General features: G+C 64.7%; 104 protein-coding genes and 1 pseudogene (1 of these 105 running past the window's edge). 69 read left to right on the top strand and 36 right to left on the bottom strand.

Features of this window, described 5'->3' with window-relative positions; translation table 11 throughout:
* Both CH262_RS03845 and CH262_RS03840 read left to right on the top strand, forming a co-directional pair.
* Positions 1–814, top strand: partial view of a flavin-containing monooxygenase gene (locus CH262_RS03845; protein ID WP_306436769.1) — the 3' portion only. Its footprint begins 563 nt before the window's first position; 814 of the gene's 1,377 nt are visible here — the last part of the coding sequence; the start codon falls outside the window, past its left edge; its stop codon occupies positions 812–814.
* Positions 811–1,644 carry an SDR family NAD(P)-dependent oxidoreductase gene (locus CH262_RS03840; RefSeq protein ID WP_094716939.1) on the top strand — a complete coding sequence of 278 codons (834 nt, stop codon included), beginning with the start codon at positions 811–813 and terminating at the stop codon, positions 1,642–1,644. The genes CH262_RS03845 and CH262_RS03840 overlap by 4 nt, the downstream gene beginning before the upstream one ends.
* 16 nt (positions 1,645–1,660) lie before the next feature.
* On the opposite strand, the gene CH262_RS03835 is transcribed toward CH262_RS03840, so the two are convergent.
* The gene (locus CH262_RS03835) at positions 1,661–2,305 is read right to left on the bottom strand and encodes a TetR/AcrR family transcriptional regulator (protein WP_094716938.1); all 645 of its coding nucleotides are present in this window, start codon (positions 2,303–2,305) and stop codon (positions 1,661–1,663) included.
* Positions 2,306–2,429: 124 nt separating this feature from the next.
* On the opposite strand from CH262_RS03835, the gene CH262_RS03830 reads away from it, so the two are divergent.
* From CH262_RS03830 to CH262_RS03815, 4 genes are read left to right on the top strand one after another with little or no spacing between them, the layout of a single operon-like run.
* Complete coding sequence (locus CH262_RS03830; protein ID WP_094716937.1) at positions 2,430–3,563, top strand: VOC family protein; 1,134 nt, start codon at positions 2,430–2,432, stop codon at positions 3,561–3,563.
* Positions 3,560–4,495 (top strand): fumarylacetoacetate hydrolase family protein, encoded by a 936-nt coding sequence (locus CH262_RS03825; protein ID WP_094716936.1) that lies wholly within the window; start codon positions 3,560–3,562, stop codon positions 4,493–4,495. The genes CH262_RS03830 and CH262_RS03825 overlap by 4 nt, the downstream gene beginning before the upstream one ends.
* Positions 4,492–6,099 (top strand): bifunctional 3-(3-hydroxy-phenyl)propionate/3-hydroxycinnamic acid hydroxylase MhpA, encoded by a 1,608-nt coding sequence (gene mhpA / locus CH262_RS03820; RefSeq protein ID WP_094716935.1) that lies wholly within the window; start codon positions 4,492–4,494, stop codon positions 6,097–6,099. Before CH262_RS03825 ends, mhpA begins: the two co-directional genes overlap by 4 nt.
* Positions 6,096–6,911 (top strand): SDR family oxidoreductase, encoded by an 816-nt coding sequence (locus CH262_RS03815; RefSeq protein WP_094716934.1) that lies wholly within the window; start codon positions 6,096–6,098, stop codon positions 6,909–6,911. The genes mhpA and CH262_RS03815 overlap by 4 nt, the downstream gene beginning before the upstream one ends.
* Here CH262_RS03815 and CH262_RS03810 read toward each other — a convergent pair.
* From CH262_RS03810 to CH262_RS03800, 3 genes are all read right to left on the bottom strand, one after another.
* Positions 6,908–8,008, bottom strand: a complete 1,101-nt coding sequence (locus tag CH262_RS03810; protein WP_143547081.1) for an alpha/beta hydrolase family protein — start codon at positions 8,006–8,008, stop codon at positions 6,908–6,910. The two genes, CH262_RS03815 and CH262_RS03810, sit on opposite strands and share 4 nt — an antisense overlap.
* Before the next feature lie 53 nt (positions 8,009–8,061).
* A complete protein-coding gene (locus tag CH262_RS03805) occupies positions 8,062–9,183 on the bottom strand; it encodes a HoxN/HupN/NixA family nickel/cobalt transporter (protein ID WP_094644231.1) in 1,122 nt (373 codons plus the stop codon).
* Positions 9,184–9,311: 128 nt separating this feature from the next.
* Positions 9,312–9,920, bottom strand: a complete 609-nt coding sequence (locus CH262_RS03800) for an SACE_7040 family transcriptional regulator (RefSeq protein WP_094716932.1) — start codon at positions 9,918–9,920, stop codon at positions 9,312–9,314.
* Between the two features lie 110 nt (positions 9,921–10,030).
* Here CH262_RS03800 and CH262_RS03795 point away from each other — a divergent pair, with 110 nt between their 5' ends.
* The 6 genes from CH262_RS03795 (at position 10,031) to CH262_RS03770 (ending at position 16,583) form a co-directional block, all read left to right on the top strand.
* A complete protein-coding gene (locus CH262_RS03795) occupies positions 10,031–11,608 on the top strand; it encodes a carboxyl transferase domain-containing protein (protein WP_094716931.1) in 1,578 nt (525 codons plus the stop codon).
* A 5-nt stretch (positions 11,609–11,613) separates the two neighbouring features.
* Entirely contained in the window at positions 11,614–13,611 is a 1,998-nt protein-coding gene (locus CH262_RS03790; RefSeq protein WP_094717348.1) for an acetyl/propionyl/methylcrotonyl-CoA carboxylase subunit alpha, read from the top strand.
* On the top strand, positions 13,608–14,774 hold the full coding sequence (locus CH262_RS03785) for an acyl-CoA dehydrogenase family protein (RefSeq protein WP_094716930.1): 1,167 nt from the start codon (positions 13,608–13,610) through the stop codon (positions 14,772–14,774). The genes CH262_RS03790 and CH262_RS03785 overlap by 4 nt, the downstream gene beginning before the upstream one ends.
* Entirely contained in the window at positions 14,771–15,256 is a 486-nt protein-coding gene (locus tag CH262_RS03780) for a MaoC family dehydratase (RefSeq protein ID WP_027494718.1), read from the top strand. The genes CH262_RS03785 and CH262_RS03780 overlap by 4 nt, the downstream gene beginning before the upstream one ends.
* Positions 15,253–16,062 (top strand): HpcH/HpaI aldolase/citrate lyase family protein, encoded by an 810-nt coding sequence (locus CH262_RS03775; protein ID WP_094716929.1) that lies wholly within the window; start codon positions 15,253–15,255, stop codon positions 16,060–16,062. Before CH262_RS03780 ends, CH262_RS03775 begins: the two co-directional genes overlap by 4 nt.
* A gap of 68 nt (positions 16,063–16,130) precedes the next feature.
* Positions 16,131–16,583, top strand: a complete 453-nt coding sequence (locus CH262_RS03770) for a MarR family winged helix-turn-helix transcriptional regulator (RefSeq protein ID WP_032367885.1) — start codon at positions 16,131–16,133, stop codon at positions 16,581–16,583.
* 2 nt (positions 16,584–16,585) lie between these two features.
* Here the strand turns inward: CH262_RS03770 and bla are convergent, their stop codons facing one another.
* From bla to CH262_RS03750, 3 genes are all read right to left on the bottom strand, one after another.
* Positions 16,586–17,515: a class A beta-lactamase gene (gene bla / locus CH262_RS03765; protein WP_094716928.1), complete on the bottom strand. Its 930-nt coding sequence runs from the start codon at positions 17,513–17,515 to the stop codon at positions 16,586–16,588.
* A 542-nt stretch (positions 17,516–18,057) separates the two neighbouring features.
* Complete coding sequence (locus CH262_RS03755; protein WP_094716926.1) at positions 18,058–18,867, bottom strand: enoyl-CoA hydratase/isomerase family protein; 810 nt, start codon at positions 18,865–18,867, stop codon at positions 18,058–18,060.
* On the bottom strand, positions 18,851–20,386 hold the full coding sequence (locus CH262_RS03750; RefSeq protein WP_256988695.1) for an acetyl-CoA acetyltransferase: 1,536 nt from the start codon (positions 20,384–20,386) through the stop codon (positions 18,851–18,853). Before CH262_RS03750 ends, CH262_RS03755 begins: the two co-directional genes overlap by 17 nt.
* Positions 20,387–20,448: 62 nt before the next feature.
* Between CH262_RS03750 and CH262_RS03745 the strand changes: the two genes are divergently transcribed.
* Complete coding sequence (locus CH262_RS03745) at positions 20,449–21,048, top strand: TetR/AcrR family transcriptional regulator (protein WP_256988694.1); 600 nt, start codon at positions 20,449–20,451, stop codon at positions 21,046–21,048.
* Positions 21,049–21,108: 60 nt separating this feature from the next.
* Here the strand turns inward: CH262_RS03745 and CH262_RS03740 are convergent, their stop codons facing one another.
* Together CH262_RS03740 and CH262_RS03735 are read right to left on the bottom strand one after the other, a co-directional pair.
* The gene (locus CH262_RS03740; protein ID WP_094716178.1) at positions 21,109–22,245 is read right to left on the bottom strand and encodes a PrpF domain-containing protein; all 1,137 of its coding nucleotides are present in this window, start codon (positions 22,243–22,245) and stop codon (positions 21,109–21,111) included.
* A 113-nt stretch (positions 22,246–22,358) separates the two neighbouring features.
* Positions 22,359–23,750 carry an SLC13 family permease gene (locus CH262_RS03735; protein ID WP_032373557.1) on the bottom strand — a complete coding sequence of 464 codons (1,392 nt, stop codon included), beginning with the start codon at positions 23,748–23,750 and terminating at the stop codon, positions 22,359–22,361.
* A 137-nt stretch (positions 23,751–23,887) separates the two neighbouring features.
* On the opposite strand from CH262_RS03735, the gene CH262_RS03730 reads away from it, so the two are divergent.
* Entirely contained in the window at positions 23,888–24,823 is a 936-nt protein-coding gene (locus CH262_RS03730; protein ID WP_032367892.1) for a LysR family transcriptional regulator, read from the top strand.
* Here CH262_RS03730 and CH262_RS03725 read toward each other — a convergent pair.
* Positions 24,807–25,478, bottom strand: a complete 672-nt coding sequence (locus CH262_RS03725; protein WP_094716923.1) for a GntR family transcriptional regulator — start codon at positions 25,476–25,478, stop codon at positions 24,807–24,809. The genes CH262_RS03730 and CH262_RS03725 overlap by 17 nt on opposite strands.
* A gap of 166 nt (positions 25,479–25,644) precedes the next feature.
* Between CH262_RS03725 and glyA the strand changes: the two genes are divergently transcribed.
* From glyA to CH262_RS03685, 8 genes and pseudogenes are all read left to right on the top strand, one after another.
* Positions 25,645–26,925 carry a serine hydroxymethyltransferase gene (glyA, locus tag CH262_RS03720; protein WP_027494730.1) on the top strand — a complete coding sequence of 427 codons (1,281 nt, stop codon included), beginning with the start codon at positions 25,645–25,647 and terminating at the stop codon, positions 26,923–26,925.
* Positions 26,922–28,160, top strand: a complete 1,239-nt coding sequence (locus CH262_RS03715; RefSeq protein ID WP_032367894.1) for a sarcosine oxidase subunit beta family protein — start codon at positions 26,922–26,924, stop codon at positions 28,158–28,160. Before glyA ends, CH262_RS03715 begins: the two co-directional genes overlap by 4 nt.
* A gap of 51 nt (positions 28,161–28,211) precedes the next feature.
* Positions 28,212–28,490: a sarcosine oxidase subunit delta gene (locus CH262_RS03710; RefSeq protein ID WP_027494732.1), complete on the top strand. Its 279-nt coding sequence runs from the start codon at positions 28,212–28,214 to the stop codon at positions 28,488–28,490.
* Positions 28,487–31,330 (top strand): 2Fe-2S iron-sulfur cluster-binding protein, encoded by a 2,844-nt coding sequence (locus tag CH262_RS03705; protein WP_094716922.1) that lies wholly within the window; start codon positions 28,487–28,489, stop codon positions 31,328–31,330. The genes CH262_RS03710 and CH262_RS03705 overlap by 4 nt, the downstream gene beginning before the upstream one ends.
* Positions 31,323–31,901, top strand: a complete 579-nt coding sequence (locus CH262_RS03700) for a sarcosine oxidase subunit gamma (RefSeq protein ID WP_032367896.1) — start codon at positions 31,323–31,325, stop codon at positions 31,899–31,901. Before CH262_RS03705 ends, CH262_RS03700 begins: the two co-directional genes overlap by 8 nt.
* Positions 31,902–31,933: 32 nt before the next feature.
* Positions 31,934–32,859 (top strand): annotated as a pseudogene (folP, locus tag CH262_RS03695) (dihydropteroate synthase).
* Entirely contained in the window at positions 32,856–33,266 is a 411-nt protein-coding gene (locus CH262_RS03690) for a glycine cleavage system protein H (RefSeq protein WP_045841503.1), read from the top strand. The pseudogene folP and the gene CH262_RS03690 overlap by 4 nt, the downstream one beginning before the upstream one ends.
* On the top strand, positions 33,263–34,645 hold the full coding sequence (locus CH262_RS03685; RefSeq protein ID WP_094716921.1) for an L-serine ammonia-lyase: 1,383 nt from the start codon (positions 33,263–33,265) through the stop codon (positions 34,643–34,645). The genes CH262_RS03690 and CH262_RS03685 overlap by 4 nt, the downstream gene beginning before the upstream one ends.
* An 80-nt stretch (positions 34,646–34,725) precedes the next feature.
* Here the strand turns inward: CH262_RS03685 and purU are convergent, their stop codons facing one another.
* The 3 genes from purU to CH262_RS03670 form a co-directional block, all read right to left on the bottom strand.
* Entirely contained in the window at positions 34,726–35,574 is an 849-nt protein-coding gene (purU, locus tag CH262_RS03680; RefSeq protein WP_032373562.1) for a formyltetrahydrofolate deformylase, read from the bottom strand.
* 25 nt (positions 35,575–35,599) lie between these two features.
* Complete coding sequence (locus tag CH262_RS03675; RefSeq protein WP_094716920.1) at positions 35,600–38,065, bottom strand: GcvT family protein; 2,466 nt, start codon at positions 38,063–38,065, stop codon at positions 35,600–35,602.
* Between the two features lie 176 nt (positions 38,066–38,241).
* Entirely contained in the window at positions 38,242–39,885 is a 1,644-nt protein-coding gene (locus tag CH262_RS03670) for a BCCT family transporter (protein WP_080729038.1), read from the bottom strand.
* Between the two features lie 362 nt (positions 39,886–40,247).
* On the opposite strand from CH262_RS03670, the gene CH262_RS03665 reads away from it, so the two are divergent.
* The 6 genes from CH262_RS03665 to CH262_RS03640 all read left to right on the top strand — a co-directional run bounded on the left by CH262_RS03665 (position 40,248) and on the right by CH262_RS03640 (position 46,080).
* Positions 40,248–41,333: an S-(hydroxymethyl)mycothiol dehydrogenase gene (locus tag CH262_RS03665; RefSeq protein WP_094716919.1), complete on the top strand. Its 1,086-nt coding sequence runs from the start codon at positions 40,248–40,250 to the stop codon at positions 41,331–41,333.
* Positions 41,334–41,703: 370 nt separating this feature from the next.
* Positions 41,704–42,066: a bifunctional 3-phenylpropionate/cinnamic acid dioxygenase ferredoxin subunit gene (locus tag CH262_RS03660; protein ID WP_027494739.1), complete on the top strand. Its 363-nt coding sequence runs from the start codon at positions 41,704–41,706 to the stop codon at positions 42,064–42,066.
* Positions 42,063–43,226: an NAD(P)/FAD-dependent oxidoreductase gene (locus tag CH262_RS03655; RefSeq protein WP_179274907.1), complete on the top strand. Its 1,164-nt coding sequence runs from the start codon at positions 42,063–42,065 to the stop codon at positions 43,224–43,226. The genes CH262_RS03660 and CH262_RS03655 overlap by 4 nt, the downstream gene beginning before the upstream one ends.
* Positions 43,227–43,320: 94 nt before the next feature.
* Positions 43,321–44,472: an aromatic ring-hydroxylating oxygenase subunit alpha gene (locus tag CH262_RS03650; RefSeq protein ID WP_027494741.1), complete on the top strand. Its 1,152-nt coding sequence runs from the start codon at positions 43,321–43,323 to the stop codon at positions 44,470–44,472.
* A 42-nt stretch (positions 44,473–44,514) separates the two neighbouring features.
* Positions 44,515–45,207 (top strand): GntR family transcriptional regulator, encoded by a 693-nt coding sequence (locus tag CH262_RS03645; RefSeq protein WP_201010485.1) that lies wholly within the window; start codon positions 44,515–44,517, stop codon positions 45,205–45,207.
* Positions 45,208–45,276: 69 nt separating this feature from the next.
* The gene (locus CH262_RS03640; protein WP_027494743.1) at positions 45,277–46,080 is read left to right on the top strand and encodes an IclR family transcriptional regulator; all 804 of its coding nucleotides are present in this window, start codon (positions 45,277–45,279) and stop codon (positions 46,078–46,080) included.
* Here CH262_RS03640 and CH262_RS03635 read toward each other — a convergent pair.
* Positions 46,050–46,925, bottom strand: coding sequence for a bifunctional methylenetetrahydrofolate dehydrogenase/methenyltetrahydrofolate cyclohydrolase (locus CH262_RS03635; RefSeq protein ID WP_027494744.1), 876 nt, complete (start codon positions 46,923–46,925; stop codon positions 46,050–46,052). The two genes, CH262_RS03640 and CH262_RS03635, sit on opposite strands and share 31 nt — an antisense overlap.
* 113 nt (positions 46,926–47,038) lie before the next feature.
* On the opposite strand from CH262_RS03635, the gene CH262_RS03630 reads away from it, so the two are divergent.
* Both CH262_RS03630 and CH262_RS03625 read left to right on the top strand, forming a co-directional pair.
* The gene (locus CH262_RS03630) at positions 47,039–47,497 is read left to right on the top strand and encodes a hypothetical protein (RefSeq protein ID WP_094716918.1); all 459 of its coding nucleotides are present in this window, start codon (positions 47,039–47,041) and stop codon (positions 47,495–47,497) included.
* Between the two features lie 214 nt (positions 47,498–47,711).
* Complete coding sequence (locus CH262_RS03625; protein ID WP_032366628.1) at positions 47,712–47,987, top strand: hypothetical protein; 276 nt, start codon at positions 47,712–47,714, stop codon at positions 47,985–47,987.
* Between the two features lie 45 nt (positions 47,988–48,032).
* Here CH262_RS03625 and CH262_RS03620 read toward each other — a convergent pair whose 3' ends face one another.
* The gene (locus CH262_RS03620) at positions 48,033–49,523 is read right to left on the bottom strand and encodes a class I adenylate-forming enzyme family protein (RefSeq protein ID WP_094716917.1); all 1,491 of its coding nucleotides are present in this window, start codon (positions 49,521–49,523) and stop codon (positions 48,033–48,035) included.
* 94 nt (positions 49,524–49,617) lie between these two features.
* On the opposite strand from CH262_RS03620, the gene CH262_RS03615 reads away from it, so the two are divergent.
* From CH262_RS03615 to CH262_RS03595, 5 genes are all read left to right on the top strand, one after another.
* Positions 49,618–50,901 (top strand): PucR family transcriptional regulator, encoded by a 1,284-nt coding sequence (locus CH262_RS03615; RefSeq protein WP_094716916.1) that lies wholly within the window; start codon positions 49,618–49,620, stop codon positions 50,899–50,901.
* Positions 50,902–51,098: 197 nt separating this feature from the next.
* Complete coding sequence (locus CH262_RS03610) at positions 51,099–52,946, top strand: DUF3556 domain-containing protein (RefSeq protein WP_094716915.1); 1,848 nt, start codon at positions 51,099–51,101, stop codon at positions 52,944–52,946.
* On the top strand, positions 52,943–54,361 hold the full coding sequence (locus tag CH262_RS03605) for a phytoene desaturase family protein (protein WP_094717346.1): 1,419 nt from the start codon (positions 52,943–52,945) through the stop codon (positions 54,359–54,361). The genes CH262_RS03610 and CH262_RS03605 overlap by 4 nt, the downstream gene beginning before the upstream one ends.
* A gap of 85 nt (positions 54,362–54,446) precedes the next feature.
* A complete protein-coding gene (locus CH262_RS03600) occupies positions 54,447–55,223 on the top strand; it encodes a glucose 1-dehydrogenase (RefSeq protein ID WP_094716914.1) in 777 nt (258 codons plus the stop codon).
* A gap of 189 nt (positions 55,224–55,412) precedes the next feature.
* Positions 55,413–55,970: a hypothetical protein gene (locus CH262_RS03595; RefSeq protein WP_094716913.1), complete on the top strand. Its 558-nt coding sequence runs from the start codon at positions 55,413–55,415 to the stop codon at positions 55,968–55,970.
* 102 nt (positions 55,971–56,072) lie between these two features.
* On the opposite strand, the gene CH262_RS03590 is transcribed toward CH262_RS03595, so the two are convergent.
* Positions 56,073–56,666: a hypothetical protein gene (locus CH262_RS03590; protein ID WP_094716912.1), complete on the bottom strand. Its 594-nt coding sequence runs from the start codon at positions 56,664–56,666 to the stop codon at positions 56,073–56,075.
* 123 nt (positions 56,667–56,789) lie between these two features.
* Complete coding sequence (locus CH262_RS03585) at positions 56,790–57,374, bottom strand: hypothetical protein (protein WP_143547060.1); 585 nt, start codon at positions 57,372–57,374, stop codon at positions 56,790–56,792.
* A 214-nt stretch (positions 57,375–57,588) separates the two neighbouring features.
* On the opposite strand from CH262_RS03585, the gene CH262_RS03580 reads away from it, so the two are divergent.
* The 6 genes from CH262_RS03580 to CH262_RS03550 all read left to right on the top strand — a co-directional run bounded on the left by CH262_RS03580 (position 57,589) and on the right by CH262_RS03550 (position 66,028).
* Positions 57,589–59,220, top strand: coding sequence for a methane monooxygenase (locus CH262_RS03580; RefSeq protein ID WP_027494756.1), 1,632 nt, complete (start codon positions 57,589–57,591; stop codon positions 59,218–59,220).
* An 87-nt stretch (positions 59,221–59,307) separates the two neighbouring features.
* Positions 59,308–60,351: an FAD-binding oxidoreductase gene (locus tag CH262_RS03575; RefSeq protein ID WP_094716910.1), complete on the top strand. Its 1,044-nt coding sequence runs from the start codon at positions 59,308–59,310 to the stop codon at positions 60,349–60,351.
* Positions 60,352–60,416: 65 nt separating this feature from the next.
* Positions 60,417–61,541, top strand: a complete 1,125-nt coding sequence (locus CH262_RS03570) for an aromatic/alkene monooxygenase hydroxylase subunit beta (protein WP_032366493.1) — start codon at positions 60,417–60,419, stop codon at positions 61,539–61,541.
* Positions 61,538–61,882, top strand: coding sequence for a propane 2-monooxygenase effector subunit MimD (mimD, locus tag CH262_RS03565; protein WP_027494759.1), 345 nt, complete (start codon positions 61,538–61,540; stop codon positions 61,880–61,882). The genes CH262_RS03570 and mimD overlap by 4 nt, the downstream gene beginning before the upstream one ends.
* A 422-nt stretch (positions 61,883–62,304) precedes the next feature.
* A complete protein-coding gene (groL, locus tag CH262_RS03555) occupies positions 62,305–63,954 on the top strand; it encodes a chaperonin GroEL (RefSeq protein ID WP_032407834.1) in 1,650 nt (549 codons plus the stop codon).
* A 307-nt stretch (positions 63,955–64,261) separates the two neighbouring features.
* Positions 64,262–66,028 carry a sigma-54-dependent Fis family transcriptional regulator gene (locus CH262_RS03550; protein ID WP_094716908.1) on the top strand — a complete coding sequence of 589 codons (1,767 nt, stop codon included), beginning with the start codon at positions 64,262–64,264 and terminating at the stop codon, positions 66,026–66,028.
* Positions 66,029–66,919: 891 nt separating this feature from the next.
* Here CH262_RS03550 and CH262_RS27250 read toward each other — a convergent pair.
* Complete coding sequence (locus tag CH262_RS27250) at positions 66,920–67,456, bottom strand: hypothetical protein (protein WP_143546811.1); 537 nt, start codon at positions 67,454–67,456, stop codon at positions 66,920–66,922.
* Positions 67,457–68,271: 815 nt separating this feature from the next.
* Between CH262_RS27250 and CH262_RS03540 the strand changes: the two genes are divergently transcribed.
* Positions 68,272–68,964 carry a hypothetical protein gene (locus CH262_RS03540; RefSeq protein WP_094634017.1) on the top strand — a complete coding sequence of 231 codons (693 nt, stop codon included), beginning with the start codon at positions 68,272–68,274 and terminating at the stop codon, positions 68,962–68,964.
* A gap of 18 nt (positions 68,965–68,982) precedes the next feature.
* On the opposite strand, the gene CH262_RS03535 is transcribed toward CH262_RS03540, so the two are convergent.
* From CH262_RS03535 to CH262_RS03525, 3 genes are all read right to left on the bottom strand, one after another.
* On the bottom strand, positions 68,983–69,429 hold the full coding sequence (locus CH262_RS03535; RefSeq protein WP_141216552.1) for a DUF2569 domain-containing protein: 447 nt from the start codon (positions 69,427–69,429) through the stop codon (positions 68,983–68,985).
* Between the two features lie 41 nt (positions 69,430–69,470).
* Positions 69,471–69,962, bottom strand: a complete 492-nt coding sequence (locus tag CH262_RS03530) for an ImmA/IrrE family metallo-endopeptidase (RefSeq protein ID WP_143547059.1) — start codon at positions 69,960–69,962, stop codon at positions 69,471–69,473.
* Positions 69,963–70,066: 104 nt separating this feature from the next.
* On the bottom strand, positions 70,067–71,173 hold the full coding sequence (locus CH262_RS03525; protein ID WP_249305516.1) for an integrase: 1,107 nt from the start codon (positions 71,171–71,173) through the stop codon (positions 70,067–70,069).
* A 414-nt stretch (positions 71,174–71,587) separates the two neighbouring features.
* Here CH262_RS03525 and CH262_RS03520 point away from each other — a divergent pair, with 414 nt between their 5' ends.
* Positions 71,588–72,403 (top strand): SDR family NAD(P)-dependent oxidoreductase, encoded by an 816-nt coding sequence (locus tag CH262_RS03520; RefSeq protein WP_094634013.1) that lies wholly within the window; start codon positions 71,588–71,590, stop codon positions 72,401–72,403.
* Positions 72,404–72,455: 52 nt separating this feature from the next.
* On the top strand, positions 72,456–73,460 hold the full coding sequence (locus tag CH262_RS03515; protein WP_094634012.1) for a GAF domain-containing protein: 1,005 nt from the start codon (positions 72,456–72,458) through the stop codon (positions 73,458–73,460).
* A 95-nt stretch (positions 73,461–73,555) separates the two neighbouring features.
* Here CH262_RS03515 and CH262_RS03510 read toward each other — a convergent pair whose 3' ends face one another.
* Positions 73,556–74,008, bottom strand: coding sequence for a helix-turn-helix transcriptional regulator (locus CH262_RS03510; RefSeq protein WP_094634011.1), 453 nt, complete (start codon positions 74,006–74,008; stop codon positions 73,556–73,558).
* A 1,126-nt stretch (positions 74,009–75,134) separates the two neighbouring features.
* Between CH262_RS03510 and CH262_RS03505 the strand changes: the two genes are divergently transcribed.
* The 15 genes from CH262_RS03505 to CH262_RS03435 all read left to right on the top strand — a co-directional run bounded on the left by CH262_RS03505 (position 75,135) and on the right by CH262_RS03435 (position 94,001).
* Positions 75,135–76,469 carry a hypothetical protein gene (locus CH262_RS03505; RefSeq protein ID WP_249305514.1) on the top strand — a complete coding sequence of 445 codons (1,335 nt, stop codon included), beginning with the start codon at positions 75,135–75,137 and terminating at the stop codon, positions 76,467–76,469.
* Between the two features lie 45 nt (positions 76,470–76,514).
* Positions 76,515–77,180, top strand: a complete 666-nt coding sequence (locus tag CH262_RS03500) for a hypothetical protein (protein ID WP_249305513.1) — start codon at positions 76,515–76,517, stop codon at positions 77,178–77,180.
* Between the two features lie 3 nt (positions 77,181–77,183).
* Positions 77,184–79,352, top strand: a complete 2,169-nt coding sequence (locus CH262_RS03495; protein WP_094634009.1) for a cutinase family protein — start codon at positions 77,184–77,186, stop codon at positions 79,350–79,352.
* 115 nt (positions 79,353–79,467) lie between these two features.
* Positions 79,468–81,096 (top strand): peptidoglycan DD-metalloendopeptidase family protein, encoded by a 1,629-nt coding sequence (locus CH262_RS03490; protein ID WP_249305511.1) that lies wholly within the window; start codon positions 79,468–79,470, stop codon positions 81,094–81,096.
* 55 nt (positions 81,097–81,151) lie between these two features.
* Positions 81,152–81,802: a hypothetical protein gene (locus tag CH262_RS03485; protein ID WP_094634007.1), complete on the top strand. Its 651-nt coding sequence runs from the start codon at positions 81,152–81,154 to the stop codon at positions 81,800–81,802.
* On the top strand, positions 81,799–82,416 hold the full coding sequence (locus CH262_RS03480) for a hypothetical protein (RefSeq protein ID WP_094634006.1): 618 nt from the start codon (positions 81,799–81,801) through the stop codon (positions 82,414–82,416). Before CH262_RS03485 ends, CH262_RS03480 begins: the two co-directional genes overlap by 4 nt.
* A gap of 53 nt (positions 82,417–82,469) precedes the next feature.
* The gene (locus tag CH262_RS03475) at positions 82,470–83,930 is read left to right on the top strand and encodes a MinD/ParA family ATP-binding protein (RefSeq protein ID WP_141216551.1); all 1,461 of its coding nucleotides are present in this window, start codon (positions 82,470–82,472) and stop codon (positions 83,928–83,930) included.
* Between the two features lie 68 nt (positions 83,931–83,998).
* On the top strand, positions 83,999–84,412 hold the full coding sequence (locus CH262_RS03470) for a hypothetical protein (RefSeq protein WP_249305509.1): 414 nt from the start codon (positions 83,999–84,001) through the stop codon (positions 84,410–84,412).
* A gap of 55 nt (positions 84,413–84,467) precedes the next feature.
* The gene (locus tag CH262_RS03465; protein ID WP_094634004.1) at positions 84,468–85,211 is read left to right on the top strand and encodes a hypothetical protein; all 744 of its coding nucleotides are present in this window, start codon (positions 84,468–84,470) and stop codon (positions 85,209–85,211) included.
* A gap of 17 nt (positions 85,212–85,228) precedes the next feature.
* Positions 85,229–87,514 (top strand): hypothetical protein, encoded by a 2,286-nt coding sequence (locus CH262_RS03460; RefSeq protein ID WP_143547058.1) that lies wholly within the window; start codon positions 85,229–85,231, stop codon positions 87,512–87,514.
* A gap of 97 nt (positions 87,515–87,611) precedes the next feature.
* Positions 87,612–89,186 (top strand): hypothetical protein, encoded by a 1,575-nt coding sequence (locus CH262_RS03455; protein ID WP_094634002.1) that lies wholly within the window; start codon positions 87,612–87,614, stop codon positions 89,184–89,186.
* A 43-nt stretch (positions 89,187–89,229) separates the two neighbouring features.
* Positions 89,230–90,744, top strand: coding sequence for an ATP/GTP-binding protein (locus CH262_RS03450; RefSeq protein ID WP_094716906.1), 1,515 nt, complete (start codon positions 89,230–89,232; stop codon positions 90,742–90,744).
* Complete coding sequence (locus CH262_RS03445; RefSeq protein WP_094634001.1) at positions 90,741–91,622, top strand: hypothetical protein; 882 nt, start codon at positions 90,741–90,743, stop codon at positions 91,620–91,622. Before CH262_RS03450 ends, CH262_RS03445 begins: the two co-directional genes overlap by 4 nt.
* On the top strand, positions 91,619–93,391 hold the full coding sequence (locus CH262_RS03440) for a type IV secretory system conjugative DNA transfer family protein (protein ID WP_249305507.1): 1,773 nt from the start codon (positions 91,619–91,621) through the stop codon (positions 93,389–93,391). Before CH262_RS03445 ends, CH262_RS03440 begins: the two co-directional genes overlap by 4 nt.
* 4 nt (positions 93,392–93,395) lie before the next feature.
* Positions 93,396–94,001 carry a hypothetical protein gene (locus CH262_RS03435; RefSeq protein ID WP_094629898.1) on the top strand — a complete coding sequence of 202 codons (606 nt, stop codon included), beginning with the start codon at positions 93,396–93,398 and terminating at the stop codon, positions 93,999–94,001.
* Between the two features lie 516 nt (positions 94,002–94,517).
* Here CH262_RS03435 and CH262_RS03425 read toward each other — a convergent pair.
* Entirely contained in the window at positions 94,518–94,946 is a 429-nt protein-coding gene (locus tag CH262_RS03425; protein ID WP_141214649.1) for a DUF2690 domain-containing protein, read from the bottom strand.
* Positions 94,947–95,100: 154 nt separating this feature from the next.
* Between CH262_RS03425 and CH262_RS03420 the strand changes: the two genes are divergently transcribed.
* Positions 95,101–95,889, top strand: coding sequence for an NBR1-Ig-like domain-containing protein (locus CH262_RS03420; RefSeq protein ID WP_094629900.1), 789 nt, complete (start codon positions 95,101–95,103; stop codon positions 95,887–95,889).
* A gap of 154 nt (positions 95,890–96,043) precedes the next feature.
* Positions 96,044–96,787: an Abi family protein gene (locus CH262_RS03415; RefSeq protein WP_094629901.1), complete on the top strand. Its 744-nt coding sequence runs from the start codon at positions 96,044–96,046 to the stop codon at positions 96,785–96,787.
* 22 nt (positions 96,788–96,809) lie between these two features.
* Here the strand turns inward: CH262_RS03415 and CH262_RS03410 are convergent, their stop codons facing one another.
* Entirely contained in the window at positions 96,810–98,063 is a 1,254-nt protein-coding gene (locus CH262_RS03410; RefSeq protein WP_141214650.1) for a hypothetical protein, read from the bottom strand.
* A 449-nt stretch (positions 98,064–98,512) separates the two neighbouring features.
* Positions 98,513–103,075 carry a MobF family relaxase gene (gene mobF, locus CH262_RS03405; RefSeq protein WP_094629903.1) on the bottom strand — a complete coding sequence of 1,521 codons (4,563 nt, stop codon included), beginning with the start codon at positions 103,073–103,075 and terminating at the stop codon, positions 98,513–98,515.
* Positions 103,076–103,289: 214 nt separating this feature from the next.
* On the opposite strand from mobF, the gene CH262_RS03400 reads away from it, so the two are divergent.
* The 6 genes from CH262_RS03400 to CH262_RS03375 all read left to right on the top strand — a co-directional run bounded on the left by CH262_RS03400 (position 103,290) and on the right by CH262_RS03375 (position 106,137).
* Complete coding sequence (locus CH262_RS03400; protein ID WP_094629904.1) at positions 103,290–103,592, top strand: hypothetical protein; 303 nt, start codon at positions 103,290–103,292, stop codon at positions 103,590–103,592.
* Positions 103,593–104,014: 422 nt separating this feature from the next.
* Positions 104,015–104,533, top strand: coding sequence for a hypothetical protein (locus tag CH262_RS03395; protein ID WP_094629905.1), 519 nt, complete (start codon positions 104,015–104,017; stop codon positions 104,531–104,533).
* Positions 104,530–104,865: a hypothetical protein gene (locus CH262_RS03390; protein WP_094629906.1), complete on the top strand. Its 336-nt coding sequence runs from the start codon at positions 104,530–104,532 to the stop codon at positions 104,863–104,865. The genes CH262_RS03395 and CH262_RS03390 overlap by 4 nt, the downstream gene beginning before the upstream one ends.
* Positions 104,862–105,242: a hypothetical protein gene (locus tag CH262_RS03385; protein ID WP_094629907.1), complete on the top strand. Its 381-nt coding sequence runs from the start codon at positions 104,862–104,864 to the stop codon at positions 105,240–105,242. The genes CH262_RS03390 and CH262_RS03385 overlap by 4 nt, the downstream gene beginning before the upstream one ends.
* 19 nt (positions 105,243–105,261) lie before the next feature.
* Complete coding sequence (locus CH262_RS03380; RefSeq protein ID WP_094629908.1) at positions 105,262–105,774, top strand: hypothetical protein; 513 nt, start codon at positions 105,262–105,264, stop codon at positions 105,772–105,774.
* A gap of 150 nt (positions 105,775–105,924) precedes the next feature.
* Positions 105,925–106,137: a hypothetical protein gene (locus CH262_RS03375; protein WP_094629909.1), complete on the top strand. Its 213-nt coding sequence runs from the start codon at positions 105,925–105,927 to the stop codon at positions 106,135–106,137.
* 84 nt (positions 106,138–106,221) lie between these two features.
* On the opposite strand, the gene CH262_RS03370 is transcribed toward CH262_RS03375, so the two are convergent.
* The 4 genes from CH262_RS03370 to CH262_RS03360 form a co-directional block, all read right to left on the bottom strand.
* The gene (locus CH262_RS03370) at positions 106,222–107,079 is read right to left on the bottom strand and encodes a hypothetical protein (protein WP_094629910.1); all 858 of its coding nucleotides are present in this window, start codon (positions 107,077–107,079) and stop codon (positions 106,222–106,224) included.
* 85 nt (positions 107,080–107,164) lie between these two features.
* On the bottom strand, positions 107,165–107,761 hold the full coding sequence (locus tag CH262_RS03365) for a DnaB-like helicase N-terminal domain-containing protein (RefSeq protein WP_094629911.1): 597 nt from the start codon (positions 107,759–107,761) through the stop codon (positions 107,165–107,167).
* 90 nt (positions 107,762–107,851) lie between these two features.
* Positions 107,852–107,983 carry a hypothetical protein gene (locus CH262_RS28050; protein ID WP_254924082.1) on the bottom strand — a complete coding sequence of 44 codons (132 nt, stop codon included), beginning with the start codon at positions 107,981–107,983 and terminating at the stop codon, positions 107,852–107,854.
* A 27-nt stretch (positions 107,984–108,010) separates the two neighbouring features.
* Complete coding sequence (locus tag CH262_RS03360; RefSeq protein ID WP_008719967.1) at positions 108,011–108,253, bottom strand: glutaredoxin domain-containing protein; 243 nt, start codon at positions 108,251–108,253, stop codon at positions 108,011–108,013.
* A gap of 481 nt (positions 108,254–108,734) precedes the next feature.
* Between CH262_RS03360 and CH262_RS27480 the strand changes: the two genes are divergently transcribed.
* Positions 108,735–108,905 carry a hypothetical protein gene (locus CH262_RS27480; RefSeq protein ID WP_170944875.1) on the top strand — a complete coding sequence of 57 codons (171 nt, stop codon included), beginning with the start codon at positions 108,735–108,737 and terminating at the stop codon, positions 108,903–108,905.
* Between the two features lie 183 nt (positions 108,906–109,088).
* Here the strand turns inward: CH262_RS27480 and CH262_RS03355 are convergent, their stop codons facing one another.
* Both CH262_RS03355 and CH262_RS27475 read right to left on the bottom strand, forming a co-directional pair.
* Entirely contained in the window at positions 109,089–110,099 is a 1,011-nt protein-coding gene (locus tag CH262_RS03355; protein ID WP_094629912.1) for a DUF4192 domain-containing protein, read from the bottom strand.
* Between the two features lie 48 nt (positions 110,100–110,147).
* A complete protein-coding gene (locus tag CH262_RS27475; RefSeq protein ID WP_155289314.1) occupies positions 110,148–110,288 on the bottom strand; it encodes a hypothetical protein in 141 nt (46 codons plus the stop codon).
* Positions 110,289–110,843: 555 nt separating this feature from the next.
* Between CH262_RS27475 and CH262_RS03350 the strand changes: the two genes are divergently transcribed.
* Positions 110,844–112,769 carry an ATP-dependent nuclease gene (locus CH262_RS03350; protein ID WP_094716905.1) on the top strand — a complete coding sequence of 642 codons (1,926 nt, stop codon included), beginning with the start codon at positions 110,844–110,846 and terminating at the stop codon, positions 112,767–112,769.
* A gap of 118 nt (positions 112,770–112,887) precedes the next feature.
* Here CH262_RS03350 and CH262_RS27470 read toward each other — a convergent pair whose 3' ends face one another.
* The 5 genes from CH262_RS27470 to CH262_RS28045 all read right to left on the bottom strand — a co-directional run.
* Positions 112,888–113,052 (bottom strand): hypothetical protein, encoded by a 165-nt coding sequence (locus tag CH262_RS27470; RefSeq protein WP_155289017.1) that lies wholly within the window; start codon positions 113,050–113,052, stop codon positions 112,888–112,890.
* Positions 113,053–113,137: 85 nt separating this feature from the next.
* Positions 113,138–113,482 (bottom strand): hypothetical protein, encoded by a 345-nt coding sequence (locus CH262_RS03345; RefSeq protein WP_094629914.1) that lies wholly within the window; start codon positions 113,480–113,482, stop codon positions 113,138–113,140.
* Positions 113,479–114,330 (bottom strand): hypothetical protein, encoded by an 852-nt coding sequence (locus CH262_RS03340; protein ID WP_094629915.1) that lies wholly within the window; start codon positions 114,328–114,330, stop codon positions 113,479–113,481. The genes CH262_RS03345 and CH262_RS03340 overlap by 4 nt, the downstream gene beginning before the upstream one ends.
* An 86-nt stretch (positions 114,331–114,416) precedes the next feature.
* On the bottom strand, positions 114,417–114,581 hold the full coding sequence (locus CH262_RS27465; RefSeq protein ID WP_157226197.1) for a hypothetical protein: 165 nt from the start codon (positions 114,579–114,581) through the stop codon (positions 114,417–114,419).
* Positions 114,582–114,936: 355 nt separating this feature from the next.
* A partial coding sequence (locus CH262_RS28045; RefSeq protein WP_256988688.1) for a hypothetical protein occupies positions 114,937–115,343 on the bottom strand: 407 nt, incomplete at its 5' end.

Here is a 115,343-nt window from a genome sequence, read left to right as displayed (position 1 = left end):
GCGTCGTACGTTCGATCTGTTCCAGGAAGCTCTGGTGCCCGGCCTGATTCGGCACCGCGCCCTGCTGACGCCGTTGACCGCACTGGGCCGGGCTCACTTACGCAGACAGGTGAAGGATCCCGTACTCCGCGAGAAGCTCACTCCCACCTACACATTCGGCTGCAAGCGGCCGACGTTCTCGAACAAGTTCTACCCCGCCCTGTGCCGCGACAACGTCACCGTCGAGACCACCGCCATCTCCCGCGTCGTGCCCGAGGGCGTCGTCACGACCGACGGAACGATCCACGAGGTCGACACCATCGTTCTCGGAACAGGTTTCACCGTCGCCGGGCATTCGGGCTTCCGGCGCATCGTCGGTCGTGGCGGCCGGTCGTTGGCGCAGACCTGGCCCGACGGAGAGATGTCGTCGTATCGAGGGACGACGGTGCACGGTTTTCCGAACTTCTTCATGGTGCTCGGCCCCAATTCGGTGGTGTACACCTCGCAGGTCGTCACCATCGAAGCACAGGTGAACTACGTTCTTGCAGCGCTGCGGGCGATGGACGACAAGTGCTTGGCCGCAATCGACGTCACCCGCACTGCACAAACGGAATTCGCGGACTACACGGACGAACGGTTGGCCGGTTCGGTGTGGAACTCGGGTGGGTGCAGCAGTTACTACCTGAGCCCATCGGGCCGCAACGTCACCTACTGGCCGGGTTCGGTACGCAACTTCACCCGTCGTATGTCGACCATCGAACTCGACCACTATTCCTGCCGCAGTGCCACTGTCGATGTGCCGGGCACACTCGCCGTCACCAAGGAGTCCGCATGAAGAACCACATGGACCTCACCGGCAAGGTCGCACTGGTGACCGGCGGTGCACGCGGCATCGGTGCCGCGACCGTAGCAAAACTGGTGGCCGCCGGTGCGTCCGTGGCAGTGGTGGATCGAGATTTCCCGACCGACGCGGCTGGTGCTGCACGGGTGTTGCTGTTGACCGGGGACGTCACGGATCCGGAGGCGATGACGGAGTGCGTGCAGGCGACGGTGCGCGCCTTCGGCGGGATCGACATCGTGATCGCCAACGCCGGCATCACACCGCCGCCTGCCACCATCAGGACCGTCGACCGCGCGGTGTTCGACTCCGTCATGGCGGTCAACTTCGGCGGTGTGCTCACCATCGTCCGCGCCGCGGCGGACGAGATCGTGACCAGTGGTGGACACATTCTGCTCGTATCGTCCTGTGCTGCATTCACTCCCGGCATGGGCGGGTCTGCCTACATGGTCAGCAAGGCAGCCGTGGAACAGCTGGGCCGCGCGCTACGCATCGAACTCGCAGCGGTCGGTGCATCGGCCGGTCTGGCGTACTTCGGGGTGGTCGACACCGATCTGGCGCGCCACACCCTCGACAACGATCCGATGGGGCAGCGGATCGGTGCATTTCTCCCCTGGCCGTTGAGCCGCCGACTCCCGTCCTCACGGGCGGCGGACCTCCTGGTCGACGCGATCCGTACGCGTCGAGCACGGCTGATTGCGCCCGCAGCGTGGGCACCGTACTTCTGGTTCCGTGGGATCCTCAACCCGATCCTGGAGTGGAAGCTACTGCGTGACACCGCAGTCGGCGATATCATTCGCGACCTCGAACACAGCCGGGCGCGCTGACACCCGGACGGCCCCGTTACGCGTCGACGCTGGGAACCGCGTCCAACGGAGGCAGGGTTCGCGAACACAGCTCGCGCGCATCCGCGTCGGACATTCCGAGGGCGAGCAGCACGCTGTGCGCCATGTTGTCGACGGCATCGACGTCGCTACGTTCCGGCTGTTCGAGCAGTAGTTGCCCCATGCCCAGCAGTGCCCCCGCTGCCAGGGCCAGCGCCAGCTGGGTGTCCTGCACGCGGAAATGCCCGCTCAGTACTCCGGCTTCGATGTCACGCGAGGCCCGCGGACCGAGACCGTGCTCCGAGGTGATCAACTCCGGCCCGGAGTGGATGAGCACTCGGCTCAGATCCGGTTGTTGCCGGAACAGCCGGCCTGCGATGCGGAACGACCGGGTGAACGCTTCCGCGGGATCGTCCTCGTCGTCGCTCAACGAGTCCAGGTAGATGCCCAACAGCTCGAGGGCACCGTCGACCGCAGCCTGGAACAGCTGCTCTCGGCTCTCGAAATGGTTGTAGAACGACCCCATGCCCACGTCTGCGGCCTGAGTGATCTCGGCAATCGGCACGTGCAATTCGCCGCGGGCGATGAAGCTCTGCGCGGCCGAGATCAGGGCACCGCGCGTGCGCGCTTTGCGTCGCTCGAGGCGATTCGGGGTTTCGGTCATGGTCCCTACTCCTGAGTGCATTTGTCGCCGCCTTGACCCTTCCTCACCGCTGACGAATTTGTCAACACTCTTGACTGACCGATTAGTCATAGGTGACGATAGTGTCACCAACGAGGGAGGGCTGATGGGACACGACGTCGACGGCCACAAGAACATGCATGTGGATCAGGGCGCGCTTCCAGGCGAACACCCGGGAAAAGCCGCCGACCCGATCATCAAAGTGCGCGACATCGCGTGGCTCGAGTTCCGCAAACCCGACCTGGCCAAGGCCGAGGCATTCGCGTTGGCGTTCGGTTTCACCGTCTCACTGCGCACGTCCGAGGAAATTCACCTGCGCGGCACGCACGTCGGGTCGCCGTGCGTAATCATCCGACGCGGCAAACGAACGCGGTTCGTCGGCGCGGCGTTCGCTGCCGCCGAGGACGCCGACGTCGTCCGCCTCGCCGATGCCACCGGGCAGCAGGTGCACCGGCTACCCGACACACTCGGCGGCATCGCCGTCACTCTGACCGATCCGGGCGGACAGCCTGTGCAGATCGTGTCGGGCTACACCGAACATCCCGAACTCCCGGGCCAGGACGCACACACCTACAACTTCGGCGATCCACGCAACCGGATCAACGCCACCCAGAGGCCCCCGCGTCAGCCGGCGCGCGTCCAACGGCTCGGGCACGTGGTGCTGCAGCGAGTGGACTACCTGGAGAATCTGAACTGGTACCTGCACCACCTGGGTCTGATCGTCAGCGATTTCCTCTACTACGACGGCCAACGCGACCGTGGACCGGTGATGAGCTTCATCCGCTGCGATCGGGGCAGCATCCCGTCCGATCACCACACGCTCGCCATGACTCTCGGCCCGTCGAATCGCTACGTGCACTCGGCGTACCAGGTGACCGACATCGACGCCATCGCCGCCGGTGGCGAATTCCTCACCGAGCGTGGGTACAAGCACTCCTGGGGCATCGGCAGACACATCCAGGGCAGTCAGATCTTCGACTACTGGCGTGATCCCGACGGTTTCCTGGTGGAGCATTTCAGCGACGGCGACATGTTCGACAGCTCGCTCGAACCCGGCTGGGCACCGATGACGGCATCCGGCCTCGCCCAGTGGGGCCCACCGGCATCGAAGGACTTTCTCGGTATCGCCCCGAGCAAAGCCTCTCTGCACGAGCTCAAATCGATCCTGTCCTCCCTACGCACCGACAACGAGTTCGACACCGAACGCCTTCGCGGCCTGATGAAAGTGGCTTCCTCATGAGCATCGCTGTACTACGCACCGCCGACGCCTGGTGGGTCGAGACCCCGGCCGGGGCGTCGCGCATCGACACGTCGGCAACCACGACCGCCGAGCTTCTCGCCGATCGCGCCGCTGTGGACGCAGCGCGTACCGGCATCGATGTGGTTGCAGCGGAGACGCTTTCGCTCGTCTCCCCGGTCACCGCACCATGCCGGGTAGTGGCGAACATGACCAATTTCGTCTCACACGTCAAGGACTCGGGTATGAACCCCGACACGGTGCCACTGACGTTCTTTCGGAAGACGTCCGGTTCGATCAGCGGCCCCACCGACGACATCGTCAAGCCGACGCACGTGAAACTCCTCGACTACGAAATCGAGATCGGCCTGGTATTCGGCAAGACGCTGACCGTCGGCACCAAGGTCGACGCCACCAACGTGGCCGAGTACGTCGCCGGACTCGTCATCACCAACGACGTATCGGCGCGAGATGTCCAATTACCGAAAACCCAGTTCTACGAGGGCAAGTCGTACCCCACGTTCACGCCGGTCGGCCCACGACTGCTCCTTCTCGAGGCCGGAGAATTCGACCGGTTCGGCGAGCTGACTCTGACACTGCGCGTCAACGGGACTGTCCGACAGGACAGTACCGTCGCAGACATGATCTACCGTCCCGTCGAATCTCTGAAGGCGCTGAGCAAGTTCCAGCGGCTCGACGCAGGCGATCTGCTGCTCACCGGCACTCCCGGCGGCACCGCGCTGAAGGCACCGGCCAAGCCGATCGAGATGATCGGATCTCTGATCCCGCCCGCGCTCAAGTGGGAGGTGTTCTTCAAGAAGCAGGCCAAGAATCCCGACTTCCTGCAGGACGGCGACGTTCTCGAACTGACGTGCTCCACCCCCGACGGATCCCTCGACCTGGGAGTGCAGCGCACCCGGGTCTCGTACCGATGACCGAACGCGGATCCGACGGCACCCACCACCCGGTGGTCATCGTCGGATCCGGCCCGACGGGCATGACGGCCGCTCTGCTGTTGGCGCAGTACGGCATCCCCTGCCTGGTGCTCGATCGCTGGGCCGACGTCTATCCGCAGCCGCGCGCAGTACATCTCGACGACGAGGTGTACCGAATTCTGCACGACATCGGTGTCGCAGAGGATTTCGCCGGCATCTCACGTCCCGGCCGTGGGCTGCGACTGTGCACCAAGGACCTGCGCACCCTGGCCGAGTTCGAGCGCGATCCCGACGACAGACCGCACGGCTACCCCCAGGCGAACATGTTCGATCAACCGGACCTCGAGCGTCTCATGCGCACACACGTCGCCCGATACGACACGATCGAGATGCGCGGCGGGTGCGAGATCACCGACGTGCAGAACCTGAAAGATACTGTCCGAGTGTCGTACACATCCACCGAGGACGACACCCCACACTGGGTGACCGCGGACTACGTGCTGGGGTGCGACGGTGCCAACAGCATCGTGCGCCGGTCCATCGGGTCGAAGATGGAGGACCTCGGGTTCGCGCAACGGTGGCTGGTGATCGATATCGCCACCGATGCCGAACTCGATCAGTGGGACGGCGTTCACCAGGTGTGCGACTCCGAACGATCCGCCACGTACATGCGAATCGGTTCCACCCGCTACCGCTGGGAATTTCGGATGCTCGACGGCGAAACCCTCGACGAGTTCGAGGATCTCGCCGCTGTCCGGCCGCTCATAGCGCCGTGGCTGCGGCACGTCGACGACCCCTCGATGGAGCTGATTCGATGCGCCGAGTACACATTTCGGGCGCAGGTCGCCGATAGCTGGCGGGATCGACGCGTGTTCGTCCTCGGCGACGCGGCGCACTTGACTCCACCGTTCATCGGGCAGGGAATGGGCGCGGGTCTGCGTGATGCGCGCAACCTGGTCTGGAAGATCGTCGGGGCCCTGGATGGGCACGTCTCCGATTCGGCACTCGACAGTTACGAAATCGAGCGAAAGGCCCATGCCACAGCCATGATTCGGATGGCCGTCGCCATGGGCTGGGCGATGACCGGCGGCAGTCGACTGACCGGAATTCTGCGCACCACGCTCGCACCGGCTCTCGGCCACCTGCCCCTCATCGGAGCGAAGGTGTCCGACAGCGCCACTCCTCCGCTCACCCGTTCCGATTTCGTCCAGCGTCCGGCCGCGCAGATCCGTTCGGTGGTAGGCGCGCTGTGCCCCAACAGCTCCCTGGACAACGGCGCCCGACTGGACAGCATCGCGCCGGGACAGTTTCTCTTCGTCTCGACGACCCCGTTGACCGTCGAACAGCGACGCGAGGTCGATCGTCGTGGCGCTGTCGTCGTCGAGGTCGCGGCCTCCTCCGAGCTCGGACTGTGGTTGCGGCGCGGTCACGCGGTAGCGGCTGTCGTACGACCGGACCGAACCGTCATGGCGGCGGGTAAGTCGGTGCCGGCCTTGCACACCCGAGTTCCGAGCACCAGGTTGCGAAGAATCGATCGAACCACTCCCACGGCGGCAGTAGCCACCCCGAGAACCAGAAACACCGCAACGAAGAGGCGTAGATGAACACCGCACTTGTCACCGGAGCCACGTCCGGTATCGGCCAAGCCGTCGCCGAACTACTGCTCGCTCGCGGCTACCGCGTCATCGGCACGAGCCGCAGTTGTTCCACCGTGGTCGACCCCATCCCCGGCGTCGAGTACCGAGATCTCGATCTGACCGACCCGGACTCCATCCGGACGCTCGTCGACGGACTTGCCGACGTGGAGATCGATGTTCTGATCAACAATGCGGGCGAAAGCCAGTGCGGCCCCATCGAGGAACTTCCGATCGAGGCGGTCACCCGGCTGTTCCAGCTCAACGTGTTCGGTGCCGTCGAGCTCATGCAAGCCGTGCTGCCGGGGATGCGCGAACGCCGTCGGGGCAAGGTCGTCAACATCGGCTCGATGCTGGCCAGCTTCCCGTTGGCCTATCGCTCGTCGTACGCCGCGACCAAGGCAGCGATCAAGGGCTTCTCGACGGCGGCCCGCTTCGAGCTCGCGCCCTACGGGGTGGACATCACCACCGTCGAGCCCGGCTCCATCGCCACCGGACTCTCCGCCCGCCGCACCAAGTACTGCGGACCGCATTCGCCGTATCTCCGCGATTTCACGACAGTGATCTCGCACCTCGACGCCAAAGAGGCACAGGGCATTTCGGCGGACACCGTGGCCGAGACGGTCCTGAAAGCCCTCGAGGACAAGAAGACTCGACCCCTCTATGCCGTCGGCAGCAACGCTCCCGCGGTGTTCATGGCGCAGCGACTGCTGCCGCGCACCGTGCTCGAAAAATTCACCGCCCGGGCATACGGACTGCCCAGCAAGCAACCGGCGACCTAGCGGAACAGCCCTGCGACGAACGGAATAGTGTCGGCCTGTGATTGGACGAGCGCTCCGCTGTGATCGGCGTCGTAGGGCCGGAACGTCACCGGCTGACCGTTGGCGGTAAGCCTGGCGACGTACGCGGCGGTCGTCGGGAACGGGACATCGGTGTCCCGCAGCCCGTGGCCCATGAAGAACGGCTTGTCGAAGCCGGCCTCGGGCATGGCCATGTAGTCGTCGAGTACTGCGGTGAAATTCGGCAGGCTGGCCAGCGGCGCAGTGAAGAAATCACCGACCTTCACACCCTCGAGCTGCTCCTCGAGGTCCGCGACACAGGCCGTCTCGGCAAGATCAGCGTACTTCTTTCCGACGGGAGTGAGGATATTGTCCAGGCCCAGCTCCGGGTGCGAATAGCGAAGAGCCGCAACGATGTACGCGACGTACGCGGTCAGACCGGCCGGGAGCGCCACCGGCGGCATCCCCGGTCCACCGATCGAGACGAGCTTCTCGATGTACGCGGGAGTTCCGGTGCCCACTGCGCCGCGATAGTCCAGATCCGGTCCACCGAATTCGGTTGCGTAGCGCGCGGTGTAGATCGCTGCGCCGCCGCCCTGGGACTGACCGACCGTCACCCACTTGCGCGAGAGTTGATCGCTGTAGTTGCGGCCTGCCTTCACCATGTCGACCACGTTGTGCGCCGTGGTCCGCCCGTCCAGATATGCCTGCAATCCTTCGGTGCCGAGGCCGGCATAGTCACTGGCCACAACGGCGTAGCCCTGCGCGAGCCAGTTACCGAGGTACGGCAGATCTCGTTCGGCCAGCGCCGGTCCCGCGACCGAGGGCGCGCACGAGTCACCGAGCCCGGAGGTGCCGTGAGCCCACGAGACCACCGGCCAACCGCCCTCGGGCGCAGTGCCCTGCGGAAGGAAGACGGTGCCGGTGCTCAGGGCCTTCTCGCCGAACGTATCGGTGGTGACGTAGGTGAGCACCTCGGCCGAGGACGAGCCGGGGATCCAGAATTCCTGCGGCAGAGCCCCACTGGAGACGACGTCGCCGATGTTCTGAGTGATCGTCGGCGCAGCCGAGGCTGGGGCGGTCAGCAGGCCAGAAGCCATGCTCGACGCCAGCGCCGTAACTACTGCAAGGGCACCGATCCGACGACGAGCGATCACTGGGTCTCCGTTGCGTTCGAGTGTGCGCCACCGCGTTCGTCGATGCGCGCCACCTTGTAATACACGACCGCGCCGATCCAGACAACGAAAAACGTGCCGACGACGAGTTGGCCCGCGAGGTTGAGGTCGATGACGGCCAGTGCGTCCCACACGCCACCGGTCAGCTCGAACTGCTCGGCAAGCAGCGTCAGCAGCTGGACCGTCCCGATCACCAACGCAACGAAGACCGAGAGGCCCGTCATCGTCATGTTGTAGTAGATCTTGCGGACAGGAGTCACGAACGCCCAGCCGTACGCCTTGGACATGAAAATGCCGTCGATGGTGTCCATCGTGGTCATGCCCGCAGCGAACAGGACCGGAAGCGCGATGATGGCCATCGGTGGGAGCCCGCCGGCGATAGCGGTGGTGCCGGCAATCGCGAGTAGACCGACCTGAGTGGCGGTGTCGAAACCGAGTCCGAACAGCAAGCCGAGCGGGTACATCTGCCACGAATGGTTGATCATCTTGTCGTAGCGGCCCCGAAACAGTCGATTCATCAAGCCGCGCTTGGCCAACAGCTCGTCGAGCCCGGCCTCGGTGACGTCACCGCGTTTTGCGCGCCGCCAGACTCCGACGATGCCGGCGAGGACCGCGATGTTCAGCGCGGCGATGAGGTACAGGAAGGTTCCCGACACCAACGTGCCGATGATGCCGCCGACCCCGGCGAACGCGTCCTGAAACGCCGTCGCCTGCGACGCGACGAAGGCAATCGCAGCGACGAAGACGAACACGACCGTCGAGTGCCCGAGCGAGAAGAACAGCCCGACGGCCAACGGCCGCTTGCCCTTCTGCAGCAGAAAGCGGGTGGTGTCGTCGATGGCGGCGATGTGATCGGCGTCGAACGCATGCCTGAGACCGAGGGTGTACGCCAGTACGCCGGCTCCGGCGTAGACGAGAGTGCCGTCGGCTCCGGTGAGGCCGTGGATGCTGGGAATCGAGTCGTAGTGGGTGAACAGGCCCCAACCGATCACATGCAGAGCGGCGATGAAGCCGGCCATCGCCAGCAGTCGCGGCACCTCGTCACGAGTGAATCGACTCTGCCGTCGGCCGATCTCGACGGGCGAAAGTTGGGTCGTCATGTCGATCATTGTCTCCGATAACGACGATTTGCTCTTCCTGTGTGACGGCACAGTAGGTGTGCTGAGTGTCCACAATTCGTGTCTGCAGGCGGAATCCCGCTTACGTAGTCGAATTGTGGGCGCTGAGGTCAGTGCAATACCCCCAATGCCGCCAATGCCATTGCTCGAAGCACCGGTCGAGCATTGCGCGACGGCGTGCGGCCCGCGCTGTAGGGCGTGGAGTTGATGAGTCCGAACACCGCGTGCGCCGTGGTTCGGGCATCGGATTCGTTCAGTTCCGGGTCGACGGCACACAGGGTCGCCACCCACAGTTCCACGTACTCGCGCTGCATGCGGCGCACCTTGCGGCGAGCACCCTCAGGGAGGCTCTGCAGGTCACGATCCTGTATCCGAATGAAAGCCGGTGTCTCGAAAGCGAAGTCGAGGTGGAAATCGACCAGAGCCGACACCGTCTCTTCATCGACCTTCCGCGAGCCGACCACCTCGCGACCGCCGTCGAGCAGATACTCCGAGATTCCGACCATCAATTCGACGAGCACCGCCTCCTTGTTCGGGAAGTGGCGATAGACGGCCGGTCCACTGATGCCGACGGCTGCACCCAGATCCTCGAGCCGCACGGAGGCGAACCCGCGTTCGGCGAACAGCGAGGCCGCGGCATCGAGCAGTTGCTGCCGACGTTCGGCTTTGCGTTGCTCACGCACAGTGGCCGGCTTGACCTCGATCTCCTGCACTGTCACCCCCTCGAACCTGGACTCTCGGTTAATCGTAGTTTACTATCATGTCAGTTATCAACCATTAACTGAACCCTGTGTGACACCGACGTCCAACCCCTGAAGGCGTGCATCTCATGGCGATCGATACCGCTGCCAACCGCGCAGATCATCAGCTACTCACGCAGCAGCTCTCCCAGAAGCTCGCCGTGGCAGCACTCGGCGGTAGCGAGAAGTCCCGGGAACGGCACATCGCCCGCGGCAAGCTGCTCCCCCGCGACCGCGTCGACGAACTCCTGGATCCGGGTAGCCCGTTCCTCGAGATCGCACCGCTGGCGGCCAACGGCCTGTACGACGACGAGTGCCCCGGGGCAGGCGTGATCGCAGGCATCGGTCGCGTGGCCGGTCGAGAGTGCATCATCATTGCCAACGACGCCACCGTCAAAGGCGGCACCTACTACCCGATGACGGTGAAGAAGCACCTGCGCGCGCAGGAGATCGCCCTGCAGAACACTCTGCCGTGCATCTACCTCGTCGACTCCGGTGGCGCATTCCTCCCGCGTCAGGACGAGGTATTTCCTGACCGCGACCACTTCGGACGCATCTTCTTCAACCAGGCGACCATGAGCGCCAAGGGAATTGCGCAGATCGCCGCCGTGATGGGCTCCTGCACCGCGGGCGGGGCATACGTGCCTGCGATGAGCGACGAGGCCATCATCGTCAAGAATCAGGGAACCATCTTCCTCGGCGGCCCGCCCCTGGTGAAAGCCGCGACCGGCGAGGTCGTCACCGCCGAAGAACTCGGTGGCGGAGATCTGCACTCCAAGGTCTCCGGAGTCACCGACCATCTGGCAGACGACGACCGCGACGCATTGCGCCGCGTCCGGAAGATCGTCTCCACCCTCGGGCCCCGCACGCCGCGGCCATGGGATGTCGTTCCCACCCGCGACCCGATCGTCGACCAGAGCGAGATCTACGACATCGTCCCCATCGACCCACGCACCCCGTACGACGTGCGAGAGGTGATCACCCGGGTGGTCGACGCAGGCGAATTCGACGAGTTCAAAGCCGAATACGGCAAGACACTCGTCACCGGATTCGCCCACCTCCACGGCCATCCCGTCGGAATCATCGCCAACAACGGTGTGCTGTTCGCCGAATCTGCGATGAAGGGCGCACATTTCATCGAACTCTGCGACAAGCGCAGCATCCCACTGGTGTTCTTGCAGAACATCACCGGCTTCATGGTCGGCCGAGACTACGAAGCCGGCGGCATCGCCAAACACGGCGCGAAGATGGTCACCGCAGTGGCCTGCGCCCGCGTTCCGAAGATCACCGTCGTCATCGGCGGCTCCTACGGTGCAGGCAACTACTCCATGTGCGGCAGAGCGTATTCCCCGCGTTTCCTGTTCATGTGGCCGAACGCGCGGATCTCGGTGATGGGCGGTGAACAGGCGGCGTCCGTCCTTGCCACCGTCCGAGGTGACCAACTGGATGCGTCGGGCAATCCGTGGTCGGAGCAAGACCAGGAGGCCTTCAAAGCTCCGATTCGTGACCAGTACGAAAGTCAGGGCAACCCCTACTATTCGACGGCCCGGCTGTGGGATGACGGCATCATCGACCCCGCCGACACCAGAACTGTTCTCGGACTGGCACTCTCGGCGTGCGCCAATGCGCCGCTCGAGCCGGTCTCCTACGGCGTTTTCCGGATGTGAGAGAGATGACCACGATGTTGGACACCATTCTGATCGCCAACCGCGGTGAGATCGCGGTACGCGTCGCTCGAACGTTGCGCCGCATGGGCATTCGGACCGTCGCCGTCTACAGCGATGCGGACGCCGACGCCCGGCACGTCCGCGAAGCCGATACCTCGGTACGACTCGGCCCCGCCAGCGCACGCGAGAGCTACCTCGACATCGACAAAGTGATCGCCGCCGCGAAAGCTACCGGCGCACAGGGAATTCACCCCGGCTACGGCTTCCTCTCGGAGAACTCCCACTTCGCTGCGGCCTGCGCCGAAGCCGGAATCGCCTTCCTCGGGCCGCCGGAGAAGGCCATCGAGGTGATGGGCGACAAGATCGCCGCCAAGGCCGCCGTCAGCGCTTTCGGCGTCCCCGTCGTACCCGGCATCTCCCGACCGGGACTGTCCGACGACGACCTCGTCGCCGGTGCATCCGACGTCGGATTCCCGGTCCTGGTCAAACCCTCGGCTGGGGGCGGCGGCAAGGGCATGCGTCTGGTCGAGCGCGCCGAGGATCTGCCCGCCGCGCTGGCCAGTGCCCGCCGCGAGGCGGCCTCCTCGTTCGGCGACGACACGCTGTTCCTCGAGCGATTCGTGTTGCGTCCCCGGCACATCGAGGTGCAGATCCTCGCCGACGGTCACGGCAACGTCATCAACCTCGGTGAGCGTGAATGCAGCCTGCAGCGACGCCATCAGAAGGTCATCGAAGAAGCGCCGTCCCCACTGCTCGACGCGCAGACCCGAGCGCGTATCGGCGAGGCTGCCTGCAACACCGCTCGCAGCGTCGACTACTCCGGCGCAGGCACCGTCGAGTTCATCGTCTCCGCCGATCATCCCGACGACTTCTTCTTCATGGAGATGAACACTCGACTCCAGGTGGAACACCCGGTGACCGAGATGGTGACTGGCATCGACCTCGTGGAGTGGCAGGTCAGGATCGCCGCCGGCGAGTCACTGACGCTGAGTCAGAACGATATTCGACTGACCGGGCACGCCATCGAGGCGCGCGTCTACGCCGAGGATCCCGGCCGCGAGTTCCTCCCGACCGGCGGCACCGTCGTCGGGTTGCGCGAGCCCACCGGCACGGGCATCCGCGTCGACTCCGGCCTCGCCATCGGCACCGAGGTGGGCAGCAACTACGACCCGATGCTCTCGAAGGTCATCGCGCACGGCCCCGATCGCAGCACAGCGCTGCGCAGCCTGGATCGTGCTCTGGCCGATACCTCGGTACTCGGCGTCGTCACCAACATCGAGTTCGCTCGATTCCTGCTCGCCGACAACGAGGTCCGTGCCGGCAATCTCGACACCGGCCTACTGGACCGCCGCGTCGAGGATTTCGTTGCCGCCGACGCCCCCGACGAGGCGATGATCGCCGCAGCCACCGTCGCCTGGCTCGACACGTGGCAGGAGGCGGGCCAGGACATCTGGGGAACGCCGTCGGGATGGCGGGTGGGAGCGCACGCACCGTTCCAGCTCCGGCTGACATCCGGCACTCGGACCGCGCACGTGTCCATCACCGGGACACTCGATGCGGCGACGGTCGTCGTCGACGACGAAGAACCGCGCCGACTGCGAGCCTCCGCTACCGAGGATTCCATCGACCTCGTTCTCGACGATCGACGCGAGTCGATGACCGTGGCCCGAAACGAATCGTCCACCTGGGTATCCAGCTCACGCGGCACCTGGAGAATCGATCGAATCGCCGAACCCAATGTGCGTGAGGACGACACGCAGTCCGGGGACGCAGAGATCCTCTCGCCGATGCCGGGTTCCATCATCGCGATCGGAACGACCTCCGGCAGCGCCGTCACCGCAGGCACGGCCATCGTCGTCGTCGAGGCGATGAAGATGGAACACACCTTGACCACGCCCATCGACGGCACCGTCGAACTCACAGTCGCAGTAGGAGATCAGGTCCGCGTCGACCAGGTCCTCGCCCGCATCGTTCCCACCGACACCGAAGAGGACAAGTCTTGACCGAACATCTGTCGTCGTCCAATCTGCCCGACGAATACCAGCAACTGGTCAAATCCGTGGCGGACTTCACCCGCACCGTCGTCGCGCCGGTCTCGGCGAAACACGATGCCGAGCATTCCTTTCCGTACGAGGTCGTCGCAGGGATGGCCGAGATGGGCCTCTTCGGTCTGCCCTTCCCCGAGGAGTACGGCGGCATGGGCGGCGACTACTTCGCCCTGTGCCTGGCACTCGAAGAGCTCGGCAAGGTCGACCAGAGCGTCGCGATGACGCTCGAGGCAGGCGTCTCGCTCGGTGCCATGCCCGTCTACCGTTTCGGCAACGACGAGCAGAAGCAGCAGTGGCTACCCAAGCTCACCGCGGGCAAAGCTCTCGCGGCCTTCGGGTTGACCGAGCCGGGTGCCGGTAGCGACGCGGGCGGCACCAAGACCGCCGCCAAGCGCGACGGCGGTGACTGGATCATCAACGGCAGCAAGCAGTTCATCACCAACTCCGGCACCGACATCACCGAACTCGTGACCGTCACCGCTGTGACCGGCGTCGACGAGACAACGGGACGCAAGCAGATCTCGTCGATCCTGGTGCCCACCGACACTCCCGGGTTCGTGGCCGAAGCGGCGTACAACAAGGTCGGCTGGAATGCCTCGGACACACACCCGCTCAGCTTCACCGATGTACGAGTCCCGCAGGAGAACCTGCTCGGCCAGGAAGGCCGCGGGTACGCGAACTTCCTTCACATCCTCGACGAGGGTCGGATCGCGATCGCTGCAGTATCGGTCGGTGCGGCTCAGGGTTGCGTCGACGAGAGCGTCAAGTACGCCAAGGAGCGCGAGGCATTCGGTGCTCCGATCGCGCGCAATCAGGCGATCTCGTTCAAGATCGCCCGCATGGAAGCACGCGCACACACCGCGCGGACGGCGTACTACGACGCGGCGGCACTGATGTTGGCGGGCAAGCCTTTCAAGAAGGCCGCGTCCATCGCCAAGCTCGTGGCCTCCGAGGCTGCGATGGACAACGCCCGCGACGCGACGCAGATTCACGGCGGCTACGGATTCATGAACGAGTACGTCGTCGCCCGTCACTACCGCGACAGCAAGATCCTCGAAATCGGTGAAGGGACCACCGAGGTTCAGCTGATGCTCATCGCGCGGAGCCTGGGGCTATGAGCGACAAGCGCATTCGGCAACGCGGCCTGTGGTTCGAGGAGATGGAGCTCGGTACCGTCTACGAGCATCGCCCCGGACGGACCATCACCGAGGCCGACAACACATCGTTCACCACGCAGACGATGAACACCCAGGCCCTGCATCTCGATGCCGCCTACAGTGAGACAACATCTTTCGGTCAACGGCTGGTGAACTCGATGTTCACCGTGTCCACCCTCGTCGGATTGTCGGTGACGCAGCTGACCCAGGGCACGATTGTCGCCAACCTCGGCTTCTCCGAGGTCTCCTTCCCGAAGCCGCTGTTTCACGGCGACACCCTCTACGCGGAGACGGTGATCTCGGACAAGCGCGAATCCAAGTCCCGCCCCGGCGAGGGAATCGTGACGTTCACCCACACCGGTCGAAATCAGCACGGTGACGTCGTAGCGATTGCCGTCCGCAAGACTCTCGTCCGGATGCGGCCCGAGGACGACGCGTCGTGACCTGGATTCCCCCTGGCCCGGCGTGTCTGTTCTGCCCGGCAGACCGGCCCGAGCGTTACGAAAAAGCCGCAGCTCGTGCAGATGTGGTGATCCTCGATCTCGAGGACGCTGTCGGTGCCGCGGACAAAGCCGGCGCTCGCGAGTCCGTGGTGTCGACACCGCTGGACCCGTCGCGCACCATCGTTCGAGTCAACGCGCACGGCACCGAAGACCAGGCTGCCGACCTCGACGCGTTGCAGCGCACCGAGTACACGACCGTCATGTTGCCCAAGTGTGAATCTGCCGGTCAGATAACAGCTCTGGCGTCACTGAATGTCGTCGCACTGATCGAATCCCCGCTCGGCGCGATGACGGTCTTCGACGCACTCGCAGCCGACAATGCCATCGGTGCCATGTGGGGTGCCGAGGATCTGGTCGCTGCGATGGGCGGGAATTCGAGTCGACACACCGGTGGGCAGTACCGCGATGTCGCACAGCATGTTCGGTCGCAGACATTGCTGGCCGCCAAGGCGCGGGGACTGTTCGCGCTCGATTCGGTCTACCTCGACATCCCCGATCTCGACGGCGTCCGCGCCGAGGCCGACGACGCTGTAGCCGTGGGCTTCGACGGCAAAGTGGCCATCCACCCCAGCCACATCCCCGTCATTCGCGAGGCCTATGCGCCCACGGTCGAGGAAATCGAATGGGCCACAGCCGTACTCGACGCCGTCGAGCACAATCGCGGGGTGTTCGCCTTCCGAGGTCAGATGGTGGACGCACCGGTGCTGGCCCATGCTCGACGCATCGTCGCCCGCCGACCGATGTAGTTGCAGACGCCGATTAACGGCAGGCGCTGTACGGTGGCTGTACGAGCATCGGCACGGAAGGCGCAGCAATGACGGCGAAGGACCCCGCCCTGACGGCGCTGGCCCAGAACTGGCTGGCGTTGTCGGTCCTGCACGGTCGCATCGAGAGCCGCATCGAGAAGGCTCTGCAGGCCGGCCACAACCTCAGCGCTCGCGAGTATTGGCTGCTCGACGTCCTGGCACGTCAGCACGACGGGGTGGGCGGGCACCTGCAGATGAAGCAGGTGGCCGACGCCGTCGTCCTGAGCCAGAGTGCGACGACCCGCCTGGTCACCCGCCTCGAGGACCGCGGGCTACTCACCCGTTATCTCTGCCCTACCGACCGCCGCGGCATCTACACCGACGTCAGCGACGAAGGCCTGGCTCTGCTCGAGGCAGCGCGGCCGACCAACGACGCGGCCCTGCGTGAGGCCCTCGACGAAGCAGCACGTGAACCGGACCTCGTACCCCTCGTCGACGCCGTCCGCCGATCCGAGAACTGACGTCAATCCAGCTGTTCCACGACCGTCCGAGTCGTATCGGCGACAAGGGCGTTCATGGCCGGTGAGTCCTCCGCACCCGACGTCGTAGCACTGAGGACGACGAGCAGAATCTTCTGACCTTCGGGTCCGAGCACCAGACCCGCGTCGTTGGAGACACCGTAGCTACCGGTTCCGGTCTTGTCGGCCGACGTCCACTGCGGGGGAATGCCCGCGCGGAAGCGGGCCGTGGAGGTTTGGGTGCCCGCCATCCAGTCCAGCAACTGCTGTCGTGATGCCTGCGTCAGTGCGTCGCCGTCGAGCAGGGTCCGGTAGCCGGCGGCCATCGAGTTCGGAGTTGTGGTGTCCCGAGGGTCGTCCGGGATGGCCGTGTTCAACTCCGGCTCGGTGCGATCAAGGCGAAATTCGGTGTCGCCGAGCGATCGCGCGAAGTCGGTGAGCGCCGCTGTGCCACCTGCTTCACGTATCAGCAGATTGCCGGATGTGTTGTCGCTCTTCGTCAACGCTGCGGAGGCGAGATCTGCGATGGTGACGACCGAGCCGGGTGCCCAATCGACGGCCGACTCGGGCACCTTGTCTTCTGCGGCGATTGTTCTGGTGTCGGTGAGCTGCAGCCTGCCTGCGTCGACGGCGGCGAGTACGGCCCCGACGGCATACACCTTGAACGTCGAGCAGAACGCGAAACGTTCGTCACCGCGATAACTCTGGATGGAACCGGACGTGAGATCGAGCGCGCTGACGCCGAGCCGAGCGGCGTCCCTCGCCTCGAGCTGAGAATATGGCTGTTCGGCCATGGCCTGATCGGTCGTGGTCCGAGATGTACTCGCTGCGGATTGCGGTGGTTCGGTAGTGGCCGTCGAGGAGCACGCGACGCCTGCCGTCAACGTTGCCGCCGCGATCACTGTGATCAGTCGGGTGGATGTCGAGGTACGCATGGGGTCATGCGATCACAGAACCGTCGGTACGTAGCTACTGGCCCGTCGGCCTTCCATTCCGCTTTCGGCCCAGCAGCTGTTCGCGAGCTCGAGCGCCTGGTCGCGAAAGCCGACCACGCGGGGGCGTGGAACCTTCAGCTCCATTATCGTTACTTCTGGTACGTAACGGAGAGCTCCATCGAGCTCGAACGAGCCGCCCGGACGACAACAATCAGGAGGCACTTCATGAACGCCACCACACGCGCGATATTGAGCCCGGTCGTGGGTGCCATCGTCGCGCTGGCAATTATCTAGGGCGTCGGCGGAGACATCCCGATCTGGCGAGCCGCATCGATGGTGCTGGTCGGTGCGGGCGTCGTCTTCGGACTGAATTTCGCCTGGGAATCCAATCCCTGGACCGAGAATCCCACAAGCGACGAGCACGAGCAGGTCACTGCCAGATAGAGGGACACTGCGGGAGGATCAATCGACTTTTGACGGTGCCTCCCGCCCTGTAACCGTCTAAAGTACGGGCGGGATTTCCCACGCTCACGGCCGTGCGCTCACTGCGCGGTCCATGTCGGATCGCGTTTCTGCAGGAATGCGGTGATTCCTTCGACGACGTCTTGCGTGGTGGTGAGTCGATCCAATTCCTGACGGTTCTGTGCCCACGAATCTCTCTCGTGCGCGATGGCACCGTCGGTGATACGTCGGGCCAGACGCTTGGATGCGCGCACCGCCAGCGGAGCGCCTTCCTCGCAGAGCCGAGCAAGTTCGAGCGCGGTGTCGAGGACCTCGGTCGAGGCCACAACTCTGTTGACCAATCCCCACCGTGCGGCTTCCTGCGCGGAGATCGGCTGTCCGGTCAAGATCATCTCCAGGGCAATGTGTTCCGGCACCGCGGACATCAGCCGAAAAGCGCCACCTGCACCGGCGATGAGACCACGCCGGATCTCGGGCAGGCCGAACACGGCCGTGTCCGACGCGACGACCATGTCCGAGACCAGAGCTATCTCGGTTCCTCCTCCCATCGCCGACCCGTTCACGGCCGCGATGACCGGGACCGAGATCGGGTGTTGCACAATGCCGGCGAACCCCCAGTGTTCGGTCTCGGACGGGGTCACCGCGCCGGGCCCTCCGGTGCCGAGGGCCTTCAGATCGGCACCGCCACAGAAAGTCGCCGATCCCGCGCCGGTCAGGACGATGGCTCGGATGTCTCGATCTGCCTCGGCGGACTCCCACGCCTCCCCGAGCGACGTGTGCACGCGGGCGTCGATGCTGTTGGCAGCTCGCGGTCGGTTGATGGTGACGACGAGTACGTGACCTTCCCGCCTGGTCAGGACGACAGGTTCGGCGCTAGCTGCTTCGGACACGAATGTTCCCCTCGATGGTGTCGACAGTGACTGTGGTCCCGATGATTTCGCGTGCCGGGTCGGTTCGATACAGAGACAGCGCACGGGCGCTGGCCGTGTCCCCGGGTGCCGTCTGTGCGGCGACGCGTCGCCCGCGCTCGTCTCTCGCGACGAGGAACGCCTGGTTCGGTTCCTGCTGCCGAGAATGCTCGACGGACACTGTCTCCACCACGAGAGTCCCGTCCTGTACAGGTGCACGAGGCGGTGGATCCGGCGTCAGCACTGCGGGTTCGGGATTTCCGACGTAGCCCTGTGGGTGCTGGGCGCCACCGAGCAGCACCGAGTGGTGATACGTCATGTAGCCACCGTTCGCGTGCACCAGTGCGCAGTTCTTGCCGCCGCGAATCTCGCGGACGGATGCGGTGATCGAATGCAGCGAATGGCTACTGAGGGGACCCCCGAAGGACGAATGACCACCGGTCACACTGGGTACCAATGATTTCGGCGTTCCGAGGTGACGGGAGGCGAGGGTCGGCACGATCGGGAAACAGCTGTACACGTCGACCACGTCGAGTTGTTCGACTCCGATCTCTGCGGCGCGCAAGGCTCGGTCCATCGCATCCTCCATCGCTGGAGACCGGCCGAAACCGCCGCGGTCGAGAATGTCGACCGAATCCTCGGCACCCGCACCGCCCCAGACGAACACGATGTCGCCCTCGGGGACACCGCGTTCTCGGGCTTCGGCCAAGCTGGTCACCACGATGCACGCCGCCTGGTCGACGAACGGCATGGCGTTCATCGACAACGGATACGGCTCGCACACGATGCGGTTCTTCGGCGACGGCGTGCCGATGTCGGCAGCCGTCCGCACTCGCCCGTTCCACGAGTACGGGTTCTTCTGGGCGACAACGGAAAAGTCCGCATACAGGTCGCTGCACTCGGCCAGTCGAGACTCCGGATCCAGTCCGGCCTCGAATCTGAAGCGGCTCTCGAACAAGGGATAGATCCGAACCGGAGTGATCAGTCCGGCGTCTTGCATTGCGGCACTTCCGAGTTGATCGAGATCGAAGGTGGGCGGACCTCCCGGGTCCGCGCTCCATCCCCCATCCCGCACGGGCTCTCGCCCGGCCTTGACCAAGGCACCCATCGAGGCCTGCGCTTCACCGCCCGCGATCACCGCTACCGTCGACTCCCCGGACGCAATGCGCGAGGCTGCGCGATCGAGCAGGCGCGCGGGCCACTGGCCACCGATCGGCGCGTCGAACACATCTGTGGGGGTGGCACCGAATCTACGGGCCAGCGCAGCGGCGGGACTGGCGTAAGCCCAGCTGGCGATGTGGCAGAACGTGATGCTGTCCGCTCTGCGAATCCACGGCTCCGACGTCGGCGAATCCCGGAGTGCCTCGGTGGCAGCGCGCGTGATCAGTTCCATGGGTTCGACGCCCATGGGTTCGCCGCGGCCGCTTGTCTCACCGATAGCCACGATCACCGGAACACGTCTCGGATCCACCGTCGACGCCTCGTGGCGTACTGAACTCATGACCGGGAACCTATTACAGACACGGATTGTCCGCAATGCTGGGTAGGTGCCACAATCCCTGGGTGACCGACAAAACCAGGAGCCGACGGGGCAGGCCGCGCGATCCTGATCTGGAGGACCGCGTCTACGACGCAGTGCTCGAGGTCTACTGGGAGAAAGGCTGGTCGGGTTTCACACTCGACGCCGTTGCCCGCCGCGCGTCCGTCGGCAGGGCGGCGCTTTATCGGCGCTGGGAATCGAAGGGGGCCTTGGTCGTCGACGCGCTGGACGCTCGAAGTCCGCTCGCGACACCGATCGACCTCGGCAACCTGCGGGCGGATCTCGTCGAATTGGCGGTGCAGCTTCTGCAGGGCTACCGAGGAACGGCCGGTCTCGTCAGCCTGCGCGTCGCCCTCGATGCGCGGGTGCACCCCGACCTACTCGGGCACATGATCGACACACTCAACCGAAGCCGACTGGTTGCGGCCCGGCTGATCGTGCACCGAGCCCAGAAACGGGGCGAATTACCCGAGTCGGCCGATACCACCAGGATTCTCGAACTGGTAACCGGAGCGGTTCTCAGCCACGTCATCTTCTCGCATCACACCGATGCCGATCGAGGCGACACCGAGGACCGCGTCTACGCAGAATGTCTGGTCGACGCGGTCCTCGGTGGTGTGTAGCTCCGGTCGTGCGCGTTTTGCGCGCCTCCAGGTACGCAAAACGCGCACGAGGGAAGCTGCTCAGAACGCGTGCGCACCGACCAGGGCGGGCATCGGCACCACGAAGAGGTCTGCGGTGGCGATGCGTCGCACTGCGCGATGGAGGGTGACCGACTGCAGTAACCCGTTGGCGTCCACTGTGTAGTCGACCTCGAGCACTCCCGCGGCGGTGCCGATCCGAATTGTTCCTGGACGGCCGGACCCTGCGTTGGCAGTGACGACCCCACCGATGACCGTTGCCGCTGCCGCCACGGCCACCGCGGAGGTCAGTCCGATCGCCGGGTGCGGGGCCATCATCGAGAGCATGCGTACCGAGATGTCGTAATCCGCGGATGCTACGTGCTCACCCGTCGTCGTCACGTACTCCCGCGGCGGGCCGACGATCCCGACCTTCGGAATGGCATGCGAGACAGGTTCTTCGGGCTTGCTCAGCCCCATCCGCAGAGCGGCCTGTCGGCGTAACGCGATGAGGGTGGGGACGTGAGCGGCGACGACGTCGTTGGGCTCCGACCCGGTCAATCCGAAATCGGCGGCGTCGAACAATGCGGCGGGCGCACCCGCTCGAACGAACGTTCCGCGGAACTCGTTGCCGCCGAATGCGACTCGATCGACCTCGGCACCGGTGGGAAGCATCGTCACTCGATCCGACGCCGGATCGGTGAAGGTCAACCCCACCGGGACGCCGAGAGCCGTGGTGCCGGGGACGGACGCGTCGCCCTCGGCAGGAATGCGTCCGCCGGGGGTCGCGATCTCCGCCGCCAGAATTGCGCCGGTGTTCTCGTTGCGCATCCGGACCACGGTGACGTGGTCGTCCACGGCGACGAGACCGGTCTGCACGGCGTAGAGGCCGATTGCCGTCGCACAGTTTCCGCAGTTGCTACCCCACTCCACGGTGCGGTTCTCGATGGCGACCTGAGCGAACAGGTAGTCGACATCGATACCGGGTGCGCTGGAGCGTCGAACGATGGCGGCCTTGGAGGTGGTGGAGCTGCCGCCCCCGACACCGTCGAGCTGACGCGGGTCACCCGATCCGAAGGCCGCGGTCAGGATGTTGTCGAGACCGCCGGCGTCGGCGATGTACGGGTCGATGTCGACCGCGTTGAACAGCCAGCACTTGCTGGTGCCTCCACGCATCCACGTTCCACGAAGAGTGAACATCTGGTGTGCCTTCCGATCAGGATCCGATGCTTCCACCCTGCGACAGAGGATGGTCAAGCACAATTACGAAATATGTTCAAGCCATGCAGGAGCGCTTAACGCGCTCGTCCCGGTCAGAACAGCTCGGGCACGACCACCAGGATCAACCAGCACAGGGCCGGCGCGATGGCGACGACGATCCCTGCATTGAGCAACAGTTGACGGTAGAAGCGCGGGCGCTCGATGTTCTGCGCGTTGGCCAGCACGAGCGCACCGTTGGTGGAGAACGGCGAGACATCGACGACGGTGGCCGAGATAGCCAGAGCAGCGACGACTCCGACGACCGGCAGTGCACCGGTTCCCAGCAGCGGCATGGCCAGCGGAATGACGGCGGCCAGCAGAGCGGTGGAGGACGCGAAGGCCGAGGTGATGCCGATGACGTAGCAGAGCACGATGGCCACGATGATCGGAGCACCGATGGTGATCGCCATTTCGGCCAGGTGATCGATGGTGCCCACTTCTTGCAGGATGGAGATGTAGGTGACCATGCCGGCGACCAGCAGAACCGTCGACCAACTGATGTCTGCGATCGCCTCGTTCTGCTTCTTCAGATCCGTGAACGCCAGGACCGCTCCGGCTCCGATGGCGATGAAGCTGATCGGCAAGTGCAGTACGAGAACGAGTACCAGGAGTGCGCCGATGAGGAAAAGCGTGAGCTTCTGGACGAACGTGACCGGCGCCGGGGCGTCGACCAGTGTGGTTGTGGTCGGACGAGTCAGCACCTGGGTGCTGCCTCCTGCCGAGCTGCCGCCGCCGGTACCGCCGCCGGTGGGGACGGACGTCTTGACCGGCGTTCCGCCTACGGGGCCACTACCGGGAGCGGGATCGGTGGACCCCGTTGCGGTGTACTCGAAGCCCTTCATGCGGGCCAGGGCCGCGTAGCCGACAACCGTCAGCACCGAGAGCAGCAGGTTGATGCCGTAGCTGGCGAAGAACAGCGTCCACGGGTTCAGGGCGAGGCCGTTGTTCTCGACGATGTCGCGAACCAGTACACCGGAAACGGAGATCGGGGAGAACGCGCCTGCATGGGCACCGTTGATGACCATGATCCCCATGACCAGCGGGCTCATGCCGGTTCGAGCTGCGAATGCCATGGCTGCAGGCACGATGAGCGCCACCGCGGCGGGGCTGAAGGTACCGAGTGCAGTCAGGACCGAGGCGACGAAGAAGAACACCCACGGAACCACCGTCACTCGACCGTGCACCGCTCGGATGCAGCTGTTGACCAGAAGATCGATGGTGCCGTTGCGTTTGGCCATGCCGAAGAAGTAGGTGACTCCGACGATGGTCAACACGATCGAGCTGGGGAACTCGTTCAGAATTTCCTTGTCGTCGAATCCCAGCGCGAAGTATCCGACCACGAAGGCACCGATGAAGCCGAGGATGCCGATGTTGATCGGAAAGAAGGTTGCGATCACGAACATCGCAACCAATGCGATGAGCGGGAGGATCTCGATGGAGGTCATGGGCGTCTTTCAGGTGGCTGGTAGGTGCTCGGTTACATCCGCACTCGAACGTTGTCCCAGTCACATTATTGACGTCCGCCTTTTAGGACAATATCGTTTTGCTACCTAGCCGTTTAGCTCAGCTGAAAGATAGACGCATGAACCACACCTTCGACGTCGTGACGTTGTTTCTTCTTCTCGACATCGCCGAGGCCGGATCGCTGACGGCCGGTGCCGAGCGGGCGAACATGACCCCCTCCGCGGCGTCGCAGCGCATCAGCAAACTCGAACACGGCATCAAACAACCGGTGTTGACCCGCCTGCCACGCGGCGTACAACTCACCGAAGCCGGCGAAATCCTCACCAGCCGCGCCCGCTTGTTCAGACGGGAGATGCGCGCCGCGAGCGGCGACCTCGAAGCGATCCGAGGGCTCGAACGCGGTTCGGTGCGGCTCGGCTCGTTTCCCACGGTCAGCGCGTCGCTGCTCTCCGACGCGTTGAAGGACTACCACTCGCGGTGGCCCGGCGTCGACGTCCGCGTGCGATCGGCGGTGCGCCCGCAGTTGCTCGACATGCTGCATTCGAGCGAAATCGACCTGGCGCTGCTGTGGAGCTACGCCTGGACGGAAGAGGCCGAACGATCGCTGTCACTCGAGCCGCTGATGGAAGACCCGACCGTGCTGCTGCTGCCGATCGACGACGATCGGGTGCAGCACGATGTATCGCTGCACGATCTTCGTGACGCGCGATGGATCATCCGCAGCAACGACCACCCGGCTGCCGAAGTTCTCTATCGCAGTTGTCGCGTAGCAGGATTCGAGCCCGACGTCGTCTACGAGGCACACGACTATCAGGAGATCGAGGCCATGGTGGCTGCCGGTGTCGGCATCGCCATGGTGCCCGGGTTGTCGGTGATTCACCATCGACCCGACGTCACCACCATCGACTTCCCCGACACGGATCGGGTGCCGACGCGCGTCATCTACATCGCGTCACTCGCCAGGCGTCAGTACACCCCGGCGATGTATGCCATCTCGACCGCGCTGCGCGGTGCCGCCGAGCGCATCGCGGCTGCGACTACAACAGTTCCCTGATCGCGTTCTCGAAGCCGGTGACATGTTCGAGGGTCAGTTCGGCAGCGGTATCGGCGTCGCCGTCGATGATCGCCTGCAGCAACACGACGTGCTCACGGACATGGCCGGCCACATTCGGGAGTCGGTCGAGAAACAGGCACCAGATGCGCGTGGCGTGCGCGTCGAGGCTGACCAGAATGTCTTCGAGGTGAGGATTGCCCGACGCCCGATAGATCTCTCGGTGCACCGCAACATCTTTGCGCAGCACCTCGCGTGAATCGTCGGTGTCGTCGATGCTCGCAATGGAGGCCGCGAGCTCGGCCAGCCGGTCTCGGGCCGCCCGTGTCGCGGTCCGCGCCGCACGAGCCGAGGCCGCCGGCTCGAGCTGCTTGCGGATCTCCGAGATGTTGGCCAGGTCGGTCATGTCGACGGCGGTCGCGAAGGTTCCGCGCCGGGGATATGCGACGACGAGGCGCTCTCGTTCGAGTCGTTTGAGACCCTCACGAATCGGTGTGCGACCCAACCCCAATTGCTCGGCCAGGCGGTCGTCGTTGATCGGTTCACCCGGACGAATTTCCAGCATGATCAGCTGCTCACGCACTATTTCGTAGGCTCGATCGGCATTGGTTCCGACAAACTGCGTGGCATCCATCACCGGCTGAATTTCGATCGCCATCTTCTCTGCTCACTCCCGGTCGACGCCCCGCCCTTGACGGCTCTGCTTTGTGATCTTACTCTATTGGCATCTTGATATATCAGTTCCAGATCATTGATCTTCCAGAAGGGCGGCCATCTTGACGCAGAACTTCGCACCGACGGCGACGGCACCGCACCCGAGAGGCGTGACGAACCGAGTACTCGCCGATCTCGACCCCGAGGTGCACCGCGCGATCAGTGCCGAGCTCGGCCGCCAGCAGAACACCCTCGAAATGATCGCGAGCGAGAACTTCGCACCCTTGGCCGTCATGCAGGCGCAGGGTTCGGTACTGACGAACAAGTACGCCGAGGGCTACCCCGGCCGGCGCTACTACGGCGGATGCGAAAACGTCGACGTCATCGAGCAACTCGCGATCGACCGGCTCAACGCCTTGTTCGGATCGTCGTTCGCCAACGTGCAGCCGCACTCCGGTGCGCAGGCCAATGCCGCTGCCATGGCGGCACTGCTACAGCCGGGCGATTCGATTCTCGGTCTCGCACTCGCCCACGGCGGACACCTCACGCACGGCATGAAGCTGAACTTCTCCGGCAAGCTGTACGACGTCTCGGCCTACCACGTCCGCGAAGACGACCATCTCGTCGACATGGCAGAGGTGGAGCGCCTCGCCCACGAGCACCGTCCCAAGCTGATCATGGCCGGTTGGTCCGCCTACCCGCGCCACCTCGACTTCGCCGAATTCCGCCGCATCGCAGACGAAGTCGGTGCCTACCTGATGGTGGACATGGCGCACTTCGCCGGCCTGGTCGCCGCCGGACTGCACCCGTCACCGGTACCGCACGCGCACGTGGTCACCTCGACGACGCACAAGACGCTCGGCGGACCGCGCGGCGGCGTCATCATCACCAACGACGCCGCGCTGGCGAAGAAGTTCAACTCCTCGGTCTTTCCCGGTCAGCAGGGCGGGCCCCTCGAACACGTCATCGCCGGCAAGGCCGTCGCCTTCAAACTTGCTGCCGAAGAAGACTTTCGGGAACGGCAGCAGCGCACCCTCGAAGGCGCGAAGATCTTGGCCGATCGACTGTTGACCGACGACGCAGCAGCCGCAGGCATCGACGTGGTCTCGGGCGGCACCGACGTCCACCTCGTTCTCGTGGACCTGCGCAAGTCCGAACTGGACGGCAAGCAGGCCGAGGACAGACTCCATCACGTCGGAATCACCGTGAACCGCAACGCAGTTCCGTTCGATCCACGGCCACCCATGGTGAGCTCCGGAGTCCGCATCGGCACCCCGGCCCTCGCGACCCGCGGCCTGGACGCCACGGCGTTCGCCGAGGTCTCCGACGTCATCGCCCACGCGTTGCGTCCCGACACCGACGACCGCGGACTCGATGCACTGCGAATCCGGGTCGAAGCCGTCGCCGCGCAGTTCCCCCTCTACTCCGACCTGACGGAAGGCTACCGATGACCGCCCCCGCAACCCCTCCGGGCGCACATCTGCCCGACCACCCGGACTTCCTGTGGCGCAACCCCGAGCCGAAGAAGTCGTACGACGTCGTGATCATCGGCGGCGGCGGACACGGCCTGGCCACCGCGCACTACCTCGCCAAGAACCACGGCATCACCAATGTGGCTGTGCTGGAGAAGGGGTGGCTCGCCGGCGGAAACATGGCGCGCAACACCACCCTCATCCGGTCCAACTACCTGTGGGACGAGAGCGCGCGCATCTACGAGCACTCGCTGAAGCTGTGGGAAGGGCTCGCCGACGACCTCGACTACCCCATCCTGTTCAGCCAGCGCGGCGTCCTCAACCTCGCGCACAGCCTGCAGGACGTGCGCGACAGCGTGCGACGCGTCGAGGCCAACCGACTCAACGGCATCGACGCTCAGTGGGTCGACCCCGACGAGGTCAAGAAGCTGTGCCCGATCGTCAACATCTCCAGCGACATTCGCTACCCGGTGCTCGGTGCGACGTACCAGCCACGCGCCGGCATCGCCAAGCACGACTACGTCGCCTGGGGATTTGCCCGACGCGCCGACGCGGCCGGTATCGACATCATCCAGAACTGTGAGGTCACCGGCTTCACCACCGACGGCAACCGCGTCACCGGGGTGAAGACCACGCGTGGCGACATCGCCACCGGCCAGGTCGCGCTGTGCGCAGCCGGGCACACCTCGACGCTGACGGACATGCTCGGCATCAAGACTCCGCTGCAGAGCCATCCGCTGCAGGCCCTCGTCTCGGAGTTGCTCGAGCCCGTGCATCCCACGGTCGTCATGTCGAATGCCGTGCACGTGTACGTCTCTCAGGCCCACAAGGGCGAACTGGTGATGGGTGCAGGCGTCGACTCCTACAACGGCTACGGCCAGCGCGGTGCGTTCCACATCATCGAACGGCAGATGGCGGCTGCGGTGGAGTTGTTCCCCGTCTTCGCTCGCGCGCACCTGCTGCGCACCTGGGCCGGCATCGTGGACGTCTGCCCCGACGCCTCCCCCATCGTCGGACGCACGCCGTTCGACAACGTGTTCCTCAATTGCGGTTGGGGTACAGGCGGATTCAAGGCCACCCCCGGTGCCGGTTGGTGCCTGGCCGACACCATCGCCAACGACGAGGTGCACGAGTACATCGCACCGTTCAGTCTGGACCGATTCGTCACCGGCGCGCTGGTGGACGAGCACGGTGCCGCAGGCGTGGCGCACTAGTTTCTCCGCCCCGACACACGCAGCACCCGAACGAGAAATCTTGGAGTGGCAATGCAATTGATCGAATGCCCGTGGTGCGGGAGTCGAGAAGAGACCGAGTTCCACTACGGCGGCCAGGCGCACATCGCCTACCCCGAGGATCCCTCGGCTCTGACCGACGAACAGTGGGCGCACTTCGTGTTCTTCCGCGACAACCCCAAGGGGCTCTTCGCGGAACGGTGGAGCCACAGCGCGGGCTGTCGGCGTTGGTTCAACGCCGTGCGGGACACCGCCACCTATCGAATCCACAGTGTCTATCGCCTCGACGACCCGAAGCCGGTGAACCCATGACCGCATTCCGCACCGCATCCGGCGGCCGCATCGACCGCACGAGCACCTTCGACTTCACGTTCGGCGGCTCGGCCCTGCAGGGCCACCCGGGCGACACGCTGGCATCTGCGTTGCTCGCCAACGGTATTCATCAGGTGACCACCAGCATCAAGCTCGGCAGGCCCCGTGGATTCACCGCTGCATGGGCCGAGGACACCGGCGGGCTCGTACAGATCGAGGAGCCGTTCCCCGAGCCGATGCTGCTCGCCACGACGATCGAGCTGTACGACGGCCTGGTCGCTCGCGGCATCCCCGGGCAAGGCCGACTCGCCGAGATCTCCGACTCCGCCAAGTACGACGCCATGCACGCCCACGCCGACCTGTTGGTCGTCGGTGCCGGCCCGGCCGGTCTGACGGCAGCTCTGGTCGCCGCCCGCAGTGGCGCTCGCGTGGTCGTCGTCGACGATCAGAGCGAGTTCGGCGGCTCCCTGCTCGGCTCCGACGACGTCATCGACGGACGGCCGGCCCTGGACTGGGTTGCCGACGCGGTGGCCGAGTTGTCGACCTTCCCCGACGTGACGTTGCTGCGCCGCACCACCGCGTTCGGTTCCTACGACGACGGCTTCGTGCTCGCCCTCGAGCGCCGCACCGATCACCTGGGCTTGGAAGCTCCTGCAGCGCTGAGCCGTCAGCGAGTCTGGCGTATTCGCTCGCGTCACATCCTGGTGGCCACCGGCGCCCACGAGCGTCCCGTCGTCTTCACCGACAACGATCGACCCGGAATAATGTTGGCGCACAGTGCACGTACGTTCCTGCATCGCTACGGCGTGACGGTAGGAACCGAGGCCGTGGTGTTCACCACCAACGACAGCGCGTACAAGGCAGCCGTCGATCTGCACGACGCCGGGGTCCGCATCGCGCGCATCGTCGATGCCCGCTCCGAGGCACCGGAACACTGGCTCGGCCTGTGCCGCGAGCGCGGTATCGAGGTGCGCACCGGCAGCGTCGTATCCGGCACCCGAGGCGACACCCGCGTCACCCACGCACTGGTCACCGGTGCAGACGGTGCCACCGACACCGTGGCGTGCGACGTGCTGCTCGTCAGCGGCGGTTGGAACCCCGCCGTCCACCTGTTCAGCCAGGCCCGCGGAAAGCTGCGCTACGACGGCGAACTCGGTGCGTTCGTTCCCGCGGACGACGTCGAGGGCATCAGTGTCGCCGGGTCGGCCTCGGGAGTGTTCGATCTGGCAGGATGCCTCCGCGACGGTAACTCGGCCGCGGCAGGTGCGCTGACCCGTCTCGGCTTCGACGTCACCGAAACGTCGCCACCAGCAGTCGAATCCGTGCCCAGCAGCGAGTCGCTGGTGCTGTGGCGGGTGCGCGACGACTTCGGAGCCGACAGCCAGTTCGTCGACGTGCAGCGTGACGCGACGGTGGCCGATCTGGTCCGCGCCGTCGGTGCAGGCATGTCGTCGATGGAACACATCAAGCGCTACACCACGATCGGCACCGCGCACGATCAGGGCAAGACCTCCGGTGTGGTGTCCTCGGGCATCGTGGCGGAGCTGCTCGACAAGCCGGTGGAGAACCTGGGCACCACCACCTTCCGACCGCCGTACACCCCGGTGGCGTTCGCCGCGTTGGCCGGCCGCAACCGCGGCATGGCCTTCGACCCGGAACGGGTTACTGCAGTTCATGATTGGCACGTCGCACGCGGCGCGGTCTTCGAGGACGTCGGACAGTGGAAGCGGCCCCGCTACTATCCACTGCCCGGTGAGGAGATGCACGACGCCGTGCTCCGCGAGTGCGCGGCCGTGCGTGCGAGCGTCGGCATGCTCGACGGTTCGACACTGGGCAAGATCGACGTGCAGGGCCCCGACGCCGGTGTGGTACTGGACATGTTCTACACGAACATGATGAGCAACTTGAAGGTCGGCATGGTTCGCTACGGCGTGATGTGCGGTGCCGACGGCATGGTGATCGACGACGGCACCGTGATGCGGTTGGCGGACGACCGATTCCAGGTGTTCACCACCACGGGCGGCGCAGCAGGAATGCTCAACTGGATGGAGGAATGGCTGCAGACCGAATGGCCGCACCTGGCGGTTCGGCTGACGTCGGTGACCGAGCAGTGGGCCACGTTCCCCGTCGTCGGACCGCGCTCCCGCGACCTCGTCGGCGAGATCTTCCCCGAGCTCGACGTCTCCAACGAGGCGTTCCCGTTCATGGCCTGGCGTGACGCCTCGGTCGACGGTGTGCCGGTACGCGTGGCGCGCATCAGCTTCTCCGGTGAACTGGCCTTCGAAGTGAACATCGATTCTTGGCACGCCCACGCACTGTGGTCGCGGCTGATCGATGCGGGCGAGAAGTACGGCATCACCCCGTACGGCACCGAGACCATGCACGTGCTGCGGGCCGAGAAGGGCTACCCGATCGTCGGCCAGGACACCGACGGGACCGTCACCCCACAGGACCTCGGTATGAGCTGGGCGGTATCGAAGAAGAAGCTCGACTTCATCGGAAAGCGCTCGTTCGACCGTGCCGAGAACCGGAACCCGTTGCGCAAGCAGTTCGTCGGGCTCCTGCCCGTCGATCGGGAGACCGTCCTTCCCGAGGGCTCGCAGATCATCGAGCACTCCGAGAGCGGCGTCCTCCCCGAGCTTCCGGTTCCGATGCTCGGCCACGTCACGTCGAGTTACGCCAGCGCAGAATTGGGCAGGCCGTTCGGGCTGGCCCTGCTCGAGGCCGGGCGTGACCGACTCGGCGACATCCTGCACGTCCCGGTGGGCGACACCCTCGTCGCCGTGGAAGTCACCGGCTCCGTACTCGTCGACCCGGAAGGTAACCGCCGTGATGGCTGACCGACTCGCCGCCAGAAGCCCACTCGCAGAAACAGTTCTGCCGGACTCGTCTGCTGTACGCATCGTGGAGGAGCCGTTCCTGGCCGGGATCGACCTGTGGGTCGACCCGAGCGGGCCGGGCGGTGCCGCTGCCTCGACCGAGCTCGGCACCGAGTTGCCCGGCCCCGGACGCGTCGCCGAGGGCACGAACACCACCGCGATCTGGCTCGGCCCGGAGGAGTGGCTGGTGATCGGGGCGGGCCTCGATCCGGTCGAACTCGAACACCGTCTCGGCTCGGCCGTTCGTGAGCATCGCGGTGCGGCAACCGATGTGTCCGCACAGCGAACCAGTCTGCGCCTGAGCGGTTCCCGGGCCCGCGACGTGCTGGCGAAAGGGTGCTCGATCGATCTGCACCCCCGCGTCTTCCCGGCCGGGTCGACGGTACAGACGATGCTGGCGATGGCAGGCATGATCCTCATTGCCTGTGACGACACCGGAACGGACTATCGAATCCTGGTGCGCTCGTCGTTCGCACGCTATCTCGCAGCCTGGCTGACCGACGCGGCCGAGGAATACACCGACGCCGGCTGAGTCGGACCACCGAACCCGACGCGAGAGAAAAGGTGACCGCAGTGCTCACGACCGTCTCCACGGCAACCCGGGCAGCCGATGCCCGCGACCGGCTGCTGACCCGGTTGACGACCTCACATCCGGTCGTCTGCGGGATCGTCAACGTCACCCCGGATTCGTTCTCCGATGGCGGCCGCTTCCTGGACTCGGATCGTGCTGTGGCGCATGCTCTGTCGATGGTCGACGAGGGTCCGAACTGCTCGACATCGGCGGTGAGTCGACCCGGCCCGGGGCCACCCCGCCCACCGTCGAGGAAGAGATCGAGCGAGTCGTACCGGTGATCGACGCCCTGTCCAGGCTTACCTCGACACCGCTGTCGGTCGACACATCACGGCCCGAGGTGATGCGAGAGGCGGTACGCGCTGGGGCGAGCGTCATCAATGACGTTCGTGCTCTTCGTCTTCCGGGCGCACTCGCCGCAGCTGCCGAACTGGACGTTGCGGTATGCCTGACGCACATGCTGGGCGAGCCGTCGACGATGCAGAATTCCCCTCGCTACGGCGACGTCACCGCAGAGGTGTGCGAGTTCCTCGACGACCGGGCTGCCGAATGCATCCGAGCCGGAATCCCGGCGTACCGCATCCTGGTCGATCCCGGATTCGGATTCGGAAAGACTCTCGATCACAATCTGACACTGCTGCAGGGCCTTCGGGCGCTCACCGCTTCCGGGCGACCGATCATGGCGGGTCTGTCGCGGAAGGGAATGATCGGTGCCATCACCGGACGAGAGGTCGACGGCCGACTCGCCGGATCACTCGCCGCCGCGATCTTCGCGGCCCAGAACGGGGCGTCACTCCTGCGGGTTCACGACGTCGCCGCCACCATCGACGCACTGGCCGTGATGCGGGCAGTGCGGTCGCTCGACGTACTGCCCTCACACCCAGGTCAATCCACGACGAATGCCGAGGCCACCTCATGACCGCATCCCTCTCCTCCGCCCGTCGGCTCTTCAGCGCCGAGCACGGTTGGATGGCCGTCGACCCGTTCGGCTCACCGGCCCAGACTCCGAGCCGTGTGGGTGTGACGCCGGCAGCGTTGGCCGACGCCGCCGACATCGTCGGCGTCGATCTTCCGTCGGTACGTACCGTGCTCACCGCCGGTGATGCGTGCGGCACCATCCACACCTCCGCCGGCTCGGTCACGGTGTACGCCCCGGCGAGCGGCATGGTCACGATCGTCAACCCCGCTGTGCGCGAGGACCCGTCGCTCGTCGCTGCCGATCCACTCGGTGCCGGCTGGCTGTTCGCCGTCCTGACTCCCGCGGCCTCGTCGTTCGACGACCTGACCATGCGCGAGCCGACCGGCGCAGTTCGGACTACCTCATGACCATCAGTGTGTTCGACCTCTTCTCCGTCGGAGTCGGCCCCTCGAGTTCGCACACCGTCGGACCGATGCGCGCGGCCGCTCGATTCGTCGACGACCTGCGGACGATGTCTGCGTTCGACGACGTTCGAGAGCTGGCGGTCGATCTGTACGGCTCGTTGGCCGCGACCGGAGCCGGCCACGGCACCATGACCGCCGTACTGCTGGGGCTGGAAGGCCATGCGCCCGAGACCATCACGACCGAGGTCATGGAAGAACGGCAGGCATCGATGGCGGCCACCGGCCGCATCGTCTTCGGTGGTCACCGCGAGATCGACCTGACGGTCGACGACATCGTGCTGCGTCCGTTGACGGTATTGCCGTTCCACCCGAACGGGATGAAACTGACTGCCCGCGCAACGGATTCGACCGAACTGCACAGCGAGGTGTACTTCTCCGTCGGTGGCGGCTTCGTGGTGACCGAGGCCGAAAGCGTCGAGGCCGTCGCACCCCTCGCCTCCGCGAACGGATTCGCGTCGGCCAAGGAACTACTTCAGCTCTGTGAACGTCGGCGCTGCAGCATCAGTGACGTCATGACCGAAGTCGAACTCGAACGCCGCACGCACGAGGAGATTCGGGACGCGCTGCTGCACATCCGTGACGTCATGGTCGAGTGCGAGGTTCGCGGCATCTCCCGCGACGGCTACCTTCCCGGCGCGCTGGGAGTGCGGCGTCGAGCACGGGACTGGTTCCTACGGCTCGATGCCGAGGATCCGAACCGTTCGAGCGAATTCGCCGAGGACTGGGTCAATCTCGTCGCCCTCGCGGTCAACGAGGAGAACGCGTCGGGCGGACGAATCGTCACGGCACCCACCAACGGCGCGGCCGGCATCATCCCGGCCGTGCTGCACTATGCGACCCGCTACACCGCCGCAGGGGTCGCCGATCCCGACGGCAGCACGGTGCGCTTTCTGCTCACCGCCGGCGCGATCGGATCGCTCTACAAGGAGATGGCGTCGATCTCCGGTGCCGAAGTGGGCTGCCAGGGCGAGGTGGGTTCGGCGGCGTCGATGGCCGCAGCCGGTCTGGCCGAGGTACTGGGCGGCACACCCGAACAGGTGGAGAACGCCGCCGAGATCGCCATGGAACACAGCCTCGGTCTCACGTGCGACCCCATCGGCGGACTGGTGCAGATTCCGTGCATCGAACGCAACGCGATCTCGGCCGGTAAGGCAATCAACGCCGCTCGGATGGCATTGCGCGGCAACGGTACCCACCGCGTCAGCCTGGACCAGGTGATCGAGACGATGCGGTCCACCGGGGCCGACATGCACTCGAAGTACAAGGAGACCTCCAGCGGCGGCCTCGCGATCAACGTGCCGGTGAACTTCGTGGAGTGCTAGAGGCCGAGAACTTTCTCCACCGCAACACAACGACGAGGGGCCCGTACCGATTCGGTACGGGCCCCTCGTCCTGTGTCGGTTCAGCTGAAGATAACCGTCCGGTGTCCGTGCAGCAGGACGCGATTCTCGCAGTGCCAGCGGACCGCTCGCGAGAGTGCGAGGGCCTCTGCGTCCTGTCCGACGGTGGCCAGACGAGACGGGTCGTGAGTGTGGTCGATACGAATGACCTGCTGCTCGATGATCGGGCCCTCGTCCAGGTCGGGGGTGACGTAGTGCGCCGTCGCTCCGACCTGCTTGACGCCCCGGTCGAATGCCTGGTGGTAGGGCTTTGCGCCCTTGAAGCCGGGCAGGAACGAGTGGTGGATGTTGATCGCCTTGCCGTGCAACGCTCGACACGTCTCGTCGGAGAGCACCTGCATGTACCGGGCCAGCACCACCAGGTCCACCTCGTACTCCGCGACGAGGTCCAGCAGACGCTGCTCGGCCTCGGCCTTGGTGCCCGGGGTGACGGGAACGTGGACGAACGGCAGCCCGGCGGCCTCGGCCATCGGCCGCAGCACCTCGTGATTGCTCACCACGGCCACCAGTTCGCCGCCGAGATTCTGTGAGCGCCAACGGAAGATGAGGTCGTTGAGGCAGTGCCCCATCTTGGACACCATGACGAGCACACGCGGCTGGCTGCAGCCGTTGAAGGTGTACATCATCGAGAAGCGCTCGGCCACCTCGCGGAAGCTCTCGGTCAGCTTCTCGATGTCGGTGGTGCCGCTGGCCACGAACGAGGTGCGAAGAAAGAACGAGCCGTCCGTGGAGTCGTCGAACTGTTGGTGTTCGGCGATGTCGCAGTCGTTGTCGAAGAGGAATGCACTGACGGCCCGGACGATGCCCGGCCGCTGTCCGCAGCTGAGCGTGAGGGTGAAGTTCTCGGTCATCGAATCTCCTGGTACTGGTGGGTCGTCAGCTGCGGATCTTGGCCATCTCGGGGTCGACGAGGGGCTCGGCCACGACGGTGGCGGACACGAGCCGATCGAAGTATCGAATCTGTACTGCTGCACCGGGTTCTGCGCTACCGGCAGGAACCCAGGCGTAGGCGATCGGCGCACCGACGGTGTGACCGAAGGAGGCGCTGGTGACGTAGCCGGCGGGTTCACCGTCCACCAGGACGGGCTCGTGGCCGAGTACCACCGACGTGCCGTCGTCGATCTTCAAGCAGACCAACTTCTTCGAGACGGTGTCGTCGGACATCTCGAGTACGGCGTCGCGGCCGCGGAATTCGCCCTTCTGTGGGCGTACCGCGAAGCCGAGGCCTGCCTCGTAGGGGTTGTGCTCGGTGGTCATGTCCGAACCCCACGACCGGTAGCCCTTCTCCATGCGCAGGCTGTTGAACGCAGCGCGTCCACCGGCGATGATCCCGAACTCGGAACCGGCCTGCCACAACATGTCCCACAGTCGCTGGCCGTAATCGGCGGTGGTGTACAGCTCCCACCCGAGCTCGCCCACGTACGACAATCGCATCGCCGTGACGGGCACTCCCCCGATACGAACCTGCTTGCAGCGGAAGTACTTGAAGTTCTCGTTCGAGAAGTCGTCCTGGGTGAGCTTCTCGACGACCTCGCGGGCATGCGGACCCCACAGGCCGATGCAGCACGTGGATCCGGTGATGTCGTCGACGGTGACGCTGCCGTCACTCGGTGCTTCACGGCGGAGGTAATCGAAGTCGAGGTTGCCGTTGGCTCCGACCTGGAACTCGTCGGCAGACAACCGCGCCACGGTGAGATCGCTTCGGACGCCGCCCTTCTCGTCGAGAGCCAGCGTGTACGTGACAGCTCCGACGGACTTGTCCATCTTGCCGGACGTCAATCCCTCCAACAGTGCCAGCGCACCGGGTCCGCGTACGCGTAGCCGCTTGAGCGGGGTCATGTCGTACATGGCGACGGACGTACGGGTCTTCCACGCCTCGGCCGCGGCAATGGGCGAATGGAACATCGACGCCCACTCGTCGCGCTCGGGCGGCTGCCACTCGACGGGAAGCTGGTGCACCAGATCGGCATTGGCCTCGTACCAGTGCGGGCGTTCCCACCCGCCGCCTTCGAGGAACACAGCACCGAGTTGATGCTGCCGCGCATTGAAGGGGCTGACCCGAACGTCACGCGGGGACAACCGCGGCTGCGAGGGATGCAGCACGTCGTAGATCTCGACGAAGTTCTGCTGCGAGGTTTCGCTGACGTACGCGGGATCGAGCTGGAAATCCTCGAAGCGGTTGACGTCGCATCCGTGCAGTTCGACCTCGGAGCGTCCGTCGACCAGCAACTGTGCGATGGCCCGGCCGACTCCGGCCGAGTGCGTCACCCACACGGCCTCGGCGATCCAGAAGCCCTTGACGTCCGGGGATTCACCGAGCAGCGGTCCGCCGTCGGGGGTGAACGAGAAGACTCCGTTGAAGCCGTGGTCGATCTTGGCGGTCTCGAGGCAGGGCAACAGCAGCTTGGACTGCTCCCACGACGGGGCGAAATCCTCCTGCGTGAAGTCGAGCATGGACGGCATCGCCTCGTCGGACACACCGTCCCCGCCGGGCAGGGTCTTGGTGTCGACTGGCATCGGGCGGTGCGCGTAGGTTCCGATGCCGAGACGGTCGACGTGCTCGCGGAAGTACAGGTCCTGATCCTGATGACGAAGAATGGGCATGCCGGCCTCGGCCGCTTCGGTGTTGCGTCCCACCAGTTCCGGGATCTGATCGGTCTTGGCGTACTGGTGCGCCAAGGGCAGCAGCGGCACCTTCATGCCGACCAGTTCGCCCACATCGGGGCCCCAGAAGCCGGCGCAGGACACCACGATGTCGGCCTCGATGACGCCGTTGTCGGTTGCCACACCGGTGACGCGGCCACCCGTCTGTTCGATACCGATGACCTTGGTGGAACCACGGAAGACCGCTCCGCGCGATTCTGCGCGACGGGCGAGTGCCACGACGGCACGGGACGCTTTGGCAAGACCGTCGGTCTCGACGTACAGACCGCCGAGAACCCGCGAACGATCGATCAGCGGATGTAGTTTGGCGCATTCGGACGGGTCGATGACCGATCCTTCGATGCCCCAGGACGTGGCCCAGCCCTGCTTGCGATGCAGGTCGGCCAGTCGCTCCTCGGTGGTGGCCACTTCGAGGCCGCCGAGCTGATTGAAGCACCACTGCCCGTCCACCTCGAGGCCCATGAACTTCTCGACGGTGTATCGGGCGAGTTCGGTCATGGTCTTGGATGCATTGGTCTGGAACACCAGACCCGGTGCGTGCGAGGTGGATCCACCCGTGAGAGGGAGCGGCCCCTGATCCAGCACGGTGATGCGATCCCAACCGCGTGCGGTGAGCTCGTCGGCCACGTTGGTACCGACTATGCCGGCGCCGATGATGACAACTCTCGGTGAACCCATGGTGGTCCTTCCGTATCGGGGTGGAGAGATGGAGCTCGGCCGAAGCGGTCTACGGCCTGCACGACAACTAACCAGAGATTGATATATCAAGAGTATGGGCAGGGATGGATGTGGTCAACCCCCGAAATACCGATGGTGCGGGACGCATAGTTTCGCGTCCCGCACCATCGCTCACTTCACTTGCCGGCCTTGACTTTCGGCGGGGCCTTGGGGTTCTTGACGATGAACGGATCGTTCGTGACGTCCTTGTACAGCGAGACACACGTACCGATCATCACCAGTACGAACGGTGCCGCCACGATGATGGTCATCGTCTGCAACCCGTTGAGGGCGTCCGAACCTCCCGTCCACAGCATCAGGATCGCGATGCCGCCGGTGACCACACCCCAGAAGGCGACGACCCCACGGGACGGATCCAGGGTGCCGCGTTGCGACAGGGTGCCCATCACGATCGAGGCAGCGTCGGCACCACTGACGAAGAAGATGCCCACCAAGACCATCACCAACACCGACGAGATGCCGGCCAACGGGAAGTGGTCGAGAACCGCGAACAGCTGCGACTCCGGCTTACCGAGGGCCACCAGATCCTCGGTTCCCTTCTGCTGCTCGCCGATTGCCGCTCCACCGAAGATCGAGAACCAGACCAAGCTCACCGACGTCGGGATGAGAATGACGCCGATGACGAACTGGCGGATGGTACGGCCGCGACTGATGCGAGCGAGGAACATACCGACGAAGGGGGTCCACGAGATCCACCAGGCCCAGTAGAAGATCGTCCAGGACGAGAGCCAGGACTCGGTCTCGGGGCCACCGGATGCCGCCGACCGCGCCGACATGCCGGCGATGTGCGCGGCGTAGTCGCCGAGAGTGGTGGGCAGCAGATTCAGGATCAGGACCGTGGGGCCCGCGACGAACACGAAGATCGCAAGCACGAGAGCCAGCACCATGTTGATGTTCGACAGCCACTGAATTCCCTTGGAAACCCCGGACACTGCCGAGGCCACGAACGCAAGTGTCAGGATGGCGACGACAGCCACGAGCAGAAGCGTCCCCGCTTGGTTGACCCAGCCGAGAACCTCGATACCGGAACCGATCTGGAGTGCGCCGAGACCGAGGGATGCCGCGGTGCCGAACATCGTGGCGAAGATCGCCAGAATGTCGATGACCTTGCCGATGGGGCCTTCGGCGCGGCGACCGATCAGCGGAATGAACGAGGAGCTGATGAGCTGCTTGCGGCCCATCCGGTAGGTGCCGTAGGCGATGGACAATCCGACCACCGCGTACATCGACCACGGATGCAGTCCCCAGTGGAAGATGGCCGTCGAGAGTGCCGTTCCCACAGTCGAATCGGTGATTCCGGGCGGCGGGGTGACGAAGTGGGTGAGGGGCTCGGCCACTCCCCAGAAGATCAAGCCGATTCCCATGCCGGCGCTGAACATCATCGCGATCCAGCTGACGGTGTTGAATTCGGGCTTCTCACCGTCTTTGCCGAGCGGAATCTTTCCGTAGCGACTGAGTGCGAGCCACAGCGCGAAGATCACGAACCCGGTGGCCGAGAAGATGAACAGCCAGCCGACGTTGGTCACGACCCAGTCGAGTACCGACGCGTTGACGGACTTCATGTTCTCGGTGCCGAGGATGCCCCATGCCAGAATCGCGATCACGATGGCGGCGGTGATACCGAACACCACCTTGTCGGTGCGCGGCTTGCCCTCCTCTCCGTGGTGGTAGACCTCGAGGGGGCCGTAATGATGAGGGGCATGTTTCTCGGGTGCAGCGACGCGAGTTTTGTCGCCCCGGGGTTTGCTGTTCGTTGTCACATCGTTCTCCCTCCGGCTCTCGCCGAATAGGTGTGTCGCCCGTGCACGCAGCGTGGGTGGTCGGATAGGTGCGCGACTCGTTGCTTACTGCGCAACTACGATTTGTTTGGACTCGAACAAGACTGAGCCGACCCAGGGGCTATGTCAATAGATGGCTGGTCATTTCGACGCGTTCATCACGGATTTTCGAAACGGACAACGCCTCTGAACAGCATCTACGCAATTTCAAATGCCAAAAGTTGTCCGAATTCGATACTCGCTTTTAACATTCGATACTGTCCGGTAACTGATATATTAAGCCTATTCCACCACCGTCGGCGGCCTCGAACGCCGCTCCTTCACTTCACTCAGGAGTACCAACCATGCCGCAGCAGGTCCGCGCCGTCGTCGCCAAAAGCAAAGGCGAGCCCGTCTCGATCGAAACGATCACCATTCCCGATCCCGGCCCGAACGATGTCGTGGTCACCATCGCCGCGTGCGGGGTGTGTCATACCGATCTGCATTACCGCGAGGGCGGCATCAACGACGAGTTCCCGTTCCTGCTCGGCCACGAAGCCGCAGGCACCGTCGAAACCATCGGTGACGCTGTCACTCATGTCGAGGTCGGTGATTTCGTGGTGTTGAACTGGCGGGCGGTGTGCGGGGAATGCCGAGCCTGCAAGAAAGGCACCCCCTGGTACTGCTTCGACACCCACAATGCATCGCAGAAGATGACTCTCGCCGACGGCACCGAACTCTCTCCCGCGTTGGGGATCGGGGCGTTCGCCGACAAGACTCTCGTCCACGAAGGACAGTGCACCAAAGTCGACCCGGAGTCCGATCCGGCGGTGGTGGGGTTGCTCGGGTGCGGGGTGATGGCCGGGTTGGGTGCGGCGATGAACACCGGGAACGTCTCCCGCGGGGATTCCGTCGCGGTGATCGGGTGCGGCGGTGTCGGGGATGCTGCGATCGCCGGTGCCCGCCTGGCGGGGGCGTCGACGATCATCGCCGTCGACCGCGACAAGAAAAAACTCGACTGGGCTCTCGATCTGGGTGCCACGCACACTGTCGATGCCTCGCAGGTCGATGCGGTCGAGGCCATCCAGGAGCTGACCGGTGGGTTCGGGGCGGATGTGGTCATCGATGCCGTCGGCCGCCCGGAAACCTGGAAGCAGGCGTTCTACGCCCGCGATCTCGCCGGGACCGTCGTCCTCGTCGGGGTGCCGACCCCGGAGATGACGGTGGAGATGCCGTTGATCGATTTCTTTTCCCGGGGTGGGTCGTTGAAGTCGTCGTGGTACGGCGATTGCCTGCCGGAGCGGGATTTTCCGATGTTGGTCGATCTGTACGAGCAGGGCCGGTTGCCGCTCGAGAAGTTCGTGACCGAACGGATCGGTCTCGGTGATATCGAGGCGGCGTTCGAGAAGATGCATCAGGGCACGGTGCTGCGTTCGGTGGTGGTCCTGTGAGCGGGCAGTTGCGGGTCGAGAAGGTGGCCGCTTCCGGTGACTCGAGCCCGTGCGCTGCGACTCGACACCCCTGATATATCAAAGTGGGCCCTTTTACCCGTCGGTAGCGTTTTGCCTCATGGTGCCCTCGACGTATTCCGACGTCGGGGGCATCATCGAGTCGAGCGGATGCGGCACTGGCTACGCAAGTCCTTGCACGGGCTAACCACCTGCTCAGCTGGTACAACGCGTGGTTTGTCCGGTTCCGGTTACGCCGTGTTTCGCATGTATGAAAAGTGCCGTCACCTATTGACACACTCTTGTGGCGATGTTCACACTGTTGTTGCGGGAAGTAAGACGTGTTCCGCATAGCGATACAGAAAGGATCCGAATGCTCAAGGTGTGTTCCTTGGCCGATCTCCCCGGCGGCGAAGCTCTGCGCGTCGACACCACCCCTCCGGTGGCGGTGTTCCACACCGAGGACGGTGAGCTGTTCGCGATCGATGACACCTGTACGCATCAGGACGCGTCGCTCGCCGACGGCTGGCTCGAAGGGTGCGCGGTCGAATGCCCACTCCACGCGTCCACCTTCGACCTGCGTACCGGTGCTGTCGACGCTCCGCCCGCCAAGTTGCCTGTCCGCACGCACACCGTCGTCGTCGAGGACGGCGTCGTCTACGTCGAGCTGAGCACCGCGGCCCCCAATCTTCCGCCCGACGTTCGCAGCCGGTTGGCCGCCGAGGGACATTCATGAAGAGCGTCACCATCGTCGGAGCCTCCCTGGCAGGCCTGTGCTCCGCGCGTGCACTACGGGCCGCTGGGTTCGACGGCTCCGTCACCATCGTCGGTGCCGAGAGTCACCGACCCTACGACCGCCCTCCCCTGTCGAAGGAATACCTCGCCGGCGACGTGGACGTGAGCACTCTCGCCCTCGAACCCGACGACGAAAACCTCGACGCCACCTGGATTCTGGGCCGCACAGCCACCGCTCTCGATCCATCGCGTCGCACCGTCACTCTCGACGACGGTGCCGAGCTGACCTCCGACGGCGTCGTCCTCGCCACCGGCTCACGCGCGCGATCGCTTCCCGGTACCGATCACCTCGCCGGTGTGCACGTATTGCGTACGATCGACGACGCCGACCGGCTGCGTGCAGATCTCACGCCCGGCGCACGTCTCGTCGTCATCGGCGCAGGCTTCATCGGAGCCGAAGTAGCTTCCACCGCAAGGAAGTTGGGCCTCGAGGTCACTGTCGTCGAAGCCGCCCCGTCACCGCTCGCCGGGCCACTCGGTGCACGGTTGGGTAGCGCGGTGGGCAATCTGCACCGCGACAACGGCACCACGTTGATCTGCGGAATCGCCGTCGACGGCTTGACCGGCACCGACCGAGTGACAGGCGTTCGACTCGCGGACGGCCGACTCCTCGACGCCGACGTCGTGGTTGTCGGCATCGGCGGCATTCCGAACATCGACTGGCTCGGCACCAGCGGACTCGCACTGGGCAACGGAATCCTGTGCGACGGCGGCGGCGCGACCGCCGTACCCGGAGTGGTCGCAGTCGGCGACTGCGCCGCATGGCTGGATTCGACCGGCGTCCACCGACGCGTCGAGCATTGGGCCGGGGCGTCCGAACGACCCACCGTTGCAGTGGCCACCCTGCTCTCGGGCAGTTACGGCGGCCAACACGTCAAACCTCCGTATTTCTGGTCCGACCAGTACGGGTCACGTATTCAGTTCGCCGGCACCGCCGGACCGGACAGTGAATGCACCATCGAAGAGGGTTCGCCCGAACTCGGGAGTTTCCTCGCCGTGTATCGATCCGACGGACTTCCGGTCGGTGTACTCGGTGTCAATCAAGTTCGATTGTTCACCCGCTGGCGCCGACAGCTCTCGGCTCCCGCTCGCGCGGTCTGAAATCACCCAGGCCGCTGCTCCACCCGTCGTATTCCATTACCCCAGTTGACGTCTCGTCACCGATCCACAAGATCGGCCACGTACGGAGGACCCCTTGACCACCATTCCCGACACCACGCCGCCCGCAACCTCCCTTCCCCTGCCCGAAAGCCTCATCTCCACCCTTCCCGGTCGCTACTACACCGATCCGGCCATCTTCGAGCTCGAGCAGGAGAAGATCTTCGAGGAACTGTGGATCTGCGCGGTCCGTGCCGCCGATCTGGACAAGCCCGGTGCCTTCCGCACCGTGCAGATCGGGCGCGAAAGCGTCATCGTGACGCGCACCCGAACCGGGGCGATCAAGGCCTACCTGAACGTGTGCGCGCACCGCGGTGCTCGAATCTGCATGGAGGACAAGGGCGAAGTCAAGCGATCGTTCCAGTGTCCGTACCACGCCTGGACCTACGATCTCGACGGAAAGCTCATCGCAGCACCGAATCTCACCAAGATGCCCGACATCGATCGGGTTCGCTACGGCCTGGCGTCGGTGTCGGTCGAGGAATGGCTCGGGTACGTCTGGGTCAATCTCAGCGACAATCCGGCCTCCTTCGACACCACTGTGGTGCAGGACATCCGTGATCGACTCGGCGACGTCGAGTCAATCGACCGCTACAAGATCGAAGACCTCGGTCTCGGCCGCCGCGTGAGCTACGACGTCAAGGCCAACTGGAAGCTCATCATCGAGAACTTCATGGAGTGCTACCACTGCGCCACCATCCACCCCGAGCTGACCGAGGTACTTCCCGAATTCGCCGACGGTTACGCGGCCCAGTACTACGTGGGCCACGGAGCCGAATTCGGGGAATCCGTCAAGGGATTCACGCTCGACGGTTCCGAGGGACACGACTCCATTCCCGGAATCGCACCCGAACAGGACCGGCGCTACTACGCCATCACCGTCCGGCCACAGGTGTTCGTCAACCTCGTCCCGGATCACGTGATCATCCATCGGATGTATCCGCTTGCCGCCGATCGCACTCTGGTGGAATGCGATTGGCTGTACCTGCCCGGCGTCGTCGCATCGGGACGGGATCTGCAGAAATCGGTGGAGTTGTTCCACCGCGTCAATCTGCAGGACTTCGAGGCGTGCGAACGCTGCCAGCCCGCCATGAGCTCACGGAAGTACCGCGACGGCGGAGTGCTGGTGGGCAGCGAACACCACATCGGCATCTTCCACGATTGGCTGAAGAACCGCATCGAGGCCTGACCGCACGCTGACCCGCACTCGGTGCCGATAGGATCGGTAACCATGAGTGTCGAGGTCGCATCGCCGGGCGCCCCCGGATCGTCGGGGGTGCCGGGCGAACCCGGAGCGACGATGGCCGACGTCGCCTACTCGGCTATCCGCGACAAACTGATCATGCTGACCATCAAGCCGGGTGAGGCCGTCGTCGAATCGGCGTTGTCCGCCGAGCTGGGCGTTGGACGCACGCCGGTACGGGAAGCTCTCAAACGGCTCGAGTACGAGCGCCTCGTCATCTCGCACGCCCGCCGCGGCACTTTCGCCACGGCCATCGACGTCGCCGATCTGGGCGACATCTCCGAAATCCGCCAGCGGCTCGAGCCTCTTGCCGCCGCCAAGGCAGCCACCGCGGCCACCGCAACCCAACGCCAAGTTCTGCTGGGCATGGCCGACCGCACCGAGAAGTTCGAGGCGACGCCGCCGAGCCAACACGACCTGATCAACTGGGATGCCGAAGTGCATCGCACCGTCTACCGGCTGGCGGCGAACCCGGTTCTCGAAGACGCATTGATTCGCTACAACAATCTCGCGACGCGAATCTTCTGGTTGTTCATGGATCGACTGCCTCCCCTGGCCGACCACGTGGGGACGCACACCGAGCTGCTGCGCGCCATCGCGGCAGGCGATGCCGAGAAGGCCGCGACCATCGCCCGAGCACACGTGACCGAGTTCGACGACGCGGTGCGCGCCGTCATCTAGATCGCCGGCTCGGGCCACGCTCCGAGGGGCAACACCACGGCCAAGTGCCTGTTACGTATAGTCGCGGGGGTGGCCAGCGACGATTCGACACGTGCCCCCGAGGGTGGCGTCCAGTCCGTCGACCGCGCATTTCGGGTGCTCGAGGTCGTGGCACGGCTCGGAGAGGCCGGCGTGAGCGCCATCGCCACCGAGATCGGTGTGCACAAATCCACGGTGTCGAGGCTGCTGGCGTCGCTCGAAGAACACGACATGGTGATGCAGACGCACAATCGCGGCAAGTACCGGCTCAGCCTCGGAGTCCTCCGGCTCGCGGCGGCCGTGCCCGAGCGTCTGGAGATCACCGAATACGGCCACGCGGTCTGTGAACGCCTCGCCGGCAAGCTCGGCGAAACGGTCAATATCGCTGTGCTGCGGTCCAATACAGCGGTCCACCTGGATCAGGCCCGCGGGCCGAGTTCGGTGGGAACCCACAACTGGATCGGGGAGCAGACACCGCTGCACGCCACCGCGAGCGGCAAGGTGTTGCTGGCTGCCCTCGACTCCGATACGCGTCAGGACGTCGTGGACGGACTCGACCTCCACCGATACACCGAGCACACACTCACCACCAAAGCCGGTCTCACTGCCGAACTCGATGCTGCGGTATCCCTCGGATACGCCGTCGTCGTCGAAGAGTTCGAGACCGGACTCAACGCCATCGCAGCCCCGATTCTCGACTACACCGGCAAGACGACCGCGGCGCTGAGCATCTCGGGACCGGTCTACCGCTTCGACGAAACCAGAATGCGGGCCATCGTCCCCGACGTGCTGGCCGCCGCCGCCGAGATCAGCGAGAAGATGGGCTACCGGGAGTCCTTCATCCCCTCGGCCTGAGCGGCCTCCGCACACTCCACCACGTTCGTCAGCAGCATCGCCCTGGTCATCGGCCCGACCCCGCCGGTCGCTCCACTGAGCCGCCCCGCAATGTGCTCGACGCCGGGGTGCACGTCGCCGAGAATGCCCTCGACGGTACGGGTGATTCCCACCGACAACACCGTGGCTCCGGCACTGATCCAGTCCGGTTGCACCAGATGCGCAACACCCGCTGCCGCGATGACCACGTCGGCGGCCCGAGTGTGCGCGGCGGTGTCCACCGTCGCCTCGTGACACATGGTCACGGTGGCGTGTTCGCTGCGACGCGTCAGCATCAAGCCGAGCGGACGACCCACCGTGATTCCACATCCGATGATGCAGAAGCGAGCACCGGTGATCGGAACATCGTGGTGCCGAAGCAGTTCCAATATCCCCCGTGGGGTGCAGGGCAGCGGCCCGTCCATGCCGAGTACGAGCCGGCCCAAATTGGTCGGATGCAGCCCGTCGGCATCCTTACGAGGATCGATCAGCTCGATCACCCGATGGGTGTCGATGTGCGAGGGCAGCGGCAACTGAACGATGAACCCGGTGCACTCGGGATCCTCGTTGAGAGCGTGCACGGCATCTTCGATCTCCTGCTGACTCGCGGTTGCAGGCAACCGGACCTGAATCGAATGCAGTCCCACCTCGGCGCAGTCGCGATGCTTCGCCGCGACATAGGAACGGCTCCCCGGATCGTCGCCCACCAGAATCGTGCCCAGGCCGGGCCGAATCCCCTGCTGGGCGAGCCGTTCGACGCGGTATCGCAGATCGTCCTTGACGATCGCGCTGACCGCGGTTCCGTCGATCTTGAGCGCTGTGGTCATACTTTCGATTCCTCGGTTCGGCGGGCCGCTGCGGTTCTGATATATCAACTGTCGGTCAGGGTACGGTGAGTCGTAGGGACCGGTCAAGAGCCGCGGTATGGGAGGGTCGAGACATGGAGCCCCTGCAGCCGATGCGGCCGGTCGACCTGCGGTACGCCGAGCGCGAGGCTGCACCTCGATGGAAGGTGTGGGGTGCGCGCATCGTCCTTGTAGGACTTGTTCTGACGGCGGTTCTGGTCGAGGACGGACAGTCCTGGATGGTCGTCGCAGGGATATGCACGACAGCGATCGGCGCGGCGCTGACCGTTGCGTCGACGCGCCGAAGGATGCGCGAGAACGCGGGCCGCCGAATTCCCTGGAACGGTCGGCCGCCGATCGAATTCCGGCAGGTAGACCTACTGGACACCTTCGGATTTCCGATGGTCGTCTTCGGTGTTGCAGTGGCCGCGAAAAGCGCATCCGTACCGTGGTTTTTCGCGTTGCCGGTCGTCTGCATCGGCGCTGTCGGGATGCCTCTGGCGGCGCAGGCATGGCACAACTACCGCGTTCGCAGAAGCACGCCCACGCCCTGACCATTCGGGTCAGGTGGGAAGCTCGACGGCGATTGCCCGACGGCACAGCGCATACAACTGGCCGCGACTCCCACCACGTGCCGGTGAAATCCGACCGACCGTCGCCGATGAAGAGATGATCGAGTCTCTACTATGGAGGCGTCGTTGCCGGTTACCTGCAGAAGAACAGGTCGGGGCGGTGCTGCCGCACTGCATGCGAGAAGGAGTGCCGGTGATGCGCAAGTCCCCTTCTCGGTCGATGTTCCGTGACGGTGCCGGAAACCTGGCGTTGATTGCGGGCATCGTCGCGGTCGTCTGCGCGTTCGTGCCGTTCGTCGGAGACTTCGTGACCATCCCGGCCGGAGTGATCGCGGTGGTCAGTGGCTGGATCGGTCTCGGCCGCGCAGTCGAGGGCGACGCGTCCAACGGTCGCGACGCCGTGATCGGTGCGGCGCTCGGTGGCATCGGATTGTTCGTCGTGTTCCTGACCTTCGCGGCCTCGTCCATGTGACCGCGACCGTCCTGACCCGGTAGCGACAGGGCAGGTCGGATCGGACTACGCGCCGAGATCCTTCTTCACGATCTTTCCGACGGAGTTCTTCGGTAGAGCGTCGTGGACCACTGTCCGAGTCGGTCGCTTGAACTTGGCCAGGCTCCGCGCGCAGTGCGCGTCCAGCTCGTCGACCGAGATACTGCGACCGGCTCGTGCAACGACGTGCGCGACGGGCACCTCCCCGTAGACCGGATGCGCTTCGCCCACGACGGCCACTTCCAGGACGTCGGGATGGGATTGCAGGACATGTTCGATTTCGCTCGGCGCGATGTTCTCGCCGCCGCGAATGATCATGTCCTTGAGTCGATCCACCAAGACGAGATAGCCGTCCTCGTCGAGGACTCCGATGTCGCCGGTGTGCAACCACCCCTCTCGAATGGTCTTTGCGGTCACGTCCGGCAGGCCCAGGTATCCCTGCATGACCGTCTCTCCGCTCACCAACACTTCACCGGTCCGGCCAGGAAGGGAGCTCGGACCGTCGGGTGTATCGATCGCGATGTCGATACCGGGTAGCGCGATGCCGACCGTGCCCGGCTTTCGAATCCCGTTCGGCGGGTTGATCGTTGCCGCCACAGTGCATTCCGACAGGCCGTACCCTTCGACGACCGGCACGCCGAAGATCGATTCGAACGACGTGATCAGGCCGGCAGGCATGGGCGCTGCTCCACAGATGACGAATCGAAGCGACGAGATGTCGCGGTCGGTCGATCCACGGTCCGCAAGCAGCGAGTACATGGTGGGCACTGCGGAGAAGTAGGTGGGCCGGACGGTCTCCACGTTGTCCCAGAACGTGTCCGGCGAGAAACGAGGCGCGATGTGCACACGCCCGCCGGCTCGTAGCGGAGCGACCGAGCCGACGACGAGTCCGTTGCAGTGGAAGAGTGGAAGCACCAACAGGCTCGTATCGACCTCGGTCAATTCGCAGGCCGTCACGATCGCGGCACTCATCCGGTCGACGTTGCGATGAGTCAGCACACAGCCTTTCGGCCGCCCCGTCGTTCCCGAGGTGTAGACGATCAAGGCAGGGGCCGAGCTGTCGGCAGGCCCCGCTCCACGATGCGTGCCGTCCAACTGCGGCGTGCGGGGACGACGATCGCGGGAGTCCACGTCGATGAACGAAATACCCTGTGCGCGGCCGAGAGTGCAGGCGCGCTCGCTACCGACGAGCACGCGGGCGGTCGAGTCCTCGAGTTGATAGCGCACCTCGTCGTCGGTGAGTGCGGGATTGACGGGAGTCAACGTTGCTCCCAGCACCCATGCCGCGAACATCGTGGTGATGATGTCGATGCGATTCGGAAGCAAGACTGCAACCACATCACCCGCTCCCACCCCCGCGTCGACGAGTTCGGCAGCAACCGCGTCGACTTCGAGCCCGAACTCGGCATTGCTCAACCGAGTGGAGTCGTCGGACAGACACGCGCCGTCCGGGTCGTTGTCGATGCGGCGGTACATGGCCTGCAGAACCGGCGAGGAGGCGTCGAGAATTGGCAGCATGTGACGTAGGTTACGGATTGCCCATTTGAAAGACTTCGGTCCAGCAGCACAAAAACCGCGGATTATTTGTAGCCCGAAACGAAAAGGAACACCCGTGCCGACACCTGCCGACATCTCGCCCGCCTCCGCCGAGGCGGTGCGCACTCACGTGGCTGCTGTTGCCGCGCACCTCAATGCCCGGCTGGCAGATGTCGTGGCGCAGATGCGCACGACACTCGCGTCGCGCATCACGGAACTGAACAACGAACCATCGCTGATCGAGCTGCTGGGATCGAGTATCGAGGGCAACGTCGACACCATCCTGCACGCTCTGCAGCACGACATCGGCGGTGCCGGATTCGAGCCGCCGGCGGCGGCCATCGAATATGCGCGCCGCCTGGCTCAGTGGGGCGTGCCGGTCAATGCCTTGGTTCGCGCCTATCGACTCGGACAGCAATTTCTGCTCGATCGAGCGTTCGAGACCTCGATGTCGCTGGCCGCGCCGGACCCGGTCCGGATGGAAGCGCACCGCGTGATCGTCGATTCGGTGTTCGACTACATCGACTGGATCTCGCAACGGGTGGCCGCGGTGTACGAGACCGAGCGGGAGTCCTGGCTGGCGGACCGCGAGAATGCTCGACTCGATGCGGTACTCGATCTCCTGAACGGCAAGGGGTCGGTGGATGTCGTCGAGCGAGTGACCGGGTATCGACTGCGCGGACGACACCTGGCCGTCGTGGCCTGGGTCGGTGAGTCCGCCGTTCGCGGCGACCGGATGCGCAGGTTCACCACCACCATCCGCGCTCTGGCGGCGGACTTGGACAGTCCGGCCCCTCCCCTGGTGGTCGGACGCGACGGCGCTACCGCGTGGGGATGGATTCAGGTTCCATCGAACGACACAGATCTCGCCGTCGTTCTCGATCGCATCAACACTCGACCGCGGACCGAGGACGCACCCCTGTTGGCGGCCGGGGCCATCGGACTCGACGCGGCCGGGTTCGTCACATCCCACCGGCAGGCTCAGCGCGCCCATCACGTGGCCGTTCTGGGTGGCCGAGGCCGAACGATCGAACGCTACGACGACCCCGGGTTGGCCGTGGTGGACCTGTGCGCTCGCGACCCGTCGGCATTGCAGGCCTGGGTCCTGAGCGTGCTGGGACCGCAGTTGGCTGCCGACACCACACATGCCGAACGATTGCGCACCACGTTGCGGATCTACCTTGCGTGCGAACGGAGCCTCTCCGCGGCGGCTGCGGTGATGACGATGCACAAGAACTCGATTCGCTACCGCGTCGACAATGCCGAGAAGCTGCTCCCCCGGCCACTGTCCGACGACCGACTCGCCGTCGAGGTTGCCCTCACCGCATGTCAGTGGCTCGGGGCTCGGATCCTCTCCTGAGGGTGCACTTTGTGTCGGCGTCACAAAAACGAAGGTGAGCCTCGGGTCGGCGAACCATTGGGACCGCCGATAGGAACCCCGTAGCTTTCTGTGGTGCAGGACACAGTCCGATGGTTGCGTCACCGCGACCCGAGCCTCGGGCGACAGGGCTGACTCCTGCTCCTTCATCCTCAGCGCTCGCTACAGAAAGCTCACTCATGGGATTCAAGAACGGACAGTTTCCACCTGTCGACCTCGAAACCTTCCTCGACCGGCCCCTGCTGGAACGAGTGAAAACCCTTGCACTGCATTGGGTCGACTACGGCTTCGGCTCGCCGAAGGTCATCCCCACCACCTACGTCGTCAAGCTTCTGGTGCTCTACATCGGGATCGGCCTGACTCTGGCAACACTGACTTCCGGCGTTGGGATGCCGTGGGACGTCGGCTCGTGGTGGGACGACATGATCGTCTACCAGAAGTTGGTCTACTGGACGATGCTGCTCGAAACCGTCGGACTCGCGGGGTCATGGGGACCGATCGCCGGCAAGTTCAAGCCGATGACAGGCGGAATCCTGTTCTGGGCGAAACCGGGGACCGTTCGAATGCCTCCGTGGCCGGGCAAGGTGCCGTTCACCTCGGGTGACACCAGGACGCCGCTGGACGTCGTGCTGTATCTCGCGCTCCTGGTGAGTCTGTTCGTACCCGTCATCGCGCCCGGAACACCGCCCGGTGCATTTGCCTCGATCCTGCCCGAGGGCATCGGCAACCTCGTCGATCCACGCTGGGCGATCGCGCCGGTCTTGCTCACCATCGTTGTGGGCCTTCGTGACAAGACGATCTTCATCGCTGCCCGCGCCGAGCAGTACGGTCCTGCGATAGTCCTGTTCGGTCTCGTGGGAATTCTCGGTGACAACGCCATCGTCGACCTCGTCGTCGGACTGAAGCTGCTCATCTTCTCGGTGTGGGTCGGGGCCGGCATCTCGAAATTCGGTGCACATTTCGCCAACGTCGTTCCGCCCATGGTCTCGAACAGCCCCTGCATTCCCACGCGCTGGGCCAGGCGTAAGCACTACCGGAATTTCCCGGACGACATTCGCCCCTCGGCAACGGCCAAATTGATCGCGCACGTATTGGGCACCACCGTCGAGATCGCGGTACCGGTCGTGTTGCTGCTCACCACCAACACGACCGTCGCACTCGTCGGAGCACTTCTCATGGTGGCATTCCACCTGTTCATCATCTCGACGTTCCCGCTGGCGGTGCCGCTGGAGTGGAATCTGTTGTTCGCCTACGCAGCAGTGTTCCTCTTCGTCGGACACCCTGCCGGACAGGGATTCTCGATCTTCGACGCCTCCCCGTGGTTCGTGGCGACATCGCTGGTGTGCTTGTTCTTCTTCCCGGTTCTGGGCAACCTACGACCGGACCTCGTGGCCTTCACGCCCTCGATGCGCCAGTACGCGGGCAACTGGGCCTCCGGTCTGTGGGCGTTCGCACCGGGTGCCGAGGACAAGCTCGATCAGATCGTGCGCCCCACCCGCAATCAGGTACGACAGCTCGAAGCCATGGGTTACCCGCCTGCCGTCGCCGAGATCACGATGCAACAGACCATCGCATGGCGCTCGATGCACAGTCAGGGCCGCGGATTGTTCTCGCTTCTGATCCGCAACGTTCCCGACATCGATCGATGGACGGTGCGTGAAGGCGAATTCGCCTGCAACTCGATTCTCGGCTTCAACTTCGGCGACGGCCACCTGCACGACGCCTCCCTCATCGCAGCGATTCAGCGACGCTGCAACTTCGAGCCGGGCGAGTTCGTGGTGGCCTGGGTCGAATCGCAGCCCATCCATCGAAAGACGCAGTCGTACAAGCTCATCGATGCCGCCCTCGGCGTGATCGAAACCGGTACGTGGAACGTCGACGACGCGGTGTCCGCCCAGCCGTGGCTGCCCGACGGCCCCATCCCCATGTCGGTGACGTGGCGGCGTCGCGCAGACTCGACAACCGCTCGACACTCGGCACCGGAGACGTCGTCAGCGGCGGCCGGTGCTGGAGAATCGACATCATGACGCGATCCGCGACGATAGTGGGCAGCGGCCCGAACGGGCTTGCCGCTGCGCTTGCTCTGGCGCGCGACGGCATACAGGTCACCGTGCTGGAAGCGGAGAGCGAGATCGGCGGCGGCACCCGTAGCCACCGGCCTTTCACCAACGTCGATCTGCTCGTCGATCACTGTGCCGGTTTCCATCCGATGGCGGTGGGTTCACCTGCCCTCGCCGGTCTCGAGCAACACGGACTGACGTGGCGGTGGCCCGAGATCGATTGTGCTCATCCGCTTCTCGACGACGCGGCAGCGCTGCTCCATCGATCGATAAACGAGACTGCTGTGGGCCTGGGCGCGGACGGCAAACGATGGAAGGCACTGTTCGGGCAACCGTCGTCGTCGTACGACAGACTGTCCGCAGACCTACTCGGACCGGTCGTGCACCTGCCCCGACATCCACTGCTGCTGGCGAGATTCGGTGCGCCGACTGCTCTGCCCGCAGCGGTGTTGTCACGGGTGTTCGCCACGCCGCAGGCGCGGGCACTGTTCGTCGGAGCAGCGGCACACGCGATGCGTCCGTTGACCGAAGTGTTCTCCTCCGCCATCGGGGTGGGAATCCTGACCGCGGGACACCACAACGGATGGCCGGTGGCGGAGGGCGGAACCGCGGCGATCTCACGGGCGATGCACTCCGCGCTCATCGAACTGGGAGCAACCGTGCAGACCTCGACGCGGGTTGCCACGCGAGCCGATCTGCCGTCGTCGGACATCACGATCTTCGACACGACGCCGGCCGTGGTGGCCGACGTACTCGGCCAGGAATTGACGACGCGTACACGTCGCTCCTACAACAGGTTTCGGCACGGACCGGCTGCGTTCAAGGTCGACCTCGCGGTGCGCGGTGGAGTCCCGTGGACCGACCCCCGGGTCGCGCAGGCCGGCACTGTGCACGTGGGAGGTAGCGTCGAGGACACCATCGCAGCCGAGGCGGCCGTTGCTGCAGGACGAATGCCCGATCGGCCGTTCGTCCTCGTCGGGCAGCAGTTCGTCGCAGATCCTCAGCGCGCGGACGGAGACGTCGTACCGCTGTACGCATACGCCCATGTTCCCGCCGGCCTCGACCACGATGTCACCGACGTCGTGATCGACCGCATCGAACAGTTCGCACCGGGCCTGCGTTCGCGAATTGTGGAGACAGTCAGCACGTCTCCGCAGAGCTTCGCCGAAGGAAACGCGAATTTCGTCGGCGGCGACATTCTGTGCGGTACGTCGTCACCGACACAATTGCTCCTCGGACCACGGCCCGGCCGAGACCCGTACCGCACGGGAACGCCGGGGTTCTATCTGTGCTCTGCGGCAACTCCCCCCGGACCCGGTGCACACGGCATGGCGGGACTGAATGCAGCGCGACGAGCTCTGGATGACCTGCTGAAGCGCTGAAACAGCGACACAGCAATATCTTTCGTCTTCTCTGTCGTCAGCGAGAAGGCACTACCTCTGCTTTCCCACGGAAGGACCGAACACAATGCCAATCGACGAATCTCTCCACGGCAAGGTCGCACTCGTCACCGGTGCCGGGGCAGGCCTCGGCGCCGCCATAGCGCGGCGACTGGCCTCCGACGGCGCACAGGTGGTCGTGTCCGACATCGATCTCGACGCTGCCCGCCAGGTGGCGTCCTCGATCGACGGTGCGATCGCCGTCGCGACAGACGTCACCGACGAGCATCAGGTTCGATCTCTCGTCGAGCAGACCGTCGAACACTTCGGCAACCTGCACATAGCAATTCCCAACGCCGGTGTCGGCGAGGTCAGAGCGATCGCACAGATGTCGTACGCCGATTGGCGGCGTACCACGGCAGTCAACCTCGATGGCGTGTTCCTGACCATCCGATATGCCGCACCCGCGATCGCAGCATCCGGCGGCGGCTCCATCGTCACCATCAGCTCGATCACCGCGACGGCAGGCTCGGCGCTGCTCGCGCCCTATGCCGCCAGCAAGGCCGCGGTGAGAAATTTGACCGAAACCGCCGCAACGGAGTTCAGGGCTCAGGGTGTTCGAGTCAACGCTGTGCTGCCAGGGTTCATCGACACCGCCCTGGTCACCAAGGCAGCCCCCGAATTCGAGGCAGCTCTGGGGCTACCGGAGGGAGGGTTCGACACCCTCATCGCCGACAAACAAGGGCGCTACGGCACACCGGAGGAAGTAGCAGCAGCGGTCGCGTTCTTCGCATCGCAACAGTCGTCGTGGTGCACGGGGAGCAGCCTCGTTCTGGACGGCGGACTGGTCGGCTCACTGCTCTGAACACCTGACGGAGTTCGAGGAGCGAGGGCGCATCCGTGGCGTTCCGGTTCGAGTCGGCGTGGGGCCCAGGTGTGGAAACCGCTCACGCGGGTAACCGATGGACAAGGAGCCGTTCACGCGGCCGCCAAAACCTCTGTTATATCGCGTGTTTCGCGATCGGAGCAGCGCACACAACCGAAGGATCCCCAGATGTCCAACAGAAATACCCTCATCCGTTCGCTACACGATCTCGGTGCTGCTGCCTGGTTCGGCGGCTCGCTCATGGGTGCCGTAGGCGTCAACGGTGCTGCCACTGCGGTGCAGGATCCGCGAGACCGCGCACAGGTTGCCGCGGCAGGGTGGGCGAAATGGGCTCCGGTCAACGCCGCGGCCATCGGTGCACATCTCATCGGCGGCACAGGCATACTCATGGCCAACCGCGGTCGTGCTCGTCATCAGCAGGGTGTCACCGCCAACACCAACTTCAAGATCGCCGTTACCGGTGCCGCCCTGGCCGCTACTGCATACAGCGGCGTTCTCGGCGCGAAAACGACCAAGGCTCAGGGTCGTTCGATCGATTCGGCAACCGAGCCGTCAGCAGGCACCCCACGCGAGGCCGCCGCAGCACAGAAGCAATTGAAGTACCTCCAGTGGGCATTGCCGGTTCTGACCGGAACCCTCGTGGTGCTGGGTGCTCAGCAGGGTGAGCAGCAGAGGCCGACCGAAATCTTGTCGGGAATCGCAGGAAAGCTGGTCGCCCGCGCGTAGATACACGCGCATGTGCCCTACCCCGTCGCAGACACTGCGGCGGGGTCGGACTTGTTGGGGCAGTGCCGACACCGGCGTGCAAGGTACGGCGGTCAAGGGGGCCTAGGAATTCCATCGAAGACCGGGCGTCATCGCGATGTCGGTCACTTGCTGGACCGTCAACACGGGGTCGGCGGATACATCGACGATGCTGCCGTCGGTCCCGTATACCTTTACGCGACTGCCTCTTTCGGATGATCTCAGATCGACGACTGTGCCGTCACTCAGTGTCCGACGCTCATCGACGTAGCCGGCCAAACATGGACCGGCAGATTGGTCGGATGTCGACAGCCTCACGTTCAGGTCACCCATGGCTCCGCCCAGCGAGATACGCCCATACGCAGAGGCGCTGAAGTCGAATGTCAGCGGTGGGAACATGGCATCGGGTTCTACCGTGGTCCCGGCGGGAAGGGCTCGCGCCAAAGCGGCCGACTTGGCTGCTGCGTCGAACCCTGCCGGGGCGGAATCCGGTCCGACAATGGCGTAGTTGATTCTCTGCATGTCCTCGGGCTGAATGACCTCCGCACAGCCGGGTATCGACACGGCGTCGGGTTGAGGATCGTGGAGAAGACCGGCGACTACGACGCCTGCTGCCACGGTGCCGACGATCACCGAGACTGTCGTCCACACCGACTTCGGGTCACCTGGGCTGGCCATCCTGCCAGTGTCCACCGCCGGCGACGACCCCCATCGTCCGGGTCGCGCTGCGTTGCAGGCTTTACCGCCGGGACCGTTCGGCAAACCCCGACCCCACTGCTCCGACCGCGAACACCGCTGCGGTCAGCACGATGTTCGGCCACAGACCGAAGCGGGGGTCCAGTGCCCACTCCCGCGGCACGAGATTCTCGACGTTGTAGAGGTTGGACACCAGACTCGCAGCGCGGCGACAACACCGATTGCCACCAGCAACCGCGACCGCAGGCCGACACCCCACACCAGGACCGCGATCGATATCGCCATTAAGGGCAACAATCCTCGAATCGTCATGTTACCCACGTAGAACATCATTCCGTTCTGCACGAAAACTGCTGTAGCACCCGACAATCCGAGACTCGCAACGAGCCACAGCCGAACATGCATTGCGACGCCCGATCGACGTTCGCTCCACACGCAGTAGACCGCGACGGCCCCGATGCACACCGGCAGAGCGCACAGCCAGTACACATCGGCTGCTGGTTCTACGAGGTGCGCACCGCCGAACCACGCCGGACCCGACACCGACTCACCGCTGACGACCGGTTGCCGAACGTAGAACGGCAACGCACCGACGAAGAGCACCGAGATGAACAACAGCGGGATGAACAACGGCGAAGCCTGAGCATCCGACTCGCTCACAGTCGCCGTTCTGCCTGATCCAAAACTCACGTGCCCTCCTCGGCGAGACAATCACACCTTACGTTCGGTTTGTTTCCAATGGGTGCACTTTCGACCGATCTCTACGCCGTCTACCAGGCCGCACATTGAGTGCCACAAATCTCAAACTGAGACGGATGAGACGTAGATCACGGTGTTCAATCATGTGCACATCTTCCCGAGAAGGTCGACAACCCCTGCCGACCTCGCATCCAGGAGGCGCACATTGAGTAGGCAAAGCCTTACCAAGGCACACGCGAAGATTTCGGAGCTGACGTGGGAACCCACGTTCGCTACCCCTGCTACTCGCTTCGGCACGGACTACACGTTCGAGAAAGCACCCAAGAAGGACCCACTCAAGCAGATCATGCGGTCCTACTTCCCCATGGAGGAGGAGAAGGACAACCGCGTGTACGGCGCGATGGACGGTGCCATTCGCGGCAACATGTTCCGCCAGGTCCAGCAACGCTGGCTCGAGTGGCAGAAGTTGTTCCTCTCGATCATTCCGTTCCCCGAGATTTCGGCGGCCCGTGCGATGCCGATGGCGATCGACGCCGTGCCGAACCCCGAGATCCACAACGGCCTTGCCGTTCAGATGATCGACGAGGTGCGTCACTCGACGATTCAGATGAATCTCAAGAAGCTGTACATGAACAACTACATCGACCCGGCCGGCTTCGATATGACCGAGAAAGCGTTCGCGAACAACTACGCGGGCACAATCGGCAGGCAGTTCGGCGAGGGCTTCATCACCGGTGATGCCATCACGGCGGCAAATATCTATCTGACGGTGGTGGCGGAGACGGCGTTCACCAACACCTTGTTCGTGGCCATGCCGGACGAGGCCGCCGCCAACGGCGACTACCTGTTGCCGACGGTGTTCCACTCGGTGCAGTCCGACGAATCACGGCACATCTCGAACGGGTACTCGATTCTGCTCATGGCCCTCGCCGACGAGCGGAATCGTCCACTCCTGGAACGCGATCTGCGTTACGCCTGGTGGAACAACCACTGCGTCGTCGACGCGGCCATCGGCACGTTCATCGAGTACGGCACCAAGGATCGACGCAAGGACCGCGAAAGCTACGCCGAGATGTGGCAGCGGTGGATCTACGACGACTACTACCGCAGCTACCTGATCCCGCTCGAGAAGTACGGCCTGACGATCCCCCACGACTTGGTCGAAGAAGCGTGGAACCGGATCACCAACAAGGGTTACGTCCACGAGGTCGCGCGATTCTTCGCCACCGGTTGGCCGGTCAACTACTGGCGCATCGACACCATGACCGACACGGACTTCGAGTGGTTCGAGCACAAGTACCCCGGCTGGTACAGCAAGTACGGCAAGTGGTGGGAGGAGTACAACCGGCTCGCGTACCCGGGGATCAACAAGCCGATCGCATTCGAGGACGTCGGCTACCAGTACCCGCACCGCTGCTGGACGTGCATGGTGCCGGCCCTCATCCGCGAGGACATGGTGGTCGAGAAGGTCGACAACCAGTGGCGCACTTACTGTTCGGAGACGTGCTACTGGACCGACGCAGTCGCCTTCCGCGGCGAGTACGAGGGCAAGGAGACGCCGAACATGGGTCGTCTCACCGGTTTCCGTGAATGGGAGACGCTGCACCACGGCAAGGATCTCGCCGACATCGTCTCCGATCTCGGCTACGTCCGCGACGACGGCAAGACGCTCGTCGGTCAGCCACATCTCGATCTGGATCCGAAGAAGATGTGGACACTCGACGATGTCCGCGGGAACACCTTCCAGAGCCCGAACGTGTTGCTGAACCAGATGACCGAATCGGAGCGGAACGCACACATCGCCGCGTACCGAGCCGGCGCGACCATGCCTGCCTGAGCACAGACTCGGTGGGCAGCGGCCGATCACGGGCGCTGCCCACCGCATCCAGCACGATCACTTTCTTTCGATTCAGGAGAACCCCTCGTGGCCGACACACACCGAATCACGTTCGACCCGGTCGACATCGAGATGGAGGTCCGAGAGGACGAACACATTCTCGACGCGGCCTTCCGACAAGGAATCCACCTGATGCACGGCTGTCGCGAAGGACGTTGCTCGGCGTGCAAGTCGTTCGTTCTCGACGGAGACATTCAGATGGAGGGCCACTCCACTTTCGCGTGCAACGAGGCAGAACAGGACGAGGGTTTCGTACTACTCTGTCGCACAAAGGCTTACAGTGATTGCACCATCGAGCTGCTCAATTTCGACGAAGACGAACTACTGGGCGGAATTCCGATTCAGTACGTCACCACCCGCGTAGTCTCGGTCGAGTCGGTCACCGCCGACATCGTGGCCCTACGCCTCGAACCGATCGAGCCCGAGGTGTTCGAGTTCAAACCCGGCCAATACGCCGATCTGCAGATCCCCGGCACCGACGAGTTCAGATCCTTCTCCATGGCGTCGACACCGTCGACGCCGAACCAGGTCGAGTTCCTCATCAAGAAATATCCGGGCGGCGTATTCGCGGCCTTGCTGGACGACGGAATTTCGGTCGGCGACAGCATTTCTCTGACCGGCCCGTACGGCTCCTCCACCCTCAAGGACGGTCACGTCCTGCCGGTGGTCTGCATCGGCGGTGGTGCCGGCATGGCACCCGTCCTGTCGCTGGTCCGGCACATGAGCGAGTCCGGCAACACCCGTCCCGTGCACTTCTACTACGGCGCGAGAACCCCGGCCGACTTGTTCTACGTCGACGAGATCATCTCCCTCGGTGCAGGTTTGGCCGACTTCACCTTCGTGGCGTGCGTATCCGACGCAGCGGGAGTCGCATCCTCGGGATCCTTGTCGATCGAAGAGGGAAACGTCACCGACGTCGTACGTCGCCTCGAGCCCGACATCGCCAAAGCCGAGGTCTACCTGTGCGGACCTCCCCCGATGGTCGACGCTGCGCTGGATCTCCTCGACGTGTGCGGAACGCCGACGGACCAGATCTTCTTCGACAAGTTCACCAGCCCTGCCTTCGACTAGTTCACCGCCGAGACCGGGCACGCGCACGACGAACACCAGCCCCTACCTCAACCGAGAGGCCAGACATGACTGCCACCACAGACTCGACTGCCACGACGGAGCCGAAGCAACGCAGCTTCCCCACAATCGAATTTACCGACTCCGAGGCCGGAGCCAAGGAGTTCCCCAGTTCGAGAAGCCGTACGTACAGCTACTACACACCGGCCAAACGTCGGGCCACGATGTACGAGGACGTGACCGTCGACGTTCAGCCGGACCCGGATCGGCACCTCACGCAAGGGTGGATCTACGGCTTCGGCGACGGTCCGGGTGGTTACCCACAGGAGTGGACGGTCGCGAAATCCTCGAACTGGCACCAATTTCTCGATCCCAACGAAGAATGGGACCAGACGATCTTCCGCAACAACTCCGCGGTCGTGCACCAGGTCGAGCTGTGTTTGAGCAACGCCAAGCGGGCCCGTGCCTACGCCGGCTGGAACACCCCGTGGCTGAAGTTCATCGAGCGGAACGTCGGCGCGTGGATGCACGCGGAAAATGGACTGGCACTGCATGTGTTCACGTCCATTCAGCGTTCGGGGCCGACGAACATGATCAACACGGCCGTTGCGGTGAACGCCGCCCACAAGATGCGGTTCGCACAGGATCTCGCATTGTTCAATCTCGATCTGTCCGAAGCCGATGTCTCCTTCGACGGTTCGGCCCACATGGAGGTGTGGAAGAGCGCACCCGAGTGGCAGCCGACACGTGAGGTCGTGGAACAGCTGACGGCTGTACCGGATTGGTGCGAATTGCTCTTCGCAACCAACATCGTCTTCGAGCAACTCGTCGGCTCCCTGTTCCGCACCGAACTGGTGATGCAGATTTCCGCCCGCAACGGCGACTACATCACCCCGACCATCGTCGGTACCGGCGAGCACGACTACGACCGCGACCTCAACTACACCCGGACGCTGTTCCAGCTGCTCACACACGACCCGGAACACGGCGAAGCCAATCGCGCACTGTTCGGCGAATGGATGTCGCTGTGGGTACCGAGATGTCTCGCCGCCGCACGCGCATTGCAACCCATCTGGTCGCAGCCCGCGGACAAGGCCGTGACGTTCGCGACCAGCTTGGACGCGGCGATCGCCAAATTCACCGTTCTGCTCGAATCACTCGGCCTCGACATCCCGCAGGAGTTGGCACTATGACCATGCATTTCGGATCGGACACGGAGTTCTCCAACAAGTGCGGTGTGACGCTGATGAACACGCCGGTCGGACGTGTGGTTGCCGAGGTCATGGGTGACAAGGACGGCGTCGAGCTCACCGAGTATCCCTCGATGATCCGCGTCGACGGCACCAAACTCCTCTCGTTCGACTACGACGAGCTGACCGATGCACTCGGCCAGGAATTCGACGGGTCGGTCTTCGAGGAGATCAGCTCGACGCATTACGGCCGCATGGTGCACCTCGACGACAAGACGATGCTCTTCGCCAGCCCCGAGGACGCCGCCAAGTACATCGGGTTCGATCTCGCCGAACGGCCCTGACCTCGCTTCGGCCGATCGAGCGCCGGCCATCGATGCGCAGCCCCGAACCGACACGAGTGGGAGATTCGAAGATGTACGAAACCGACGTCGACCAACACGAGACTGCCTGTCTCGAAGCATACTTCGCGGTTCTGGATCGTTCGATCGCTGAGCATCTGGCTCGCACCGGAGAAGGTACCGATCGTGTTCGTTCCCTGACACTCCGCGATATCAGAGGCGAAACACACACCACAGCGTTGTTGCGACGGCGGAGCGCGCTCGGGCTGAGCATCTGTCCCAACAGTCGCGTCTTCGTGGACGAGAGCGGCAAACCCATGATGCCGGACGACCGAAGAGGGCCTCGACATTCGTCCGGATAGTCCACGCTCTCGACCCCGTGAACCGAACCGACCGCACATCACACCACTCGAAGGGAATACGTCATGGCCAAAGAACTGCGGTTCAACACCGAGGCGCGCGCTTTACTGGAGCAAGGCGTCAACGCACTCGCCGACGCAGTCAAGGTGACTCTGGGCCCGAAGGGCCGCAACGCCGTGCTCGAGAAGCTCACGGGCCCACCGACTATCACCAACGACGGCGTCACGATCGCGAAAGAGATTCAGCTCAGCAACCCGTTTGCGAACATGGGTGCGCAGCTGGTCAAAGAGGTGGCGATGAAGACGAACGGAGTGGTCGGCGACGGAACCACCACTGCCACCGTGCTCGCCCAAGCGATGGTGCGGGAGGGGCTGCGAGCAGTGGACGCCGGTGCCAACCCGATGCGTCTGCGCCGAGGCATCGAGACCGCAGTCTCGGCCGTCGTCGATTCCTTGCGCGCTCAAGCCGTCGAGGTGGTCGGCAATGCAGACCTCGAGCGCATCGCGACACTGGCGGCCAGCGACGACGACGCCATCGGCCAGTGCGTGGCCAAAGCCGTGGAGTACGTGGGTAAGTCGGGCATCGTCACCACCGAGGAAAGCGACACTCTCGGGATGTCGGTCGACGTGGTCGACGGCATCGAGTTCGATCACGGGTTCATTTCCGGCTACATGATCACCGATCACGAGCGTGCAGAAGCCGTCCACGAAAATCCGGTCATTCTGTTGACCAACAAGAAGATCAATCAGGTCCAGGACATCATGCCGAGCATCGAAGCCGCAAAGCGAGCAGATCGTCCCCTGGTCGTCATCGCCGAGGACGTCGATGGACCGGCGCTGCAGCTGTTGGTCGGTGGGAACATGCACAACACGATGCTGTCCGTCGTGGTGCGAGCACCGGGCTTCGGACATCGCCGCGTCGCAGAACTCCAAGATTTGGCCGTGTCACTCGGGGGTCAGGTCATCGCCAAGGACACCGGCCTCGAACTGTTCGAGGTCTCGCTCGACCAACTGGGCTCGTGCGACCGCATCACCGTCACCGAGCACTCGACCACCATTGTCGGCGGCCGGGGCGATCCCAAGCTGCTCGACGCGCGCGTGGCTCAGCTCGAGTCGCAATTCGAGCGCTCCAAGATCGACGGCGACCGGGACAGCCTCGAGCAGCGGATCGCACGACTGACCGGCCGGGTGGCCGTGGTCAAGGTAGGCGGGGCCACCAGTGTCGAGCTCAAGGAACGCATGCTGCGTGTCGAGGACGCCCTGGCAGCGTCTCGAGCAGCTCTGGAATCCGGGATCGTCTCCGGCGGGGGTACCGCGTTGGCGCAGTCCCATCGCGCCCTCGGCGAGTTGGAGCTGACCGGAGACCAGGCGATCGGTGCCGAAGTGGTCCGCAAAGCGCTCACCGAACCACTTCGATGGATCGCCATCAACGCCGGCTACGAAGGCGACGACGTCGTGGAGATCGTGTCCGGACTGCCACTGGGCCATGGCTTCAATGCGCTCACCGGCGAATACGGAGACATGTTCGACGACGGAGTGATCGATCCCTTCAAAGTGACGCGTGCGGCGCTCGAAAGTGCGGCTTCCATTGCAGCGCTGCTGATCACCACCGAAACCGCAGTGGTGGAAGAGGTATTCGGCAACCCGGGCGCGATCATGGCCCCCGGATTCGGCGATCTCGCCGAAGGAATGGTCCGCCCCTCGAACATCTACTGAAACCCAACGAGTTTCACGCTACTCGGGGGTCGGCATCGCAGTGAGGACGCCGATCCCCGAGACGCACCAAGGAGACAACCATGATGTCCTCATTGGATCCGCGCGGCGAGCTGACCGATCACGACCTCCGAGTCGTGCTGCGAGTTCTGACCGGCATTCATATCGGCCCCGAGGCGCCTGCCGCAACCGAGTGTCAAAAACCGCAGACGCCACGCTTTTCGACGGGTAGACTCGATCCCCGCAGAACACCTACGCCGAATCATTCACGCGCAGGCGGTAATTGAGTTTCCTCGATTGTTGTGGGTAGGTGGCGGCTTTGGCAAGACAGGGCGCACGCGATCTCTCGAGAGCGCGTGACAAGTTCTTCGTAGAGAACGAGTTCGACGACGCGGTCCGAGACCAGATCTCGTTCTCGTGGGAACGATCGCGCGCACTGAACATCCAACCCGACATTCTGCACCTGCCCTTCGTTCGCGAACCCGACTTGGACAGCCCTCTCGTCGTCGCCGCAGCGCCCGTACTTCGCCAGCTCGCAACAGGTTTGGTGGACGAGCCGATTTCGGTGATCCTCACCTCGGCCGACGGTGTGGTGTTGGACCGCGTGGCCGGTAGCAAGCCACTGCTGGACAACTTGGACAACGTCAATCTCGCACCGGGCTTCAGCTACTCGGAAGAATATGCCGGAACCAACGGCATCGGCACAGCGCTCGAGACTCGCAAACCGACTCTGGTCTACGGAGCCGAACACTACGTCGGAAGCTTGGGCGGGTTGGTGTGCGCCGGCGTCCCCATCGTTCATCCCATATCCGGCCTCGTCGTCGGAGTTCTCGACGTGACCGGGTGGATCGACGACGGAGCTCCACTCCTGGTGACACTTGCGCAATCGGCGACGGCACAGATCGAAGGTCGACTGCTGTCCCAATCGAGTCAGGAGCAGACCGCTCTGCTCAACACCTATCTCAAAGCGTGCCGGCGATCCCAACAGGTCGGAGTTCTGGCACTCGGCGACGACATCGTCCTACTCAATCGCAAGCTACGCAATGCCCTCACCCCGCAAGACCAAGCCGCCTTGCTCGAGCACGCAGTCGATCTGAGCGTCCACACCGACAACAGCAAGTATCTGCTGACCCTGCCCGGTGGGCAGACCGTCAGGTTGTCGCCGTTCCACGACGACGCCCTTGCGCCTCGACACGGCGTGGCGGTGTACCACGCCTACCTCAACGACACAGCCGGTCCGGCGACGATAGCCATCGAGGGCATCAGGTCGCTGCCCGGCATCGTGGGAGACAGCGCATCGTGGAGGCGCGCGACCCGAGACGTGTCGCAGTGCGTCCGCAGGCACGAATGGGCCGTGGTGGCAGGCGAATCCGGCTCGGGCCGATTCGCGGTCCTCAAAGCTGCGGCGCAACAGCATATTTCCAGTCGCACACACTTCGTCACCGCAGCCGAACTCGCCGACGGGGACGCAGGGATGCGGGCGCTCGAAACCGAGATCGAACAGGACGAATTCAGCGTCATCATTCGCGACCTCGACCTGGTTCCGAACTCTGTCCAGCAAGAGATCGCGAGCCTGATTCAGGGGCGCGAACACGCCGGATGGATGGGAGCCACCATCGGAACCTGTACGCAGAGCGCCGGAAGCGAGGCCCTGATACTCCCCTTCTTCGGCCACACCGTGCACGTACCCGCCCTTCGACACCGCATCGAAGACCTCCACAAATTGATTCCCTACCTACTGCGCCAAGTCAGTCGCGGTCAGGAGCTGTCACTGTCGGCGGCTGCGGTCCGTCAGCTGACCAAATACAGCTGGCCCGGCAATGTCGGACAGCTCCGCGACGTGCTCCAGGAGGTCGTGCAGAGTCAACGTTCAGGGGTCGTCGAGGCAGACAAGCTGCCACCGTCCGTCCGGGCGGTGAGCCGCAGAACCCTCACCCCGATAGAGGCAATGAACCGAGACGCAATAGTGCGCAGCCTCGAGGAAAACGGAGGCAACAAGCAGGCCGCCGCCGATGCCCTCGGAATGTCACGGGCCACGATCTACCGAAAAATCCGAGAATTCGGGATCGAGTTCTAGACAGACCAGATGCCGAGCCGGCCGCAGCTCGGATACTCGACGAAAAAGCCCCGAACCGCATCGCTGCAGTTCGGGGCTTTCTCTTCTGTGCGCCCGAAGGGATTCGAACCCCTAACCTCTTGGTAGTAGCTCACACGGATTTGCGGACCGATATGGATCCACATACACCATCCGGCCAGCTGTTTTCGCAATTCAAGTATCCACCGAAGTTCTGATGGAACCACCCGAACCGAGATCAAAGTGTTGAGTAAGTGTTGAGCGAGTTCCAGGGTCGAGCGTCCTGCGAAGTCTCACTCAGTCCATCAACGTCTGCCCGTTTAACGGGCCCGGTGCCACCTGGGCAGGGCAGGTCCAACTGGTCGGTGCGTCAACGAGCACGGAGGTCCGACGACGCAGCATGTGACTGCGCATATCGGCACCGATCTCGCCGTGCGAACACGATGGCCTCGGGCGCGCCCGACGTAAACGGCAGTTACCGCACCGTCAAGGTTCCTTGACGGATGTGTATGCACCTCGGGTCGTGACCACCAAACCTCGACCCGACTGAGCCGCTTCGCCGGGCCGCTACGCCGGTGTACTTACACCTCAAAACTGCCGCTGGGAGGGCAGGTCTCGAACCGTTCTAATAATGACGGAGACTGTCACCACCTCACGAAGGAAATGAGGGATCAGAGACTCCGATAGCCTGTCGAGCCCTCGTCACGCGTTAGTTTTTCTCTTACGTTCCTTTGGTGTCGTCTATCCTTGCGTCAGAACTCCCGCCGGTCCCACCAGCAGTAGTCGTTGAGATTTTCGTCTTTCTCGTATCGGACACCAATCTCCGTCAGCCACGTAATGACTCGCTCGCAAGTCGCCTGCAGAACTGTCGTGAGAAACTCTACGGATGCTGGTTCATTGGCAGCAGGCACACTGGCGAACAGTTCGAATATGTCCGGCCAAAACTGACCGATGTATTCGTCCCACCCGGTCGGCAGTGGGCTCGGGGGGAAGTGGCTCTCGGTCCCCTGCCGTGTATTCTGCCGCCAGATAGCCAAGAGCTTTCACCATCTCTTTCGCTGCACCCAGCGCTTGCATCGCGGCTCGCCTGGGGTTGTCGTCAATGTGGGCAGCGCTCTCGTTCAATGCGCGTCGAAAATGCTCTACATCGTCACTTGCGGTGGACTCATGGGTCGGAGTCATGGTCACGCGACGGTTGGCTGCCAACTCACAGCGAAATTCATCGATTGCTTCACCAACGTAGTGACGCCATGCTCGAACGGTTGGCGAACCCGTCAAGCTATCAACGTAGTCGCTTGAGTCCGTGCTGCTCAGATGCATCAAGATGTGCTGTGGCTCATGTGCCGCAAGGTGTTCCAAGATTTGCGTTTGGTCGTCGACTTCGGCCTGGGATTCGGGAGATTCGTTCAGAAAACGTTCCCAGTCGATCACAACGTCCCACGTGTCGTCACTAGCCAGCACGGTCTTGGCTTGAGCTATATTCGCCCCCCTCGTTGTGGTTTAACCCGAACCTCCTTTTCCGTACAAATCCGGTTGGAGGTTGGCGAGGGTGGCAGCCATCGACGCCGTGATTCGGATTCGAACGACCACGTCGTCCGGGAGGTACTCATCGAAGACAGCCAGCACCATTTGACGACGACGGCTGAGAAGTCCGCGCGGAACGATGCCAGGTAGCAGTGATGGCCCACCTCGCCACTCAAACTCGTCCTGAATCACGGTGCGTATACCGTCATAGACCACTGCCTTGTTGGACGTACGCCCACCCGCGGCGGTCTCACGTTCCAACGGCTTCTTCCGATCCCGTTTCCTGGACATGTAGTGATCATGCCGACAGACACCGACACATAGCGCTGCACATGCCGGCGAACCGCACGGAAGTTACGGTGGGCACAACGCGATTCCCCATCGCTCGCTACGCGCGCCGGCGCAGGCTTGGCCTGATTGGCGGATGAGCCGGAAGCAGCTTTTGGAGGTGGTAACGGCGATTTACTGCACTGCCCGCCGTTATGTGGTCTGATGCAGTCGTGCTCCGGAAAGCCATTTACTCGCTCGGCCTGGCTCAACATCCACCGCTTGGACGTGTAGTTTCCAGAGTGGAGCGAGGTTGCACTTTGATCAACTGGTCTATGCGCGGGCCTACGGCCCCCGACTTTCCAGACAGCGATAGCTCTCTTGCCCGTGATGACGCTCCGGCTCTTCCCGAAATACCTCCCCGAGGCGTGGTAGGCGCGGCGGTCGGACCGATCATGTGGGCCACCGACCAACTTTCGGCATTGCATATTTTGACCGACCAAGTCGCCCACACAATGCCGTTCAACCACCATGCGGCGAGTTTTATGTCGTTGTGCCGGACAGCATTCGAGTGCTCTTCGCAGGCAATCTGGGTAATGTCCTCCCCAGATCGCGAGATTAGACGACGGCGCGCAGCCGGGATGTCGCTCGCAAACGTTGGCGACGCCAAGCGATACCTTGACGGTGAGATCTCACTGGCACTGGGTCGAGGGGAACCCGGCCCGACATTGGAGCGCGACGAAGTCCAAGGATGGATTGCCGAGTTGAACCGACTCGGCCCGCAATCGGCAAAACCCACCGCGAGGGTTATCGCAGCCGGACGATGGATCCAGGACAACTCTCCTCCACACCTGGCGGCAGAAATTGGCTCCAGACCGATTGGACTACTTGTCGAGCAGCAGTACAACGTATGTTCGAGCTTCAGCCACGGAGAAACCTGGCCGGCTACCCTTGTCGGAGGTGACATCTCATCGATGTTTTCGATGATGGCAGACGCTATCGCGGTAGCTGTCTACGTCACCGAATGCGCAGTTGCGTTGATCGAAGCGCACGCCACCACCACCGGATCGACACGGGCGATTCACTATCCAGACCGTTTGAGTTCGACCATTAGGGCTTGGCAGCCAATTTACAGCTGGACAGACTAACGAACTGACCGAACGGAGCTACACCGAATCAGTTGGACTCGGCCGTATCAGCCTAGCCCGGGAAGCATTGCTGCCTGGGTTGTCGAACAAATAGTTCGCAATTATGTACGCGATGCCGAGCACCTCGACGACCGTTGCGCTGATCCAGGCAATCATCACTGAGTCTGCAATATCCCCCTTGTTCCAGATCATGAAGATCGTGAACAGGACAAAGTTTCCGAACAGGCTTCCGACTACGGTTAATCCGGCCCACTTGAAAAAACGCTTGCGCAGCCTGTTCTGTTGCCGGGCCTTCTTCTGTTCAGCCCGGTTCATTTTCGCCAGGTGGTTCCGACCCTCTTCTGCGGTCCCCATGAAAGTTGGATGCTGACTTTGGAGGTCACTCAACTTGGCGTTGTCGAAGAACTCGTCCAAGTCCTCAGGGTCCGGATTCGCTTCAAGCCATGCATCGAAGTCATCATCCATAGGGCCGTTGTCGTCTGGTGCCCCAAACTCCTCGCCGTGCACTAACTTTTGCCCAGTCGCCGCAACCGGGTCTGCATTGCTGGAAGCGAGATGTCGAAGGCCTTGGCCATCTCGATTGTGCTCATGCCGCGGGCTGACAGCATCTTCACAGCTTGAGGCGGGGCAAGAAGGTTTCCTGCGAACTCATCGGCGTAGAACTCGTGCAAGTCGCGGCCAGCGGGTGCACCGCGGTAATCAGTGAAAGAGAACGACCCCTCCGGGTCGACCTTCACGCGTTCGATGTAGTGACCGATTTCGTGGGCGACGGTGAAGTTCTGCCGCGCAGGCGTGTCATTTTCGTCCACAATGATCTGAGGGGCTCGCCCCTTCTTGCGAATCAACATGCCAGAGATGCCCGGATCCAGGGTCATATAGGTGATCTCGATACCAAGGCTTCGCGCGATCGAGAAGGGATCGATTGGTAGTTGGGTACCCCAATGCGCCCGACGCGTTTCCTGCGCATCTTCGAGCGCAGCATCTTTTACCAGTGCCACCGACTTCACCTCCTCCTGGCCAACCGTCACGACCAAATTACTTACATGTTATTCCACGAGCTGACGTGGCTCCAGTTGCCGCCCCACGCGAATCGGCGCAGTACTTACAGGCCGATGTCGGTAACGGCGTTGCCCACCAGCGGTGCGTATTCGCGGCGGTACACCTCGACGGAGTCGAGTCTGGCGTGTCCGGTCTGTCGGGCGATGGCGGATCCGTCGGCACCGTTGCGGTTGCCTTGGGTGACGAAACCGGCGCGGAGCGAGTGGCCTCCGAGCTTGGCGAGAGCCTTGAGGTCGTATCCGGCATGTTCGGCGCGGCGGCGGATGGTTTGGTGGATTGCCGCTCCGGATAGCGCGGTGGAACCGAGATTGCCGTTCTTGGTGACTGTACGAAGCAGGGGCACCCGTGCGGCGGTGCGGGGCACCCTCCCACGGCACACGTGACCGTCGAATGGATCCCGCTTCCTGAGAAGCCGGATCACTGAAGGCCGGCCGCCGGCATCGAAGGCGGCGACCACCTGCGCCCATCGGACGTACGCGCAGGGCGGGCAGGTCTGGTGGGACTCCGTGTAGGGCAGGGCTTTCACCGCTCCCCTACCCTCCTGGTCGGTCTTCGACTTACGTAGCCGGATGTGGAGTCCGTCGTGCCGGTGCACGGTGACGTCTCCGCAGACCATCTCGGAGAGTTCGCTGCGGCGGTAGGCACCGGCGAACCCGAGGAGCAGAATGGCCGAATCGCGGCGTTCAAGGACCTCGTCGGCCCAGCCGTGACACCGTTCCCGCGCGGTCGCGACGAGCAGCTTGATGTCGTCGACCAGCAACGGGTCTCGCGGGGTGCGGGGTCGGTCCCCCGCGGCCGCGTACTCCCGCCGGATCCCCGACAGGGTTGCAGTGACGAGTTCGTGCGCGGAGGGCGATAGATGTCCGGTGGTTCGGTGTTGGTGGTTGATCGCCGCGATCCAAGTACCGAACGTGGCGACGGCATAGGCCCGCTCCCCTGCTTCGGTGCGGGTATCGGCGGCGTCGACGAGGTAGGCGGCGACAGTGACCGGGTGCGCCGGTAGCGTCACGTGACCATTCGTCTCGCACCAGCTTGTGAAGCGTTTCCACGCGGCCGCGTAGGTCTTGCGCGTTCCCTCGGAGCGGGAGGACTGCACGGCGCTTGCGATCCGCTTCGCGACGGCGGGCGGGATCTCCGGCTCGACAGCCATCGGCCTTCCCGTGCCCGAAATGCCTGCGGAAGGGGTCACCGCATGTGTTCGGCCTGGTCGGAAGTCCATATGCGCAGCCTAACGCAGATTGCCGACGTCTCTGCAGAGCGAAACTGTGCTGAACTGGTGTTTTCCTCAAGACGGCGCGGAAAATGCAATTTACCGCGGCGACATTAGATCGACTTTCAGACACCTATCTACACCGACCGTCCCGCAAATGCGTTGCCAACATTTACGGACCCGAGTCGTACTCACGCATATGGTTCACCGCTCGTCCGAGCGCCTCCGAACAAAGCGCACCGGAACGACTAGATACAAAACGAAATACAGACCAGCTGGTTGCTAGCGCGACTGCAAGCCTTTCGTTACTGTTCCTAGTTACCCAAGGTAGCGAGGCGCAGGAGGGGCGAGCAGATGCCAGGTGAATGGAAAGCAGCGATTACCGGCGCGGGTTCGGGCGTAGGCCGCGAGATCGCCTTGCAGCTAGCACAACAGAAGTGGTCACTCGCGCTCGCCGACAGCAACTACGACGCCCTCCTCGACACACAGTCTCGATGTGCTGCGACGGCCGCGATCGCGCGAGCGACCCGTGTCGACGTCTCCAGCCGGGCCGAAATCACTTCGTGGGCCGCATCTTCGCGCAATGGGCTCGGCGGTATTGATGCGGTCTTCAACGTCGCAGGTGTTCTATATAGCGGCGATGTCATCGACACTCCCCCAGCTGATTTCGATCTCGTGATGGCAACCAACTTCGAGAGCGTCGTCAACAGCTCTCGCGCTTTTCTGCCGGACATTCTAACGTCACGTCGAGGCCGAATTATCAACGTGTCGTCCGCATTTGGAGTCATGTCCGCACCAGGCTACTCGGCATACAACTCATCCAAATTTGCCGTTCGGGGCTTTACCGAAGCCCTGAACCAGGAACTCCGCCTGGCGTCACGAACCGCGCGTGCGACCTGTGTGATCCCTGGTGGACTCAAGACGTCGATCGCTCGGACGGCGCGGGCGGCACCGGGCGTTGATCACGTGCGGACTGCCGATTTTTTCGATAGACGCATAGCCCGAACCACCCCCGAAGTGGCCGCCCAAAAAATCATTGCGGGTGCGTGGAGGGGGAAGTCGCAGGTGACAATAGGGAACGACGCCCGCCTCGTCGCCGCGACAACGCGCGTGCTTGGCCCTCACTACCAACGGCTGCTGCCTTCGCTCCGAGCACTGCGACGGACCTAGCAAGTCGTCATCAACAGAAACCACTCACCAGACCTGCGGGGGTCGGTCAACCATGTCGAATAGCTGGATCCTGATAGAGACGTTCGGAGATGAAGAGCCGTCCGTGATCGGAGTTGGGTCCTCGCCCAAGTCTTTTGTTTCACCTCGTCATGTTCTGCGCAGCTCCGCCAGCCGCAACGAGGCACTGGCCGCGGTGACGGAGACGCTTGTTACGGGAGCCATGGTGGATCGGCTGTCCAGAGACCGATACAGGCGAGTACTGGCCGAACCACTGCAAACCTTTGCGGGCCGTACGCACGGGGCATGGGTGTGGCTCGGCCGGCGCGATGAGACTCCACCTCCGCGAGACGCCACCGGGGCGTGGCAGTTCAACCTCACGAATAGCACAGCAAGCGGAAGCAATGATCTACTCGATTTGTACCGCGTTCCGCAAAACGAGCGCGAGACCCAGCGCGCACTCGCGGGAGCGTTCACCCGACTTGTCACAAACCGTGACGAGAGCGAAGCTATGGCCAAGATCGTGCAGTCAGCACCGGGCACTACCCATCAAGCAGTTTGGACAGTGAGACGGGACGACGGCGAACTTCGGGCCGCGCACTTCTCGTGCCGGATGATTGCCGAAGACCAGGCTGCGGGCACCGAAATAATCCTGAGGGGCATCACGCATGACATCGGCCCCGCAGGTGAAATCACTATCGCTCCCCCACCCACGATACTCGAGCATCGTGTCCTGGAGGCGTCTACCAAGGAGGGCGAGTACCGCGCACTGGTCAACCTCAGGACTCTGAACTTGTTGCGCTGGTACAACTCTGAACCTGTACCGAATATCTGCTGGGAAAACCTTCCCGACGAACCGGTACCGGCCATTCATCCGGACGACGTACCAATTGCGAAGCAAATGTCGAATGCACTCGCACGCGAACGCACTAACGCCGTGCTTCGATTCAGAACTCTCGACGGACATTGGAAGCCCATGAAAGTCAACGCGGTTCTGGTCTCGCTTGATCAGCACACCACGGCCGCACTTGTCACTCTGACCGAATTGTGCGAAGAGTAAAAAATCTCGCGGATCCATGCGGATCTACAGAGACTATTGCGGACTCACGTCGATCGCAGCGCCCGCACTGCACGTACGTTTAATAGTTGCGTTTTTTACAAGGACTGCGCGCGTGTCGTGCGTGCATCGCGAGTTCGACTCCATGCAGCTGCCACCGTTCGGGTGGATACCCCATACGCTTCCGCAAGCGACTCGATGCGCTCCTCCGTCTCAGGCTTGCGCCCCCGCTCGATGTCGGCGAGAACAGTGGCCGACATCCCCAACATCCGCGCAGCGTCGCCCTGGGAAAGCGCCGCATGCACCCTCAGGTCGGACAATTTGAGCTGAGACTCCGGAATCGGAACTAAGGCTGCGACCGACGTGTGCAGGGCATTCGCGATTCGACCAAGGGTCGCCGGCGGTGGCGTTGAACGCCCCGTTTCCCAGGTGGATACCGCTTGCCTAGTCGCGCCCACAGTCGCCGCAAGGTCGTCAGCACTGAACCCAGCGCGTACCCGAAGCTCGCGCAACCGATCGGCCCGAAATCCACGAACCCCGCTTCGCGGCACTGTCCCCACTCTCTATCGACCTTCCAAGACAGCTTCATCTTCCTCGATCCACGTCAACCTCGATGTCTTGTGCGTTTTATAGTTGCGCGCTATCGTTGCAACAATGCGCTCGCCCGTTCCGAGTTCCACAACCTTCAACCAATTGCGCGGTGCACCAAACCTGTTCTACAGTCCTATTGCGCGCCCAAAAGGGATTCCTCGGTGCTTGTCGCTCTCGGCACTGCTTGTAGCGCGGGACATTAGGACGGTTTGCTCACAGATTCCGTCCGATCATTCCTGTCGGGAGTTCCACATGGTCACGTCGCTCGCGGTTTCCGCTCCACCATTGCCGTCGACAGCTAAGCCCAGAATTGGACAGCTTCGAAGTTCAGTGCTGGGCCAACACGGACGAGGCGCGACGACAAGTGCGTTCGACCGACATTGCCACTTTAGCCAAGGGTGTGGGGGTGGACCGAGGTGAGTGCCGCACGGGATGCGATGGAGTCAACTTTCCTCGCACAGAGACAGTTTTGCGCGTCAATCGTCGTGAATCGGACACATGGTGACTTGATTGCATGCTCGCTCGACCACGGGCATTCCGGTCGCCACCAGTACATCGGTGACGACGGAGCCCTGCTAGCCGAGTGGGGTCCATCCACATCGTGCACTGATCGATCCATTACTTCCAGTAAGCCGTAGACCTGGCGGTTCGAATTGCAGCCCGACCCGAGTGGGCTTCTGCTGATAGTCCCGCTCGTGAGCTACAGGAGCTCCCCCGACGTCCTGTAGCTCGAACGGTGGACCGGCGCGAGGGTCGCGCAGTAAGCGCATTTCATCATGTTCGGTACTGCGCGGCCCCGCCGGGACATCACCCCTCGAACCCACACCCGTTCTGACAGAGAGGATTTCGATACCCGATGTGGATTTTCCAGCAGCCTTGGTTCTGGTCGGTGTTCTTCGGCTGGCTCTGAGCCTCTAGCACGTGATGGGTGCGTGCGACTGGCCCACAACCTATGGATCGCACGCACCCATCCACTTTCTCCACTCACTTGATCTAGAACCAATCGTCGCCAGAACGGTTGCTCCGCAATCGCATTCACCAGAACGACCCGACCATCGGGTCGCACCAGGAAGGGATCGACACACAATGCCAGCAACACCGGGCACCGGACACCACCGCTCACCCAACACGCGAGGGCGGGTGATCAAATCGCTGCCCGCCATGGCCGCGGTGACGATCGCAGGCCTGACCATGCAGGCCGCTCCCGCGCAGGCCGCACCCTCACAGCCGGGCGTCATCGCCCCGCAGGAATCACAGCCGGGCGTCACCGGCACACCGCAAACGGCTCCGGCCACCCCGCCGCCGGCCGCACCGGAAGAACGCCAGTACCTACCCGGCTACCAGCCATCACCACAGGTCCAGCAGACCCCGTCGCGTAGCTATGACGACTACCTGGCCGGTAACCAGCAGTCCTCGTACTACCAGAACACCTACTACGAAGCCCCTGCTCCGCAGGCCGCCCCGAGCGAAGCACCCCCGGCATTGCAGGCGACTCCGCCGCCCCCGCCGCCGGTCCCGACGGTGCAGCGCAAGGTCATCGCCCCGATCGACGCACCTGACGGGTACTTCCTCGTCGGCGGTGAACTCGTGCCGTACGACCCGAACATCGTGGACCGCAATTTCGTCGAGCAGTTCAACAACACCACCCAGGCAATTCAAGCCGACGGTGGTAACTGGCTCGTGGACAACGGTTTCGCCGATGCACCTCGTGCCGACCGCATCGCGGCCGGTACCGCCACCGGTGTCATCACCGGTGGCGCTGTCGGCCTGGCTGCATCGGTGGCCCCGGCCGCAGTGATCACTGGCACCGGTGCTGCTATCGGTGGCGCGCTCGGACTTGCGGCGACGACCGCAGCCACACCCGCGGTCATCTGGGCCGGACCGGTGGGGTACATCTTCGTTCCCGGTGCGGCCGCACTTGCCGGTGCCGGCGTCGGCGCTGCCCTGTCGGCACCGATCGTGCTGGGTCTGACCGGCGCTGGCGCTGCCATCGGCGGTGTCCTCGGTGCCACCGTTCTCGGCGGCGAACAGCAGATCATCGAAGAGCCGGCCCCCGCACCCGCGGTGGTTCCCCCGGCCGCCGACAGCGTCCCGGCGATCCCGCCGGCCGCGACCGTCGATCTCCCCGGACCCGTCGGGCAGGTCCGCGACACTCTTGCTGCCGACCCGAACGGCCGCCAGGTGCTCGCGGCCGCCGACACCGCAGTCCAGAACGCGGCACCGATCGTCGACAAGGCCGTCAGCGACGCGTCGGTGTGGACCGCACCTGCCGTCGAAGCAGCACAGGGGTTCACCTCGAAGGCCCTCGAGCAGCCTGCCGTCGCCGACACCGTCGCCGCGGTCACCACCGCAGCAGCACCGATCGTCGATCAGGCCAACGCCGCGCTCGCAGGACTGAACGCCGCCTTCGCCCCTGCGTGACCGCTCTCTCCCCGGATTCATCTGTCCCCGAAAGGATTCACCCTCATGGCGCGTGAGCACCACGGTTCGTCGATCGTCAGCGCCACCGGCCCGAGCCGGTCACCGAGACGTCCACAACCACCGCGCGCCGCATCCGGATCCCGTGACGGCAGTCGTCGCCGAGCAGCCCTGCTGTTCGGCGGCGCTGCCGTCACGGTCGCCGCAATCCTCACCGGCGTCATCGTGGCCACCGGTGACGACCCGCAACCCGCGCAGGGCCCACTGCCGGCCGATGCACTGATCACGTCCGCGCCGTCGACGTACACCGAGCAATCACCCAGCGAGAGCTCACCGACGTCTGCTCCTGCCGAGTCCGCGCAGGGTGATTGCTCGATGCCCGCGGGCGGGCAGGACAGCGGCGAGAACGCCATCAGGGCGTTCGAGTACCGCCTGTACGTCGAACGGTCCGGTGCCGCCGCGTTCGAGCTCCTCTCCCCGGCCGCCCCGCCGTTCACCAGCGTGGCGAACCTCGACGCGGGTATCGCCGCGACCCCTGTCGGCTCGATGTACTGCCTCGACCTCGATCCGGTCCTGCCCGGGCTGTTCACCCTCACCGTCAGTCTCGTCCAACCCGACGGGACACCCGGCCCGAAGTACCGCACCCAGCGCGTCACCACCTCCGTGGTCGACGGGCGTCATCTCATCGAATCGATCACCGAAGTAGGGGAATAGACCATGCGCAGTGCCGTCTCCGTCCGACTCGCCGCCCTGACCGCCGCCGTGGCCACCGGACTCGTCCTCGTGGCCCCGGTCGCCTCCGCCGCACCCGCAGCCGGGTCGCCGTGCGCGCGATACGTGGCGGTCCTGGCACCGGGAACCACCGAGACCCGCGCCGATGCCGACCCCACCAAACCGGCCGGAATGCTCGGACAAGTCGGCCAGGAGCTGCAGCGCCGCTACGGATCTCAGATCCAGGTCGTCTACCCCTCCTACCCCGCACAGGCATTCCTCCAGTCCGGCATGACGTACGCGACCTCCAAGACCGAAGGCGATCGGGCCACGGTCGACGCCCTCACCCGCTGCCCCGGCTCGAAATTCGTCATCGGCGGCTACTCCCAGGGCGCTCAGATCGCCAACGACGTAGCGGTCGACATCGGGACCGGGTCCGGACCGACGCCGCCGGCCTCGGTACTGGCGGTCGCACTGCTGGCCAACCCCAAGCGCGGCACCGCAGGTGCGAAGGTCGTCGGTCCCACCCTCGCCGGTCAGGGAATCGGAGGACCCGACGCCCGCGGATTCGGTGCCCTGTCGGGGAAGGTCTTCGACATCTGCCACCCCGACGACAAGTACTGCAACACCGAAACGTCCTCGAACTCCTTCCTGGCCTCGCTCGGCCGCATCCTCGCCAACCCACCCGGCACCGTAGAAACAGCAGCCGGAGCCACCGTCACACCCGGCACCAGCGCGCCCACAGCCACCGCAACCGGCCAATCCACCGCAGCAACCGCGACAGGCCAGTCCACCGCGACATCGACGCAGCCCACCTCGACCAGCGCCACCGAAAGCACCCCCACTCCGTCGACGTCCTCGACCCCCGGAGCCCCGACAGCCACCGGCGCGGGTGCAGGTGCGTCGTCGTTCCTGGACGCAGTCACCTCCGACTACGGATTCGCCGACCTCTCCGCCGCACCCGGTGCCGCGTCCTCGCTGGCAGCCTCGGTGGACAAGCTGCAGACCGCCGGCGCTCCGACCTCGACCTCCTCGGCTCTCGACATCGCCGAGATCGGCCAGCAGGCCAAGCTCCTGTCCGGCACGTTCGCACCGGTCGCCCAGACACAGTCGTGGATGGCGGCGAACCCCGCCGCCCGTGACGGCCTGCGCACCGCAGCCGAAGGGTCACCGGAAGCAGCGACCAGCGGAGTCGTCGACGCGCTCGACCAGATCGACATCCCCAAGATCGTCGGTGCCGCCGACCAGGTCGTGAGCTTGGCGAGCAGCGTCCTGTCGGGCGCATCGGCTCTGAGCGGCTCGACCCCGTCCGCAGCCGGCGCAGCTCCCACCGATGCCGCGAGCACGTTTGCGGCCTTGTCCGGCCCCGCGCAGACGTTGAGCACGGGAGTGTCTCCGCTGGCCAGCACCCCGGCCGATCAGCTCGCGACCGCGACATCGGTTCTGTCGGCCATCAAGCCGGTCACGATCATCAACCAGGTCCTAGGCGTGGTGACCGGGGTGACGTCGGTCGACTACAACGGCGTCGCGGCGAACCTGCAAGCCCTCCCCGGATTCTTGCTCTCGGGCAACATCAAAGAAGCGCACCGGGTTTCGGGTGAGCTGAACAATCAGCTCTCTCCACTGGTGAAGATGGCTGCCGGGGTCGATCTGTCCTCGATCGCGCGGTTGATCAGCCTGATTCCGGACCCGTCCGGCACCGCGGCCGCGACGTCGATGGTGGCAGGTCTGCTCGCGAACGTCGACGTCATCCGCCTCGCCCGCGACGTCGGACAGCTCCAAGAGGTCGCATGGCAGGTCGTCGAGACCGGAAACCTTCTCGCTCTCGGTCAATTGCTGCCCATCGGAATCGATCTCGCCAACGTCGCACTCGGCGTCCTGATGCCGAGCCAGAAGATGTCCGCCGACCAACTGCACGCACCCACCGATGCGATGACCGCGCTGATGAGCAGCCAAGCACAGAGCAGCGACCTTGTCGGACTGGGAAATTCGGCATTGGCGACGGTCACCTCCCCGGACGCCGCAGCCCTGGGGCAGATCGTCGACGCCGGCGTCACCGCAGCGAGCTTCCTGGGCTCGCGGGTGCACGAGTCCTACGGCCAGTGGCTCGTCGACGGCAAACGCACCGCCCTGCAGGAAATGGTCGAGATCTACACCAAAGCAATCGGAGGCTGACCGCGCCGGACACCGAACCCGTTGCCCCCGAACACCTATCCGGCCCACCGCACCTGTCCACCCGCAGCGCATGTGACCTCGCGTCACCGATCAGATGAAAGGACGTCGAAGGCATATGGGCAAGTCCAGCACCACCTCGAACGGCATCAAAGCCGGGGCCGCGGTCATCGCGGCCGCGGTGGTGCTGGTCGGCGGCGTGGTGCTGGGCAGCGACAACCCCAAGAAGGTCGACGACTGCCTACCCACAGCCCCGGCGGCCGGGCAGGTGGCACCGGGACCGGGAAACAAGACCCAACCCGTGCTGGCCGGAACCTACGAGATCACCTCCGGTTTCGGTCCTCGGTGGGGCACGATGCACCGCGGCGTCGACTTCGCCGGGCCTTTGGGCACCCCGATCTACGCGGCGACCTCGGGAACCGTCGCCGAAGCCGGTCCGGCAGCGGGGTTTGGCAACTGGGTCATCATCGACACCACCATCGACGGCCAGCGACTGTCCACCGTGTACGGCCACATGAGCGCCGACACGATCACGGTGAAGAAGGGCGATCAGGTCACCGCGGGTCAACACATCGCCGGCATCGGCAACGAAGGCGGATCGACCGGCCCGCACCTGCATTTCGAGGTCTGGCAGGGCGGGCGACTGCCCGACGGCGCGGGAACACCGACCGACCCGCAACCCTGGCTCGCCGGTGCCGCCGAACCCACACCAGCCGCCCCCACGACCCCGGACACCTCGGCTACCTCGTCCCCGGCAATCGTCAATGCCGCCTCGGTCCGCCCGATCGGCGGGGCCGGATGCGCCCGCCCCTCGATCGGTGGATCCGACCTCAAACCGGGCAGTGTCCCACCCGAATTCGAGCCCTGGATCAACCGAGCAGCGGCCACCTGCCCGGAGATCACCGCACCGCTCATTGCCGGGCAGTTCAAGCAGGAGAGCAAGTTCGACGTCAACGCCTACAACGCCCGGTCCGGTGCCACCGGCCCGGGACAGTTCCTCCCGTCCACCTGGGAGCAGGAAGGCGTCGACGGCGACGGCGACGGCAAGCGGGAGATGAACTCGGTCGCCGACGCAGTGATGTCGATGGCGTCCTACGACTGCAAGATGGTCGAGCTGTCGAAAAAGGGCCTCGCCGACGGTCGACTGACCGGCAACGTCGTCGATCTGGCGCTGTCGATGTACAACTGCGGACCCGGTGCCACTCTTTCCCAGGGCCACACCTGCACCAACAGTGAAACCCAGGGCTACATCACCAACATCCGCAAGTTCGCGATCGAGGAGTTCACCGCACCAGTAGCCGCGATCGTTCCCGGTGGCCCGTCGTCCGGATCGGCCGTCGTCGACGCCGCCACCCGGTGGCTCGGCACGCCCTACGCCTGGGGCGGAGGCGACGAGAACGGGCCGACCGTCGGCACCCGAGACGGCGGGGTCGCCGATATGTACGGAGACTTCGCCAAAGTCGGATTCGACTGCTCCGGTCTGGTCAAATACGCCGTCGCCCAGGCCACCGCGGGCCGCATCGTGCTCCCGCACCTCGATTCCGCCCAGATCAACGACTCCCGCGGCACGACCATCGCCAACCCTGCCGACCTGCGGCCGGGCGACATCATCCAACCCCACTCCGGACACATCTTCATCTGGATGGGCGCGAACACCGTCGTCGAAGCTCCCCAATCCGGCGACGTCGTGAAGATCTCGCCCTGGACCCCTCCCGCGTCCGGACTGAAAGCCAAACGCTTTGTCTGACATCACACTTCCATGCCCGCCCTACCCGTCCACCGATGAAAGGCAGAACCTCAAGATGACCGTTTCGGCAGCAACTGAATGGGAGCAAGCAGCGGCCGCAGTGCACTCGGCCGCCGACACCCTGCGCGAGTACACCAGCGCCGACCTGCGGACGTGGGCGAAGGAGAACAACCTGTTCGCACGCTCGATGTGGCCGAAGATCAAACGAGAACTCGTCAAACAGCTCGACATCGACTACGACGAGCTCCGCGAGAGCGAAGCGATCGCACGCACGAACGAAATTGCCGCCGTCGCAGAGAATGCACCACTGATCGAGCTGTACGCCGCCGGCGACGACCGCGGCAGCTTCGCCATTCTCGGACCGGTCGACGACGCCGCTTGGTACGGCACCTTCCACCGCAACGACACGGTGTTCCGCAAAGGCAACCAGACCTCCGCCGACGACTCCGCCGCCGGCAAGGCGATCTTCCTCGCAGGCAAAGCCCGCGAGCACGCCGGCGTCGAGGCAGTGCGCCTGCTGCTGCACATCAGCAACCCCCACGTCGACGGAACGGCACTGGCGGGCGTCGCAGCCAGCCACGGGGTCTCCCTCGAACTCGACATCACCGACGACAACCGCGCCGTCGACTGGTGCGAGGAAACCGGTTTCCAGGCCTGGCAAGCGATCCGGCTCTCGGACCTGTTCGTCGACGAGGACCCGTCGTGACTGCCGCCCGGAACGCCGCCATCGCCGCCGCGCTCCTGGTCGCCGTCGGCCTGGCCGCAGGTTGCTCGTCCACCGACACCGCCACACCGCCGACCACCGCCACCACCGCAGGTGCACCGGCGCAGCAGTGGACCCCCGGCGCGGCCCCCAGCGCCACCCAGACACGGTCGCCGGCCACCACCCCGGCCCAGATACCGGACACCCTGGCCGGGGTCGACGACAGCGATCCTGTCGCTGTCGCCGATGGGGTGGTCACCACGTGGTTCACCTGGAACACCGCCGTCGACGCCGGGCCGAACGACGCCGCTGCCCGTACCGGGTCCGCTCTGACCGACCGCTTCCGTGAGCAGCTCCTCGCCACCACGCCCACCGGGAGCCCGGGCGGTCAATGGCTCGAATGGGCCTCGGTCGACGCCCAGGTCTGGCCGACGGTGTCCAACGTGCCCAATCAGGGCGCGATCGATACCGCGAGCGCTGTGCACCGGATGTACCAGGTCGAGCAGACCGCGATCGCCGCCGACGGCTCGGTCGCCGGCGTCGACACCGTCCAGGTCGCCGTCCTTGTCGTCGACGACGACGGCCGTTGGAAAGTCGATGCGGTGCAACAACTGTGACCGATGACCGCGCAGCACACCCCGGATCCGCCCCCTCCCCGAAAGGAACTCCGATGAGCATTCCTGACCCGTACAGCGAGCACCGCGAGAACTATGAAGCCGAGACCGCCGTCGACCTCCGCAAGCAACGCTTGCGCCGCCAGAGCGACCCCAACCCCGAACCTGCCGTCGTCGACGAGGACACCGACGGTGAGCACGACGCCGGCACCGACGCATTCGACGACGGGGACGTCAACGAGGTGTTCGCCGACCCCTACCAAGTGGGTCAGGATGCGTTGGCAGCCAACGAAGAACCTGCTATCGACATTCCTGCCGAGTACGGCGGCCGCGACTTCGACTCCGAGACCGCCGAGCTCGACAACCGCCCTGCCCTCTGGGGACTACGCGGCCGGGTCAACGCCGCTCTGGGACTGACCCGCCCACCTCTACCCGAGTCCGCCGAAGCCCGGTTCCGCCAATCGGTGCGACGGGTCCAGCAGCCGCTCCCGGGATGCATGGTCGTCTCGGTCATCGGTCTCAAGGGCGACGCGGGCAAGACCTCCACCACCACCGCGCTGGCGAACACCTTCGGCACTCACCGCGGCCGCGGAGTCGTCGCCTGGGATGCGTGCGAGAACTCCGGCACTCTCGGCCATCGCGCGCACCGCACGACCGATCCCGAACTCGGACCGTGGGACATCCTCGAGAACGCCCGCGCCCTGGCCTCCGCCGATGCAGTCTCGGGCACCCTGGGGCACTATCTGCGCCTGCAGCCCACCCATGACGAGGTGCTGGCCTCCGACAGCTCGACGAGCCGCCAGAGCGGGATCGGGTGGGACGAATGCGCCGCGCTCATGGCAGTGCTGCGCCGTCACCGTGACCTGATCATCGTCGACACCGGCAACAACGCCACCGCCAGCAACTGGCAGTGGGCCGTGCAGCATTCCGACATCCTGGTCATCCCGCTTCCGCTGCGACGCGACATGGCGATCCTGACGATGAACATGCTCGACGGCATCATCGCCCGCGGCTACGAGCACCTGGTGCGATCGGCGCTGATCCTGACCGTCGTCCTTCCCGGCGACAAGGACTCCGTCGATACAGCACTGCGGCTCGAAGGCTGGCTCGAGAAGGAGTTCGAGGCCATCGGCGGGGTCGGACGCATCATGCGGGTGCCCTACGAGCCGAAGTTCGCCAGCGGTGAGCGGATCCGCTATCAGGAGCTCGGACAGGCGACCGTCGAGGCGTACACCAACGTGGCAGCGGAGATCGCCGACAGGCTCGCCGATCGCGCGTACGAGCGGACCGCCGAATACGCCGATGCATATGCCCCACAGGAGTTCACACGTCCCTCGCAGGCCGAACGCCGCCCGCCGCGTCGTCCGTACTCGCTCCCCCCGCACTCGATCCCACAGCCCGCTCCGCAGAGCTACGACGCCGACGCGGACTACGACCGGCACCCGCCCCGGGAGCAGTGGCGGCCGCGAGCCGTCCCACCCCGAGACCAACCACCCCGAGAGGACCCGTTCCGATGACCACCGAACCTGTTGCCCCACCCGACTCTATTGCTCTACCAACCGTTTCCAGTGAAAGGACGCCACCGATGATCACACCGCCTCCCACCCCGACCCGGGGCCGCGCCCTCGCTCGTCGCGCAGGGAATGCCGCAGCGATGACCGCCGCCGCACTCACCCTCGCGGTCATCTTCGCCGGCCCCGCCTCCGCCCAGGACTTCAACCCGATCAACGGAATCAAGCCGTCGTTCGAGTTCCTCGGCCCGTCCTTCCAGAACGTGTGGGCGCGGGTCGCCGCCTCGATCTGGGGTGTCCTGCTCGCCGGAGCATCGGTGAAACTGCTTGTCGCGCTGTACAAGATGCGCGCCGCGAAAGCCGGCGGTTACGGCGCGGAGATGAGCGACTCGATGGGCGAGGCGAAAGTCGCCGGGGTCGCGGTCGGCGCTCTGGCCATCGGCGGCGTCATCGTCGGCGCAATCATGTTCGTCGCCAATCCTGGCTGACCTATCACCAACAACGTTCCGGCTCAACCCCATTCGATGAGAAAGAAGAACTGACATGGCACGAGATTTCTCCGCAGTCGGCGCCGCCGGCTCGACCACCAGCGCGACGGGATCGGCGTCCGGCTCGCCCGGATCGGGCCTGTTCGGGCTGCCCAAGTGGGTACTGGCGATGATCGCCGCCGCCGTGGCGTTCGTCGTCGTGATTGCCGTGGTCGTGTTGACATCCGGGGGGAGCGAGAGCTCCACCGATGACGGAGCCGATGCGATCCGCGCCGCGCACGGCCCGACCACCACCATCGACGGCGTCCCTGCCGGCTACACCCGCGATCAAGCGGGCGCCCAGACCGCCGCGGTGAACTTCACCCAAGCCAACGGCCAAGCCTATGCAGGTCGCATCGATGCTCAGCGCCTCAAAGACGTTGCCGTAGCGGCAGAACCGACACCGGCGTTGACAGAGGTCCTCGACGTCTCGTCCGAGCGCCAGGAGACCGAGCGCGGCACGGTCAACGGCGTTCCGATGATCGTCACAGTGGAGAACTTCTCGCAGGATTCGGCGACGGTGTCGGTCTGGGGCATGGGAGTGAGCCAGAGCCGGGTCAGCCAGGACAGCGACAAAGTCGGCATCTTGGCCATCTACTCCACCACCACCGTGACGATGGTGTGGGAGAACGACGACTGGAAGGCCAAGGACTGGAGCTACAAGTCCGGCCCCACCCTCGAGGAAGCACAGTTCCCCGCCGATGAGTCCTCCCTCGCCAAGCAGGCCGCGGACGGCTTCTACGCCTTCTACGTCAACTGATGAAGGGTCGGCCTGCGATGTGGCGAAGGATTCTGTTGACGATCGCGGTGGCGGTCATCGCGGCGGTCGGGTTCGCGTGGCCCGCGGCCGCGCAGCCCTCGGCTGTTCCGGCACCGGTTCCCGGTGGCGGATCGACCGCGACCACGACGGCGAAGAAGCTACCCGAGACCTTTCCTGCGGATCTCCGCAAATACATCGCAGGTACCGACGAGTTCAAAGCAGCACCGTGGTTCACCGGGCACTGCAAGGACAAGGGCGGCGATATGGGCCAGTACGTCGGATCGGTGATGAGCAACGAAGGCCGCCTGCTGTATTGGACGGCCACCGAGAACGACCGCATCGCGCGGTGGACCGCCGCGGTGTCCGTGCGCAAGGACCCGGTTCTGATCGGTGTCCTCATCGATGCCGGCGCGGTCGGCTCGCAGACCACCGGTGTCGATCTCGGGGTCGAGCAGAACCGCAAGGCCGCGCTGTCCATCACCGACGATGCGGTGCTCGAATCGTTCTACCCGCCGGTCTATCCCGCCGGCGATGCCGCGATGGCTCCCCCAGCCCCGACCTGCGCACAGGATCTCGCCCGGTGGACGACCAAGACTTCGAGCACCTGGGGCTTCGAGTGGGCCTCGACTCCCGATGCGGCCTCGCTCGCCGAGATGAAGGCGCAGCCCAATGCCGACCAGGTTCCCGAGCAGGCCTGGACCGACGCGTGCGCCGAGGGAGTGCCCGGGTCGCTGTGCATGCACGCGATGTACGTCAACTGCAGCAAGGCAACCGACCGCGACGACGAGGTGACCTGCCGAGAATGGAACACCAGGGTCGGAAAACTGTTCGGCGGCACCATGAACTGGATCGATCAGAACACCAGCTTCAGTGACCGCCTGAGCGAGACCCTCGAGTCAGCGTTCAAGGCGACCCCGCAGTACAAGGTCGGCAAGATGTACGTCGACGGCTTCTCCTGGGTGTGGGACAACACCGTCGGCGCGGTCGGCGACATCGTCGCCTTCGTCAAAGACCCCTCCGACGTCATCGACTCCTGGGCGAACAAGCTCAAGAGCGCCGCCGTCGGCACCACCACATCGGTCCTGCACGGGCTCGCCGGTATCGGTGAGTTCAACCCCACCGACCCCGAATTTCTCAAGGTCTACGCGATGTCGACGGGTCTGGGCATCTTCGTCATGGCGCTGATGGTGCTGCTGGCAATCTACAAATCCTCCGACGGCAGCAGACCCGGTATGGAGCTGGCCAAAGACCTGTTCGCCTACGCCCCGGCCGGGGTGATGATGATGCTGTTCGCGCCCTCGTTCGCGCAGTTGTTGATCTCGCTCGCGCACGAACTCTCGGTCAGTCTGGTCTCACTGCTCGGTAGCTCCACCGACGAGGTGGTCGACAACATCTCCTCGGTCCTCGGCCCGCTGACAGATACCACCCTGATCGGCGGTGCCGTCGGTGCCATCGTCGGGTTCGGGTTGATGTTCCTCGGCGCGTTGTCGCTGTTCTTCGGGTTCTTGATGCACGCGAACGCCCTGCCGATCCTGGGCGTGGTCTCGGCGATCGCCTTCGGCATGTGGGTGCATCCGAACTGGCGCAAGAAGGCCCTCCGCCCAGTGATGGTGTTCCTGGGCATCGTGTTGTCCAAGCCTCTGCTGTTCGTCATCCTCGCCGCGATCTTCGCGGCCATCAACATCTCCGCGGCCGGCGCGGTCGCGGACGACGGCGAGCTCGAATCCCTCGGGGACCTCGGCTCGATCGCCGTGTGCCTGGTGATGGTCGGACTGGCCCCGTTCGCGCTGCTCAAGTGGTCTCCGATCCTGCCGAGCGCCTCCGATTCCGCCGACTTCGGCAGTAGCGGGTCGGCCACGGGTCAGATGATCGGATCGAGCGCGGGGATGTACCAGATGCGCGCCGGCGGCGGCGGTGGAGGAACCGGGGGCGGCGGGAGCGCGGCCTCGCGCAATGCCGGTGTCGCCGATGCACCCGGCCGCGTCGGTAGCGGCGGTAGCGGCGGTGGCGGTGGTTCCCGGCCGGGTGGCGGCTCGTCGGCATCGAGCACCCATGCCGGTCAGCAGAGCGGCCAGACCGCATCGAGATCCGGCGGTCTACCGGGCAAGAGCGGTGGCCACGGCGGCGCGAAAGCAGGTGGCTCGGAATCGAGGCTGCTCGCCGCCGCCGGAAAGACAGCAGGAATGGCGGCGGGCGCCGCGACTGTCGTCGCTCCGATCGCCCTCGCCTCGGCCGGGGCCGCGATGAACAAAGCCGGAGCGGCCGCGCAGAGCGCCCCCGAACACCCCGACAGCGACAACTGATGTCCCACAACACGAACGGAGAGACCATGACCGCCACGACTGACATCGGCTGGTTCGGTCCGCACCCAACGCCGACTGCCCGGCGGGGGGCGCGGCGGTGAGCGGGCCACGGTCGGCGATTCTCGGCCGTCAGACCGCGCGCCGGGGAGTGCTCCCGTTCCCCGAGCCGGTCGTCGCCGCATGGGCAGCCACGCTGGTGGTGGCCCTGTATCTGCTGTTCATGGTCGGGCAGTCGACGTGGACGTTGGCGATCGATGCCGTCCTGATCGGCGGCGTCCTGTGCGCGACACTCGATTTCGGCCTGCACGAGTCGTACGCGGCCCGCAAGGTCAAAGCGATCCGCAACAGGCAGCGCCGCAAGAGAGGCGAGCACGTCTGGGTCTCGCCTTCCGATCCGCACTACGGCGACCCCGCCCTCGATCCGGGGTGGACGATTCCGGTTCCGCTGTACCGCACCGAGCCGGTCGACCTGGCCGGAACGGGCCTCGACGACATGTTCATCCTCGAACATCGCACCCCGGGCGACAACGACTACTACTCCGTTCTCATCGCGAAACAGGGCCTGGCCGAAGGCCTGCGCGGCGACGATGCGTGGGCGGTCACCTCGGCGGCGTTCGGGCGAGTGCTCGCCGGATTCGCCAAACGGTCCTCGTTCGTCCGCGGCCTGGAACTGCTGCACCGCAGCGTCCCCGCCGACATGGTCCCGCACGAGAACTGGGTCACCGAACAGATAGCGGCCGGCGACCCCGACCTGGCCGTGGTTCCGGCGATCCGGTCCTACGGACAGTTGATCGACCGGATGAGCCCGTACTCCGAAGAGCACCGCTCCTACGCGGTGCTGATCTTCCCGAAGTCGGCCGCGTTCCTCGCCGAAGCCGCGCGGATCGCCCGCCGCAAGGACGCCCCGCTGGTCGGCGGTATCGCCCAGGTCATCCGCGATGACACCGCCCGCGCCGTCAGCGCCCTCGAGCGTGCCGGAATGGGGCGCGTGGAGGTCTACGGCGAACAGCGCGCCTGCGCGGTCCTGCGGGCATTCCAGGACCCCAGCTACCCCCTCGACGCCCACAGGGGCGTCCGGTGGGACAACTGCTGGCCCTCCTACGTCGGACGGGACGAATCGGTCGAGGTCGCCGGCACATGGCACACCCGAGTCGGCATCATCCCCACCCGCGCCATCGAACCGGTCGAAGTCGGCCCGCTGTGGCTGGCGACCCTGCTCACCGGAGTCGAACCCGATGCCGGCGACGACGAGATCCCCGCAGCACCGACCATCCGGACGGTGACCGCGCGAATGGACTTCGTCGAGGCATCCAAGGCCCGCGCTGCGACCAAGAAGGACGTCACCCAGGACAAGGCCCGTCAGATCACCGAAGAGCGCAAGGGAAAGATCACCGACGGTGCATCGGAGGTCGCGATCAGCGAATCCTCCCGTCGCCGTGAAGATCTCATGCCCGGAACCGGGCACCACGGAATGATCTACACCCTCGCCGTCTCGGTCACCGGCCACGACGAAGACGACGCCCTGCGGGCGTGCACACGCGTCGAACAGGCCGCCGACGACTGCGGTATCGGCGAGATCGAATGGCAGGACAACCGCCACGACGTCGCCGCATTCGTCACCTTGCCCCTCGGCCGCGGACTCGCGGCCACCAAATGGACCCGCTCCCGATGAACCGAACCCAGAGTCCGCCGACCACAGAACGAGGCGAGAGACGATGACCAGTACCGACAACAAGCAGGACCGACGCCGTGGCCACGCCGCCACACCGCGCACCGCCCGCCGTTTCTCGCTGACCCGGCGAAGCAAGCGCACCGGCCCCGATCTGGCCGCGCAGGCCGACACGGCCGCCACTCTCGCCGCGGCACAGTCCGCCGGCATGATCACCACCCGTCGGCACCCGCCGACGCGGAAGAAGTGGCTCGACCGATGGGGCTGGTACGAGATCCGCGTCGAGGGCGCGTGGACGACCACCCGGCAGGGCGAAGCGCTGAACCTGGCCACGATGCGCCGCTCGGTGCGTCACGAGGGCCTGCTGACCGGGCTGAACAAGATCAGCCAATCCGGAGTGATCACCGACCCCTACGCTCTCTACGGGTCGGAAATCGAGAACATCAACATCGCCGTCATCGGCGACATCGGCAAGGCCAAGTCCTCGCTCATCAAGACCGCGATGTGCCTGCGCCAACTCGCACTCCCGAACCGGCAGGTGGTGGTGATCGACAAGAAACGCCAGGGCAACAAGGGCGGCGAATACAGCGGAATCGCGGATGCTGTGGGCGCTGGTTCGATCCGATTCCGCACCGGCACAACGGGAATGCGCATCAACCTGCTCGACCCCGCGATCGCCACCGGCGTCGAACGCACCGACGGAGTCGCCCCGGCCGGCCAGGAAGCACTCGTCGGGGCAGTCATCGAGGACACGATGGGCCGCCCCCTGGTCGAGACCGAGAAAGCCGCACTCGGGCTCGCTCTGCAAGTGGTCAACGACCGCGCAGCCCGGGAGAACCGCGAACCGATCCTGATGGAACTCGCCGACGAGCTCCTGGGCCCCTCCGCCGGCAGCGGCGCAGCGTTCGGTGATCAGTGGGCGCAGGAATCGCGGCGTTGGGGCCTCAATCCCGGTCTGGCGCTGCGGGAGCTGTGCTTGGGCGATCTCAAGGGCCTCGTCGACGGCGCGACCTCACCGGAGGTCCGCGCGGCTCTCGATCACCCGTTCGTGCACTTCGACGTGTCGGCGTTGCCGAACAAGGGTCCGGCCCTGCGGGTGATCATGACCGTGATCAACACCTGGTTGGCGAACGTGCTCGCCTCCCGGTCCGCCCGGCACATGCAGACCCTGCTGCTGGTCGAGGAAGGCTGGCACGTCGCCGACGGCTCCACCGGAAAGGTCTTCCGCGAGAACATGAAGCTCTCGCGCGGTCTGGGACTGTCGACCGTCTCGGCGTTCCACCACATCTCCGACCTGCCGGTCGATTCGCCGGCGCGGGCGCTGATGAGAGAGGCCGGCATCGTCTTCCTCTACGGGCAGGACCGGGTCGAGGACGCCGAAGAAACCGCCCGCATGTACCACCTGCCGCCGGGGTCGACCGAAATCATCATGTCCCTCGCCAAGGGCCACTGCCTGGTCAAATACGGCAACGCCGACCCGATCCTGATGGAACACGTGCGCTCGGATCTGGAAATCGCACTCACCGACACCGACGAAGTGATCAAAGGAGCAGCAGCATGACCGACCACTCACGCAGCGCAGCGCTCTCGCACCCTACGGCCGACCGTTCGACTCTGGTGGGTGTGGACGTGACGACCCTCGATGTGGCGGGCAGTACCGCCGTAGGTCGACTGTTCCGGTCTCGTTCGGCAGCAACGGCATTCGCCCTGACGCACGCCGCACAATCCTGGGCCACGCTGGTCTCACTCGACTTCACCGTCTTCGAGTGCGATACAGCGTCAGTCGATTCGGCATCGGAGGGCATGTTCTGCGCGTGGGACGAGGTGTCCGTGACGGGCTCGGTAGCCGAGACAGCCTGCGCTTTAGCGATTCTCGACGAATACAGTCTTGGGGTGAGGCGGGCGAGGTTGCCGCTGCCCGCTGCTCTGACGGCCGAGATCTCCACGCTGAGCAACGCCGTCGCTTCGCCGGTGCATCCATCACGGGTCGACGACCCCGACAAGGTGGAGGTCCGCCTGTGCAGCATCAGGCCGGACCCGTTGCCGCACAGCAGAACATCGATAGGGTTCTACGGCAGCGACGACGCGGAGCGGGTGGCCGGGGTCCTGGCGTATCGGTTCGGCGGCGACATCGCACCAGCGACCGAACGGGGCTGCATCCAGGTCCACCACAGCGCCGACATCAGCGACGTTGACCGCGCCGCGGTCGCCCGCTACACCCGCATCGGCGAACTGCGCGCCAACATCGCCGCACTGGACCCGCGACGAGACATCGCGGCGATCACGCGCCTCGACGGCGAGCTCGACACCCTCTGCTCGGCCGTACTCCATCGACGATCGACACCCTCGCCCACTCCCGTCGCCGGCAGCGACGTGGTCCGCAGATACCTTCCCGCGCCTGCTCCACGGCCCGACTCCAGCGAGGACCGCCCCCGATGAGCACACCAGAACTTCGCCCCACTCCCCCGGTACTTCCCTACGGCACCGGCCCCGTCGTCGGTTTCGTCGCCGGTGCATTCGTCTCCGTGGTCGGCGGCGGCTACCTGTCCGGTCTCGTCGCCGGCACCGGCCCTGCACTTCCCGCCGGCATCTACGGGGTGATCCCCGTGGTGGTAGGCCTGTTCAGCAACCCATCCGACCCCGCGTCGGCGTGGCCGGTAGGTGCTCAGCCGGGCGGCCCGATCCTGACCTGGCTGTGCATCGGCATCATCGCGGCCGCATGCATCCTGCTCGGAGCTATCGTCTCGGCGAAGAACATGGCCCGCAAAGCATCTCGGCGGGTGCGGGCGAACGGATTCGCCGATCGGGCCGCGCTCGCAACTGTCGGGATCGACGAGAAAAGCGCGGTGAAGAAGGCCAAGGCCACCCGGCTCTCACTCTCCGACGTCCCGGTCCGCCGGATCGAGGCAGCAGCGGAGACCACGCGCATCGGCACGCTGTACGACGACAAGAAACAAGGGGTGTTTCTGCAGTACCGAGACGGTGTGCTGGTCGAAGGCCCCACCGGATCCGGTAAGACCTGGCGCATGTTCTACAAGGCGGTCGTCGAGGCGATCGGGCCGGTGGTGGCCACCTCGACCCGCGGTGACCTTCTGCGCGCGACGTGGGCCGAGCGCGCGGCTGTGGGCAGGGTCGAGGTGTTCGATCCGGACGGGCTGACGGTGTATCCGAACAAGATGCAGTGGTCGATTCTCGACGGCTGCGACGACCCCGAGGTGGCCATGCGGCGGGCCGCGGCGTTGGTGCAGGCCATGCCGATGGACGGCACCTCGAATTCGAGCTACTGGAACGGCAAAGCCGCGATGCTCATGCGCGGCTACCTGTATGCCGCAGCGGTATTGGACAAGGATCTGGTCACACTGCGGGTGTGGGCTGCCTCGCGCAACGTCAAGCCCGTGCATGAGGTTCTGTCGAGGGATCTACCGGACTGGGACGCCGACCTGAGTCAGGCGCTGGAATCGAAAGCCGATTCCTCCGACGACATGATCGGTGCCTGCACACGCCTGCTCGAGCCGTTGGCGTCGCCGAAGCTGATGCGCTCGCTCAATGTCCCGCTCAGCGAATCGGCGGATCTACGTTCCCTGATCACCGAAGGCCGCAACACCGTATATCTCATCTCCGAGGGTGGCAGTGCGTCGGCGGCCGCGATGACGACCGTTCTGTCGGCCGAGCTCTATCACGTGGCGAAGACCCACGGCCTGACCCAGCCCGACGACAAGATCGACCCGCCGCTGCGCATGGTGCTCGACGAGATGAACAACGTCGCAGCAATCCCGAACATGCCCTCGCTCATCACCGACTCCGGTGGCCGCGGAATCCAGATCTGGGCCGGAGTGCACTCCCGGCTGCAGAACGAACAACGCTGGGGCCACGTCGCCGGCCAGCAACTGTCCAACGACTCCCCCACTCGCCTGTATCTGACCGGCCTCGGCGACGCCGACGAGCTGGCGACCATCTCGAAGGGCCTGGGAATGCGTGACGAATACATGAGCGCCTCCCGGATGGCCGGGCCCCGGTCGGTCCCGGTCATGGCCGGCAGCGACATCGCCCGGATGCCCGCCGATCAAGCCCTACTGCGCTACCGGGAGGCCAAACCGATCAAGCTGCACGTTCCCTCCGTCTGGGACGTACCCGTGCTCGCCGCCCGCGTGAAGGCCAATCAGAAGGCGTTCGACGAGTACTGCGCTACCGGTTACGAGAAGAGCTGACGTCATGGCACTCCCGGCGTATACCCCCGGTGCGATCGACTGGCCGTACCTCGACAAGGACAGCGCCGCCCGACTGTGGGTCGAGCTCGGCACCTGGGTGGAATGGCTACGCGACCGCTACGAGCTCGGCCGCACCATTCCCCCGTGCTGGTTCAAACACGGCCCAGTGGTCGAAGAGCTGACCGCAGCGATGTTCGCCCGCCGTGAGGCGTACCAACAGGGCAAGAACGCCTATCACGGTGGGCCCGCAGCGTGGCACTACCAAGTTCTCTGGCCGATGGTGCACCGGATGAAGTCGATCACCGACTTCGAGCAGTGCACTCCCCACTCGTGCGGGTTCACCCCGCCGACGCCGGCCGTCGCCGGCGACTTCGCCGAATTCATCGCCACCGACATCGACGAGCGCGACGACTCACCGATCGAGCCGACCCAGCACGACGCCGCACCCGCCGAGGCCCCATCGGAACTGACGATGGAGCAGGTCATCGACATGATCGACACCGACAGTGCTGTCGCAGAAGATCCCGCCGACGATTTCACCGCCGTCATCATCGACGACGCACGGTGGGAGTACGACGAAGCCACTGAGACCTACAAGCCTGCCCCTTGAGATCGATTCCGGAACAAGGGGTGTCGAGTCGCGGTCCGGCGGACGTCCGGACTGGCACTCGTCTCTCATCCCACAGCGTCAAGGCCGTACAACGTAAAGTCTCTGCGATGCCCCTGCTATCGAAGTCACTCGGCGAATCGGTGACACTCGAAGATACAACCATCAGGACATTCACATTCAACGTCGTTGGCACCCGTCCCATTCGGCGGTTCTCCTACCGAACCATCGAGCACATCACAATCCCCGCCGACGCCTTGTACCCAAATTCCTGGGTATCCGTGCCGCCTGGAAAATTTCACCCAGGGAGCACCTTCACCACCGAATATGCACATGGCGCTGGCCCCGGACCCGTTCTCGTGGAAGTCCGGTACACCATCTCGGCACTGCTACCGTTCTGGTTCCTCTCCCAACAGTTCGTGCTGCGCTAGAACTAGACCCAACGTTCTTCCCTGGCTTGCACACCGAACGAGCCCCACCACACTGGGTGTGGTGGGGCTCGCCGGCGAACTGGGACGACTAGCAGAGCTGCTTGTTTCCGGTGTCCATCAGACCGATGCCGTTGGCGTTGCCGATCTTCACGCGGAAGGTCACGCACGCACTGCCCGGGGCGTACACCATCGGCGTCCAGTAGCTGTTCGGGCTGTTGCCGTACGAGGGTGACCACTGCCAACCCGAAGCCTGCGAGGCAATGCCGGCTTCGCTCTGCCGGCCGGCGGCGCCCGTGACGCGGACCCAGTTCGTACCGCAACTGGGGCTGTACCGAACCTCGACCTTTCCGGAGCCGAAATACGTGTTCTCCCAGATCGTCTGGGCACCGTTCGCGCACCCGGTCGAGAGCGGATCTCCGCTCGGGGCTGCCTGCGCCGTACCAGCCGCGCCGACAGTCAGGGCTCCGGCTGCAGCTCCTGCCATGGCCAGGGCTGCGATGTTCCTCTTGAGTTTCACTGGACTCTCCTCATCCCGAGAACACTGTCGGCAAAAGGCTTTTCACCGTTTCCGATCCCGTGGGACAAGACTGCACCCGCACATATTTATGACGCACCCGCTAAATTAATGGATCGCCTCGCGCACTCGCGCGACGCCAGGGGGGAGCACCGTCATGGACGAGGGTAAGAGCACGCGTGGGCGGGGTCGGCCACCGAAGAAGCTCGATCCACCCACCGATGCGCTCGGACGCTTCGCCAATCACGTGCGATCGGGACGTGCGATCGCGGGCTTGAAGCAGACCGAGCTCGCGGAGCGGGTGGGGTGTACACCAGGAAGCCTCAGCCAGATCGAACGCGGCATCCTGCGTCCGAGCCCAGCGTTGGCCACGGCGCTCGATCAGGCTCTCGGCTGGAACGGCTTGCTGCTGTCTCTGTTTCGTGATGCCCAGGAGGAAAAGGACCGAAAGACCGCTGACCGCATCGGCCGCTCCCACGACCCGACGACCGGAGCGCTGTCGACCGAGCTCACGCCTGCGGATCTACACCTCGAGCCCGGGGATGTGTCTCTGTGGGTCGCCGACATCACGATTCCGGACGGGACACTGATGGCTCCCGGCGAACGCTTCACGAAGATCTGGCGCGTCCGAAACGGTGGATCGGTCCACTGGGAAGACCGCTACATCAAACGGATGGGCCCTCTCGGCGGTTCCAGCCAGGTCGCAACCCCCAGCCTCACGCCGATCCCCGACACCGCACCCGGTGAACTCTGCGACATCGCAGTGGAATGCAAAGCCCACGTGCTGCCCGGGAGCTCGCAAGCCAATTTCAAGATGAGTGACGCGCACGGCCGCCTGTACTACCCGAACACCACCCCGGAAGGCGTCTTGTTGGCGATCACGGTCGTAGAGGGACTCACTCCCCGCTCGGCCGCCGATGGGTCACGCGACGTTCGGGGACTGTGAACCGCCAATTGCACCGTTCGAAAGAACTCAACCCCGCCACAGAGTGGCGGGGTTGAGTATGTTCAAGGGTCACGCAACTGCGGACGATTACCACCTTTAAGATAACCGATGATCCGTCAGCCTTCGGCGGAAATGCTAGCAGGCAGGAGCACGGGTGACAAGCACGGCCGCAGGCGAGGTGAACCTGGACTTCGTCTTCGAGTCGATGCCCCACGCTCGGATGCAGAAATACCTGGACGCAGCGGGGCACCGCAAGGTCGAGGGTGCGCTCGATCTGTATCGATGGAACCTCAAGGCGTCCACAGCGTTGTGGGAGGTGATCTGTCACGCCGAGGTGACACTTCGCCATGCGATCGACATCTCGCTCAGCGAGCGGCACGAGCAGCTGCGCAGGGAAGACGATTGGGTCTTTTACGCGCTGGAAGTCCCTGAGGGTACATCGGAAATGGGCAGTTGCTTCGAGGACCTGTCCAAGGCGTACGGGAAGCTGAAGAAGCGGGTCGGCAAGGGCAAAGGCGGGTTCGAGAGAGTCGCGGACATCGGCGCGGATGACGTGATTGCTGCTGTGGACTTCGGGTTCTGGAAGTTCATGGTTTCGGGAGACAAGGAAATAAAGTTCGGGACTCGAATCAGGCGAGGCTTCGACAACGCGCCGCGCGGCAAAACTAGCAACGACATGGCGTTTCTGCGTCAGGTGGTCAACCCACTGCACACGGTGCGCAACAGGATTGCCCACCACGAGCCCATCTGCTTCGAATCGGGCAATTTCATCAAGAACAAGTTCGACAATGCCATCGCGCTGATCGGCTACTTCGACGACAACCTTCGTGACTGGGCGAGAGATCAGTCCGCCCTCGACCAGATCCTCGAAACAAAGCCGTACATGCGCCGGAGATGACCTGGACCGCCTCTGGACTTCCTCATTTCCCCAACAAACGTTCGGCCACGCGGTCGTCGACCGGCAGATCCTCCAGCCAGAGCGGCACGGGGTACGCAAGGCGACTCAGGACGACGTCGACGGCATCGGTTGCGAAGGGTGCCGTCACCGAGTCCGGCGGCGGTGGATAGATCACTCGGTAGGGCACTTGCTCGTCGGACTCTTCACCTGCCGGAATCAGATTCCGCGAGGGATTCAACTTTCCACGTCGGCGGTTCGGCATCGGGTCGAATACATCGATCAGCCCGAACTCGTCCAGAGCATGGATCGCTTCCAGGTAGGTGTCCTCGCTGAGTCCATAGCGTTCCCATCGAATCGTTTCTCCGAGGGCCACGCCGATGTCTTTTTTCGACGAGCGCGGCTGCCCCTCCATACGCTGGGTGAATTCGACGATTGCCAGGAAGGTGGCTATCTCGCCCGGTTCGAGGACGAGGTGCCAGCCGCGGGCGAAAAATGCGCGCGGTACGCGCACGGTCTCGGGACTGCGCCTTTCCGCCGGCACTGTGTACCGTCGACCGTTTCCGGCCTCGGAGTTCAGAATCCAGTTCTTGAACCTTCCCGCCACCGGGTCCGATCCGGTGTGCACCAGCCCGACATCGTGCAGCACGGACAGCGCCCGGTTCAGCGCCCGACCTCGTTCGCGATTGATTCGAGCAGGTGAAGTTGGTTTGACATGAAGACCACAAAGCTTCCACCACGCCGCGAGCTCCGGTTCGCCGAACACGTTGGGGTGCTTGTTGACGAACGTCTTGCCGGCCTCGAACTCGAGGTGCGCTACGTAAATCGCCGACATCAGAACCCTCAGTGCCGAGTTCTTACGGTTGATCAAGCGGGTGGACGCAGGTCGGGTGTCCAGATCTGTTGAGCGAACATACTTCTCGCCGGGGGCGCGAAGAGGGCGTTTCGGATCGAGTCGGACGAACGGAGTCCGGATTCTGACGTCCTCGAACCTGACGTCTTCGTATTGGCTGCCGAGGCCGAGCAGGCTGTATTCCTTGGTTGCTGCTTTCACCGCGTCCTTGCGAGCCAGCAGGGCCTCGCGACGAGCGGTCCTGCGCGCCTCCCATCCCTCGAACACTGCTTTGTTGTACTGCTCCTGACGCGCGAGTTTCGCCTGTTGCTCCGCGGTGAACTTTTGAGCGAACACCCGTTTGGGGATTGCCGACGGCTCCCCGGTGTCGGTAACGTCGCTGTTCTCGGGCTCGCCGAGATCCTCCGATTTCGCCATGTCAACCATCAGATCTCCTCGAATTAGTACCGATGTAGCCGGTGCTGCGGGAACCGGACATTGCAACGTTAAAGTAGATAAGAGTAACGGGGCTATGTCCGGCCAGCCTAGACCCGGTGACCGGCCACCACGGTACTCCGAGCGGCGTGCGTGCAGCTCCAGAGCCCGCCACAGTTGTCTGCATGAACAACACACCGAACGGATCGAACGACGATCCTGACCAGGCCGGACGGAACCTCTTTCCGTCACTGACGACTCCTGCCGCATTTGCAGTTGCGGGACTTATGGGTGCGACCGCTACGTACTTCTCGCGGGACCCATCCATTGGAGCAACGATCTTCGCCGCCGTACTGGGTGCTCTGACGAGAAAGTAGCCCACGGCGTGTATGAGGCCGTCCGCGTGGCGGGCGGCCTCACACGCGGTCTCACCGATGGCCACGAGTGCGACCGGCCCGCGCTTACAGCCGCGGGCCGCGCCGCTGGTGTCCGTGTTCGATGTTCTGCTGCGCGATGGTGTGGTGGTGCTCGATGTTCTCGGCCTCGCGCTGTAGTCGCTGCTGTTCTTCGTGCTCGTCGCGTCGTTGCTGCTCAATGTGGTCGTGCAGGGTGTCGATGTTCGTGTGGACGGTGTTGTACGGCGCGTGCTCGGCCCGGTTCTCGGGTCGGTCGCCGGCGATCGAGGTGGTGTCGGTGATCTGGTAGCGGTCTCGGTAGGCGGCGATCTCAGCGGCGGTGCGATTCCATTCGGCCGCGAGGGCGTCGTCGTCGGGCCGCTGTTCGAGGTGGCGGGTGAATTCGAGGTCCGGGGTCGAGGCCGGGTCGGGGACGGCGGCGATGCGGTCGACGGCGGCGGCGTGCTCGGCGGCGATGTCGTCGTATCGGTTGTCGAGTTGCTCGCCTAGGACGGGATCGACGAGGTGGGCGTCGAGGTCCGGTGACGGCACCCAGTGCGGTGCGTCCTGGTCGACCGGTGTCCGGTGTGTGGGCGCGATGTCGTCGAGTGCGTCGACGATGCCTCCGGCGAGGACGCCGGGGTGTGTGGCGGTGTGGATGTCGCGGCACAGCTCGTCGAGGTCGTAGCCGCCGTGTGCGGTCAGTTCCCGCATTCGGGCGATAGCGGTGTTCCACCGGGGGTCGTCGCTACGTGCTGCGGTGGCCATCGCGATCGGGAAGTGCTCGCGCATCGTGTCTTCGTGCTCGGCGAGCCACCTGGTGTTCGCGCGTTCGGCCGCGTCGGTGACGGCGGGTACGAGGTCTTTGATGAGGGCGCGGGCGGTGACGTCGTCGCCGCGTGTGGTCAGTTGCTGGGCGTGCCAGGCGAGAACGTTCTCCGGTGACAGTCCCGCCAGCGCTGCGGTGCGCAGGTGTCGGCCGAGTCGGTGCACGCCGGGTTCGGCGATGAGGCGTTCGGCGGTCGCGGGTTCGAACGCGGCCTGGATGGGGCGCTGGACTCGTGCAGCGTCGAGTTCGGCGTGGGCAGCGTCGTAGTCGCGGATCCGTCGGCCGATGCCATCGGTTTCGGCGGGTGCCGGCCGAACGGTGGTGTAGCGGTCGGCGACGAGTCGGGCGTAATCGTCGAGCTCTTTGTCGGTGCCGGGTGTGCGCGGCGGGAGCGGGGGCAGCTCGTGTTCCGGTCGCCCGGTAGCGCCGGCCACCGTGTCGGTGGTGTCGGTGGTGTCGGTGGAGCTGCGTGCCTCGATGATCCGTGAGTTGAGCACTCTCGCGACGTCGCGTGCGGTGTGGAGCTCGCCGGCGGCGAGTGCGTCGACGAGGACGTGGCGGGCGCTGTCGCCGCGGTCGTGGATCTCGGCGAGGGTCGCGCGCAGTGCTGCGAGGCTTCCGGGGTGTTCGGCTTGCGCGGTCGCCAGAAGCGCTGCCGGGAGTGCCCGGTCGAGGACGGTGTCGAGCCAGTGATCACGAAGCCGGGTGTGGGCGGCGAGGTATGCCTCGCGGAGCCGGTCGGGGCTGTTCGCGTGTTCGGCGGCGTCGCGTATCGCGGTGATGGCGGCCTTGTGGCCGTTGTCGTTGGCGAGGATGCCGGTGAGGACCTCGCGGGAGTTCGGGGTGTCGATCTCCGAGAGGTGCATTCCCTCGGTGTCGAGTGTGACGCCCGGTTCGACGGGCACGTACAGCTCGTTGTTGGTGCGCCCGCGGGTGGCCGCGACATAGAGCCCGGCCCGGTCTGTGGTGGGGCTGAGCGCGGTGTGGGAGGTGTCGACGGTGATGCCTTGGCTGCGGTGCACGGTGGCGGCGTAGCCGAGTTCGGTCAAGCCGGACACGTAGTCGGCCGGCAGGGTGACCGTGCCGTCGTGGGTTTTGCTGCGGACGGTCAGCGAGCCGTCTTTGCCGACTGCGGTGACGGTCCACAGGTCACCGTTGCGGACGAACATGTTCCGTCGCCGACCACCCTTGGTGCGCAGCCACCGTGCGTTCTTGCGGGTGAGGACGGTATCTCCGACCCCTGCGGTGAGCTCGTCCGACAGCTCGGCGGTGCGGCGGGACTTCACCGTTCCCTGGCTACGGAAGTGCTCTTGGATGGCGAGGTTGACGGTGCGGACGTCCTCGCCGGTGGAGAGCATGACGAGCGAGGACTTACCGGCTGCGATGTCGGCGAGGTACGCCCCGGCGGCGGCGTCCTTCATCTCCGCGGCAGTGCCGGTGTGGACCCATCCGCGTTGGTAGAACATCTCGAGACTGGCCGGGTCGCCGTGCCGCAGATCGAGCGAATTCTCGGCCTGTTCGGTGTCGCTGCCGAACCGCACAACGGTGGTCAGTTCGGGCGCGCGAGTCTCTTCGGCGAGCAGCCGCAACGCACCGCCCGTTTCGACGGCGTCGAGCTGGTTCGGGTCACCGAGCAAACGCACGACCGCGCCTTTGGCTGCAGCGATCTCGGTGATGGCGGCGAGGTCTTTGGTCGAAGCGAGGGAGGCTTCGTCGACGAGCAGCATCGCACCGGGGCGAATGTCGATCCGGTCGGACAGGGTCAGGGGTTCGTCGCCGTTCTTGCCTCGCCACGGGTAGGTCAGGGTGGCGAGAGTGTGCGCGGTGACCCCGATTTCCTCACCGAGGGTTTCCGCTGCGACGGCCGACGGTGCGAGTGCGATGACCTGATATCCGGCCTTCTTCCACGTGTCGGCGACGGCCTTCATGGCGGTGGTCTTGCCGGTGCCGGCCGGTCCGATACCGACCGCAACAAGGGTGCCGCTACCGACGAAATGTTCCGCGAGTTCACGTTGCCCGGCGTTGAGAGTGCGTCCGTCCTTGCCTTTCGCGGCGGCGGTGATGACCTTGTCGAGCGCGGCCTGCGGAGCGATGTAGGCGACCGGGGTCTGTGCGGCGTCGAGCAGGGAACGTTCTGCGGCGAGGACGGTGTGCGAGGTGTGCAGGGCGGTGCCGGGGCGGGTGAGGATGAACTCGCCGTCGCGGCGGCGCAGCGCCGTCGGAGCTTCGGGCAGCTCTGGGAGCGGCATGTGTACCGATGTTGCGAGGACACGGTCGATCACGGCGGCAGTGGCGGCGCGCCGTGCGGTGTCGTCGGTGAACGCGACGGCGGCGAAGTTCGCATCGACGGCGGAGTGGACGTGGGTGATCGCCCAGTTCGATCGCTTGTCTTCGAGGCGTTCGAGCACGCGCTCGACCTCCTCGTCGAGGGAATCGAGGGTGCGCATGTGCTCGCCGACCTCGCGCACACCGGAGGCGTGCTCTCGTTGGACCTGTTGCCACCCCGCGGCGAGGGCGTCGACCTCGCGTGGGGTGCCGAGGATCTGCGCGGACCGGGTGAGCCAGGCGTTCTGCATCTCGCGCAACGTCTGCGGTTCCTGCTTGCCGGCGCGGGTGTCGAGGTTCGCCTGTTGGTAGAGCGAGTACATCGCTTTCGGGGACGGCATCCGGCCGTGTTCGGCGCGGTACTCGGCGACGAGCTGGTCTCTGCGCGTTTCGATCTGACTGCGGCGTGAGGAGAACATCTCGCACAGCTCACGCGGGACCTGCTCGATTTCGACGACGTCCTGCCGGCCGTGACCGGTGGAGCGGGCAGCGAGGGAAAAACCGAGTTCGGTATGCAGCTTGGACATGATGGTGGCGTTGTAGCGCTGCGAGGCCGGCACCGCGTACCGGTGCAGGATCGACCCGTCGAGGGCCCGCCATTTACCGTCGGATTCGGTGCAGACCTTGATCGAGACGACGGCGTGGGTGTGCAGGTTCGGATCCCCGGCGCGGGAGTCGTAATGGTCGTAGAGGGTCGCGACCAGACCGGTGGTGTCCTGGACTTCCTGGCTGGTGTTGCCGGTACGGGTGAAGCACGCTTCCTTCTCGATCCAGCCGAGGGCGTCGGTGACGGTCTCTTTGTGGATGCGCTCGATTTCTCGGCGGGTCCCGTCGTCGGCGAGCGCCCACATCACCGACACGCTTTTCGGTGGGGTGAACACCAGGTCGTAGCCGGCCACGGGCTGGCGGACGCGGGACTTCTGCGCGCTGATCCACGAACGGAGCTCGCGCTGATCTTCCGGCGGGCGGCCGTGGCCGTCGGTGAACAACCGGGTACCGACCTCGTCCATGATCTGCTGCGACTGCGCTTTCGACGGCGCGTGCCCGTGCTCCCTACGGAACTCCCCCACCGCTGCCTTGTGCTCGCGGAGCAGTTCGATGTCGTTGGAGAATTCGGGGAACTTACGGCCCAGGCGGGCTGCTTTGAGCGCGGCCTTCTCGTTCGCGCCCTTGGTAATTGAATCTTCGATCAACGCCGAGGCGTTCGGATGCAGCCCGCTACCGAACAACGCTTTCATCTGCGGCTCGGACACCTGCCCACCGCCGGTGATCGACGGCCCCGCAGTCGGGTCGATCCCGGCCTGCATCTGCTCCAGATTGTCCAGGCCCGCACCGAACCAGACACCCGGCGGTGTGCCGTGCGCGGTGTAGTAATCGGTCAGATCTTGGCCGTGCTCCCGTTCGCGGTCAGCGGTGGCCACCTGCTTGGTCAGGTACTCGTAGCCATCGCCCGCGTGCAGTACGTGGAGCGTCATCACACCGCCACCCTAGACGCCGCAGGCGGGCAGGCGGAAGGCCGGAACCCCCCAAAGTCTGAAATTCAGCAAGAGGTGTGTAAATCACCTAGGCTTTTGGCAGGCGAAGCCTGTGCAGTAAGGCCAAGCCCTCAGATGTCTTCGGCCAGGCCACAGACTTGGGGCGGTCGGAGCTGGGGTCGCGGGGGTCAGGAGATCGAGAGGCAACGGGGTCATGGGGTCGACAGGAGATCGGGTAGCCGCCCGTGAGCGGGGATGGCAGAAGGCCACCCGCCAGGCGGGTACAGCGGTGCGGGAGCGCGAGAGGGCGGCGCGGCGATTCGTTGCAGCGCGGGCACAACGGGACGCCGCCGAACAGGTGATGGCTGCCGAGTTGGAACGGCTGTCGACGTCAGAGGGATCTGTGCCCCGTGCGGCGGAGCTAGTCGGCGTGGATCTGGTAGAGGCCGAGCGGCTGATGTCCGCACGTCAGATCGTCAGAGCTGTTCCTGAGAGCGATGACTCGACGTCGTCGTGAACACCCCACTGTCGGAACCTCGACGGGACCACCGGACGAGCCCTCGCCCGCCGGTCCCACGTGAGCACCGTATGGGTGCGATGTCCCCTATCTGTGTGTCCGGCCCCGATTGTGGGTGCCTGAGATCGAGCGGAGCGGTGGGAGGAATCTCGGGCATCCACATGAGGATGAAGGCCGGTGCACAGTTGGGGGCACCGCACCCGATCCCCTCCCTCGTCGATGACTCCCCCGCCGGGCCGTGCACCGGTCGGGCAGGTAGGTCGTCTCGTCCGTCCGCTGTCGTCTGCGACGCCTGGGCGGTAGAGTTTGCAGTGCGTTCTGGCGGTGCCGTGTGGGCCCTCCGCCGAACGTTGATCACGTGCACCCTCACCGACTCTCCCCGTGTCTGCGGGCGGTCGGTTCGACGAGAAAGGCCCACACACATGACTGTCACCCCGTTGGACAAGGACGCGATCCGCGCGGCCGCCGAAGCGGCGATCAACGAGCGCATCGCGAAGGTCGAGGCGATCACCGACGCACAGCAGAAGGTCGTCGAGGCCGAAGCAGACGACGCGAAAGCGCGTACGGCCGCCGACGCGGCGATCAAGGAAGCCCAGGCCGCGAAACGGTCCTCTGCCAAGTCCGTCGAGAAGGCCAAGGACGCGGTCACTACCGCGTTGCGGGCCGCGCTCGACGGTGGATGGACGGCGCAGCAGTTGCGGGAGATGGGGTTGACGGTGCCGACCTCTGTCATCGCGTCCCCGAAGCCGGCCTCGACAGGATCGGGACGCAAGAAGCGGCCGGTGCGCATCGGTGTTGCGAGCACCGCCACCGACGCGGACAAGCCCGGTTCGGGCGAGTCGCCCGACGCCGCTACTCCCCCGCATACCGACCCCGCACCGAACTCCGAGACACCGCCTGCGGCGCAGGAGTTCGCCTCCGCCGGGCAGGGTGCGCAGTGAGCGCCCTCGGCGCGCTCGGCGTCGTCGTCTCGAACTCCGTCGGGCCCGACCCGTCGACGTTCGCCGCGTCGATCGCCTACGCCGACAGTGCCGGTGAGCCGGGAGCACCGGTTGCGTACGGCGAGTTCTTCACCTTGCTCGACGCAACCCAGTTCGTCGTCACGCAATGCTGGGTACTGGCGATCACCCGCGAGCAGGAGCACCTCGCCGCGACGATCGTGCGCGGCGGTCCGGTCGACACCGGACTGCACCTGCTCGATTCGGCCGGGACGCCGACGGAGATCTCCGACGCCGTCGGACAGCTGTTGATGGATCAGGCGGGTGCGCGATGACCGGCAACCACCCTGAGACGGACCTGAGCGAGTCCGATGTGTTGGAGCTCGACATCCTTGCGCTGCTGCAAACCGCGGAGGCGAACGAGGCGTTCGACACCTACGGCCCTCTCATCACCACGCGGACCGCGCCGCAGTTCGCGGACCTGTTGCGGATGATCAACGCTCTCGCGGCCGGCGGCGACTTCGAGTCGGCGATCGACGCGGAAGTGTTCGCGGCCGTGCGCTCCCCCGTCGACATCTCGCGGTTGGAGAAGTTCGGAGTGTTCGACACCTCGGACCCAGTCCTCAAACTCACCGCCGTGCAGACGCTCCGGACGATCCACGACGCCGAGACAGAACCGGTAGAAGCACAGTCGCCGGGAGACGTTAGGTGATGGTCGGCGGGCCGGGTCGGTGCCGGAACCGTTAGGTATCGGCGGGGCAACAGAACTCACGCGGTTCGAGCGCTACATCGTGCGCGGCCCGCACGTTGATTCGTGTGCGATCTGGGTCGGCGCGGTAGCCGATGACGGGTACGGCCGGTTCTGGTTGATGCGCGATGGCCGGCAGCGGGTGGTGCGCCCGCACCGGTACGCGTTGGCGCGTGCGCTCGGTGTACCGCTCACCGACGAGGTGACGGCATTGCACCTGTGTGACAACCCGATCTGTGTACGAGTCACTCTCGACGAGGACACCCGCGTTGGCGGGGTGCGTCACGTCGTCGACGGGACGCAGTCACAGAACCTGCTCGATATGGGAGCCAAGGGCCGCGGGGGTGGCCGGCGTCAGCGCGGGCTTTGGTACGGGCCCGATCGGGTCGCGAGAGCGGCGCGGTCGCGGCGGCTGCGCGATGCGGTGCGCGGTGGGTGGGACGAGGGCGCTGTGCGTACTGCGTTGCTCGATGAGGCTTCCCCGACGCTGTTCTGACTCCCGAACGTGTGTGGGCGGTGATGGCCGGTCGGTTGTGGCACCGACTGTGTCGGTGGGTGGGTGTGTACTGACAGCCAATCGAAGACCGGTCGCGTCGAAACGTCTGCGCGAGTGAAGGACACGAGGAACGAAAGGGGTGGGCTGGAGATGGCTGTGTATCTCGTGGCCGCTGCGATCCTGGCGTACGTGGTGTTGCGGTCCGGACAGCGAGCGGACGGCACGTGGAAATTCGCGCCGTTGCGCGCGACGGGAATGCTCGCCAGTGGTGTGTTCCGGATCGTGGTGTTCGTGGCCGTGTTCGCGTTCGCGTTCGCGCTCGGTGCATTGTTCAGCTCCGGTCGCAGTACGTTCATGCCCTAGCCTGCGTCCTTCTCGGCGACAGCGACTGCCCGACAGATGAACCCCCGCCATATTGTGGTCGGGGGTTCGATCGTTCCAGGGGTTCTACTGGTGGGGCCAGCCGCGGACGAGCTTGTCGGTGCTCGCGTGCACGGCGTTGAAGGCGTCGACGAGGTACGTCAGCCACGACGCTGCGGTCTCCGGGTTCGGGACCAGTGTGGAGGGGACGGCGTTCTGTTCCTCGTCGGAGAGTTCGTTGAAGTCGGCGGGGTAGTCGGTGGTGTCACCGTCGACGATGTTCGGTGCGCCGTCGATCTCATAGGTGATCACGAATTCGAGCTCGTGCCGGTTCGGGGCGGTGAACTCGGCCGACAGTGCGAGCTCGCCCCACAGTCGCCGGTCGTAGGTGACGGCCCCGGAGTTGATCGCGGCCTGCAGCAGCCAGTGCGGAGTCCACAATGCCTGCGCGCTGCCCGGTTCGGGCCACTCGAAGTCGTCGTCGAGCACGTCGGCTTTGGCGAGGTCGAGGGTGAGCAGCGGCGCGGCGGCCGGCGCGCGGGTTCCGTCGGCGGTGGGTGCGGTCATGGCCGGTGCCTCCAGGGTGTCGGTGTGGGTGTGGGTGACGATGAGGACACCGAGGTCGGTGCCGATGTTCGCACTGTCTCCGAGAGCGTCGAGCAGCCGTTCGGCCAAGGTTGCGGCGTCAGCGGCGCGGTAGGTGCCCAGGGTGCTCCACGTCGCGGCGTCGTACGAGGTTTCTGATGCCGAGCACACCTGCACAGTCAGCGCGCCACTACCGGTGGGGACGCGCTCGAGGTCGCCGGACGCGTCGACGACAGCAGCGATCTGCTCGCGGACGTGGACGGGCAGACCCGCATCGACAGCGGCACCGGTCGGGGGTGCGTTCGTGCGGTCCGGCGCGCCCTGTGGCGGCCGTTCGGCGTGCTCACCTGTCTCTGTCACGGTCCTCGTCTTTCGGTTGTGGCCAGCTAGCACCGTAGTGCCCTCGGCGTCGTCGATGCGCCCACCGGTGCCCGCGCGGGTTCGTTCAGGATGTCGGTGGTTGCCGAAAGCTGTTGAGCCTTTTGAACGCTGCCCGCTGCCGGATGCCGAGTTCGACCATGTAGTCGAACAGGTCGGCTTCGGGTGCTTCTTCGGCGGCCTGAGCCAGTCGTTGGCCCGCGATGTGGAAGCTGCGGCGGTAGGACTGGGACAGGACGTTGTCGGCGTAGTGCACGGCCGCGACGGAGTGTGCGCCGGCGGTGACGATGCCCATGAGGCGTTTGCGTAGCGGGGCGTCTTTGGCTCCGTCGGCTCCGGATCGGATGAGCGCACCGGTGACGGAGGCGAAGTCGTGGGGTTGGCCGGCGGTGATGAGGTCGACGATGTGGCCGTACATACGCGCGTGCGCGGGATCCTCGAAGTCCGCCGCGGTGAGCGTCCTGGTGATCCGCTCGACGTCGCTTCCATCGGCACTCTGGTTGCGCACATCCATCAAGGCGCACAGGAGCATCGCTTCGGGGTCGGTGGCCGGGTCGTACCCGGGTTCGACCGCTGTGTCGAGGTCCTCGACGGGTGCGAGGTCCGCGCGTGCCTGCGCTGCCGGGTCGTCGCCGGGTGTGGGGACTGCGCGTAGTGCGTTCATCGTCGGGCCTCGCGTTCGTGTCGGTGTCGGGTCAGAAGTCGTCGTGAACGGATATGGGATTACTAGCGGCCACGCCTTCGGGGGTGGTGGTCACGATGCGACTTGCTCGGCGTCGCCGTATGGGGTGTCGTTCTGTTCGGTGTCGCGCTCTGCTGCGAGTTCGGCATCGATCTGGCGGTCGATGTAGTCGGCGTCGGGGATGTAGGCGGGGACGAGGTGCATGGCGGTTCTCCTGTGTCGGTGGGGGTGTCAGGCTGCGAGTGCGTCGAGTCGGCCGATTCGGAAACCGGACCAGTCTTCGCGGTCACCGTCGCTTCGGTCGACGACCACGACGGGCGCTTGGAGGTAGCCGAGCTCGGAGGTGACGAAGTGGCGGGCGGTGTCGTCTTCGGTGATGTCGACGATTCGGTATTGGAGACCGTGCTTGTCGAGCCGTCGTTTCGTTGCATCGCATTGGTCGCAATTCGGTTTCGTGTACACGGTGATCGACATGGTTGCCTCCTTCTCGGAATTGTTCTATTGGCTTTTATTCTACGTCAAAAATGCCGTTTGCACCAGGTGTAGATATAGTCATTTACGTTGCGCTATAACGTTTTTCGGTGTTTTTCACTTACCCATTTCGATACCCGATGGGCCCGTCGAAAACGGGTGCGGATACGTGTATCGGGCTTCCTTTATTGCGTTCTTTTCGCTTCCGGGTGGCGCGGAGAAGAGACGGCGGCGCACGGCGTCGATGGTCAATGCCTGGCCGGTGCGAGTGTTCGCCGGGGAGCGCAGCGAGTGCGGGTCGGGCGAACAGTCGTGCTGGGCCCTGTGGGCCGGAGCGTGAGCGGAGTGAAGGGGTTGATCCGGGAGAGGACGGGTGATGCATTCTCGTTGCGCAGTCAGACGGATCGAAAAGAACCTCCCTCTCTCGGTGTCGCTGCACTCGTGGCGGTGGCTGTGTTCGTGCTGGTCGGTAGGGTGCTGGGGTATGGAGCGCTCGCGGATCGAACATGCCTTGTCCAAAGCTGTGGTGAACGCTGAGCCGCCGCCGTCGGATCTGGCGCTCGATGCGATCGTGGCCGGTGTTCGGGTCGAGGACACTCGTCCCGCCGCCGCCGAGGTCGATATGGTGTGGCCGGCCGATCCGACGTCTCTCTGAGCGCTGTTCCGCTCTTCCTCTGCCACGCCACCTCGCCGCACCCGCCGGCCCTCCTGTCGTTGCTGCGGGTGGTGCGCGTTTGTCGGTGTGAGGGCTCGATGCCCGATGCACCGGCCCCGCGCCCGCGACCTGGATTGCCGGGCGTGGCCACCTCGAACCGGTGGCCACGCTCGGCAGCGATCGTCAGGTGTAGCTCTGTACTGTGCCGATGTGGGCGGCGACGTAGTCGGGGGTGATGACTGCGCCGATCCCTCTGACCTGTTCCGGCGGCATTCCGGCGTTGAGGACGCGCAGGAGAATTCCCGTCAGGCTGGGCAATGGCACGTTGGCTCGTTCGGTGGTGCGCTCGGCGGCCTGCAGTGCTGCGTGTGCTGCTGCGCCGTCGCCGGTGCAGTACAGGAAGTAGGCGGCGATGGTGAGGGCGTTCGCGCGGGCGGTGCCGCGTAGCGGGGCGGCGATGCGGGTGAACGCGTCTGCTGCGTCGGCGTCTCCGTGGACGGACAGGGCCAGGAACGCGTCTCGGACTTCGAGGTGGCCGGTGGCCAGTGCCAGGCCGACGCGGGCGGTGAGGTCGGCGCTGGGGATTTCGCGGGCGTGGATGACGGCTGCGAGCTCGTCGAAGGTGACGGGTAGGAAGTCGGTGCCCATCGTGGCGGCGGCGGCGAGTGCGAGGGATTCGGGAATCTCGGTGGTGGGGGCGTATCGGGCCTCGAGGTCGGCGCGTGATGGGGCGATGACGGCTCCGTCTGCGGTGCGGGCGGTCGCGAGTTCGGTGGTGGCGGGGTCGGGGATGGTGCCGTCGGTGAAGCGGTCGAGGTCGGTGAAGGTGGTTCCTGCGGTGAGGCTGTAGGTGTGCAGGGCGCGGATGGTTCGGATTCCGACTGCGGCGAGCGCGTCGCGGATGGCGTCGAGTCCGAGCAGGGCTGCGCCTGCGTGGGTGGTGTCTGCGATGGCGGCGAGGATGACGGCGGTGACGGGGGTGTCCTGCCGGGTGAGCGCGTCGGTGATGATGCCTGCGGCGGCTTCGGCCTGGTGGGCGTCGACGCGGGCGGTAGGCGCGACCAGGTGCGAGCCGTTCCCGTCGTCGGCCAGGGCGATGATGACGACAGAGTTGTCGGGGGTGAAGCCGAGCAGGGCGGGGATGGCGGCGAGGGTGTCGGCAGCGGTGGCGAGGGACATGCGGTGTTGGGTCATGGCGAAAGCCTTTCGGTGTGTGCGGGTGTGGTTGGGGTAGCGCGGTTTTCAGTGGCGGAGTTCGCGGCGGGCGGTGCGGCGGTCGCGGCGTGCGCTGGCGCGTTTGACGGTGCGCCGGACTTTGCGGCTGCCGTTTCGGTGGACGATGATGTCGATTTCGTCGGCGGTGGTGGGGTGCTGTGCTCGCATGGTGACCTGTTCCTCTCGACTGGTGGCCGGACCTTCGCCCTGCCAATTTCTTTCGCCGTGGTGGCTGGGGAGAGAAACCAGCGCACGGGAACGACGGGGCAACCCTTCGGCCGGACAGTTTTCGTGGGAGCGCAGCGACTACGGGACGAAAAGTGTTCGGAGCCTTGGCCGTAGCGCAGCGGAGCGAGGGGTTGAGCCGGCGGGCACGGGTGATGGATGCTCGGAGAAGCCACCTACGTCGAAAGAAATTGATTCTTTTCGCTCTTTTGAGTGCGGAGCGAAGCGGAGTTCGGTTCGGTGCAGTCCGTAGGGGTGCGTGTGGCCCGCCAGGGCCTGCTTGTGAACGTGGCCGGCTTCGGGTGGTGGGACGCGGAACGCCGCCGGAGCTGGTGCTCTACGGCGGCGTGGTGTGGGGTACGGCTGTGAAGGTGATTGTGCGGGAGCGACGGAGGGTGACGACGCTCGGTGTCGCGGTAGCTTTAGTTTTGAGGTTGCCCCTTACCGGGGTCGACTCTGGGTAGCCTTGAGCACACTAATCGAGGAAGTGAGACTTGGGTGCGATTGAAGTCGGTCCGTATCAGAAAATTCAGGAACATCGTCGATAGCGGCGAGCTGCTTTTCGACGACTCACTCACGTGCTTGGTGGGTTTGAATGAGGCTGGCAAGACGAGCTTTCTTCAGGCGCTTCTCCGTATCAAGCCTCACGGCAAAGCGGAATTGGTAGTGAAGGACGACTACCCGAGGTGGTTGTGGAAGAAGGACCAGCGCGAGGACACTATCGGGTCTGAAAGTGCGATTTCGGCCGTTTTCGAGCTGGACGACGCCGACGTAACAGCCATGGAGGACAGGTTCGGCGCAGGTGTCATGGCATCGAGGACGGTAACCGTATCGCGTTGGTACAACGAGCCCCAAGCCTTCGTTACCAACCCGGCAAACGGGTCCGTCCTGGTCGCGGCGGCGCTGTCGAAGTTGGACATCTCAAACGAGGCCCGCGAAGCGTTCGGGCAGGCCAATAGTCTCGCCGCGGTACGGAAGGTCCTCGCAGAACTCGAGAGCAAAGACGGGTGGCAAGACGACGTCGCTGAAGTCAAAGCGGTGTTTGACGGCGACAAGAACCCGTTCGACCGGAGTCGTAACGCCATCTGGGCCCGGGTTCCGACCTTCTTCTATTTCGACGAGTATGCCCTGCTACCCGGCCGAATCAACATCGCCAGCTTGAATGGAGCCGATGCGATCGCATCCACCGGCACCCAGACCGCGCGGGCTCTGCTCAACCTTGCCAATACTTCCCCCGAGGAACTGGTTTCTGATGACTATGAAGACCGAAAGGCAGAGCTGGAAGCGGTCAGTGCAGATCTGACCGACGAGATTTTCACGTACTGGAAGCAGAACGCGAACCTGAGAGTGGCGTTCGATCTGGACAAGGACGTGCGACTCGTACCGACGAACAACGGGTACCCCGACAGCACTAGGGCCGAGATCGATCACTATCTCGAGATCCGGGTGGAAAACACCGAGCACCGATACACGTCGAACATCGACCGCCGGTCCCACGGATTCCAGTGGTTTTTCTCGTTCCTTGCGGCGTTCACCGAGTTCGAGGCGAAAAGTAAGGGCACAAATTTCATTGTCCTGCTGGACGAGCCGGGTCTGAGCTTGCATGGTTTGGCTCAGCGCGACCTGCTGACGTTTCTCAACGATCGTCTGGGTTCTGCAGTGCAGGTCGTGTACACCACGCATTCGCCATTCATGGTCGAAACCGATCGGATCGAGCGGATACGCATAGTGGAAGACAAGGGCAAGAGTGTGGGAGCGAAGGTCACACAAGATGTCCTAGTGGTCAATGACAACAGCTTGTTCCCGCTCCAAGCGGCCCTTGGGTACGACGCGACCCAGCACCTGTTCGTGGGTAAGGACAACGTTGCTGTCGAGGGTGCTAGTGACGTTGTGTTCCTGACTGTGTTGTCTGCTCGGATGGCCGCGACTGAACGCACGCCGCTCCATGCCAGGTGGAGTCTTCTGCCGACCGGCGGTGCGTCGAATTTGCCTGCATATATCGCCCTGCTCGGAGCCAGGACAGATCTGACCGTCGTGATGGATTCCGGTACCGAAGGTGGAGGCCGGATACAGGCAGCCTTGGACGCCGGGCGGATACATCGCAACCGTTTGATCAGAGTTGGTGAAGTAGTTTCGCGCACCCACGCGGACATCGAAGATTTATTCACTGTGGCTGACTATTTGACGCTATTCAACAAGGCCTACAACACCTCGATCACAGAAGCGAACCTTGAGGATCAAAAGGCATCACGGATTGTGGAGAGGCTCAAAGCACACCATGGCTCGTTTGACCACTATGGCCCCGCAGACGCTCTGATGCGCAACCCAGACCTCGTTGATGCCTTGAGTGCAGAGACTCTCGACAATTTCGAGGAGTTATTCAAGAAGATCAACAGTTCGCACCGCTCTCCCCGATCCCGTTGAGCCAGTTCGAGTCCACGCGATGGTGGCACCGGTGCGCCATTGATTAGGACTGAGCGAGAGTGGATTCACCTGCTGGCTGCCCGTTTGTTGATGGGGTGGCTGCTGCAGGGTTGGCCGTTCAGGTGGTGGCGGGTACGAGGGTGTCGGGTTTGACGAGGTAGGGGTAGACGCCGGGGCCTGGTGTTTCGTTTTCGACGAGGATGAGGCCCTCGGGTTGGATGTCGCGTACGACGACGATGCCGGGTGCTCCGGGTGCGAGGTGGTAGCGGTCGCCGATGTTCACGGTCTCTCCTGTGCTGCTGCGGTGGTGTGTGTTGATTGTCGGTGGTTGAGGTCGATCCTGATGGCTTCTTCGGTGGTGGTGTCGGTCATGTGATGGGTGTGATGGCGGCGGCGGGGCACCATTGTCGGTCGAGGTCGAGCCGTCCCATTTTGTTGCCGGTGGGGATCGAAAACGACACGCTCGCAAGCCAATCGCCGGTACCGGTCCGTGCCCAGGCGTACAAGGTTCCCTCGACAATGCTGTCCATGGCCAAGCCCTCGGCCCGGACTTTCAAAGGTGTGGTGTCACGGAATCCCCCGCCTCCGGATCGTCCGATCGCGAGCGCGACGTTCACTTTCACTGACCTCGGTGGGTCGACGATGCGGCGGGTGGGTGGCTCGAAGGTGGTGGGCCAGGAGTCGAAGATGCCGGCGGAGTTGTCGGTGGTCATTGCGCGGCCGCGAGTGGCCGGTGGACGGTGAGGTCGGCGGGTGCGGGTGTCCAGCGCAGACCGTGCTCGCCGAAGCTCGGGGCGGTGAGGGTGTAGCGGCCGGTGCGGTGTGGTGTTCCGCGGCCGTGGACGGCGGTTTCGAGGGTGATGGACTTGATGCGCCCACGGCCCTGTTCGATTCCGCCGTAGCCGCAGACGGTGGAGGCGATCGTGAGATCGATACCGGGCATGTGCCCGTCCGTCAGCAGCAGCACATTGGCGTGACGACGGTTGCGTGCGAGCAAAGCTCTTGCGCGCGTCGGTGGTACGTCTCGTCCGTGCACGGTGGTGACGACCAAATCCAGCCCGTCGAGACAGATCGAGGCGGCGTCGAGAGGATCCCCGGCCCCGGGATCGACGAGGTGGACTTTCGCGAGATCGCCGCCGTGTTCGTGGACGGCGAGCAGGCTCAGGCGTGGTTGGCCGATGAGGGCGACGTGGTGGCCGGCGGCGGATGCTTCGGCGACGAGCGCGATGAGCATGGACCCGGCGCCGGTGACGGTGATGGCGGTTCCACGGGCCAGGGCTCGGCGTGGGAGCAGTGCGGCGAGCGGCGGGGGTACGGGCATGGTCCGCAGGGTTTTGCCGCGTACAGCGCCGCTGAGTGGTTCCGGATCGTCGGCCTTGCCCGTGAGGTCCGTATCGCCTGCGATGGGCGCCGCTGGTTCGGGTGCGGTGATGGTGGGGAGTTCGGTGGGTGCGTGGTCGCGGCGGCCGCCGGGCACGGTGGCCATGCGGCGGCGCAGGACATCGAGTTGGGTGGCCTTGTCGAGTCCGGTCAGGTCGGGGATGGCGTCGACGGTGGCCATGGGGATCGACCTTTCGCCGTGCCGGTGGGAACTACCGTCAGACTATCGAACGCGTGTTCGACTGTCGAATGTGCTGGTGAGCAGGTTCAGCGGGGAACGACGCTGCCGTCGAGGTCGGCCGCGGTGAAGGTCCAGGCGAGGTGCCGATATAGCCGGAGGTCGCGTTTCACCTGGTCGAGGGCATGGGGCACAGCCGGGTGGTCGGGGTCGTGGCCTTCCGATCGGATGGCTGCGCGCTCGTCGTCGTCCATGTCCTATTGGACGCACGGGGCGGCGCGGCGGTTCCGGCAACAGTCATTTACTCGAATGACTGGACGAGAAGGTTCGGAGGCGCGGCGGTGGCCGCGTCGACGGGTCGTTTCGAACGAGCCAGGGCCACGCATCTGTGATGCGTGGCCCTGTTCGATGTTGGGTGACGGTGTTCGCCAGTGCGCCTCTCGGCAGGTGGCCGCTCGTAGCGGCTGATGGTTGGTACCCGGGGCATTGGGATCGAACGCCGTCGAGTCCTACAACGACAGTGCTGTCGGTGGTATTCCAGCCTGTGCGGGAGACAAAAAAAGGGGGGCCCGGCCCCGTGGTGGGACCGGGACCCCGGAGGGCCTGTGCTCAGTGGATGCACCAGAAGGACCCGACCGGGATGGCTGCTCCCGGCTGCCCGGCGCACCACCGGCAGGTGGTGTCGTGCTCGATCCGTCCGAGCACTCCTTCGGCCTCCTCGATGAGGAGGGGCAGCTCTGCTGCGCTGGCGAGCGCGAGCGCTTCGGTGGCCCACCGGGCCGCGCGCGGATCTTCGGCGGGGAGCTGAGCGGCATTGCCGATGAGCTCGGTGATGATCTGGTGATCGTTGAGCAGGTTCTTGTTCATGGAAGGGACACCTGCCAACGCATCGGCCGAGACGTCCCCGATCGACATGACGAGTGCTTCTATCAACTTCGCAACACGTAACTGCGAAAACGTTCGCGAGACAGGCGCGCGTTGGCGAGCACATCCGAGGTCCCACATCGCCCCCCGCT

The organism is Rhodococcus sp. 05-2255-1e, from assembly GCF_002259025.1.
Lineage (GTDB): Bacteria > Actinomycetota > Actinomycetes > Mycobacteriales > Mycobacteriaceae > Rhodococcoides > Rhodococcoides fascians.
The sequence above is the reverse complement of the archived record's forward strand: the minus strand, read 5'-3'. Positions and strand labels throughout refer to the sequence as shown.

Coding starts and splice junctions, on each gene's coding strand:
- CH262_RS03725 (WP_094716923.1), bottom strand. CDS start 25,478: ATGGCGATCGAAATTCAGCCGGTGATGGATGCCACGCAGTTTGTCGGA.
- CH262_RS03450 (WP_094716906.1), top strand. CDS start 89,230: ATGACCAGTACCGACAACAAGCAGGACCGACGCCGTGGCCACGCCGCC.
- CH262_RS03735 (WP_032373557.1), bottom strand. CDS start 23,750: ATGACCTCCATCGAGATCCTCCCGCTCATCGCATTGGTTGCGATGTTC.
- CH262_RS03470 (WP_249305509.1), top strand. CDS start 83,999: ATGATCACACCGCCTCCCACCCCGACCCGGGGCCGCGCCCTCGCTCGT.
- CH262_RS03590 (WP_094716912.1), bottom strand. CDS start 56,666: ATGGCCAGCCCAGGTGACCCGAAGTCGGTGTGGACGACAGTCTCGGTG.
- CH262_RS03435 (WP_094629898.1), top strand. CDS start 93,396: ATGGCACTCCCGGCGTATACCCCCGGTGCGATCGACTGGCCGTACCTC.
- CH262_RS03630 (WP_094716918.1), top strand. CDS start 47,039: ATGGAGCCCCTGCAGCCGATGCGGCCGGTCGACCTGCGGTACGCCGAG.
- CH262_RS03770 (WP_032367885.1), top strand. CDS start 16,131: ATGACGGCGAAGGACCCCGCCCTGACGGCGCTGGCCCAGAACTGGCTG.
- CH262_RS03515 (WP_094634012.1), top strand. CDS start 72,456: ATGTCGAATAGCTGGATCCTGATAGAGACGTTCGGAGATGAAGAGCCG.
- CH262_RS03475 (WP_141216551.1), top strand. CDS start 82,470: ATGAGCATTCCTGACCCGTACAGCGAGCACCGCGAGAACTATGAAGCC.
- CH262_RS03490 (WP_249305511.1), top strand. CDS start 79,468: ATGGGCAAGTCCAGCACCACCTCGAACGGCATCAAAGCCGGGGCCGCG.
- CH262_RS03440 (WP_249305507.1), top strand. CDS start 91,619: ATGAGCACACCAGAACTTCGCCCCACTCCCCCGGTACTTCCCTACGGC.
- groL (WP_032407834.1), top strand. CDS start 62,305: ATGGCCAAAGAACTGCGGTTCAACACCGAGGCGCGCGCTTTACTGGAG.
- CH262_RS03340 (WP_094629915.1), bottom strand. CDS start 114,330: ATGGCCACCGTCGACGCCATCCCCGACCTGACCGGACTCGACAAGGCC.
- CH262_RS03595 (WP_094716913.1), top strand. CDS start 55,413: ATGTCCAACAGAAATACCCTCATCCGTTCGCTACACGATCTCGGTGCT.
- CH262_RS03410 (WP_141214650.1), bottom strand. CDS start 98,063: ATGGTTGACATGGCGAAATCGGAGGATCTCGGCGAGCCCGAGAACAGC.
- CH262_RS03400 (WP_094629904.1), top strand. CDS start 103,290: ATGGGGTCGACAGGAGATCGGGTAGCCGCCCGTGAGCGGGGATGGCAG.
- CH262_RS03460 (WP_143547058.1), top strand. CDS start 85,229: ATGTGGCGAAGGATTCTGTTGACGATCGCGGTGGCGGTCATCGCGGCG.
- CH262_RS03715 (WP_032367894.1), top strand. CDS start 26,922: ATGACCGCCCCCGCAACCCCTCCGGGCGCACATCTGCCCGACCACCCG.
- CH262_RS03605 (WP_094717346.1), top strand. CDS start 52,943: ATGACGCGATCCGCGACGATAGTGGGCAGCGGCCCGAACGGGCTTGCC.
- CH262_RS03395 (WP_094629905.1), top strand. CDS start 104,015: ATGACTGTCACCCCGTTGGACAAGGACGCGATCCGCGCGGCCGCCGAA.
- CH262_RS03675 (WP_094716920.1), bottom strand. CDS start 38,065: ATGGGTTCACCGAGAGTTGTCATCATCGGCGCCGGCATAGTCGGTACC.
- purU (WP_032373562.1), bottom strand. CDS start 35,574: ATGACCGAGAACTTCACCCTCACGCTCAGCTGCGGACAGCGGCCGGGC.
- CH262_RS03485 (WP_094634007.1), top strand. CDS start 81,152: ATGACCGTTTCGGCAGCAACTGAATGGGAGCAAGCAGCGGCCGCAGTG.
- CH262_RS03355 (WP_094629912.1), bottom strand. CDS start 110,099: ATGACCCAACACCGCATGTCCCTCGCCACCGCTGCCGACACCCTCGCC.
- bla (WP_094716928.1), bottom strand. CDS start 17,515: ATGCGTACCTCGACATCCACCCGACTGATCACAGTGATCGCGGCGGCA.
- CH262_RS03795 (WP_094716931.1), top strand. CDS start 10,031: ATGGCGATCGATACCGCTGCCAACCGCGCAGATCATCAGCTACTCACG.
- CH262_RS03815 (WP_094716934.1), top strand. CDS start 6,096: ATGAACACCGCACTTGTCACCGGAGCCACGTCCGGTATCGGCCAAGCC.
- CH262_RS03465 (WP_094634004.1), top strand. CDS start 84,468: ATGGCACGAGATTTCTCCGCAGTCGGCGCCGCCGGCTCGACCACCAGC.
- CH262_RS27480 (WP_170944875.1), top strand. CDS start 108,735: ATGGAGCGCTCGCGGATCGAACATGCCTTGTCCAAAGCTGTGGTGAAC.
- CH262_RS03525 (WP_249305516.1), bottom strand. CDS start 71,173: ATGGCTGTCGAGCCGGAGATCCCGCCCGCCGTCGCGAAGCGGATCGCA.
- CH262_RS03660 (WP_027494739.1), top strand. CDS start 41,704: ATGCTCAAGGTGTGTTCCTTGGCCGATCTCCCCGGCGGCGAAGCTCTG.
- CH262_RS03505 (WP_249305514.1), top strand. CDS start 75,135: ATGCCAGCAACACCGGGCACCGGACACCACCGCTCACCCAACACGCGA.
- CH262_RS03835 (WP_094716938.1), bottom strand. CDS start 2,305: ATGACCGAAACCCCGAATCGCCTCGAGCGACGCAAAGCGCGCACGCGC.
- CH262_RS03780 (WP_027494718.1), top strand. CDS start 14,771: ATGAGCGACAAGCGCATTCGGCAACGCGGCCTGTGGTTCGAGGAGATG.
- CH262_RS03365 (WP_094629911.1), bottom strand. CDS start 107,761: ATGAACGCACTACGCGCAGTCCCCACACCCGGCGACGACCCGGCAGCG.
- CH262_RS03635 (WP_027494744.1), bottom strand. CDS start 46,925: ATGACCACAGCGCTCAAGATCGACGGAACCGCGGTCAGCGCGATCGTC.
- CH262_RS03535 (WP_141216552.1), bottom strand. CDS start 69,429: ATGGATGATGACTTCGATGCATGGCTTGAAGCGAATCCGGACCCTGAG.
- CH262_RS03375 (WP_094629909.1), top strand. CDS start 105,925: ATGGCTGTGTATCTCGTGGCCGCTGCGATCCTGGCGTACGTGGTGTTG.
- mimD (WP_027494759.1), top strand. CDS start 61,538: ATGACCATGCATTTCGGATCGGACACGGAGTTCTCCAACAAGTGCGGT.
- CH262_RS27475 (WP_155289314.1), bottom strand. CDS start 110,288: ATGCGAGCACAGCACCCCACCACCGCCGACGAAATCGACATCATCGTC.
- CH262_RS03385 (WP_094629907.1), top strand. CDS start 104,862: ATGACCGGCAACCACCCTGAGACGGACCTGAGCGAGTCCGATGTGTTG.
- CH262_RS03830 (WP_094716937.1), top strand. CDS start 2,430: ATGGGACACGACGTCGACGGCCACAAGAACATGCATGTGGATCAGGGC.
- CH262_RS03825 (WP_094716936.1), top strand. CDS start 3,560: ATGAGCATCGCTGTACTACGCACCGCCGACGCCTGGTGGGTCGAGACC.
- CH262_RS03345 (WP_094629914.1), bottom strand. CDS start 113,482: ATGACCACCGACAACTCCGCCGGCATCTTCGACTCCTGGCCCACCACC.
- CH262_RS03700 (WP_032367896.1), top strand. CDS start 31,323: ATGGCTGACCGACTCGCCGCCAGAAGCCCACTCGCAGAAACAGTTCTG.
- CH262_RS03520 (WP_094634013.1), top strand. CDS start 71,588: ATGCCAGGTGAATGGAAAGCAGCGATTACCGGCGCGGGTTCGGGCGTA.
- CH262_RS28050 (WP_254924082.1), bottom strand. CDS start 107,983: ATGCACCTCGTCCCCGCCTACATCCCCGACGCCGACTACATCGACCGC.
- mhpA (WP_094716935.1), top strand. CDS start 4,492: ATGACCGAACGCGGATCCGACGGCACCCACCACCCGGTGGTCATCGTC.
- CH262_RS03685 (WP_094716921.1), top strand. CDS start 33,263: ATGACCATCAGTGTGTTCGACCTCTTCTCCGTCGGAGTCGGCCCCTCG.
- CH262_RS03570 (WP_032366493.1), top strand. CDS start 60,417: ATGACTGCCACCACAGACTCGACTGCCACGACGGAGCCGAAGCAACGC.
- CH262_RS03705 (WP_094716922.1), top strand. CDS start 28,487: ATGACCGCATTCCGCACCGCATCCGGCGGCCGCATCGACCGCACGAGC.
- CH262_RS03710 (WP_027494732.1), top strand. CDS start 28,212: ATGCAATTGATCGAATGCCCGTGGTGCGGGAGTCGAGAAGAGACCGAG.
- mobF (WP_094629903.1), bottom strand. CDS start 103,075: ATGACGCTCCACGTACTGCACGCGGGCGATGGCTACGAGTACCTGACC.
- CH262_RS03655 (WP_179274907.1), top strand. CDS start 42,063: ATGAAGAGCGTCACCATCGTCGGAGCCTCCCTGGCAGGCCTGTGCTCC.
- CH262_RS03620 (WP_094716917.1), bottom strand. CDS start 49,523: ATGCTGCCAATTCTCGACGCCTCCTCGCCGGTTCTGCAGGCCATGTAC.
- CH262_RS03360 (WP_008719967.1), bottom strand. CDS start 108,253: ATGTCGATCACCGTGTACACGAAACCGAATTGCGACCAATGCGATGCA.
- CH262_RS03750 (WP_256988695.1), bottom strand. CDS start 20,386: ATGAGTTCAGTACGCCACGAGGCGTCGACGGTGGATCCGAGACGTGTT.
- CH262_RS27465 (WP_157226197.1), bottom strand. CDS start 114,581: ATGGACGACGACGAGCGCGCAGCCATCCGATCGGAAGGCCACGACCCC.
- CH262_RS03840 (WP_094716939.1), top strand. CDS start 811: ATGAAGAACCACATGGACCTCACCGGCAAGGTCGCACTGGTGACCGGC.
- CH262_RS03740 (WP_094716178.1), bottom strand. CDS start 22,245: ATGTTCACTCTTCGTGGAACGTGGATGCGTGGAGGCACCAGCAAGTGC.
- CH262_RS03610 (WP_094716915.1), top strand. CDS start 51,099: ATGGGATTCAAGAACGGACAGTTTCCACCTGTCGACCTCGAAACCTTC.
- CH262_RS03500 (WP_249305513.1), top strand. CDS start 76,515: ATGGCGCGTGAGCACCACGGTTCGTCGATCGTCAGCGCCACCGGCCCG.
- CH262_RS03810 (WP_143547081.1), bottom strand. CDS start 8,008: ATGGCTTCTGGCCTGCTGACCGCCCCAGCCTCGGCTGCGCCGACGATC.
- CH262_RS03645 (WP_201010485.1), top strand. CDS start 44,515: ATGAGTGTCGAGGTCGCATCGCCGGGCGCCCCCGGATCGTCGGGGGTG.
- CH262_RS03730 (WP_032367892.1), top strand. CDS start 23,888: ATGAACCACACCTTCGACGTCGTGACGTTGTTTCTTCTTCTCGACATC.
- CH262_RS03495 (WP_094634009.1), top strand. CDS start 77,184: ATGCGCAGTGCCGTCTCCGTCCGACTCGCCGCCCTGACCGCCGCCGTG.
- CH262_RS03690 (WP_045841503.1), top strand. CDS start 32,856: ATGACCGCATCCCTCTCCTCCGCCCGTCGGCTCTTCAGCGCCGAGCAC.
- CH262_RS03420 (WP_094629900.1), top strand. CDS start 95,101: ATGGACGAGGGTAAGAGCACGCGTGGGCGGGGTCGGCCACCGAAGAAG.
- CH262_RS03625 (WP_032366628.1), top strand. CDS start 47,712: ATGCGCAAGTCCCCTTCTCGGTCGATGTTCCGTGACGGTGCCGGAAAC.
- CH262_RS03600 (WP_094716914.1), top strand. CDS start 54,447: ATGCCAATCGACGAATCTCTCCACGGCAAGGTCGCACTCGTCACCGGT.
- CH262_RS03665 (WP_094716919.1), top strand. CDS start 40,248: ATGCCGCAGCAGGTCCGCGCCGTCGTCGCCAAAAGCAAAGGCGAGCCC.
- CH262_RS03445 (WP_094634001.1), top strand. CDS start 90,741: ATGACCGACCACTCACGCAGCGCAGCGCTCTCGCACCCTACGGCCGAC.
- CH262_RS03540 (WP_094634017.1), top strand. CDS start 68,272: ATGTGGGCCACCGACCAACTTTCGGCATTGCATATTTTGACCGACCAA.
- CH262_RS03805 (WP_094644231.1), bottom strand. CDS start 9,183: ATGACGACCCAACTTTCGCCCGTCGAGATCGGCCGACGGCAGAGTCGA.
- CH262_RS03790 (WP_094717348.1), top strand. CDS start 11,614: ATGACCACGATGTTGGACACCATTCTGATCGCCAACCGCGGTGAGATC.